Source organism: Pseudomonas sp. GW821-FHT01C01, from assembly GCF_059422645.1.
Map to the genome: position 1 here is coordinate 1 of NZ_JBWKXF010000018.1, position 96,036 is coordinate 96,036.

At 61.0% G+C, this 96,036-nt stretch carries 86 protein-coding genes; 45 read left to right on the top strand and 41 right to left on the bottom strand.

Annotated elements, in window-relative coordinates; translation table 11 throughout:
* Positions 1-82: 82 nt before the first annotated feature.
* From dxs to AC07XF_RS13570, 4 genes are all read right to left on the bottom strand, one after another.
* The gene (gene dxs / locus AC07XF_RS13555) at positions 83-1,981 is read right to left on the bottom strand and encodes a 1-deoxy-D-xylulose-5-phosphate synthase (protein WP_495026892.1); all 1,899 of its coding nucleotides are present in this window, start codon (positions 1,979-1,981) and stop codon (positions 83-85) included.
* Between the two features lie 91 nt (positions 1,982-2,072).
* The gene (gene ispA / locus AC07XF_RS13560) at positions 2,073-2,960 is read right to left on the bottom strand and encodes a (2E,6E)-farnesyl diphosphate synthase (protein ID WP_007984469.1); all 888 of its coding nucleotides are present in this window, start codon (positions 2,958-2,960) and stop codon (positions 2,073-2,075) included.
* Positions 2,957-3,199: an exodeoxyribonuclease VII small subunit gene (locus tag AC07XF_RS13565; protein ID WP_007970180.1), complete on the bottom strand. Its 243-nt coding sequence runs from the start codon at positions 3,197-3,199 to the stop codon at positions 2,957-2,959. Before AC07XF_RS13565 ends, ispA begins: the two co-directional genes overlap by 4 nt.
* Positions 3,200-3,420: 221 nt before the next feature.
* The gene (locus tag AC07XF_RS13570; protein WP_495026893.1) at positions 3,421-4,566 is read right to left on the bottom strand and encodes a Fic family protein; all 1,146 of its coding nucleotides are present in this window, start codon (positions 4,564-4,566) and stop codon (positions 3,421-3,423) included.
* A gap of 278 nt (positions 4,567-4,844) precedes the next feature.
* Here AC07XF_RS13570 and AC07XF_RS13575 point away from each other — a divergent pair, with 278 nt between their 5' ends.
* The 6 genes from AC07XF_RS13575 to AC07XF_RS13600 are packed head-to-tail and all read left to right on the top strand — an operon-like array spanning position 4,845 to position 15,013.
* Complete coding sequence (locus AC07XF_RS13575) at positions 4,845-5,636, top strand: YfaP family protein (protein ID WP_495026894.1); 792 nt, start codon at positions 4,845-4,847, stop codon at positions 5,634-5,636.
* Positions 5,637-5,675: 39 nt separating this feature from the next.
* The gene (locus AC07XF_RS13580; RefSeq protein ID WP_495026895.1) at positions 5,676-7,388 is read left to right on the top strand and encodes a DUF2138 domain-containing protein; all 1,713 of its coding nucleotides are present in this window, start codon (positions 5,676-5,678) and stop codon (positions 7,386-7,388) included.
* Positions 7,385-8,023, top strand: coding sequence for a DUF1175 domain-containing protein (locus tag AC07XF_RS13585; protein WP_495026896.1), 639 nt, complete (start codon positions 7,385-7,387; stop codon positions 8,021-8,023). The genes AC07XF_RS13580 and AC07XF_RS13585 overlap by 4 nt, the downstream gene beginning before the upstream one ends.
* Complete coding sequence (locus AC07XF_RS13590; protein WP_495026897.1) at positions 8,020-12,576, top strand: alpha-2-macroglobulin family protein; 4,557 nt, start codon at positions 8,020-8,022, stop codon at positions 12,574-12,576. Before AC07XF_RS13585 ends, AC07XF_RS13590 begins: the two co-directional genes overlap by 4 nt.
* A gap of 1 nt (position 12,577) precedes the next feature.
* Entirely contained in the window at positions 12,578-14,197 is a 1,620-nt protein-coding gene (locus AC07XF_RS13595) for a DUF2300 domain-containing protein (RefSeq protein WP_495026898.1), read from the top strand.
* Between the two features lie 3 nt (positions 14,198-14,200).
* Entirely contained in the window at positions 14,201-15,013 is an 813-nt protein-coding gene (locus tag AC07XF_RS13600; RefSeq protein ID WP_495026899.1) for a YfaP family protein, read from the top strand.
* A gap of 350 nt (positions 15,014-15,363) precedes the next feature.
* Here the strand turns inward: AC07XF_RS13600 and AC07XF_RS13605 are convergent, their stop codons facing one another.
* From AC07XF_RS13605 to exaC, 9 genes are all read right to left on the bottom strand, one after another.
* A complete protein-coding gene (locus tag AC07XF_RS13605; protein WP_495026946.1) occupies positions 15,364-16,110 on the bottom strand; it encodes a LexA family transcriptional regulator in 747 nt (248 codons plus the stop codon).
* A 230-nt stretch (positions 16,111-16,340) separates the two neighbouring features.
* Complete coding sequence (gene ppa / locus AC07XF_RS13610; RefSeq protein ID WP_007990564.1) at positions 16,341-16,868, bottom strand: inorganic diphosphatase; 528 nt, start codon at positions 16,866-16,868, stop codon at positions 16,341-16,343.
* A gap of 113 nt (positions 16,869-16,981) precedes the next feature.
* Entirely contained in the window at positions 16,982-17,794 is an 813-nt protein-coding gene (locus tag AC07XF_RS13615) for a M90 family metallopeptidase (protein WP_495026900.1), read from the bottom strand.
* Positions 17,795-17,798: 4 nt separating this feature from the next.
* On the bottom strand, positions 17,799-18,455 hold the full coding sequence (locus AC07XF_RS13620; RefSeq protein WP_495026901.1) for a DedA family protein: 657 nt from the start codon (positions 18,453-18,455) through the stop codon (positions 17,799-17,801).
* A 224-nt stretch (positions 18,456-18,679) separates the two neighbouring features.
* Positions 18,680-19,141 carry a GNAT family N-acetyltransferase gene (locus AC07XF_RS13625; RefSeq protein ID WP_007990572.1) on the bottom strand — a complete coding sequence of 154 codons (462 nt, stop codon included), beginning with the start codon at positions 19,139-19,141 and terminating at the stop codon, positions 18,680-18,682.
* 114 nt (positions 19,142-19,255) lie between these two features.
* Positions 19,256-20,077, bottom strand: coding sequence for an ethanolamine ammonia-lyase subunit EutC (eutC, locus tag AC07XF_RS13630; RefSeq protein ID WP_495026902.1), 822 nt, complete (start codon positions 20,075-20,077; stop codon positions 19,256-19,258).
* 8 nt (positions 20,078-20,085) lie between these two features.
* Positions 20,086-21,480, bottom strand: a complete 1,395-nt coding sequence (locus AC07XF_RS13635; RefSeq protein WP_495026903.1) for an ethanolamine ammonia-lyase subunit EutB — start codon at positions 21,478-21,480, stop codon at positions 20,086-20,088.
* A gap of 191 nt (positions 21,481-21,671) precedes the next feature.
* Positions 21,672-23,045, bottom strand: a complete 1,374-nt coding sequence (eat, locus tag AC07XF_RS13640) for an ethanolamine permease (RefSeq protein WP_007990576.1) — start codon at positions 23,043-23,045, stop codon at positions 21,672-21,674.
* A 272-nt stretch (positions 23,046-23,317) separates the two neighbouring features.
* On the bottom strand, positions 23,318-24,838 hold the full coding sequence (exaC, locus tag AC07XF_RS13645) for an acetaldehyde dehydrogenase ExaC (RefSeq protein ID WP_007990578.1): 1,521 nt from the start codon (positions 24,836-24,838) through the stop codon (positions 23,318-23,320).
* 448 nt (positions 24,839-25,286) lie between these two features.
* Between exaC and AC07XF_RS13650 the strand changes: the two genes are divergently transcribed.
* The 4 genes from AC07XF_RS13650 to AC07XF_RS13665 all read left to right on the top strand — a co-directional run bounded on the left by AC07XF_RS13650 (position 25,287) and on the right by AC07XF_RS13665 (position 29,643).
* Entirely contained in the window at positions 25,287-27,200 is a 1,914-nt protein-coding gene (locus AC07XF_RS13650; protein WP_495026904.1) for a sigma-54-dependent Fis family transcriptional regulator, read from the top strand.
* Between the two features lie 187 nt (positions 27,201-27,387).
* The gene (mpl, locus tag AC07XF_RS13655; protein ID WP_495026905.1) at positions 27,388-28,737 is read left to right on the top strand and encodes a UDP-N-acetylmuramate:L-alanyl-gamma-D-glutamyl-meso-diaminopimelate ligase; all 1,350 of its coding nucleotides are present in this window, start codon (positions 27,388-27,390) and stop codon (positions 28,735-28,737) included.
* On the top strand, positions 28,734-29,366 hold the full coding sequence (gene ubiX / locus AC07XF_RS13660; protein ID WP_495026906.1) for a flavin prenyltransferase UbiX: 633 nt from the start codon (positions 28,734-28,736) through the stop codon (positions 29,364-29,366). Before mpl ends, ubiX begins: the two co-directional genes overlap by 4 nt.
* Positions 29,359-29,643, top strand: coding sequence for a YceK/YidQ family lipoprotein (locus AC07XF_RS13665; RefSeq protein ID WP_495026907.1), 285 nt, complete (start codon positions 29,359-29,361; stop codon positions 29,641-29,643). Before ubiX ends, AC07XF_RS13665 begins: the two co-directional genes overlap by 8 nt.
* A gap of 130 nt (positions 29,644-29,773) precedes the next feature.
* Here the strand turns inward: AC07XF_RS13665 and AC07XF_RS13670 are convergent, their stop codons facing one another.
* The 3 genes from AC07XF_RS13670 to AC07XF_RS13680 all read right to left on the bottom strand — a co-directional run bounded on the left by AC07XF_RS13670 (position 29,774) and on the right by AC07XF_RS13680 (position 32,731).
* Complete coding sequence (locus tag AC07XF_RS13670; RefSeq protein ID WP_495026908.1) at positions 29,774-30,415, bottom strand: oxidoreductase; 642 nt, start codon at positions 30,413-30,415, stop codon at positions 29,774-29,776.
* A 27-nt stretch (positions 30,416-30,442) separates the two neighbouring features.
* Positions 30,443-32,161 (bottom strand): C13 family peptidase, encoded by a 1,719-nt coding sequence (locus AC07XF_RS13675; protein WP_495026909.1) that lies wholly within the window; start codon positions 32,159-32,161, stop codon positions 30,443-30,445.
* Between the two features lie 114 nt (positions 32,162-32,275).
* On the bottom strand, positions 32,276-32,731 hold the full coding sequence (locus AC07XF_RS13680; protein WP_007990591.1) for a MaoC family dehydratase: 456 nt from the start codon (positions 32,729-32,731) through the stop codon (positions 32,276-32,278).
* A gap of 193 nt (positions 32,732-32,924) precedes the next feature.
* Between AC07XF_RS13680 and AC07XF_RS13685 the strand changes: the two genes are divergently transcribed.
* From AC07XF_RS13685 to AC07XF_RS13695, 3 genes are read left to right on the top strand one after another with little or no spacing between them, the layout of a single operon-like run.
* Positions 32,925-33,287, top strand: a complete 363-nt coding sequence (locus AC07XF_RS13685) for a CidA/LrgA family protein (RefSeq protein WP_150726950.1) — start codon at positions 32,925-32,927, stop codon at positions 33,285-33,287.
* Entirely contained in the window at positions 33,284-34,000 is a 717-nt protein-coding gene (locus AC07XF_RS13690) for an LrgB family protein (protein WP_495026910.1), read from the top strand. The genes AC07XF_RS13685 and AC07XF_RS13690 overlap by 4 nt, the downstream gene beginning before the upstream one ends.
* 10 nt (positions 34,001-34,010) lie before the next feature.
* Positions 34,011-34,601: an LON peptidase substrate-binding domain-containing protein gene (locus AC07XF_RS13695; RefSeq protein ID WP_007990594.1), complete on the top strand. Its 591-nt coding sequence runs from the start codon at positions 34,011-34,013 to the stop codon at positions 34,599-34,601.
* A 12-nt stretch (positions 34,602-34,613) separates the two neighbouring features.
* Here AC07XF_RS13695 and AC07XF_RS13700 read toward each other — a convergent pair whose 3' ends face one another.
* Both AC07XF_RS13700 and AC07XF_RS13705 read right to left on the bottom strand, forming a co-directional pair.
* Positions 34,614-35,930 carry a bifunctional DedA family/phosphatase PAP2 family protein gene (locus AC07XF_RS13700; protein ID WP_495026911.1) on the bottom strand — a complete coding sequence of 439 codons (1,317 nt, stop codon included), beginning with the start codon at positions 35,928-35,930 and terminating at the stop codon, positions 34,614-34,616.
* Between the two features lie 174 nt (positions 35,931-36,104).
* Positions 36,105-36,803, bottom strand: coding sequence for a DNA-3-methyladenine glycosylase (locus AC07XF_RS13705; protein ID WP_495026912.1), 699 nt, complete (start codon positions 36,801-36,803; stop codon positions 36,105-36,107).
* 189 nt (positions 36,804-36,992) lie between these two features.
* Here AC07XF_RS13705 and AC07XF_RS13710 point away from each other — a divergent pair, with 189 nt between their 5' ends.
* The 13 genes from AC07XF_RS13710 (at position 36,993) to AC07XF_RS13770 (ending at position 49,578) form a co-directional block, all read left to right on the top strand.
* Positions 36,993-38,264, top strand: coding sequence for a glutamate-5-semialdehyde dehydrogenase (locus AC07XF_RS13710; RefSeq protein WP_495026913.1), 1,272 nt, complete (start codon positions 36,993-36,995; stop codon positions 38,262-38,264).
* Between the two features lies 1 nt (position 38,265).
* Entirely contained in the window at positions 38,266-38,955 is a 690-nt protein-coding gene (gene nadD, locus AC07XF_RS13715) for a nicotinate-nucleotide adenylyltransferase (protein WP_007990602.1), read from the top strand.
* 71 nt (positions 38,956-39,026) lie between these two features.
* Complete coding sequence (gene rsfS / locus AC07XF_RS13720; protein WP_007975896.1) at positions 39,027-39,521, top strand: ribosome silencing factor; 495 nt, start codon at positions 39,027-39,029, stop codon at positions 39,519-39,521.
* Positions 39,522-39,530: 9 nt separating this feature from the next.
* A complete protein-coding gene (gene rlmH, locus AC07XF_RS13725; RefSeq protein ID WP_003185785.1) occupies positions 39,531-39,998 on the top strand; it encodes a 23S rRNA (pseudouridine(1915)-N(3))-methyltransferase RlmH in 468 nt (155 codons plus the stop codon).
* Between the two features lie 12 nt (positions 39,999-40,010).
* Positions 40,011-41,906 carry a penicillin-binding protein 2 gene (mrdA, locus tag AC07XF_RS13730; protein WP_495026914.1) on the top strand — a complete coding sequence of 632 codons (1,896 nt, stop codon included), beginning with the start codon at positions 40,011-40,013 and terminating at the stop codon, positions 41,904-41,906.
* 31 nt (positions 41,907-41,937) lie between these two features.
* Positions 41,938-43,041, top strand: coding sequence for a rod shape-determining protein RodA (rodA, locus tag AC07XF_RS13735; protein WP_050548075.1), 1,104 nt, complete (start codon positions 41,938-41,940; stop codon positions 43,039-43,041).
* Positions 43,042-43,058: 17 nt separating this feature from the next.
* The gene (gene mltB, locus AC07XF_RS13740) at positions 43,059-44,069 is read left to right on the top strand and encodes a lytic murein transglycosylase B (RefSeq protein ID WP_495026915.1); all 1,011 of its coding nucleotides are present in this window, start codon (positions 43,059-43,061) and stop codon (positions 44,067-44,069) included.
* Positions 44,069-45,076, top strand: a complete 1,008-nt coding sequence (locus AC07XF_RS13745) for a septal ring lytic transglycosylase RlpA family protein (protein WP_007990611.1) — start codon at positions 44,069-44,071, stop codon at positions 45,074-45,076. The genes mltB and AC07XF_RS13745 overlap by 1 nt, the downstream gene beginning before the upstream one ends.
* A 186-nt stretch (positions 45,077-45,262) precedes the next feature.
* Positions 45,263-46,420 (top strand): D-alanyl-D-alanine carboxypeptidase family protein, encoded by a 1,158-nt coding sequence (locus AC07XF_RS13750; RefSeq protein WP_495026916.1) that lies wholly within the window; start codon positions 45,263-45,265, stop codon positions 46,418-46,420.
* Positions 46,421-46,507: 87 nt separating this feature from the next.
* Positions 46,508-46,783: a DUF493 domain-containing protein gene (locus AC07XF_RS13755; RefSeq protein WP_429371657.1), complete on the top strand. Its 276-nt coding sequence runs from the start codon at positions 46,508-46,510 to the stop codon at positions 46,781-46,783.
* Positions 46,783-47,430: a lipoyl(octanoyl) transferase LipB gene (gene lipB / locus AC07XF_RS13760; protein WP_204933497.1), complete on the top strand. Its 648-nt coding sequence runs from the start codon at positions 46,783-46,785 to the stop codon at positions 47,428-47,430. The genes AC07XF_RS13755 and lipB overlap by 1 nt, the downstream gene beginning before the upstream one ends.
* Before the next feature lie 25 nt (positions 47,431-47,455).
* Entirely contained in the window at positions 47,456-48,454 is a 999-nt protein-coding gene (gene lipA / locus AC07XF_RS13765) for a lipoyl synthase (RefSeq protein WP_162130289.1), read from the top strand.
* A 173-nt stretch (positions 48,455-48,627) separates the two neighbouring features.
* Positions 48,628-49,578 (top strand): S66 peptidase family protein, encoded by a 951-nt coding sequence (locus AC07XF_RS13770; RefSeq protein ID WP_495026917.1) that lies wholly within the window; start codon positions 48,628-48,630, stop codon positions 49,576-49,578.
* A gap of 103 nt (positions 49,579-49,681) precedes the next feature.
* On the opposite strand, the gene AC07XF_RS13775 is transcribed toward AC07XF_RS13770, so the two are convergent.
* The 5 genes from AC07XF_RS13775 to leuS all read right to left on the bottom strand — a co-directional run bounded on the left by AC07XF_RS13775 (position 49,682) and on the right by leuS (position 55,817).
* Complete coding sequence (locus AC07XF_RS13775; RefSeq protein WP_495026918.1) at positions 49,682-51,004, bottom strand: lytic murein transglycosylase; 1,323 nt, start codon at positions 51,002-51,004, stop codon at positions 49,682-49,684.
* 61 nt (positions 51,005-51,065) lie between these two features.
* The gene (gene arfA / locus AC07XF_RS13780) at positions 51,066-51,230 is read right to left on the bottom strand and encodes an alternative ribosome rescue factor ArfA (RefSeq protein ID WP_007990624.1); all 165 of its coding nucleotides are present in this window, start codon (positions 51,228-51,230) and stop codon (positions 51,066-51,068) included.
* 210 nt (positions 51,231-51,440) lie between these two features.
* Positions 51,441-52,478, bottom strand: a complete 1,038-nt coding sequence (gene holA, locus AC07XF_RS13785; protein WP_495026919.1) for a DNA polymerase III subunit delta — start codon at positions 52,476-52,478, stop codon at positions 51,441-51,443.
* Between the two features lie 39 nt (positions 52,479-52,517).
* Positions 52,518-53,123 carry an LPS-assembly lipoprotein LptE gene (locus tag AC07XF_RS13790; RefSeq protein WP_495026920.1) on the bottom strand — a complete coding sequence of 202 codons (606 nt, stop codon included), beginning with the start codon at positions 53,121-53,123 and terminating at the stop codon, positions 52,518-52,520.
* A gap of 87 nt (positions 53,124-53,210) precedes the next feature.
* The gene (gene leuS / locus AC07XF_RS13795; RefSeq protein ID WP_495026921.1) at positions 53,211-55,817 is read right to left on the bottom strand and encodes a leucine--tRNA ligase; all 2,607 of its coding nucleotides are present in this window, start codon (positions 55,815-55,817) and stop codon (positions 53,211-53,213) included.
* 281 nt (positions 55,818-56,098) lie between these two features.
* Between leuS and AC07XF_RS13800 the strand changes: the two genes are divergently transcribed.
* Positions 56,099-56,419 carry a hypothetical protein gene (locus AC07XF_RS13800; protein ID WP_007990633.1) on the top strand — a complete coding sequence of 107 codons (321 nt, stop codon included), beginning with the start codon at positions 56,099-56,101 and terminating at the stop codon, positions 56,417-56,419.
* A 104-nt stretch (positions 56,420-56,523) separates the two neighbouring features.
* Complete coding sequence (locus AC07XF_RS13805) at positions 56,524-57,285, top strand: YdcF family protein (protein ID WP_495026922.1); 762 nt, start codon at positions 56,524-56,526, stop codon at positions 57,283-57,285.
* A 111-nt stretch (positions 57,286-57,396) separates the two neighbouring features.
* Here AC07XF_RS13805 and lnt read toward each other — a convergent pair whose 3' ends face one another.
* From lnt to miaB, 5 genes are all read right to left on the bottom strand, one after another.
* Positions 57,397-58,920, bottom strand: a complete 1,524-nt coding sequence (lnt, locus tag AC07XF_RS13810; RefSeq protein WP_495026923.1) for an apolipoprotein N-acyltransferase — start codon at positions 58,918-58,920, stop codon at positions 57,397-57,399.
* Positions 58,921-58,928: 8 nt separating this feature from the next.
* Positions 58,929-59,768 carry a CorC family transporter gene (locus tag AC07XF_RS13815; RefSeq protein ID WP_495026924.1) on the bottom strand — a complete coding sequence of 280 codons (840 nt, stop codon included), beginning with the start codon at positions 59,766-59,768 and terminating at the stop codon, positions 58,929-58,931.
* Positions 59,769-59,773: 5 nt separating this feature from the next.
* Positions 59,774-60,268, bottom strand: coding sequence for an rRNA maturation RNase YbeY (gene ybeY / locus AC07XF_RS13820; protein WP_495026925.1), 495 nt, complete (start codon positions 60,266-60,268; stop codon positions 59,774-59,776).
* On the bottom strand, positions 60,261-61,268 hold the full coding sequence (locus tag AC07XF_RS13825; protein WP_495026926.1) for a PhoH family protein: 1,008 nt from the start codon (positions 61,266-61,268) through the stop codon (positions 60,261-60,263). Before AC07XF_RS13825 ends, ybeY begins: the two co-directional genes overlap by 8 nt.
* Positions 61,269-61,483: 215 nt before the next feature.
* Complete coding sequence (gene miaB / locus AC07XF_RS13830; RefSeq protein WP_495026927.1) at positions 61,484-62,812, bottom strand: tRNA (N6-isopentenyl adenosine(37)-C2)-methylthiotransferase MiaB; 1,329 nt, start codon at positions 62,810-62,812, stop codon at positions 61,484-61,486.
* 133 nt (positions 62,813-62,945) lie between these two features.
* Between miaB and AC07XF_RS13835 the strand changes: the two genes are divergently transcribed.
* Positions 62,946-63,275 carry a DUF1820 family protein gene (locus AC07XF_RS13835; protein WP_003185742.1) on the top strand — a complete coding sequence of 110 codons (330 nt, stop codon included), beginning with the start codon at positions 62,946-62,948 and terminating at the stop codon, positions 63,273-63,275.
* Between the two features lie 109 nt (positions 63,276-63,384).
* Here AC07XF_RS13835 and AC07XF_RS13840 read toward each other — a convergent pair whose 3' ends face one another.
* The 4 genes from AC07XF_RS13840 to AC07XF_RS13855 form a co-directional block, all read right to left on the bottom strand.
* Positions 63,385-63,939: a tetratricopeptide repeat protein gene (locus AC07XF_RS13840; RefSeq protein ID WP_204933487.1), complete on the bottom strand. Its 555-nt coding sequence runs from the start codon at positions 63,937-63,939 to the stop codon at positions 63,385-63,387.
* Positions 63,940-64,163: 224 nt separating this feature from the next.
* On the bottom strand, positions 64,164-65,447 hold the full coding sequence (gene hemL / locus AC07XF_RS13845) for a glutamate-1-semialdehyde 2,1-aminomutase (RefSeq protein WP_007990649.1): 1,284 nt from the start codon (positions 65,445-65,447) through the stop codon (positions 64,164-64,166).
* 10 nt (positions 65,448-65,457) lie between these two features.
* On the bottom strand, positions 65,458-66,081 hold the full coding sequence (gene thiE / locus AC07XF_RS13850) for a thiamine phosphate synthase (protein WP_007990651.1): 624 nt from the start codon (positions 66,079-66,081) through the stop codon (positions 65,458-65,460).
* Positions 66,082-66,113: 32 nt separating this feature from the next.
* Positions 66,114-66,911: a hydroxymethylpyrimidine/phosphomethylpyrimidine kinase gene (locus AC07XF_RS13855; RefSeq protein ID WP_495026928.1), complete on the bottom strand. Its 798-nt coding sequence runs from the start codon at positions 66,909-66,911 to the stop codon at positions 66,114-66,116.
* Positions 66,912-67,283: 372 nt separating this feature from the next.
* Between AC07XF_RS13855 and AC07XF_RS13860 the strand changes: the two genes are divergently transcribed.
* From AC07XF_RS13860 to AC07XF_RS13875, 4 genes are all read left to right on the top strand, one after another.
* Positions 67,284-69,668 (top strand): 7TM diverse intracellular signaling domain-containing protein, encoded by a 2,385-nt coding sequence (locus AC07XF_RS13860; protein ID WP_495026929.1) that lies wholly within the window; start codon positions 67,284-67,286, stop codon positions 69,666-69,668.
* Positions 69,669-69,742: 74 nt separating this feature from the next.
* Positions 69,743-71,392, top strand: coding sequence for an acyl-CoA dehydrogenase family protein (locus AC07XF_RS13865; RefSeq protein WP_495026930.1), 1,650 nt, complete (start codon positions 69,743-69,745; stop codon positions 71,390-71,392).
* A gap of 185 nt (positions 71,393-71,577) precedes the next feature.
* Complete coding sequence (gene amn, locus AC07XF_RS13870) at positions 71,578-73,077, top strand: AMP nucleosidase (protein ID WP_495026931.1); 1,500 nt, start codon at positions 71,578-71,580, stop codon at positions 73,075-73,077.
* A 71-nt stretch (positions 73,078-73,148) separates the two neighbouring features.
* The gene (locus AC07XF_RS13875; protein ID WP_495026932.1) at positions 73,149-73,784 is read left to right on the top strand and encodes a pseudouridine synthase; all 636 of its coding nucleotides are present in this window, start codon (positions 73,149-73,151) and stop codon (positions 73,782-73,784) included.
* Here the strand turns inward: AC07XF_RS13875 and AC07XF_RS13880 are convergent.
* Both AC07XF_RS13880 and AC07XF_RS13885 read right to left on the bottom strand, forming a co-directional pair.
* Positions 73,779-73,988, bottom strand: a complete 210-nt coding sequence (locus tag AC07XF_RS13880) for a DUF2788 domain-containing protein (RefSeq protein ID WP_007975837.1) — start codon at positions 73,986-73,988, stop codon at positions 73,779-73,781. The two genes, AC07XF_RS13875 and AC07XF_RS13880, sit on opposite strands and share 6 nt — an antisense overlap.
* A gap of 188 nt (positions 73,989-74,176) precedes the next feature.
* Positions 74,177-74,656 (bottom strand): Lrp/AsnC family transcriptional regulator, encoded by a 480-nt coding sequence (locus tag AC07XF_RS13885; protein WP_007937367.1) that lies wholly within the window; start codon positions 74,654-74,656, stop codon positions 74,177-74,179.
* A 436-nt stretch (positions 74,657-75,092) separates the two neighbouring features.
* Between AC07XF_RS13885 and AC07XF_RS13890 the strand changes: the two genes are divergently transcribed.
* Positions 75,093-76,142, top strand: coding sequence for a DUF6515 family protein (locus AC07XF_RS13890; RefSeq protein WP_495026933.1), 1,050 nt, complete (start codon positions 75,093-75,095; stop codon positions 76,140-76,142).
* Here the strand turns inward: AC07XF_RS13890 and AC07XF_RS13895 are convergent.
* Together AC07XF_RS13895 and pmcY are read right to left on the bottom strand one after the other, a co-directional pair.
* Complete coding sequence (locus AC07XF_RS13895) at positions 76,136-77,041, bottom strand: cation diffusion facilitator family transporter (RefSeq protein WP_495026934.1); 906 nt, start codon at positions 77,039-77,041, stop codon at positions 76,136-76,138. The two genes, AC07XF_RS13890 and AC07XF_RS13895, sit on opposite strands and share 7 nt — an antisense overlap.
* Positions 77,042-77,072: 31 nt before the next feature.
* Entirely contained in the window at positions 77,073-77,492 is a 420-nt protein-coding gene (pmcY, locus tag AC07XF_RS13900; RefSeq protein WP_007990667.1) for a periplasmic Zn2+ metallochaperone PmcY, read from the bottom strand.
* Positions 77,493-77,592: 100 nt separating this feature from the next.
* Between pmcY and hrpB the strand changes: the two genes are divergently transcribed.
* Positions 77,593-80,109 (top strand): ATP-dependent helicase HrpB, encoded by a 2,517-nt coding sequence (gene hrpB / locus AC07XF_RS13905; RefSeq protein WP_495026935.1) that lies wholly within the window; start codon positions 77,593-77,595, stop codon positions 80,107-80,109.
* Between the two features lie 113 nt (positions 80,110-80,222).
* Here hrpB and AC07XF_RS13910 read toward each other — a convergent pair whose 3' ends face one another.
* Complete coding sequence (locus AC07XF_RS13910; RefSeq protein WP_495026936.1) at positions 80,223-81,152, bottom strand: LysR family transcriptional regulator; 930 nt, start codon at positions 81,150-81,152, stop codon at positions 80,223-80,225.
* Between the two features lie 226 nt (positions 81,153-81,378).
* On the opposite strand from AC07XF_RS13910, the gene AC07XF_RS13915 reads away from it, so the two are divergent.
* The 5 genes from AC07XF_RS13915 to AC07XF_RS13935 all read left to right on the top strand — a co-directional run bounded on the left by AC07XF_RS13915 (position 81,379) and on the right by AC07XF_RS13935 (position 87,257).
* On the top strand, positions 81,379-82,869 hold the full coding sequence (locus tag AC07XF_RS13915) for an aldehyde dehydrogenase (RefSeq protein WP_495026937.1): 1,491 nt from the start codon (positions 81,379-81,381) through the stop codon (positions 82,867-82,869).
* A 21-nt stretch (positions 82,870-82,890) separates the two neighbouring features.
* Positions 82,891-84,261, top strand: a complete 1,371-nt coding sequence (locus AC07XF_RS13920; RefSeq protein WP_495026938.1) for an aspartate aminotransferase family protein — start codon at positions 82,891-82,893, stop codon at positions 84,259-84,261.
* Positions 84,262-84,636: 375 nt separating this feature from the next.
* Positions 84,637-85,623, top strand: a complete 987-nt coding sequence (locus AC07XF_RS13925) for an ABC transporter substrate-binding protein (RefSeq protein WP_495026939.1) — start codon at positions 84,637-84,639, stop codon at positions 85,621-85,623.
* Positions 85,624-85,632: 9 nt separating this feature from the next.
* Positions 85,633-86,436: an ABC transporter permease gene (locus AC07XF_RS13930; protein ID WP_442097808.1), complete on the top strand. Its 804-nt coding sequence runs from the start codon at positions 85,633-85,635 to the stop codon at positions 86,434-86,436.
* Entirely contained in the window at positions 86,424-87,257 is an 834-nt protein-coding gene (locus tag AC07XF_RS13935) for an ABC transporter ATP-binding protein (protein ID WP_116264110.1), read from the top strand. The genes AC07XF_RS13930 and AC07XF_RS13935 overlap by 13 nt, the downstream gene beginning before the upstream one ends.
* A gap of 130 nt (positions 87,258-87,387) precedes the next feature.
* Here AC07XF_RS13935 and AC07XF_RS13940 read toward each other — a convergent pair whose 3' ends face one another.
* Together AC07XF_RS13940 and AC07XF_RS13945 are read right to left on the bottom strand one after the other, a co-directional pair.
* Positions 87,388-88,467, bottom strand: coding sequence for an endonuclease/exonuclease/phosphatase family protein (locus tag AC07XF_RS13940; protein ID WP_495026940.1), 1,080 nt, complete (start codon positions 88,465-88,467; stop codon positions 87,388-87,390).
* A 66-nt stretch (positions 88,468-88,533) separates the two neighbouring features.
* Positions 88,534-89,208, bottom strand: coding sequence for a YciC family protein (locus AC07XF_RS13945; RefSeq protein ID WP_442097802.1), 675 nt, complete (start codon positions 89,206-89,208; stop codon positions 88,534-88,536).
* 178 nt (positions 89,209-89,386) lie between these two features.
* Between AC07XF_RS13945 and AC07XF_RS13950 the strand changes: the two genes are divergently transcribed.
* From AC07XF_RS13950 to AC07XF_RS13960, 3 genes are all read left to right on the top strand, one after another.
* Entirely contained in the window at positions 89,387-90,160 is a 774-nt protein-coding gene (locus AC07XF_RS13950) for a DUF2076 domain-containing protein (RefSeq protein ID WP_495026941.1), read from the top strand.
* Positions 90,161-90,358: 198 nt separating this feature from the next.
* On the top strand, positions 90,359-90,838 hold the full coding sequence (locus AC07XF_RS13955; protein WP_007990686.1) for a LabA-like NYN domain-containing protein: 480 nt from the start codon (positions 90,359-90,361) through the stop codon (positions 90,836-90,838).
* A gap of 22 nt (positions 90,839-90,860) precedes the next feature.
* Positions 90,861-91,472, top strand: coding sequence for a 3'-5' exonuclease (locus AC07XF_RS13960; protein ID WP_495026942.1), 612 nt, complete (start codon positions 90,861-90,863; stop codon positions 91,470-91,472).
* Between the two features lie 113 nt (positions 91,473-91,585).
* Here AC07XF_RS13960 and AC07XF_RS13965 read toward each other — a convergent pair whose 3' ends face one another.
* The gene (locus AC07XF_RS13965) at positions 91,586-92,038 is read right to left on the bottom strand and encodes an Lrp/AsnC family transcriptional regulator (RefSeq protein WP_007990688.1); all 453 of its coding nucleotides are present in this window, start codon (positions 92,036-92,038) and stop codon (positions 91,586-91,588) included.
* Between the two features lie 163 nt (positions 92,039-92,201).
* Here AC07XF_RS13965 and yedA point away from each other — a divergent pair, with 163 nt between their 5' ends.
* Positions 92,202-93,134, top strand: coding sequence for a drug/metabolite exporter YedA (gene yedA, locus AC07XF_RS13970; protein ID WP_495026943.1), 933 nt, complete (start codon positions 92,202-92,204; stop codon positions 93,132-93,134).
* A gap of 78 nt (positions 93,135-93,212) precedes the next feature.
* Positions 93,213-94,550: an RNA helicase RhlE1 gene (gene rhlE1, locus AC07XF_RS13975; protein ID WP_495026944.1), complete on the top strand. Its 1,338-nt coding sequence runs from the start codon at positions 93,213-93,215 to the stop codon at positions 94,548-94,550.
* A gap of 117 nt (positions 94,551-94,667) precedes the next feature.
* Here the strand turns inward: rhlE1 and AC07XF_RS13980 are convergent, their stop codons facing one another.
* Positions 94,668-95,909, bottom strand: a complete 1,242-nt coding sequence (locus AC07XF_RS13980) for a TIGR03862 family flavoprotein (RefSeq protein ID WP_495026945.1) — start codon at positions 95,907-95,909, stop codon at positions 94,668-94,670.
* Positions 95,910-96,036 lie beyond the last annotated feature (127 nt).

The window sequence follows — 96,036 nt, forward strand, 5'->3', positions numbered from 1 at the left end:
CGCGAATGCGGTGTGCCAGCCACCTATTGGTCAACTGACAGTCCGCATTCGCGAGCAAGCCCGCTCCCACAGGGTATTGCGTTTAAATGTTGAGCAGTTGCAGGCGCTCGCGGATCGAAGCCTCGATCCCGGCTTCATCCAGCCCACACTCGGCCAGCATTTGCGCAGGCTTGGCGTGTTCGACGTAAATGTCCGGCAAGCCCAGGTGCAGCATCGACTTGAGGATGTTCTCGCGAGCGAGGAATTCGCTGACCGCGCCACCGGCACCGCCCATGATCGCGTTTTCTTCGACGGTCACCAGTAGCTCGTGGCTGCCAGCGATTTCGCGCACCAGCGCTTCATCCAGCGGCTTGACGAAACGCATGTCGACCACGGTCGCATCCAGCGTCTCGGCGACCTTCAGGGCTTCGGCCAGTTGCACGCCGAACACCAGCAGGGCGACTTTGCTGCCCTGGCGGCGAATCACGCCCTTGCCGATCTCGATCGGTTCGAGGTCTTTCTCGATGTTCGCGTTCGGGCCATTGCCGCGTGGATAGCGCACGGCCGCCGGGCCTTCATACAGGTGACCGGTGGTGAGCATTTTGCGCAGCTCGTTTTCATCGCTCGGGGTCATCACCAGCATGCCCGGGATGCAGCGCAGGAACGACAGGTCGAAGCTGCCCGCATGGGTCGGACCGTCTTCGCCCACCAGACCTGCACGGTCGATGGCGAACAGGACGTCGAGATTCTGCACGGCGACGTCATGCACCAACTGGTCGTAGCCGCGCTGCAGGAAGGTCGAATAGATCGCCACTACGGGTTTGGCGCCTTCGCAAGCCATGCCGGCCGCGAGGGTGACGGCGTGCTGCTCGGCAATGGCCACGTCGAAGTAGCGCAGCGGGAAGCGTTCGCTGAACGCGACCAGGTCCGAGCCTTCCTTCATCGCCGGGGTAATCCCGACCAGGCGCGGATCGGCAGCCGCCATGTCGCACAGCCATTCACCGAATACACCGGAATATTTCGGCCCGCTGGCCTTTTTCGGCGCGGCAGCCGGGGCATCCAGCGGTTCGAGTTTGGTGATGGCGTGGTAACCGATCGGGTCGACTTCCGCCGGGGCGAAGCCTTTGCCTTTCTTGGTGACGATGTGCAGAAACTGCGGGCCTTTCAGATCGCGCATGTTGCGCAGGGTGGCGATCAGGGTCGGCAGGTCGTGGCCATCGATGGGGCCGATGTAGTTCCAGCCCAGCTCTTCGAACAGCGTGCCGGGAACCAGCATGCCTTTGGCATATTCTTCGGTCCGGCGAGCGATTTCCCAGGCCCCGGGCAGGCGCGACAGCACTTTCTTGCTGCCTTCGCGCATGCTCGCGTAGGTGCGGCTGGAAAGGATCTTCGCCAGATAGTTCGACAAACCGCCGACGTTGCGCGAGATCGACATGTCGTTGTCGTTGAGGATCACCAACATGTTGGCGTCCACTTCCGGCGCATGGTTCAGCGCCTCGAACGCCATGCCCGCGGTCAACGCGCCGTCGCCGATCACCGCGATGGCCTTGCGATCACTGTTTTGCAGGCGGGCGGCAATCGCCATGCCCAGCGCAGCACTGATCGACGTGCTGGAGTGGCCGACGCCAAAGGTGTCGTACTCGCTCTCGGAGCGGCGCGGGAAGGCAGCGACGCCGTCCTTTTGGCGCAGGGTGCCCATGCGCTCGCGACGACCGGTGAGGATCTTGTGTGGATAAGCCTGATGACCCACGTCCCACACCAACCGGTCGTCCGGGGTGTCGAAGACGTAATGCAGCGCGATGGTCAGCTCGATCACACCCAGGCCGGCACCGAAATGCCCACCGGTCTGGCCGACCGTGTAGAGCAATTCCAGGCGCAACTCATCGGCCAGGGTTTCCAGCTCGGCTTCGCCTAACCGGCGCAGGCCGTCCGGCGTGTTCGCGCGGTCGAGCAGGGGCGTGGTTGGGCGCTTGCGGGGAATCTCATGAAACGTCGTGGGCATCAGGCGAATCGTTATAGGTATAAAAGATGCGGCAGTTTACCTGATGCTTCGTCCCCTGCCCACGCGTTGGTTTTTTTTGGCGGATACGCCGTCAACTGCGGCGATCGACGATATACCGGGCCAGATCACGCAATGGCTCGGCCGCCGCGTCAAACGGTCGCAGGGCGTGCAGGGCCTGGTCGCGCAACTCCAGGGCATAGGCTTTGGCGGCGTCGAGGCCGAGCAGGGCCGGGTAGGTCGGTTTGTCCCGGGCAATGTCGGCGCCCTGGCGTTTGCCGAGGGTTTCGGTATCGCTTTCGACGTCGAGAATGTCGTCCTGGACCTGAAATGCCAGGCCGATGGCCTGTGCATAAGTCTGCAGGGACTTGAGTTCGTCTTTCTCGGCACGGCCGCTGGCCAGGGCACCGAGTTTGACGCTGACTTCGATCAACGCGCCGGTCTTGTGCCGATGCATGTATTCCAGGGCTTTCTGGTCGAGCTTCAGGCCGACCGAGCCGAGGTCGATGGCCTGACCGCCGACCATGCCCGCCGGGCCTGCCGCCAGTGCCAGGGCGCTGACCATTTGCAGGCGGATTTCGGCCTCAGAAGTGCTCAGGCGTGGGTCGAGCAGGGCGCTGAAGGCCAGGCTCTGCAAACCGTCGCCGGCGAGGATCGCGCAGGCTTCATCGAATTTTTTGTGGGTGGTGGGCTGGCCGCGACGCAGATCGTCATCGTCCATGGCCGGCAAATCGTCATGCACCAGCGAGTAGGCGTGGATCAGTTCCACCGCACAGGCCGCGCCGTTGGCCTGCTCGGGTTTGCCGCCCAACGCTTCGCACGCGGCGTAGGCCAGCAGTGGACGCACGCGTTTGCCGCCATTCATCACGCTATAGCGCATGGCCTCGTACAGCCGCGCCAGCTCTGGGCTCGGTGCCGTGAACAGGGTTTCCAGGGCCGCATTGACGCGGGCCTGACTGGTTGCCGAGTACGCTGCAATCATTCTGGCTGATCCGCGTCGAAGGGTTCCTCGGCCAACTCGCCATCACGCTCGAGCAGTACCTGAACCTTTTGCTCGGCCTGGGCCAGCGCCGCCTGGCAATCGCGGGTCAGACCGATGCCTTGCTCGAAAGCGGCCAGCGAGTCTTCCAGCGACAATTCGCCATTCTCCAGACGCTCCACCAGCGTTTGCAGGTCGGCGAGGGACTGTTCGAAATCCAGTGCAGCTTTTTTGCGGGCCATGGCGGCGATTTCCGGTTGACGTTAAACCGGCGCGACACTAGCAGATAGGGGGTTTATGGGCAAATGAGCGGGGTGTTTGACAGGTGGAAAGCGCAGCTCTGTGGCGAGGGAGCTTGCTCCCGCTGGGTCGCGGAGCGGCCCCAAAACCAGCCACCCTGATTTTCATGCGTATTTGGGCCTGCTTCGCAAGCCAGCGGGAGCAAGCTCCCTCGCCACAGAAATCAGGAGTCCTTCACATCGGGATATTTGATCTGGTAGCGAGTGCTGCGCCCGCCACCGGGCAGGCGTTGCAGGCAGTCTTTGTTCAGCAGTTCGGCCAAATGACGGGTTGCGGTCGCTTTGGATACTTTGGCGACGGCTTGGTATTGAGCCGCACTGATGCCGTGCTCGAAGCCCCTTTCGCCGCCATCGAGCAAGCGATTCAGTACCTTGGTTTGTTCGGCCGACAGCTCGGATCTTTGGTGCGCCTGCCAGAATCGCGCCTTGCCCAGCACACTGTCGATCCGCGTCATGGCTTGTTGCAGGCTGCGCAGAAGAGTTTGCATGAACCACTCCAGCCACTCAGTGACATCGGTCGTAGCCTTTTGACTCGTTTCCAATACCCGGTAATAACCGGTGCGATCTTCAAGAATGCTTGCCGACATTGCGTAAAAACGAATCGCTTGAGCCTCGCCCTGCGCCAATGCCAGGTCGGTGATGGTGCGCGTAAGGCGGCCATTGCCGTCGTCAAAAGGGTGGAGCGTGACAAACCAGAAGTGTGCGATGCCAGCACGCAGCAATGGGTCGAGCCGGGCCTGACTTCGGCCGCTCTCAAACCAGTCGAGGAAGATTTCGAGTTGACGTTCAAGGCCAGGTCGAGGCGGCGCTTCGAAGTGCTCGGTTGGCTTATCGAGACGACCTGAGACGACCTGCATCGGTTCATCGCCTCGCAATGCACCGACACGAATTGCCCGGGCGGCAAGGTCGCCGTCCTGTTCCGGAAACAACCATTCATGCCAGTTCAGCAAACGATCCAGCGTCAGCGGCTCGGCAAAATGCTGCGTAGCATCGAGCATCAATTGCGCAAGACCTTCACTGCGTTGGCTAACCCTGTCGCCATCAACCAGATCCAGACCCAAGCGTCGAGCCAGCGACGAACGAACGGAGCCAACATTCAGTTGTTCACCTTCAATGGCCGATGAGGTGACGATGTTTTGCAGCAACGCATCCAGCTCACTTTGTGCACTCAGCGAACTGCCCACGGAACTGGCCATGCCCATTAACCGACCTTGCGCTTGAACGCACTCGCGTAACAAGGGCGCCAAGCGTTCGGCATTCCAGGTGAAACTCGGCCAATCGGGCTGTTGCCATATCCATCGAGGGGTCATGAACTTGATGCTCTAGAGGAGGGTGAGCCGATTAGAAAGGCTATTCGGCTCACATGATGAGCCGAATATGACGAATATTCGGCTCACCGTCCACCGTGAGTCGTGAATCCATCCGCACTTTGCGACACATCCGATTGTTAAAAAACACCCGACTGGCTAACCTTCGCGCCATCTACGACCCAACGGTCACGGGTCTTTCAGACGAAACGCAGTATCCACATCTGTAACGCGCCGAGGATCAGGCGCAAGGTTTCGTCATGCATGGCAGGAGGCATCACATGCGCTCATTTCTTTTGCTGCTGATCGGGTTGGCTATCGCGCCCGTGATTCTGGCCGCGCCGGGTGCCGAGTTATCGGAACCGGTAGGGGGCTGGCGTTACAACGGCTTGCTGGACCGTAGCGAAAACCCGCAAGTCGCCTATCCCACCCCGCCGATTGACCGAGGCGTGCAGCGCAATCGCACGATGATCGACGGCCGGCTCAAGGCTCTCGGCACTCAACGCGGGCCACACACCCTGGCGGTCAACGGCAATCCGCTGAACCTCTATACCGACGAGCAAGGGCGTTTCGCCCGGCCGTATGCGTTTGGTGCCGGTTCCAACAGCGTCGAAGTGCGCAGTGCCGAAGGTCAGTCCCTCAAGCGTGTGCAATTCTATGAAGCCAACAACCTGCGCACACCGGCAAGGATTCGCGTGGTGCTGGGTTGGGACGATCCGAAGGCCGAACTCGACCTGCACATCATTACGCCGGACGGCCAGCATGCCTTTTGGGCGCACTCGGCCTTGACCAACGGCGGCGGCCTCGACCCAGACGGCGTCGATGGCCCGGGTCCGGAAATGTTCACCATGACCGCACCGCTGCATGGCACCTATCTGGTTTACGTGAACTATTGGGGCAACTTCGGCAGCGGCGGCTATAACTTCGATGAGACCAGCAACCAGAACGAGGTGATTACCTCGCAGATCAACCTGGTGCTCAACGAAAATACCGTCGATGAAAAACGCGAGACGTTTATCGTGCCCCTGCGCGCAATCGGCGACCTGCTGCTGGTCAAGACTTTCAACTACTAAGCATCCCCGCTCCACGGATGAACATCGGGTTTTGTGAACATGAGTGATAGCGCTGTTACTCCGGCCGCTGGCGGTCCAGCGGCCAAACCTTCCCTGCATTGGCCGACGCTGCTGATCGGGATATGCCTGATCGTTGGCGTGGCCGGTGGGTTGGGGTGGTTAATGCACAAGCCCAAGGCCCCGGCACCTGTGTTGGCCAGTGACAAATTGGGCATGAGCCGCCCGGATGGCTTGCTGGAAACCCATTCCCTGAGCCAATTGCCCAAGGACCTGCTGGCAGTGCCGTTCCTCAAGGAAACCCTGACCGAAGATTTCGTCTTCTATTACGAAACCCACGCCGATCGCCTGGGTTTGATTGGCAGCTTGCGGCGGATCATCTACGAACATGACCTGAAGTTGCAGGACACCCTGATCGAGCAACTGTTCGATCAGCCTGCCGACGTAGCGTTGTGGCGCGGGGCGGATGGGCGGCTCAAGGATTTCCTGCTGGTGATGGATCGCGGCGGGCTGGCCAAGGTGCTGGAGCCGCTGGCCAAAGTGGTGCTGGACGACTCGCAATTGAGCAAAGTCGCTGACGTCAAAGTCGGTACCGACGATGTGGCGCTCTATCAACTCAACTACAACGCCAGCAAAGCGCTGCTGTTCGCGTCCCATGGCGACAAACTGGTGGTGCTGTCCAATCCGGCGAAACTCTACGACCCGCAAAGCGGTGCTGCACAGGAAAGCGGCAGCGTTTCGACCCAAGCCATCGCAGCCCTGCTCAAAGGCGACAAACTGTTCCCCGAAGCTTTCGGCCTGCCACCGCGTGCGCCGCAGGTGAAGCAACGCCTGTCGGTGAACGCCAGTGTGCTGGCCATGGGTTACCAGCGTTTCATTCCGAACTTCGCCGGCCTGCGTTTTGACATGGACGACAAGGGCTGGCACAGCTTTCTGGCCATGGATGAACTGGAGAATCAGCCGGACTTCGATTTCAAACCGATCTGGCAAGCCATGCCCATGGGCGCCAGCGCTTGCGTGGCGTTGCCGCTGGCTGCCGAACAACAGCAACCGCTGCTGGTGAAACTCGGTGCCGAGGAGAAGGTGGCCCAAGCATTGACTGAACACATGGCCGGTGCGGCGGGCTTGTGCTGGTATGCCGATTCGCGGCTGTACACGCCCTTGCTGGTGGCCAGCCTCAACGATGACGACAGCGGCAAACTCGATGGGGATTTGGGCAGCCTGTTCGGCTCGATGGTCGGCGCCTACGAGAACAACGTCGAAGACGGTGCCTTCCCGGTGCTGGAAAAGCAGGAAGGCCAGAGCCACCAGTGGCAACGTCAGGTCAGCTCCAGTTTCGGTCCCTATGCGGCCAAGGAAGCTGAAGACCCTGACGCCATCACCGGCAAGGCGTTCATGAAAGTCAGCCTGGCGCGGCACGGTTCGACGTTGCTGTTTTCCCTCGACGACAAGCTGGTGGACAAGGCCCTCGGCACCCTCGACAAACGCTTCCCGCCGATGGCCGACGTGGTGCCCAAAGACCTGCTGATGCCGGTCTATTTCGGCCCGGATTCGATGGCGCAACTGATGCAGCAGGAAACCCTCGACAGCCTGCCCCAGGACATGGAACCGGTGTTCTACAACGCTGCGCAATCCTACCTGATCCCGAAACTGCGCAAGCTCGGCGGCTACGGTAAATACGCCCTGACCTTGCCCGAAGGCAGCGAGCCAGATGGCCACTGGCAGTGGCTGCCGCTGGAGTGGAAAGCGCTGTGACGGCATTGATCCGCAGTCTCGGCCTGCTGGCATTGTTGCTGAGCGCAGGTGCCCGCGCTGTCGAGACACCGCCGCTTGACCCGCAGCAGTCCCAGGTGTTCCGCGCCTGGTTCGTGCGCATCGCCCAGGAGCAATTGAGCCAGGGGCCGAGCCCGCGCTGGTATCAGCAGGACTGCGCCGGCCTGGTGCGTTTTGCCGCCAATGAAGCGCTGAAAGTCCATGACGACAAATGGCTGCGCAGCAATGGCCTGTCCAATCGTTACCTGCCGCCGGAGCTGCAATTGAGTGACGCCCAGCGCGGTCTTGCGCAGCAATGGCAGCAGGGCGGCGGCAAGGTCGGGCCGTACGTCAATGCGATCAAATTGATCCAGTTCAACAGCCGTCTGGTCAGCCGCGATGTGTCACAGGCGCGACCGGGCGACCTGATGTTTTTCGATCAGGGCGACGACCAGCACCTGATGATCTGGATGGGCCGCTACATCGCCTATCACACCGGCACCACCACACCCACTGACAACGGCATGCGTTCGGCAAGCCTGCAGCAACTCATGACATGGAAGGACACCCGATGGATACCCGACGCAGCCAACCCCAACTTCATCGGCGTCTATCGATTGAATTTTCTCTCCCAATGACCGGTGCCCGCATGCTGCGTTTTCTGTCCCTGATGTTGGTATTGGTATTGCCATTCTCAGCTGTTCACGCCGAAGACAGCGTTCCATCCAGCGGCTATACGCCGGTGGCCGGCGAGAGTTTTTTCTTGCTGGCCGACAGCAGTTTTGCCAGCGATGAACAGGCGATGGTGCGCCTCGAAGCACCGGGCCGCGACTATCGCCGGTTTCGCATGGAACCCTACGGCGGTGCCGACATTCGGGTGTATCGCATCGACAAACCGCTGGATTTCCTCAAGCGCCAGAAAAACCTGCACCGGGTGGTCAGCGATGGCCAGTTCAAGGGTGAGGGCCTGTCCAATACCCTCGCTTACCTGTGGGACAACTGGTATCGCAAATCCCGTCGAGTGATGCAGCGGGCGTTTTCCTACGAGTCACGTAAACAAGTCACCGAGGAAGTGCCGGAACTGAAGATGGGCAATGCGATGGCCGCGCCAACACCCTACGATGCGCAGCCGCAATTCGCGCTGATACCGGGTCTGCCGGTGGTCAGCCAGTTCCGTTATCCGTTGTGGCAGGCCAAGCCGATCCAGCCACCGACAGGGGTGAATCTGGCCGGGTCTTCCAGCGAGTTCGTCAGCGTTGCGCCGGGCAACGTGTACATCCCGTTGGGCAATCTCAAACCGGGTCTTTATCTGGTGGAAGCACTGATCGGCAAGTACCGCGCGACCACCATGGTGTTCGTCTCCAACACCGTGGCGGTGAGCAAGATTGCCGGTGACGAATTGCTGGTGTGGGCTGCGCGCAAACACGAAGGCAGCTCGGTGCCGAAGGTCAATGTGCTGTGGACCGATGGCCTCGGCGTAATGAGCAGCGGCGCCACGGATAGCGACGGCTTGCTGCGTCTGAAACACGTCAGCCCCGAGCGTTCGTTCGTGATCGGCGAGGACGAAGAGGGCGGGGTGTTCGTCTCAGAAAACTTCTACTACGACAGCGAAATCTACGACACCAAACTCTATGCCTTCACCGACCGGCCGCTGTATCGACCGGGGGATTGGGTGTCACTGAAAATCGTCGGGCGTGAATTCAAGAATGCCCGGGACTCGGTGCAGCCAAGCGCTGCCGATGTCAACGTGACTGTGCTCGATGCGACCGGCACGGCGCTGCAATCTCTCGATTTGAAGCTCGATTCCAAGGCAGGCACCCAAGGCCGATTCCAGTTGCCGGACAACGCCGTGGCCGGTGGTTATGAACTGCGTTTCACCTACAAGGATCAGACCTACAGCAGCGCCTTTCGCGTCGCCGAATACATCAAGCCGCACTTCGAGATTTCGCTCAATCTGGTCAAGCAGGATTACCGTACAGGCGAGCCGGTCAAGGGCAGCTTGGTGCTGCTGTACCCGGACGGCAAACCGGTGGCCAATGCGAAATTGAGCCTGAGCCTGCGCGCCCAACAGCTGTCGATGGTCGACAACGAACTGCAATACCTCGGGCAATTTCCGGTGGAGCTGACCAGCACCGAACTGACCACCGACGCCAAGGGCGGTGCGTCCCTCGACTTGCCGGCAGCGGAAAAACCGAGCCGCTACATGCTCACCGTGTTCGCCAGCGATGGTGCGGCGTATCGCGTGAAAACCACCAAGGAAATCCTCATCGACCGCGGTGCGGCGAATTTCCGCTTGAGCGCGCCCCAACGTTTCAGCGCGGTGGGTGACAAGGTTGCGTTCAGCTACGCCCGCGAAGGCGAGCAGGCCGACGCCGTTACGCCAGGCAGCTACGGCTGGGTGCGCCTGGAAGACCAGAGCACCGGCGAAGGCAAACTCACGGCAACCGACAAAAGCTTCACGCTGGCCTTTGACCGGCCGGGCACCTACAACCTCGCGCTCAAGGATGATCATGGCCGGGTGGTCGGCGCCACCGGCCATTCGGTTACCGGCGAAGGTGTCAAAGCCGTACCCGGCACCGTGGAAATCGTCCTCGACAAGCCCGAGTACATCGCAGGCGATGAAGCGCTGGCACTGATCACTTTCCCGGAACCCGTGAGCGATGCACTGCTATCCCTGGAGCGCGACAAGGTCGAAGCCACCGCGTTACTTTCCAAGGGTGGCGACTGGCTGAAGATGGAAAAACTCAGCGATACCCAATACCGCGCGCGCATTCCGGTGAAGGACGGTTTCGCGCCGAACCTGACCTTCTCGGTGCTGTACACCAAGGGCGGCCAGTACAGTTTCCAGAACGCCGGCATCAAGGTAATCACGCCTCAGATCGACGTGCTCATCGCCACCGATAAAGACACCTACCAGCCGGGCGAAACCGTCTCGGTGGACCTGAGTACCCGGTTCGCCGGCAAGCCGATTCCCGCGCATCTGACGGTCAGCGTGGTCGATGAAATGGTCTACGCCCTGCAACCTGAGGTCGCGCCGAGCATCGACCAGTTCTTCTATCACCCACGACGCAACAATGTGCGCACCAGCGCCAGTCTGTCGTTCATCAGTTATGACGTCGCCTTGCCGGGCAGCCCCGGTGCACCGGGCAAAGCCAATCGCAGTGAGCGCGGCGTGAAAGTGCTGGAGCGGCCGCGTCGCGAGGATGTCGACACGGCTGCCTGGCAACCTGAATTGCTGACCGATGCCAACGGAAAGACCCGTTTCACCTTCAAGATGCCCGACTCCCTGACCCGCTGGCGCATCACCGCCAGAGCCATCGCCGATGACGGTCAGGTCGGGCAGAAGAAGCAATTCGTACGCTCGGAAAAACCGCTGTACCTGAAGTGGAGCGGCCCGACCCGATTCCGTGCCGGCGACAAACCGGACCTCGGTGTGTTCGCCTTCAGTCAGGCTGAGAACCCGGTCAAGGCCGAACTGGTGACCCGTTACGCCGGCAACGAACAGCGCGTGCCTGTGACCCTGAACAGCGGCATCAACTACATCCCGTTGCCGACCTTTGAACTGGCCAATGGCGAGTGGAGTGCGGAGCTGGTGCAGGACGGCAAAACCGCTGATGCCCTGGCAGTGCGCCTGACCGCGACCGGTGAAGGCTGGCAAGTGACCCAGACCCGGAGCCTCGATGTGAGCGGCGGCGATACGCCGCTGACGTTGCCGGCAGACGCCAGCGATATCCGCCTGCGTCTGGACGACAGTCCACAAGCGTTGTTCCGTTCTGCACTCGACGATCTGTTGAGCTACCCCTACGGCGGCGTCGAACAGACCGCCAGTCGCCTGTTGCCGTTGAGCATCGCCTACCCGACTCTGGCGGCGAATCCGCAGATCCGCGATCGCTTGCGCCTGATCATGCAAAACAGTCGCCTGCGCCTGGTGCAAATGGCCGGCCCTTCGGCGTGTTTCACCTGGTGGGGTATGGACGGCGAGCCGGATGCGTTCCTCACCGCTTACGCCTATTACGCCGACTGGCACGCCAGCCGGGTGCTGGAGCTGAGCCTGCCGCCGGAGCATTGGCAGCGGGTGCTGGAGGTCTACGCCAAACAGGCGAACAACACGCCGCTGTTGCAGCGGGCGCTGATCCTGTCGTTCGCCAAACAGATGCAGTTGCCGGTCAACACCTTGCTCAGTGGCTTGCTGGAAGACCTGGCGAAAGCAGGCGAGGGCACGGCCGCGAACCTGATGGAAGACGGCGAAGACAGCCTCGTCATGAGCGATCCGGATTCAGCGTTGGGGCTGGCTGCCGCACGAGTGCTGACGGCATCGCTGGCCAGGCAATCGAAGGTTGTTTTGCCGGACGCGTTCAATCGGCAACTGGCCGACGCGCAGCAACGTCTGGCGTTCAGTTCCCAGCCGTTTGCCGAAGCGTTGAACCTGTCGCTACAACCCTTCGATCAGGCTCACGCCCAAGCCTTGCTGCAACGTTTGCTGCCACAGCAATCCACACTGGAACGGGCGCTCGCACTCACTTGGCTGCAACGCAGCATTGAGCAGGCCGCGCCGGCTGTGGCCTTGAAACCGGGTGAGGGCTGGCAGCAGGAACAGGGCGCGACAGGTGAGATTTATTGGACGTGGCAAGGTGCGCAACTGCCAAGCGTGTTGTCGCTGACCTGCGCGCAAGAGCGTCCGCTGCGCGCCGCATTGAGCTACCGGAGCCAGCAGCCGGTGGTCGATCCGATGGCCGTGACCATCACCCGTCGCCTGTCGCGACTGGTGCCGGGGGATGAAGCCTTCACCTTCAAACTCGAAGCGGTCGGCAGTGCGCCGCTGTCCAGCGACAACCTCTATCTCGACGAAGTGATCGTCACCAGCAAAGCCGCCAGACCGCTGCGCTACGGCCTGCTGGAAGTGCCGTTGCCGCCGGGCGCGGATGTCGAGCGCACGACCTGGGGCATCAAGCTCATGGGCAAGGCCGGCACCGAGCCGACGGCGCTGGAGAAAGCGCGTTTCGAACCGGGACAAATGGCTTATGCCGTTCCGGTCGATGCCTTGAGTGGCGAATTGCGTCTGCGGCATTTGGTGCGTTTCTCGCAGAAGGGGCAATTCAACTTGCCGCCGGTGCGTTTCACTCAGGTGTATGCGCCGCAGCATCAGGCGTTGGAGCAAAAGGCAGCCCTTGGCCAGGTCACGGTTCACTGACGTGCACAGGCTGCTGCTGGGTTGGCTGCTGTGTTTGATTCCTGTGCTGGCGACGGCGCAGGACGAACCGCTGCGCCTGGCCTTTAACGGCGATTTGTTGTCGCTGAGCCGAACGCAGGTGATCGCCCGCGAGCCCTTGCCGCCGACGTTGCAGACGCCGCTGGGCAGTGTGTGGAAGTTGTTCGTCTACGCCTGGCTGGTCGATACCGGCGCACGTGAGCCGGCTTATGAATGCCGTGGTCAGTCGAAGGAAGAGGTTTATTGCTGCACGGCGGGCGGAAAGATCGAGCGTGATCAGGCGTTGGTGAAGTCATGCGGTTTGTATTTCGAACCCGCGAGGCTGGGCATCAGCGATGCAGGTTGGCGAGCCTATTGGCAGACGCGGCAGGCGCCGCAATGGTTGCAGGAGTTGCCGTCGCTGCAACCGGCCACACGGGTTTCGGTGGCAGAACTGTTGAAGGTGTTGGCCGTGCTGCCGGTGCAGGATCAGGCCCGGCGTGTGCTACTCGATGTTGTGCTGAATGCCGCCGATGGCAACGTCGTCGGCGAACTCGGTAGCCGTCTGCGCGTGAAGACCTGGAGCTGGTTGGCGGATCAGGATGCCGCGTTACGCCAAGGCGGGTTTGCCGGCTGGACGGCGGACGGTACACCGATCTGGGTCGGAGGACGGGGCACCAGTCAGCGGGTACTGCGTGATTACGCGCAGGCATTGTCTACGGTGATTCCTGTTGCATGGCCTGCGGATGCAGGGAAATGCGTAGAGGTCGACCTATTCTCCCGCTATCCACTTCGGCGCGTGCTGTCAGAGGGTAGTGTGGTGTCCTCCGGGGCGTTACAGGGTGACTACCGCGTCGAATTCGCCAATGGTAATGCGATGGATATCCACAGCGACGGCGAACTGTTTCTGCTCAACGACAAGCTCGTCGCCCGGCTGGATCGCGAAGAGTACGTCGCCCGTGTGCTCCAGCGCGAAGCCAGCGCCGAACCGGTCGAGGCCGCCAAAGCGCTGGCCGTGGCCATCCGCACGTACCTGCTGCAAAACGCCACGCGCAGCGGCGATTGCCTGAGCATCGAAGACAGCAGCAGCCGCCAGCGAGTCGCACCGCGTCCGGCGTCGCCCGAGTCACGCGACATTGCCGCGTGGACCAGCGACCTGATCCTGGCTGGCAGCACCGTCACCTACCATTCCGATCAACCCGGCCCGGACAAACTGTCCTGGCAGCAAGCTGTCGAACAGGCCCGTGCCGGCCAGCGCTACGACGCCATCCTGCTGCACGCTTACCCACGCGCCAGTCTCAGCCGCTGGGACAACCCGGTCGCGTCCTGCGAAGCGTTGCCCGCCGCACAAGATTGGCTGCAGAAACAACGGCGCGGCTGGCGCCCAACACTTGAAAGCGAAACCGGCTACAACGAAGTCAGCACCTTCGCCGTATGCCGCCTGACCTTCGGCCGCCCCTATGTCGACCGCGAACGCCAGCGCATCTACGTGCGCGGCGCGCAGACGCTGCAAGACCGCCTCGACCTGACCCACGAATACCTGCACCTGGCCTTCGAAGCACACCCCAACGGCCAGGATGAAACCTACATCGAAGGGCTCGCCCGCCACCTCTTGCTGGAATAGGCCATGAAACTCCGTTATCCACAGGTCTTGCTGTTGCTCCTTTCGCTGACGGCATTGCCGTGGGCGATGGCAGCGGACAGCGTCAAACTCGAAACCCCCGCAGGTGGCTGGCGCACCGGCGCGCCTGAGGGCGAAGGGGAAAACTTCCGGCAGACCGTCAACTACCCGGCCTCCTCGGTGAACACCCCGACAGGGCAGGCCAACACGGCACGCATCAGTGGCCAGATCAAAGCCACAACCAAATCCGCAGAGCCCGGCCGGCTGATCGTCAACGGGGTGAGCATGCCGCTGAAAATCGACCCGGCCGGCCGCTTCGATCGCCCGTTCTCATTCCCCAACGGCAGCAACAGTGTCGAGGTTCGCAGCCCCGATGGCCAACAACGTCACCGCACGCAATTCCTCAACAGCAGCGGCGGCGCAACCCCGGCAAAATTGCGCGTATTACTGTCGTGGGACAGCGACAACACCGACCTCGACCTGCACCTGATCACCCCCGACGGCGCGCACATCTGGTACGGCGACCGCGTCGCCCCCAACGGCGCGGCGCTCGACGTCGACGTCACCACCGGCTACGGCCCGGAAATCTTCGCCATGCCCGCGCCGATCAAGGGGCAATATCTGGTGTATGTGAACTACTTTGGCGGCGGGTACAGCAGTGATGAAGAGGGGCAGGAAGACGCGGTGCAAGCGCTGACCACCGCGCAGGTGACGGTGATTACCGAGGAGGGGACGCCGAGCGAGAAGATGGAAACGTTTCTGGTGCCGATGCGGGCGGTGGGGGAGTTGACGTTGGTGAAGGGGTTTAGTTATCCGTGAGGGGAAAGTGACAGCAGTGCTGACACTATTGGTTCTGCTTTTGTCTCAGCGCTGCTGAGACAAATGCAGATTCTGGGCCGTTCACTTTCTTTCAGGCATTAAAAAGCCGGCTTGTGGCCGGCTTCTCGGGGACTGGCTTGGATCATTTTTGGTAAACCGCGCCAGCCTTCAAAACGTACACCCGGATCTTGCGTCCGGCTGTGGGACTCGGCGAGAAAATCATCTGCCTTGTCGGTGCGATCTGAGCCGCGGGGCGGGTCGATGCGCAAATGTGGGGCGCAGCATACTGATTTTTTTGGGGAATTCCCAGCTTGGTGTACGGGTTAAAGGTATTACGGTGATCTGGATCACTACAGAAATGGTACTTCCGGTCTGCGCTTGTTCAGCGTCGACCACCAGAACACCCAACCCAATACTCGGATGTTCTGTTCCTCGATTTGTGCAGCCCTGAAGATTTCATCCGGGTGCTCGGCGCTGTTGTGGCTGCGCATGCGCAACGCGTTACCGGGGACTCGATGCAGGTATTTGATTCGTAGCATGCCGTCGTGCTCGATTGCATAGATCTCGCCATCGATAATTTGCGTTAGTCCGCGATCAATGGCGAGCATTGAACCGTCTTCAATTTTCTCGGCCATGCTGTTGCCGATCATGTGGGCGCAGATGGCGTCGACGTGGTTGATTTCCAGGGAGTCGAGGTGGCTGCGGGGCAGTCGGATGGATTGGCCGGGATCTTCGACGACGTGGGTTTTGTTGGAGCCTGGGGCCGTGGCGGTTTCTTTATAAAGGGGCAATTCGACGTCGGTGGGTTCGATGACCGTGTAGACACCGCGGATGGCCTGGGCGTCGAAAGTGTTGCCAGTCTCGTCGAGCAGGCGCAGGTGTCTGGCGTCTTTCTGACCTTCACCGGTTTTCAGCCATTCACTGTTCACGGAGAGTCGCATGGCGACTTCTTCCATACAGTGGGCGGGCACACCGCGGGTGTACCAGTTATGGACATTTTGCGGCGCCGTGTTCAAAAATTCGGCAAAACCTGATGTCGTGATGTTGGCAAGTCGAAGGAGCGCTCGAAAGCGTGGGCCGCTAGTGTTCTTTTTCATAAACACGAGTCTACGTAGGCGGAATAAGGCTTTGAATAAACGAACTGTTCAAATTCGAGGGAAATTTAAGACTTGATGTAAGACGTAAACGGCGAAAATTAAACAAGAAAAAACCAAGTCAGAGGTTCTTTAAACACAGTGTTTAAGTGGTGCTTTCCAAACGCCCACAAAAAACCCCGGTTTTACCGGGGTTTTTCTTGCCGCTTGCCGCTAAAAGCTTGCAGCTGCTCTTAGCCTTTATAGGCAGCAACCGACTTGGTGATCGCTTCGCGGGCGGCGTCTGCGCCGGCCCAGCCTTCGATCTTCACCCATTTGCCTTTTTCGAGATCTTTGTAGTTCGCGAAGAAGTGCTCGATCTGCTGAATCAGCAGCGCTGGCAGGTCGGTGTATTCCTTCACGTCGACGTACAGCTGGGACAGCTTGTCGTGTGGGACTGCGATGACTTTGGCATCGCCGCCGCCGTCGTCGGTCATGTTCAGGATGCCGACTGGACGCGCGCGGATCACCGAACCTGGAGCAACCGGGTAAGGGGTTACAACCAGCACGTCGAGGGGATCACCGTCGTCAGCCAGGGTGTTCGGGATGTAACCGTAGTTGGCCGGGTAGAACATTGGGGTGGCCATGAAACGGTCAACGAACAGGCAATCGCTGTCTTTGTCGATTTCGTATTTGATCGGCGCGTGGTTGGCCGGAATCTCGATCGCGACGTAGATGTCGTTCGGCAGGTCTTTGCCAGCCGGAATCTTGCTGTAGCTCATTGGGCGTTGCCCCCGTTAGTTGACCAAAAACAATTGGCCGGATTGACCAAAAAGTGGCGGCGATTATAGGCATATTCCTGGATCGACGCCATGTACCAGAAGTCGTATGGCGCTCACTGGTGTGCCTGATAGACAGGGTCGTGCGCCTGAAGTTGCTTCAACCTCGTCAGCGGGTCCTGGCGATAGAACAGCTTCAACTGCCGGTACACCTGTGGATAAGCCTCGTGCAGCAAATCCGGGGCGCTGAAGAAGTATTCGCTGGTGACGGCGAAGAATTCGCCGGGGTTTTCCGCGGCGTACGGGTCGATGGCGGTTTCGGCATCGGGATTACGGTCCAGTTGCCGGTTGAGGTCTTTGTAGGCTTCTTGCATGACGCTGGCCCATTCGCTGACCCGCATGTCAGGGTGCAGCGGCGGCAGGCCGTTGGCGTCACCGTTGAGCATGTCGAGTTTATGCGCCAGTTCGTGGATCACCAGGTTGTAGCCCTCCCAGCCACCGCTGGCCATTACGCCGGGCCAGGCGAGAATGATCGGGCCTCGCTGCCAGGCCTCACCGCTGTGTTCACCGTCCCATTCGTGCTCGACGCCGCTGGCATCGCGATGTCGCTGGGGGCTGAGGAAGTCGTCGGGGTAGAGAATGATTTCGTGGAAGCCCTGATACCAGTTCAGGTCGCCAAGATTCAGCAATGGCAATTGCGCCTGGGCGGCGAGCAACAGGTGTTGTTCTTGATGCAGTTCGACGCCGGGCAGGGCAGTCAGGTGCTTGTCTTCGAGGAACAGTACGCAGGCTTCACGCAGCCATTGGTCTTCGGCGGCGCTGATGCCATCGAGAAAACTCAGGTGATGGCGCACCCGTTGCCACATGTCATCGGCAATCGGGTGCCTGGCCAGGATGCGCCGGCGACGCCAGGCGCTCAGGGACCACATCGTGTCAGCGCGATTCGGCTTTGGAGCTCGAACCCGCAAGGCGGTTACGTACGATGCTAATGATCATCGGCAGCAGCGACAACAGGATGATGCCGACTACCAGTAGTGACAGGTTCTTCTTGATGAACGGCACGTTGCCGAAGAAAAAGCCGAGCGTCACCAGACCGCCGACCCACAGGACAGTGCCGAAGACACTGAAGGCAAAGAAACGCGGATAGGGCATTTTCCCCACACCGGCGACGAATGGTGCAAAGGTGCGGATGATTGGCAGGAAGCGCGCCAGGGTCACGGTTTTGCCGCCATGTTTGTCGTAGAAATCGTGGGTTTGTTGCAGGTAGTCACGGCGGAAGATCTTCGAGTTCGGATTGCTGAACAGTTTTTCACCCGCCGTTCGTCCAATGATGTAGTTGGTGCTATCACCCAGAATCGCCGCCAGCATCAGCAGACCACCGAGCAGTACCGGGTCCATGCCGCCACCGGCCGCCACGGCACCGGCGATGAACAGCAGCGAGTCGCCCGGCAGGAAGGGCATAACCACCAGGCCGGTTTCACAGAAAATCACCATAAACAGAATGGCGTAGATCCATGCCCCGTAGTTGGTTACAAGCATGTCGAGGTAGACGTCGAGATGCAGGACAATGTCGATTGGGTTGAAATCCATGGAAAGCACCTGTGGTAATGGCCCGACTCAGCAGGCCTGTGCGGATGACTTCGAGTAAGACTACAGATAAGGGTAGTTTTTCTTACAAGCCGGGAAGATCGGGATTATACGAGGTGAGAGGTGAAAATCGCGTCGAGATTGTAGCGAGGGATGTCGTGGCTGACCGGTGGCTTGATACCGAGCCTGTGGGAGTGAGCCTGCTCGCTCCCACAGGCTCATATGCTTCAGAGTTCGTCGCTGATCGGCAGCACGTAGTTCTTGAATTCGGTGTCTTCCTTGAATCCGATGGACTCGTAGGTTTTCTGCGCGACTTCATTGTTGCTGCTGGTGGAAACACGCATGCGCACGGCATTGGTTTCCTTGGCCATTTTTTTTGCGGTGCGGATCAGGTTATCGGCTACCAACTGACGGCGGGCGTCTTCGGCGACATAGATGTCGTTGAGGATCCACACGCGTTTGAGTGAAAGCGATGAAAAGCTTGGGTACAACTGGCAGAAGCCCATCAGTTTGTTGCTGTCGTCATCGGACAGCGCCAGGTAGATCACCGATTCCTTGCGACGCAGACGTTTCTCGAGGAACGCCCGGGACGAGTCCGGATACGGCAGGGAACCATAAAACTCGCGATATTTGACGAACAACGGGGTCAGCAGGTCCAGGTGTTCGAGGGTCGCTTGAATAATCCGCATGGTAGGTCTCGTCTTCAAGTGGCTGTCTTACGTCTCTGACGGCGATGGGAAACCCTTGGCGGCCGCGCCACGATCCTGCCTGAAACTGGTACGAATGTGCAATGCGCAAGCGGTTCAGGCATTCGGCGGGCCGAGTAGGAAATTACCTTTCATGTCGGTTCCCGCGTCCGACTCCAGTGTCTGAACCTGTGCTTCGTCCTTCAGATTGACCCCTGACAACTGCCGCCGGCAGGCTTCGCGCATTAAATACAGCAAACGGTGTGCCGCCATGCCGTAGCTCAGCCCTTCGAGCCGGACATTGGAGATGCAATTGCGCCACGCATCCGTCAGGCCGACCTTTGGATTGTAGGTGAAATATAAACCCAGGCTGTCCGGGGAGCTGAGGCCAGGGCGTTCGCCGATGAGGATCACGGTCATTTTTGCGCCAAGCAACTCACCGACTTCATCGGCGACCGCCACCCGGCCCTGTTCCACGAGTATGACGGGCGCGATGGTCCAGTCGTCTGCCATTTGCTCTTCGAAGCGCGCCAGAAACGGCAGGGTGTGGCGATGGACGGCCAGTGCCGACAGGCCGTCGGCGACCACAATCACCAGATCCACGCCACCCGGATGGGCCGCCGCGTAATCACGCAGGGTCTGCGCCGACACATCACTGAGTTTTCGCCCCAGGTCGGGGCGTTGCAGGTACATGTTGCGATCCGTCGCCGCGCTGTGCAGCAACAGGCTTTCGCGTCCGCGTTCGGCCAATTGCGAGTTGAGTGCTGCATGATCGAACGGCAGATGCACTGCATCACGCGCCTGAGCGTGGGCGTACTGGAAGTCCAGTTGTGCGCGGGTAGGAATACTGGTGCCGGTTCGGCCCAAGGCAATCCGCGCTGGCGTCAGACGCCGCAGTTCCAGCCAAGGGTTGTGGGGATCGAAGGGTAGTTTATCCATGTCATTGCTCATCCCAATTGCGCCAAGGCCTGCCGAAAGGCCGGCGGCAGGCTGTCGCCGAAGAGAATCCGGCCGTCCGCTTGAGTGAATATGCCCATTTTCGCCAGCCATTGTTCGAACTCCGGTGCAGGCTTCAGGCCCAGGGTCTGGCGGGCGTAGAGCGCATCGTGGAACGAAGTGGTCTGGTAGTTGAGCATGATGTCGTCGGAGCCCGGGATACCCATGATGAAGTTGATCCCCGCCACACCCAGCAAAGTCAGCAGGGTGTCCATGTCGTCCTGGTCGGCTTCGGCGTGGTTGGTGTAGCAGATGTCGCAGCCCATGGGCACGCCCAAAAGCTTGCCGCAGAAGTGGTCTTCGAGGCCGGCGCGGATGATCTGTTTGCCGTTGTACAGGTATTCCGGGCCGATGAAGCCGACGACGGTGTTGACCAGAAACGGTTTGAAATGTCGTGCCACGGCGTAGGCGCGGGTTTCGCAGGTTTGTTGATCGACGCCGTGATGGGCGTTGGCCGACAGCGCGCTGCCCTGGCCGGTTTCGAAATACATCAGATTTTGCCCGAGTGTGCCGCGATTGAGGCTCAATCCTGCGTCGTAACCTTCCTGCAATAGGTTGAGGTTGATGCCGAAACTGGCGTTGGCCGCCTCGGTGCCGGCAATCGACTGGAACATCAAATCCAGCGGCACGCCGCGATTGACTGCTTCAATCGAGGTGGTGACGTGGGTCAGCACGCACGCCTGGGTTGGAATCTCATAGCGTTGGATGATCGCGTCGAGCATTTCCAGCATGGCGCAGATCGAGGCGATGCTGTCGGTGGCCGGGTTGATGCCGATCATGGCATCGCCGTTGCCGTGCAGCAGGCCGTCGAGAATGCTCGCGGCAATGCCGGCCGGTTCGTCGGTGGGGTGGTTGGGTTGCAGGCGCGTGGACAGGCGACCGCGCAGCCCCAGGGTGCCGCGAAACTTCGTGACCACGCGGATTTTCTGCGCCACCAATACCAGATCCTGCACGCGCATGATCTTCGACACGGCGGCGGCCATTTCCGGAGTCAGGCCGGGAGCCAGCGCGCGCAGGCTCTGTTCGTCGGCCGCGTCACTGAGCAGCCAGTCGCGAAAACCGCCAACGGTGAGGTGGCTGACCACGGCGAAGGCCTGTTTGTCATGGGTGTCGATGATCAGTCGAGTGACTTCATCGGATTCATAGGGAATCAACACTTCCTGCAGGAAGTGGGTGAGCGGGATGTCGGCCAGGGTCATTTGAGCGGCCACGCGCTCGCCATCATTAAGGGCCGCAACGCCGGCCAGAAAATCCCCGGAGCGCGCCGGGCTGGCCTTGGCCATCACTTCCTTGAGGCTGTCGAAGCGGTAGGTCCGGGCGCCGATGGTATGGGCAAATGCGGCCATGGGGCGGTGTCCTCCAAAAAATACTGCAATCTGCTTTTCCTGTGGGAGCGGGCTTGCTCGCGAATACGGTGTTTCATTCAAAATAAATGTCGACTGACACGACGCCTTCGCGAGCAAGCCCGCTCCCACATGGGAACTGTGTGCACTTCAATATGGCAGGCGCCGGGCTTCTGGCCCGGCGCCGGTGCATTTCATATACCTTCGAGCATAGCGTCTGCGGGTGCTTCGGAACGTTGCCGGGCGGTCAATTGGAAGTACAGGTAACCGGCGGCCATGAAACCGAGGAAGATCAAGCCGATCAAGGTGTTGAACCACGCCATTGCCACCAGGCACACCACCGCCAGAAACAGCGCGATCCCCGGCACGATCGGATAACCCGGGGCGCGGAAGGTGCGTTCCAGGTTCGGCTCGGTTTTACGCAGCTTGAACAGGCTCAGCATACTGATGATGTACATCACGATGGCGCCGAATACCGACATGGTGATCATTGCCGCCGTCAGGGTCATGCCTTGCAGGTTCACTAGGCCATCGCTGTAGATCGCCGCAATGCCGATCACACCGCCGGCCAGAATGGCCCGGTGCGGAGTCTGGAAGCGCGAGAGTTTGGCCAGGCCCTTGGGCAGGTAACCGGCGCGAGCCAGGGCGAAGAACTGCCGGGAATAGCCAAGAATGATCCCGTGGAAACTCGCCACCAGGCCAAACAGGCCGATCCACACCAGCATGTGCATCCAGGTCGAATTGTTGCCGACCACGGCTTTCATCGCCTGGGGCAGCGGATCGTTGATGTTCGACAGTTGACGCCAGTCGCCGACGCCGCCCGCCATCACCATCACGCCGATGGCCAGGAACACCAGGGTCAGAATGCCGCTGACGTAGGCCTTGGGAATGGTGCGTTTCGGGTCCTTGGCTTCTTCGGCAGCCATGGCTGCGCCTTCGATGGCGAGAAAAAACCAGATCGCGAAGGGAATGGCGGCGAAAATGCCGGGTATCGAACCCATCGTGAACTCATTGGCGCCCGACCAGCCATTGAGTACAAAGTTGCTGAAGCTGAAGCCAGGTGCGACCACGCCCATGAACACCAGCAGTTCAGCGACGGCCAGCACAGTGACCACCAACTCGAAGGTGGCCGCGATACTGACGCCGAGGATGTTCAAGCCCATGAACACGAAATAGGCGCCAACGGCGGCGATCTTCGGGTCCAGTTCCGGGTATTGCACGTTGAGGTAGGCGCCGATCGCCATGGCGATGGCCGGTGGCGCAAAGACGAATTCGATCAGGGTGGCGATGCCGGCGATCAACCCGCCTTTTTCACCAAAAGCCCGGCGGCTATAGGCAAATGGCCCGCCAGCGTGGGGAATCGCCGTCGTCAGTTCGGTGAAGCTGAAGATGAAGCAGGTGTACATCGTCGCCACCATCAGTGCGGTGACGAGAAAACCCAGTGTGCCTGCGGTGCCCCAGCCGTAACTCCAGCCGAAATACTCGCCGGAAATCACCAGGCCGACAGCAATCCCCCATAAATGCAGGGTGCCGAGTGTGGGTTTGAGCTGTGTGGAAGAAGTAGTCATAAGTCCTCTCTATTTTTTATTGTTCGATCTTTTGGACTTTCGGGTACCAGGGTTTGGGTGGAACGCTGAATGACGGGTACGCAAGGCCCGTGCCAGAGCGGCCAGGCTTTGTGTGTTGGGTCATGACGGACGCCTTCGCGAGCAAGCCCGCTCCCACAGAGGACTTGGTTCGCTCCACATTGCTCAAATGAGCAAAAATCCAATGTGGGAGCGGGCTTGCTCGCGAAAGCGGTGGAAAGGGCGCCACAAAAACATCTGTAGCGCCCCGGTTTTTAGAAGAAGCCCAGCGGATTGATGTCGTAGCTCACCAGCAGGTTTTTGGTCTGCTGATAGTGGTCGAGCATCATTTTGTGGGTTTCACGGCCGACGCCGGACTTCTTGTACCCGCCGAACGCGGCATGCGCCGGGTACAGGTGGTAGCAGTTGGTCCACACGCGACCGGCCTTGATGGCGCGGCCCATGCGGTAGGCGCGGTTGATGTCGCGGGTCCAGAGACCGGCACCCAGGCCGAACTCGGTGTCGTTGGCGATGGCCAGGGCTTCGGCTTCGTCCTTGAAGGTGGTGATGCTCACCACCGGGCCGAAGATTTCTTCCTGGAACACACGCATTTTGTTGGTGCCCTTGAGCAGGGTCGGCTGGATGTAATACCCGCTCGCCAGGTTGCCCTCGAGTTTTTCCACCTTGCCGCCGGTCAGCAGTTCGGCACCTTCGCCCTTGGCGATTTCCAGGTACGAAAGGATCTTGTCGAATTGCTGCTCGGACGCCTGGGCGCCGACCATGGTGTCGGTGTCCAGCGGGTCGCCACGTTTGATTTGCAGGACCTTTTTCATGACCACTTGCATGAACTCGTCGTAGATCGACTCTTGTACCAGCGCACGGGAAGGGCAGGTGCAGACTTCGCCCTGGTTGAAGAACGCCAGCACCAGGCCTTCGGCGGCTTTCTCGATGAAGGTCGGCTCGGCCTGCATGATGTCTTCGAAGAAGATGTTCGGCGACTTGCCACCCAGTTCCACGGTGGACGGAATGATGTTTTCCGCCGCGCATTTCATGATGTGCGAGCCGACCGGGGTCGAGCCGGTGAAAGCGATCTTGGCAATGCGCTTGCTGGTGGCCAGCGCTTCGCCGGCCTCTTTGCCGAAGCCTTGCACAATGTTCAGCACGCCCGGTGGCAGCAGGTCGCCGATCAGTTCGACCAGCACGGTGATGCCCAGCGGGGTTTGTTCGGCAGGCTTGAGCACCACGCAGTTGCCGGCAGCCAGGGCCGGGGCGAGTTTCCACGCGGCCATCAGGATCGGGAAGTTCCACGGGATGATCTGCCCGACCACACCCAGCGGTTCGTGGATGTGATAGGCCACGGTGTTGCCGTCGATCTCGGCAGCGCTGCCTTCCTGGGCGCGGATGCAGCCGGCGAAGTAGCGGAAGTGGTCGGCGGCCAGCGGGATGTCAGCGTTGAGGGTTTCGCGAACGGCTTTGCCGTTGTCCCAGGATTCGGTGATTGCCAGCAGTTCCAGGTTTTGCTCGATGCGGTCGGCGATTTTCAGCAGCACCAGCGAGCGCGCCTGGGCGGACGTGGCGCCCCAGGCATCGGCGGCGGCGTGGGCAGCGTCCAGGGCCTTGTCGATGTCTTCGGCCGTGGAACGGGGGAATTCGGCAATCGGTTGGCCATTCACTGGCGAGGTATTGGTGAAGTACTGACCTTTGACAGGCGCGACGAACTCGCCGCCGATGTAGTTACCGTATTTGGCTTTGAACGAAACGATAGCGCCTTCAGTACCGGGGTGAGCGTAACGCATGGTGGTCTCTCCTTGCTTTTGTGCTTATAGGGAGTCGCGCATGTGCGCTTGCTTTAAGCGTAGAGCAAGGGGCGGGCCAGTGCCGTGCATGTCAGGCAAATCAAGGCCTTGCGAAGTTTTTGTCGGACGGATGGAGTGCGCCTGTGACGCTTTCGGTACGGCTGGCGTGACACTTTGTACCGCTTCTGGCACGGCCTGTGACCGGGTAGTCTTGCAGGCATTGCAATGCAGGCCCGGCTGGAGGATGCTCGGCCGCAGGATGCCGCGCGGATAATCCTTTTTGTGGCGAGGGAGCTTGCTCCCGCTGGGCTGCGAAGCGGCCCCAAAATGTCTACCGGTCATGGTTCTGGCGAGCGCTTCGCACTCGAACGGGAGCAAGCTCCCTCGCCACAAGGTGTGTGCCAGACCTGAAAGGGGGCGGCACTGCTCTCGGGGAGAATAATAAGAAATGCACGACAATCATTTGAGTCGCCATGCCCAGCAAGTATTGACCGTGACCCAGGGCAAGGCCCACCAGCATGGCCCTGGCAGTGATCCGTCCATCGCCCGCTCCTGGCTGCGCTGCCTTGAGGACTATCACCTCGACCCGGCCCTGAGCATCGCACCGACGGTGCTGGAACATGGGCGTGTCCTCGAAAGCCGCGAACGCTTGCAGCAAGTGCTGCACATCGCCGGCAATGAAATGACCAGCCTGCACCAGCAACTCTCCGGCGCCGGCCATGCTGTATTGCTGACCGACGCCCGCGGCGTGATCCTCAATTGCGTCACCGCGCCTGCCGAACGGCAGATTTTCGAACGTGCCGGGCTCTGGCTCGGCGCCGACTGGAGCGAGGCCTGCGAAGGCACCAACGGCATCGGCACCTGCCTGGTGGAGCGTCAGTCGCTGACCATCCATCAGGACGAACACTTTCGCGGCCGCCACACCGGCCTGACCTGCTCGGCGAGCCCGGTCTTCGATCCTCATGGCGAATTGCTGGCAGTGCTCGACGTGTCGTCGGCGCGGCGTGATGTGTCGCGGCAAAGTCAGTTCCACACCATGGCGCTGGTCAATCTGTCGGCGAAGATGATCGAGAGCTGCTACTTCCTGCGCTGCTTCGACAACCAATGGTTGCTGCGTTTTCACTTGCAGGCCGAGTCCGTCGGCTTGTTCAGCGAAGGGTTGCTGGCGTTCGATGGAGAAGGGCGCATTTGCGCGGTCAATCAAAGTGCACTGAACCTGCTGGGACACATTCGCGGCGGCTTGCTGGGTAAACCGGTGGAGGCGTTTTTCGATTGCTCGCTCAATGAGTTGTTGGGGCGCGCGAGCATTCATGCCGCGGCCAGTTGGCCGTTGCGCACCCGTGATGGTCGCAAGCTGTTCGCCGTATTGCGCGGTGAGGCACGGCGGCCGCTGCCGACTCCGACGGTGCCTGCTCCCAAGGTTGCACAAGCACCGCGCCTGTCGGGCATTTGCCTGGACGATGCGGCGTTGCAGGCGGACTTCCGCAAGGCCTTGCGCGTCTACGAGCGCGACGTGCCGCTGCTGATCAACGGCGAAACCGGGTCCGGCAAGGAGGCCTTTGCCAAAGCGGTGCACCACGCCAGCCAGCGGGCGGAAAAAGCCTTCGTCGCCCTCAACTGCGCGGCCATTCCCGAAAGCCTGATTGAAAGCGAGCTGTTTGGTTATCGCGGCGGCAGCTTTACCGGTGCGCGTAAAGAAGGCATGCGCGGCAAGTTGCAACAGGCCGACGGCGGGACATTGTTCCTCGATGAAATCGGTGACATGCCATTGGCCCTGCAAACGCGGTTGCTGAGGGTGCTGGAAGACCGGCAAGTGGTGCCGATCGGTGGCGAGCCGGAATCGGTGAATGTGCGGATCATCAGTGCCACCCACCGCAACTTGCTGGATCGTGTGCAGGACGGCAGCTTCCGCGAGGATTTGTATTACCGGCTCAACGGGCTGGAAGTTGCATTGCCGGCCTTGCGTGAGCGCAGTGATAAATCCCGGTTACTCGATTTTTTGCTGGACGAGGAGGCGGGCGGAGAGACCGTGTTGATCGACGGGCCGGCGCGGGAGGCTCTGCTGGGTTTTGCCTGGCCAGGCAACGTGCGGCAATTGCGCAATGTGCTACGTACGTTGGCAGCACTGTGTGAGGGCGGGCGGATCGGTCTGGAAGATTTGCCGGCGATGATTCGACAGGCGCGGCCGGTGGTGTCGACGATTGAAGAGGTGTCGGAGCATCCGCTGGAAGATGCCGAGCGGCTGGCATTGCTCACGGCGCTGGAGCAAACGCGCTGGCATATGACGCATACGGCGGAGCAGCTTGGGGTCAGTCGCAATACCCTCTATCGGAAGCTGCGTAAACACGGTATCGCCCGGTAAACCGTGTCGCGGCCATTCGCGAGCAAGCCCGCTCCCACATTTGCTCGGAGGTGTTCACAAAATTGTGTTCACTATAGAACCAATGTGGGAGCGGGCTTGCTCGCGAAGGCGTCTTCAGATCTGAAACATCAGGTGCGATTTTTCTAACCCTACGCTAACCTGCGGCCATGTTTTACGAGGTCGACTAATGCACATTCATATTCTGGGTATCTGCGGGACTTTCATGGGCTCGATGGCGGTTCTGGCCAAAGAGCTGGGCCATCACGTGACCGGCTCCGATGCCAACGTCTATCCGCCGATGAGCACTCAACTGGAAGCCCAGGGCATCGAGTTGACCCAAGGCTACGACCCGGCGCAACTTGATCCGGCCCCCGATCTGGTGGTGATCGGCAACGCCATGTCGCGGGGCAACCCGGCCGTGGAGTACGTGCTGAACAAAGGCCTGCCTTACGTCTCCGGCCCGCAATGGCTGGCCGATCACGTGCTGCAAGGTCGCTGGGTGCTGGCGGTTGCCGGTACGCACGGCAAGACCACCACCAGCAGCATGCTGGCCTGGGTGCTGGAGTACGCGGGCATGGCCCCGGGCTTCCTGATTGGCGGCGTGCCGCAAAACTTCTCGGTGTCGGCGCGCCTGGGCGATACGCCGTTCTTCGTCATCGAAGCCGATGAATACGACAGTGCATTTTTCGACAAACGCTCCAAGTTCGTGCACTACCGTCCGCGCACCGCGATCCTGAACAACCTGGAGTTCGATCACGCGGATATCTTCCCGGACCTGCCGGCCATCGAGCGGCAGTTCCATCACCTGGTGCGGACCATCCCGAGCGAAGGCCTGGTGATTCATCCGACCACTGAGCCAGCCTTGTTGCGCGTCATTGAAATGGGTTGCTGGACCCCGGTGCAAACCACCGGTGCCGGCGGTCAGTGGCAGGTCAAACTGCTCAGTGAAGATGGCTCGAAGTTCGAAGTGATGTTCGACGGTGTTGCCCAGGGTGTGGTCGAGTGGGACATGACTGGCCAGCACAACGTTGCCAATGCCCTGGCAACCCTTGCCGCCGCACGCCACGTCGGTGTGGTGCCGTCCATGGGCATCGCTGCATTGAGCGCCTTCAAAAGCGTGAAGCGCCGGATGGAGAAAGTCGCGGAAGTCCGTGGCATCACCATTTATGACGACTTCGCTCACCATCCGACCGCCATCGCCACCACCCTCGACGGCCTGCGCAAGCGCATCGGCGATGCACCACTGATTGCGATCATCGAGCCGCGTTCCAACTCGATGAAGCTCGGCGCGCACCGTGACGGTTTGCCGGAAAGCGTGGTCGATGCCGATCAGGTGATCTGGTACGCACCGGCCAACCTCGGTTGGGACCTGGCCGGCACCGCGGCGCTGTGCACTGTGCCGTCGATTGTCAGTGATTCCCTGGAAGGCATCATCGAGCGCGTGAAGAGCCAGGCCCAACCCGGTACTCACGTGGTGATCATGAGCAACGGCGGCTTCGGCGGCCTGCACGGCAAACTCGCCGAGGCGCTGAAATGAACAACGGCCCGGACCGCATCACCCTGGCGATGACCGGCGCTTCAGGCGCCCAATATGGTCTGCGCCTGCTCGATTGTCTGGTGCGGGAAGATCGTGAAGTGCACTTCCTGATTTCCAAGGCTGCGCAATTGGTGATGGCCACCGAAACCGACGTCACGCTGCCGGCCAAGCCGCAGATGATGCAGGCCTTCCTCACCGAATACACTGGTGCCGCCTCCGGGCAGATTCGGGTGTACGGCAAGGAAGACTGGATGTCGCCGGTGGCTTCAGGGTCCGGTTCGCCAGCGGCGATGGTGGTGGTGCCGTGCTCCACTGGCACGTTATCGGCCATCGCCACCGGCGCCTGCAACAACCTGATCGAACGGGCCGCCGACGTGACGCTGAAAGAGCGACGGCAGTTGATCCTGGTGCCCCGTGAAGCGCCGTATTCGAGCATTCACTTGGAGAACATGCTCAAGTTGTCGAACATGGGCGTGACGATCCTGCCGGCATCACCGGGCTTTTATCATCAGCCGCAAACCATCGACGACCTGATCGATTTCGTCGTGGCACGGATCCTTAACCTGCTGAATATTCCTCAGGACATGTTGCCGCGCTGGGGCGAGCATCATCTGACCAGCGATGAATAAGCTGCTGGTGGTTGTGCTGGCGCTGCAATTGGCCGGGTGCGCGACAGCACGCACACTCGATGCGGCCAAGCCGGGCGCGCCGGTGGTGTACTCGGGGACTCGCCTGGATTTGTACGCGATGAATGGTGGCTGCTGCGCCAAGGACCGATTCGGAGCCGAAGCACCGAGCTACCCGGGCGTCGATCTACCGGCGAGTGCGTTGCTCGACACGCTGCTGTTGCCGTTGTCGTTGTTGACGGTGATTGGGGTGAACTTTCAGGCAACGGGTGGGATGTAGGTGTAGCGCACTTTTGTGGCGAGGGAGCTTGCTCCCGCTGGGGCGCGAAGCGGCCCCGCTCTTTACCTGAAGAGCAGGGGACCGCTGCGCAGTCCAGCGGGAGCAAGCTCCCTCGCCACAGGTCTGGAAATTATTTGCCGAGTTTGCGTAACTCATCCGATTCGACAACCCGCACGCCATCCTGTTCTTCGAGCGCCAGGCGCCACATTGCGCGGGCCAGCTGGCACGCTTCGATGCCGTGGTATTTGCCAGGAATCAGCCGTGACAACGGCCCTGCGACTTTTTCGCCCAGGCGCGGCTCAGCGCGATCACCCAGCAACAGCGAAGGGCGGCAAATAGTCAGCTGCGGCCAGTCCTGCGCGCGCAATGCGTATTCCATCTCGCCTTTGACCCGGTTGTAGAAAACCGAGGATCTCCGATCGGCCCCCACAGCACTGATCACGATCAGGTGCCGTGCGCCCATCTCCCGTGCGCGTTTGGCAAAGGCCACGACCATGTCCAGGTCCACCGCGCGGAACGCTTGTTCCGAGCCCGCCTGTTTGATGGTGGTGCCCAGGCAGCAGTAGGCGATGTCGACACGGCCGTTCAACTGCGGCAGAAACACCGCCGGGTCGCCGACCGGGTTTTCAAGGTGGGGATGCTTGGCCAAAGGCCGGCGTGACGGCGCCAATACCCGCGAAATCGTTGGCTCGTTAAGCAGGCGATCAAGCAGATGTTCACCCGTCAAACCGGTGGCTCCGGCGAGCAGCACATGCTGAGGCGTCAAGTACATAGTGTTTCTCCCTTGATACTGTTCAGCTTAGTTGCTGTTTGCGTCCTTGCGTTCAATGGACACACTTTGCAGTGCTTTTCGTGCCTGCTGTTTACGCAAAAGTTGCCAATGCGAGAGGACGGTTTTCGGCGCCCAGATCTGTGGTTCGGATGCCTCGAAACCGTCTGCCAGTTCACGTTCGGCGACAGTGGCCTTGGCCCGTTTGAAGGCTTGTTCCAGATCATCGGTCTGGTTCAGGGCCTGGGCGAACAGGGCGTCGCCGAAGTAGGTGAAGTTGGCTTCCTCCGAGCAGCCGAAGGACACTCGGTCGGCCCGCGAGGCCGTCATGATCAGGGTCCGCTCATCCTTGAGGGCGGGGATGAAACCGCCGGAATAGCAGGACGAAATCACGATGATCTTGTCGCGGTTTTTCAACGGGGCGAGCACGGCGGCCATTTCGTCGGCTGGCAGATCCGCCAGCTCCATGCGCGGCTGGTCAAGCACCAGTTCGTGTTCGCTGGTGCCATGGCTGGTCAGGTAGATGAAAATCAGGTCTTCCGGACCGCTGCGTTCGGCCAGCGTCAGGGCGGCCCGGCGCAGGTTTTCCCGGGTAGCCATCGGGCGGTCGGCGAGGTGGTCACGATGGTTGACCAGGCGGATCTGGCCGAAGGTGCCGAAACGGGTGGTGAGCATATTGGCGACGTAATCGGACTCGCGCAGAAACACGCTCTGTTTGCCATCACCGCCCAGGGTCAGCGAATACAGCTCCACCGCTGGGGTCGAGGCCGGAACGTTGGCCAGCGCTGTGTCGAGCAAGCGCCCCTGTGCCAGCAGGCCGAGCTCGAGTGTGTCGGGCAACAGTTTGCCCTCGGCGTCGCGCACGCGCTGGCCGTTGATCCAGGTGCCGCTGAGCACGGTGCCATCGGTCAGCACCAGCGTGCCGCGTCCCTGGTAACTGTCGTTGTCGAACTGGCCGGTGTAAAAGCTGCCGTCGGGCAGGTTCAGTCGGCCCTGGCCGGAAAAGCGCCAGTCGCTGAATTGGCCGATGTAGTGGCTGCCGTCAGTGCCGATCAACTCACCCTTGCCATTCAGCGAGCCTTCTTTGAACTGGCCCAGCCAGACATCGCCGTCCGCGTTTTCGTAGCGGCCCTTGCCGTGCAGTTGATTGTTCTTGAAGCTGCCGACATAGATGTCGCCGTCGGCGCTGTTGAAAGTTCCGTTGCCTTCGAGCTGGCCGTCGACGAAATGCCCGGTGAATTGATTGCCGTTGCCGTCGCCGCGCTGGCCTTCGCCATTGGGTTTGCCGTGGGCGAACTGGCCCTGGTAGGAGCTGCCGTCTTCGAGTTCGAGGTGACCCAGGCCGGCGTATTGATCGGCCTTGAACTCACCGCGATAGTTCATGCCGTTTTCTTTGAGGGTGCCTTCGCCGTCGCGCCGGCCGGCCTTGAAGCCGCCGTTGTAGCTGCTGGCGTTGGTGGTCAGAGCCCCCTGGCCGTCGAACAGTCCCTGGTTGAACTGTCCGCGATAGACTTCGCCATTGCTGCCATGCCATTCGCCCTGTCCGTGCCACTGGCCTTTGTCGAATTCGCCGGCGTACCAGCTGCCATTCGGGTAGTCGATACGCCCCTTGCCTTGCAGCAAGCCATTGACCAGGTCGCCGCGATAGCGTCCGCCGTCCGGCAGGCGGGCGTCGGGGGACAAAAGCGATTCGCCGTCGCCGCAAGCGGTGAGCATCAGGGTCAAGGCAAGGAGTGCAAGTGGGCGCATAGCGGATTCCGGGCAATTAGGCGAGGGAGTATGCCGCAGCCATGTGTCCTTATATAGGGCGAGGTACCGCGAGAGGGCGCGAAACAGCATGAGCTGCTTCGCATCCAGGAGGGGTTACACGAAGCACAGGGACAGTGGTTCGGCGATATACGCCGGTTTGTCCGAACCTTCGATTTCCAGGGTGGCGGTGGCCTTGAGCAGCCACTGGCCGGGTTTCTTCTCGGTGACTTCGGTCAGGTCGACCTTCAGGCGCACTTTCGAATTGACCTTGACCGGCTGGATGAATCGCACACTGTCGAGGCCGTAGTTGACCACCATCTTCAAGCCTTCGGGCATGACGAGGATGTCTTCCATCAGTTTCGGGATCAGCGACAGCGACAGAAAGCCGTGAGCGATGGTGCTGCCAAATGGCGTTTGCGCGGCTTTGACCGGGTCGACGTGGATGAACTGAAAATCTCCTGTGGCTTCGGCGAACAGGTTGATGCGGTCCTGGTCGATGGTGAGCCATTCGGAACGTCCAAGTTCCTTGCCGACATAATCATTGAGCTCTGCAACTGGAACATAGGGCATTGAGACTCTCCTTGGGTTCATCGGTTTTATAGTTTTGAAATGGGGGATTTGACCTCCCGGATTACCAATGTAGATCAACATGGCAAAACGCTCCGGTCAACTCACCATGCTTTTGGCGAATGCCGATCTATAGCGCGAGCATGCTTATAATGCCCGGCCTATGCGGATGACGGATTTTTGCGGGAGATCAACAATGTTGTTACGGGGCCTGACGTGGCTGGTGTTGTTCCAATTGCTCGGCACTGCGATCAATCATTTGTTTTTGCCGGTGCTGCCGGGGCCGATTGTGGGTTTGCTGCTATTGCTGGTGTACCTCATCTGCCGGGGGCAGGTCGGCGAGCCGCTGAACCTGGCGGCCAGCAGCCTGTTGCGGTACCTGCCGCTATTGCTGGTGCCGCCGGCCGTGGGCGTGATGGTCTATGCCGCTGATATCGCGGCGGACTTCTGGGCCATCGTTGGTGCGCTGGTATTGTCGCTGCTGCTTTCGATGGCCTTCGCCGGGGTGCTGATGCAGCGCATGGTCAAGCGTCACGCTCAGCCAGAGGACGGCCAATGATCTTCGACTGGCACGGCGCCTGGGCGTCAGTGACTCACCATCCATTGTTCGGCATCGGCATTACCCTCGGCGCCTACCAGCTTGTGCTGGCGGCGTTCGAGAAAACCCGCTGGATCTTTTTGCAGCCGGTGCTGGTCTCCATGTTGCTGGTGATCGGCGTGCTGGTGGGCTGCGGCCTGACCTACGCCGAGTACCGCAAGAGCACCGAGATTCTCAGCATCCTGCTCGGCCCGGCCACTGTCGCCCTGGCGGTGCCGCTCTATCTCAACCTGCGACGGATTCGGCAGTTGTTCTGGCCGATATTTACTACGCTGGTGATAGGTGGCGTGGTGGCCACGGGCATGGGTGTGCTGCTGGGCTGGTCGTTCGGTGCCGAGCACATGATCCTGATGACCATGGCGCCGAAGTCGGTGACCTCGCCGATCGCCATGCTGGTGGCTGAGCAAATCGGTGGCGTCGCGGCGCTGGCAGCGGTGTTCGTCTTGATTACCGGTGTGATCGGCGCGATCTTCGGCCCAAGCCTGTTGACCCGTCTCGGCGTCCACAGTCCCGAAGCGCGCGGCATGGCGTTGGGCATGACCGCCCATGCGGTCGGCACGGCGGTGGCGATGCAGGAAAATGAAGAGTGCGGCGCCTTTGCGGCGCTGGCGATGAGTCTGATGGGCGTGGCCACGGCGGTGTTGCTGCCGTTGGCGGTGTCGATGGTGGTGTAAGGAAATGTCTATGAGTCTGCCGCTTTTTCCGCTCAACACAGTGCTGTTTCCAGGTTGCATCCTCGACTTGCAGATTTTCGAGGCGCGTTACCTGGACATGATCGGTCGCTGCATGAAACAGGGCGGCGGTTTTGGCGTGGTGTGCATTCTCGATGGCGAAGAAGTCGGGATCGCCCCCGCCGGTTACGCCCTGGTCGGGTGCGAGGCGCTGATCACCGATTTCAAGCAGCAGGACAACGGTCTGCTGGGGATTCGGGTGCAGGGCGGTCGGCGCTTTCATATTTTGCGTACCGAAGTGCAGCGCGATCAGTTGACCTTGGCTGAGGTCGAGTGGCTGGAAGACGAGCCGGAGCAACCGCTGCAGGACGAGGACGCCGATCTGGTGGCGTTGCTCAAGGCGTTGGCCGAGCACCCGATGGTCGAAGCCTTGAACATGGGCACCGAAGCGACCGGGCAACAGTCACTGGCCAATCAGTTGGCGTACCTGTTGCCATTTGCCGAACTGGACAAGATTGACCTGCTGCAACTCGATGATCCGCAGCAACGACTGGATGCCATACAGGCGTTGCTGGATGAGTTGCAGGGAGAGTTGTTTGCCTGACGAGCGTTTTTGCTAATACGCATACCGCAACATCGTGTGCGGCAAATGCCGCAATACGAAGAAGCCGAACAATGCCATCAGTGCAGGCAACACCAGCCACCAGACCCTGGGTGGCAGGGCGTTGAGCGGCTCCTTGCGCTGAACCAGCCACAGGCTGGCTGCACAGACACACGCCGCCAGCATCGCGCCGGCCATGACATCGGTCGGCCAGTGCGCGCCGAGGTACACCCGCGACAAGGCAATCGCCATGGCCGGCAAACAGGCCACCAGCAACCAGGTCAGGCGCATCCGTGGCGGCTGTCCACGGCCGGCCAGTACGGCGAGCGTCAGGAACAGCGCAAAAGAACCCGATGCATGACCACTGGGCATGCTGTAGCTGGTCAGCGGATCGCTCAGCACTTCGGGGCGCATGCGGGCAAAGAACTGTTTGGTCGCGGTATTCGCCAAGGCAGTGCAGAGCAGGGTGCTTGCGGCAAACAACGCGGGGCGCCATTGGCGCATCAGCAGCAGCAAAGCAGTCAACAGCGCGCTGAACAGCAGCATGTTGCGGAATTCGCCGATCAGCGTGAAGACCACCGCGACCTCATCGAGCATCGGGCTGCGATGTTCTTGCACCAGCGTCATCACCCCTTGATCGAGGGCGCTCAGGTGCGGAAAACCGATAAACAGCGCCACCAGAATCAGACAGCTCATGCCGGCAATCAGCGCTGTGGCCCGGCGATGCTGGCGCAGGCTACTGGTGGCGCTCAGCCCCACCATCACGGCAATGCTGCCGACAACGATTCCGGCCTGAGGCCAGAAACCTTCGGGTAGCGGCAAACGAATCGCCGCGCCGGTGGCCCAGCCAGGCAACAGATAGGCCACCGACCACCCCGCACCGGCCAGCAGGCTGACGGCGATGAACCGCGGGAAAGGCATGTCGCACATGCCGGCGACCATTGGCAGCATTGGCCGCAACGGTCCGATAAAGCGGCCGACCAGCAGGCTGGCGATGCCATAGCGCTGGAAATAGGCCTCGGCCCCGGCGATCCATTCCGGGTGATGGCGCAAACCGGGCAGGCGCCGGATGTTCTGATGAAAATGCCGTCCAAGGAAATACGAAACCACGTCACCCAACACACCGGCGAGGAAGCCCAGCAGCAAGGTTTCACTCAGCGGCAACGCACCACTACCGGCAAGCACCGCAACGGTGAACAGTAAAACCGTGCCGGGGACGATCAACCCGGCAATCGCCAGGCATTCCACAAAGGCCACCAGAAATATTGCCGCTGCCAGCCATTGCGGGTTGACCGTCAACCAACCGGTTACGTTATCGAGCCATTGGCCCATACAAACCACTCCATTGAATTCAATTGATCCTGCTGAACGAACGCAATCTTCAAAACACCACCAACCCCTGTGGGAGCGGGCTTGCTCGCGAAGGCGGCCTTCCAGCCAACATTTATGCTGCCTGACACGCCACTTTCGCGAGCAAGCCCGCTCCCACAATGGATCAATCCATTTTCAAGTCAGCAAAAAATAATCGCGACCTTCGACCTGGCCCCGTCGTAGCGGGTTCCGCGTGCAATAAGCCGCGTAGGCGCCGTCGACGAAGCGGTACATCAAATGCTCGTCGCGCCCGTGGGGGATGCCCAGGCGCGTGGTCTGGATGATGTGGGCGGGCGTCTGGCCGACGTCTTCCACCAGCAGCACCTCATGGTCGAAGCGTTTGGCGTCCCACATCGGCACTTTCAGGCCCATTGCCTTGCAGAGCAGGGTTTGCCCGGCGCAGAGCTTTTGTGACGGGCGAGGGTGACCCTGGGCATCGGGATTGTTCAATAGCATCTGCGCCAGGCTGGCCGGCCCGCTCAATTCATCGACCCACGGATAGGCGGACTTGATCAGCACGGCGTTGCCGGGCCCTTGGGCGCTGAAGTTCAGGGAATCGCCGCCCCGGGCGTAATACATATAGATGTGGCCGCCATCCAGAAACAAAGCCTTACGTTTTTCTGTGTAACCGAGGGAGGCGTGGCTGCCTTTTTCTGCGCAGTAATAGGCTTCGGTTTCGATGATCCGGGCGCTGAGCCACAGGTCGCCGACCCGGTGGCGAATGACTTTGCCCAGTAAATCCCGGGCCAGAATTTGTGCGTCGCGGTCGAAAAACGCGTCCGGGAGGCCCTTGGGCAGGCTCGCAACGGACGCTCGAACAGTCAGATTGGACATGATGACCGGCGTTTGTCAGGGCTGAATGAGTCGTGATGATAACAATTTGCAGCTTAATCCCGGCTGAACGTCGGCAAATACCCCTCGATTTCGACCATCCGCCCGTCACCGCTGTTAGTCGGGAGGCACGACAGCTATAATCTGCCGCTTTACTCTTTACCAAGACCTTATCAAAGACCACGCCAGACCATGACTGAGTCCGTTCTTGATTACATGACCCGCTTGGGTTGCGCTGCCCGCGAAGCTTCCCGCGTGATCGGCCGCGCCAGCACGGCGCAGAAAAACCGCGCCCTGCAGGCTGCCGCCAATGCGCTGGATGCTGCCCGCGCCGAGCTGACGGCGGCCAATGAACTGGATTTGGCCGCCGGTCGCGCTAGTGGCCTTGAGCCAGCGCTGCTTGAACGGCTGGCGCTGACACCGGCGCGTATCGACGGCATGATCGTCGGCCTGCGTCAGGTTGCAGCGTTGCCGGACCCGGTTGGCGCGATTCGCGACATGAGCTTCCGCCCGTCCGGTATCCAGGTTGGCAAGATGCGCGTGCCATTGGGCGTGATCGGAATCATCTACGAGTCGCGGCCGAATGTGACCATCGATGCCGCGAGCCTGTGCCTGAAGTCCGGTAACGCAACCATTCTGCGTGGCGGTTCCGAGGCCATTCATTCCAATCGAGCCATCGCGGCCTGCATTCAGCGTGGCCTGGCCGAGGCCGGTCTGCCGGCTGCCGTGGTGCAAGTGGTCGAAACCACGGATCGCGCGGCCGTCGGCGCGCTGATCACCATGCCTGAATACGTCGATGTCATCGTGCCGCGCGGTGGCCGTGGCCTGATCGAACGTGTCAGCCGTGACGCCCGCGTCCCGGTGATCAAGCACCTGGACGGCATCTGCCACGTTTACGTGAGTGAACATGCCGATCTGGCCAAGGCCCAGCGCATCGCGTTCAACGCCAAGACTTACCGTTATGGCATCTGCGGTGCCATGGAAACGCTGTTGGTGGATCAAGCCGTTGCCAGGGATTTCCTGCCGGCGATGGCAGCACAGTTCCGCGAAAAAGGCGTCGAACTGCGCGGTTGCGAGCGTACCCGGGCAATCATCGATGCCGTGGCCGCTACCGAAGAAGACTGGAGCACCGAATACCTGGCGCCGATCTTGTCGATCCGGGTGGTCGACGGACTGGACCAGGCCATCGAGCACATCAATCATTACGGTTCCCATCACACCGATTCGATTGTCAGCGAACACCAGGGCGACACCCGGCGTTTCGTGGCTGAAGTCGACTCCTCGTCGGTGATGATCAATACCCCGACATGCTTCGCCGATGGCTTCGAATACGGATTGGGTGCCGAGATCGGCATTTCTACTGATAAGCTGCACGCCCGCGGCCCGGTGGGCCTCGAAGGACTGACCTGCGAGAAGTACATCGTGGTCGGCGACGGGCAGTTGCGCGGACAGGAGCCGGCCTGACTTGGGCGACTTCGACCCGTCAGCCCCGGTCACTGCCAGCGAGCCAGCCCCTCGCCGCATTGGCGTGCTGGGCGGAACGTTTGACCCGGTGCACATCGGCCATTTGCGCGGTGCGCTGGAAGTCGCCGAAACACTGGCGCTCGATGAGCTGCGTCTGACACCCAGTGCCAGGCCGCCCCATCGGGATACGCCGCAGGTGTCGGCCAAAGACCGTCTGGCGATGGTCGAGTGCGCGGTGGCCGGTGTGGCGCCGTTGGTGGTGGATGCCCGCGAATTGCAGCGGAACAAACCGTCCTACACCATTGATACCCTGGAACTGATGCGCGCCGAACTGGCCGTATCCGACCAGGTTTTTCTGCTTTTGGGCTGGGACGCTTTTTGCGGCCTGCCCACTTGGCACCGCTGGGAAGAGTTGCTCCAGCATTGCCATATCCTGGTGTTGCAACGCCCGGATGCCGACAGCGAACCGCCGGATGCCTTGCGCAACCTGCTGGCAGCGCGCTCGGTGAGCGACCCGCTGGCCCTCAAAGGGCCGAGCGGACAGATTGCATTCGTCTGGCAGACACCGCTCGCGGTATCCGCCACCCAGATCCGTCAACTGCTGGCCAGCGGTAAGTCGGTACGTTTCCTGGTGCCCGACGCGGTCCTGGCCTACATCGATGCGCACGGACTCTACCGTGCGTCGAACTGAATAGGAGTGCTTCAAGGCACGTGGCAACAACGTGTATCGAAGCCCCGAACTACGAGCAAAACGAGTTTTATATGACGAGCAACAACGAAAGCAAAGTAAAACGCAAAGGCACATTCAAGAGTGCCCCGCTGCCGGAAAAGGTCCTCGCCGCCGAGCCGCCTAAAGGCGACGAGCTGGTCAAGATCGCCGTAGCGGCCCTGGAAGACGTCAAGGCCCAGGACGTGCTGGTGATTGATGTTCGCGACAAGCAGAGCATCACTGACTACATGATCATCGCCACCGGTACCTCCAACCGCCAGATCGGCGCGATGCTGGACAAGGTCCGCGAAGCGGTCAAGGCCCTGGGCATCAAACCGCTGGGTGAAGAAGGCAAGGGTGACAGCGACTGGGTGCTGTTGGACATGGACGACGTGATCGTCCACATGATGACTTCCAACGCCCGTCAGTTCTACGACCTGGAGCGCCTGTGGAAAGGTGCCGAGCAGAGCCGTGCGGCCGATGGCAAGCACCACAGCCCTGAAGTTGGTCACGAGCACTTCAACAAGCTCAACAAAGACCAGGAATAAGGGACCGCTGTGCGACTGCGACTGATCGCCGTCGGTTCACGCATGCCCAAATGGGTGGAAGAAGGCTGGCATGAATATGCCAAGCGTCTTCCGTCCGAGCTGGCGCTGGAACTGGTGGAAATACCGCTCAATACCCGTGGCAAGAACGCCGACGTGGCCCGCTTCATCCGTCAGGAAGGCGAAGCCATGCTGGCCAAGGTCGGGCCGAACGAGCGGATTGTCACTCTCGAAGTCCATGGCAAGCCCTGGAGCACCGAGCAACTGGCGGTCGAGCTCGATCGCTGGCGGCTGGACTCGCGTACGGTCAACTTCATGGTCGGCGGCCCCGAAGGGCTGGCGCCGGAAGTCTGTGCCCGGGCTGACCAGCGCTGGTCGTTGTCGCCGCTGACCTTGCCGCACCCGCTGGTGCGGATTCTGATCGGCGAACAGTTGTACCGTGCCTGGACCGTGCTGTCCGGTCACCCTTACCACAAGTAGTTCTGCGCTCTCATGACCCAGCCGATCCGCATCAAGGACCACGAAAAAGACGCCCGTCTGGTGCGTGGCCGCGTCGTGTTCGGGGCTATTGCGGTCGTGACGTTGATCGGCGTGCTGATCGCGCGCCTGTATTTCCTGCAGGTTATCCAATACGAGTACCACTCGACCCTGTCGGAAAACAACCGCGTCCATGTGCAGCCGATTCCGCCGACTCGCGGCTTGATCTTCGACCGTAACGGCGTGGTGATTGCCGACAACCGGCCGAGCTTCAGCCTGAGCATGACCCGCGAGCGTTCCGGCGACTGGCAGCAGGTGCTCGACGTGATCGTCGAAGTGCTGGAGCTGACGCCCGAGGATCGGGTGATTTTCGAGAAGCGCATGCGTCAGGGGCGCCGGCCGTTCGAGCCGGTGCCGATCCTGTTCGAGCTGACCGAAGAGCAGATCGCCCGGATCGCCGTGAACCAGTTCCGCCTGCCAGGGGTGGAAGTGGTCGCGCAACTGGTGCGTCACTATCCGCAGGGCGCGCATTTTGCGCACTCGGTGGGGTACATGGGGCGGATCAACGAGAAAGAGCTCAAGTCTCTGGACCCGGTCAGTTACAGCGGCACCCATCAAATCGGCAAAACCGGCATCGAGCGCTTCTACGAGCCGGAGCTGCACGGTCAGGTGGGTTACGAGGAAGTCGAAACCAACGCTCGGGGCCGTGTATTGCGGGTGCTCAAGCGTACCGAACCGATTTCCGGCAAGGACATCGTCCTGAGCCTGGACATCAAATTGCAGGAAGCCGCCGAAGCCGCGCTCGGTGGTCGTCGTGGTGCGGTGGTGGCCCTGGACCCGAAAACCGGCGAGGTGCTGGCGATGGTCAGCCAGCCGAGTTTCGACCCGAACCTGTTCGTCACCGGCATCAGCTCCAAGGCCTATTCCGAGCTGCGCGATTCCATCGACCGGCCGCTGTTCAACCGCGTGCTGCGCGGCCTGTACCCGCCGGGCTCGACCATCAAGCCGGCGGTTGCGATTGCCGGCCTGGATTCCGGCGTGGTGACAGCGTCGACCCGAGTGTTCGACCCCGGTTACTACATGCTGCCCAACTACGATCACAAATACCGTAACTGGAACCGTACCGGCGACGGCTTTGTCGACCTCGATACGGCGATCATGCGTTCCAACGACACCTACTTCTATGACTTGGCCCACAAGCTGGGGATCGATCGGTTGTCGTCGTACCTGTCCAAGTTCGGTATCGGTCAGAAGGTGTCCCTGGACATGTTCGAGGAGTCGCCGGGTTTGATGCCGACCCGCGAATGGAAGCGCGCGACCCGCCGCCAGGCATGGTTCCCGGGCGAAACGCTGATTCTCGGGATCGGTCAGGGCTACATGCAGTCGACCCCCCTGCAGCTGGCTCAGGCCACCGCGCTGGTGGCCAACAAAGGCATCTGGAACCGTCCACACCTGGCCAAGACCATCGAAGGCGAGAAACCGGTGGATCAGAACCCGATGCCGGACATCATCCTGCGTGATCCGTCTGACTGGACCAAGGTCAACCACGGCATGCAGCAGGTCATGCACGGTGCCCGCGGTACGGCGCGCAAGGCCTCGATCGGTGCGCAATACCGGATTGCCGGCAAGAGCGGTACGGCCCAGGTGGTCGCGATCAAGCAGGGCGAGAAGTACGACCGTTCCAAGGTCCAGGAACGTCACCGTGACCACGCCTTGTTCGTTGGCTTTGCGCCGGCCGACGACCCGAAAATCGTCGTGTCGGTGATGGTCGAGAACGGCGAGTCCGGTTCCGGCGTCGCCGCGCCGGTGGTGCGTCAAGTCATGGATGCCTGGCTCCTGGACCAGGACGGTCGGTTGAAGCCCGAATACGCCAGCCCTATCAGTGCAGAGGCTACCGCCCGTGATGAATAACTTTGATCGCATGCTCTCCAGCGAGGATGTGATGCGTCGCCGTGCGACGTTGCTGCAACGCTTGCACATCGATGGCCCGCTGCTGATCCTGCTGCTGACCCTCGCCGCCGGCAGCCTGTTCGTGCTGTATTCGGCCAGTGGCAAGAGCTGGGACTTGCTGGCGAAGCAGGCCACCTCGTTCGGCATCGGTCTGGTGTCGATGATCGTCATCGCTCAGTTCGAACCGCGCTTCATGGCCCGCTGGGTGCCGATCGGCTATGTGATTGGCGTGCTCTTGCTGGTCGTGGTGGATGTCATGGGCCACAACGCCATGGGCGCCACGCGCTGGATCAATATTCCCGGCGTGATTCGCTTCCAGCCTTCGGAATTCATGAAGATCCTGATGCCGGCAACCATCGCCTGGTACCTGTCCAAGCGCACCTTGCCGCCGCAGCTCAAGCATGTCGGCATCAGTCTGATGCTGATCGGCATCCCGTTCATTCTCATCGTGCGGCAACCGGACCTGGGCACTTCGCTGCTGATCCTGGCCGGCGGCGCTTTCGTGCTGTTCATGGGTGGCTTGCGCTGGCGCTGGATCCTCAGCGTGCTGGCCGCCGCCGTGCCCGTGGCAGTTGCCATGTGGTTTTTCATCATGCACGACTACCAGAAGCAGCGAATCCTGACGTTCCTCGACCCGGAGAGCGATCCGCTCGGTACCGGTTGGAACATCATCCAGTCCAAGGCCGCCATCGGCTCCGGCGGTGTGTTCGGCAAGGGCTGGTTGCTGGGCACCCAGTCGCACCTGGACTTCCTGCCGGAAAGCCATACCGACTTCATCATTGCCGTAATGGGTGAAGAGTTCGGCCTGGTCGGGATCTGCGCGCTGTTGCTGATTTACCTGCTGTTGATCGGCCGCGGCCTGGTGATTACCGCCCAGGCACAGACATTGTTCGGCAAGTTGCTCGCGGGCAGCCTGACCATGACGTTTTTTGTTTATGTTTTCGTCAACATCGGTATGGTCAGTGGCCTGTTGCCGGTGGTGGGGGTGCCGTTGCCGTTCATTAGCTACGGAGGAACTTCGCTGGTGACGCTGCTGTCAGCGTTTGGGGTTTTGATGTCGATCCATACCCATCGCAAGTGGATCGCGCAAGTTTGAATAAGGTGAAATTTTCAATGCAAGTAATGCGTGGCTGGGCGACTCGATACGCGCCATGGGTCGGCCTGGTAAGCATCCTTGGCACCGTGCAGGAAGCGTTGGCAGGCGACTACGAAGGCTCACCCCAGGTGGCCGAATTCGTCGGTGAAATGACCCGCGACTACGGTTTCGCCGGTGAACAATTGATGGGTGTGTTCCGCGAAGCCGAACGCAAGCAGTCGATTCTGGACGCCATCTCGAAACCCGCCGAGCGGGTCAAGCAGTGGAGCGAATATCGCCCGATGTTCATCACCGATGCGCGCATCGCCCGGGGTGTGGACTTCTGGCGTCAGCACGAGGCGGTGTTGGCCCGTGCCGAGCAGGAATACGGCGTGCCGGCCCAGGTGATTGTCTCGATCATTGGCGTTGAAACCTTTTTCGGCCGTAATACCGGAAATTTCCGGGTGATCGATGCCTTGTCGACCCTGGGTTTCGACTATCCTCCCCGTGCCGAGTTTTTCCGCAAGGAGTTGCGTGAGTTCCTGCTGCTGGCCCGCGAAGAGCAGGTCGATCCGTTGACGCTCAAAGGCTCCTACGCCGGCGCAATGGGATTGCCGCAATTCATGCCGAGCAGCTTCCGCGCCTATGCGGTGGATTTCGACGGTGATGGTCATATCAACATCTGGACCAACCCGGACGATGCCATTGGCAGTGTCGCCAGTTACTTCAAGCGTCATGGCTGGGTCGCCGGCGAACCGGTGGTCAGCCGCGCCGATGTCCGTGGCGAGCAGGTCGACGAAGGTTTGACCACTGGAATCGAGCCGACGAAAACCGTCGGGGAGTTGCGAGCCCTGGGGTGGTCAAGTCATGATGCGCTGCGCGATGATATGCCGGTTACCGCATTCCGCCTGGAAGGCGACAATGGCCCCGAATACTGGATGGGCCTGAAGAACTTTTACGCGATCACGCGTTATAACCGCAGCGTGATGTACGCCATGGCCGTACATCAACTGTCTGAACAGCTGGTCCAAGCACGGGGCGTCAAGTAATGCGGGCATTGCCTATGAGTAAACCCCTGAAGCTGCTGGCATTCGCCGCGTTGGCAGTGCTGGTCGCCAGTTGTTCGACCAGCCGCGCGCCGGCGCAGAAATCATCCACCGCCGTGCGCTCGGCGCCGGGGCTGGACATCAACCGCGCCCACAAGGATGGCGCGCCATGGTGGGACGTCGATGTGTCGCGCATCCCGGACGCCACGCCGACCCTGCACACCGGCCCGTACAAGGCCAACCCGTACACGGTGCTCGGCAAGACTTACTTCCCGTTGCAAGAATCCAAGACCTACGTGCAGTCGGGTACGGCGTCCTGGTACGGCACCAAGTTCCATGGCCAGAACACCGCCAACGGCGAAGTGTATGACCTGTACGGCATGAGTGCCGCGCACAAGACATTGCCACTGCCGAGTTACGTTCGGGTGACCAACCTGGACAACAACAAGAGCGTGATCCTGCGAGTCAACGACCGCGGGCCGTTCTACTCGGACCGGATCATCGACTTGTCCTACGCCGCCGCCAAGAAACTCGGCTATGCCGAAACCGGCACCGCGCGGGTCAAGGTCGAAGGCATCGACCCGCAGCAATGGTGGGCAGCGAAAGGCCGTCCGGCGCCTTTGATGCTCAACGAGCCGCAAGTCGCGCAGAATAGCGCCCCGGTGATCACGGCTTCGGCCGGCACCGTCGAGCAATGGACGCCGCCGCCGCAGCAACACGCCGCCGCGGTGGTGCCGGTGCAGCTTGATGCAAAAAAAAACGCTTCTGTACCAGCCTCTGGCCAGTATCTGCAGGTGGGCGCGTTCGCCAACCCGGACGCTGCAGAACTCCTGAGATCGAAGCTCAGCGGGATGGTGAGCGCTCCGGTGTTCATCAGCTCGATCGTGCGCAATCAGCAGACCCTGCATCGGGTTCGCCTGGGCCCGATTGGATCGCCGGGTGAAATCCAGCAGGTGCAGAACAGTGTGCGTCTGGCCAATCTTGGTTCGCCAAGTGTGGTCACGGAATAAGCAACACGTAGAACTTGATTGACGATTCACCAGCGATTGGGGGGTGAATCAGGTTGTTGGCTCGTTGAAGAACAAAAGCCCGGCAAGGGTTACAGAGTGAGCAACTGAACACGCGATGACTCGTTAGAAAGTCATCTGATTAGTTTTGCCCTTGGGCAAGTTTCCATTAGCGATTTCGAGAGACGGATGAACATCACCACCTTTGCCAAACGCCTGTTCCTGCTAGTCCCGCTGCTCCTCTCACCTGCCGCGTTCGCGGTCGAGATGATGCCGTCGCCACCGCAACTGGCTGCCAAGGCCTACGTGCTCATGGATGCCAGCAGCGGCAACGTGCTGGTCGAGAACAACGGTGACCAGCGTCTGCCTCCGGCCAGCCTGACCAAGCTGATGACCGCGTACATCGCGACCCTGGAAATCCGTCGTGGCCAGATCGGCGAAAACGATCCGGTGACCGTCAGCGAAAACGCCTGGCGTACCGGCGGTTCGCGGATGTTCATCAAGGTCGGCTCGCAGGTCACCGTCAGCGACTTGTTGCACGGCATCATCATTCAGTCGGGTAACGACGCCAGTGTCGCGCTCTCCGAGCACATCGCCGGTAGCGAAGACGCCTTCGCCGACGTGATGAACAAGACCGTTGCCGACCTGGGCATGACCAATACCCACTTCATGAACCCGACCGGCCTGCCGAACCCTGAGCACTATTCGTCGGCTCACGACATGGCTGTGCTGGCCCGCGCGATCATCCACGAAGACCCGGCTCACTACGCGATCTACTCGCAGAAAGAGTTCTTCTGGAACGGCATCAAGCAACCCAACCGTAACCTGCTGCTGTGGCGCGACAAGACCGTCGACGGTCTGAAAACCGGCCACACCGACGAAGCGGGCTACTGCATGGTGTCTTCGGCCGTACGTGATGGCATGCGCCTGATCGCCGTGGTGTTCGGCACCAACAGCGAAGTGGCTCGTGCCGCAGAAACCCAGAAACTGCTGACCTACGGTTTCCGCTTCTTCGAAACCCAGACCTTCTATCAGAAGGGTGCCGAACTGGCCCAGGCGCCTGTCTGGAAAGGCTCCACCAATCAAGTCAAGGCCGGCCTGGCTGAAGACCTGACCATGACCCTGCCGAAAGGCCAGCTGAAAAAGCTCGCTGCCAGCATGACCATGAACCCGCAACTGGTCGCGCCAATCGCCAAGGGCGACGTGATCGGTAAAGTCGAAGTGAAACTGGACGACAAGGTGGTGCACAGCGCTGATCTGATCGCTCTGGACGCTGTCGAGGAAGGTGGTATCTTCCGCCGCATGTGGGATAGCATCCGTCTATTCTTCTACGGCTTGTTCAACTGAATTTAGTGTGCACCTGCATGGCTCCGCGCTGATCTGGCGCGCAGCCATGCCCGTCGCCACGGCTTACGCTTACGAGGCCGTTACGCCATGACCGATACCGAAGTAAAGGCGCCAAAGATCGAATTTCCCCAGACTGATTATCCGGTTAAGGTGATTTGCGATACGGGCGCAGGCAACAAGGACAGGATCATCGAAATCGTCAAGCAGTACGCGACGATCAACGATGAACGTGTCGATGAGCGTCAAAGCAGCAACGGCAAATACACCACCATTCAGTTGCACATCGTCGCGACCGACCAGGACCAGCTGTACAACATCAACAGCTTTCTGCGGGCCACCGGTTTCGTGCACATGGTGCTGTGATGTCTGGCACGTTGGGCTTTCGCGAGCTCGGCCAGATGGCTTACGAGCCGGTCTGGCATGCCATGCAACGCTTCACCAACGAACGCGGCAGTGATGCCGCCGACGAAATCTGGCTGGTGGAACACCCCCCGGTGTTCACCCAGGGCCAGGCGGGCAAGGCCGAGCATCTGCTGCTTCCCGGTGATATTCCGGTGGTGCAGGTCGACCGTGGTGGTCAGGTGACCTACCACGGCCCCGGTCAACTGGTGGCTTATCTGCTGCTGGACGTACGCAAGCTCGGTTTTGGCGTGCGCGATCTGGTCACCCGGATGGAGCAGTGCCTGATCGAGCTGCTCGCCAGTTACGGCGTGACCGCTGCGGCCAAGCCTGATGCACCGGGTGTCTACGTCGACGGGGCGAAAATCGCTTCCCTGGGTCTGCGGATCCGCCACGGTTGTTCCTTTCATGGCCTGGCCTTGAACGTGGACATGAACCTGGAACCGTTTCGACGGATTAATCCCTGCGGCTACGCCGGGCTGGCGATGACCCAGCTGAGCGATCACGCAGGATCGATTGAATTTGCCGAGGTAAGTGCCCGGCTGCGCGCGCAGCTCGTCAAACACCTCGACTATGCTGAGCAGACGACCCTGACGGGCGGAATCGACTGATATGACTACTGATGCAGTGCAAACCATGATCCCGACGCTCGATGTTACCGAGCGCCCGGCCCCGCGTCCCAAGGTTGAAGCCGGCGTCAAGCTGCGCGGCGCCGAGAAGGTTGCACGCATCCCGGTGAAGATCATTCCGACCACCGAACTGCCGAAGAAACCAGACTGGATTCGCGTACGCATCCCGGTTTCGCCGGAAGTCGACCGCATCAAGGCCCTGCTGCGCAAACACAAGCTGCACAGTGTGTGTGAAGAAGCGTCCTGCCCGAACCTGGGCGAGTGCTTCTCCGGTGGCACCGCGACCTTCATGATCATGGGTGACATCTGCACCCGTCGTTGCCCGTTCTGCGATGTCGGCCACGGCCGTCCGAAGCCACTGGACGTCAACGAGCCGGAAAGCCTGGCCATCGCCATCGCCGACCTGCGCCTGAAGTACGTGGTGATCACCTCGGTGGACCGTGATGACCTGCGCGACGGCGGTGCCCAGCACTTTGCCGACTGCATTCGCGAAATCCGCAAACTGTCACCGAATGTGCAGCTCGAAACCCTGGTTCCGGACTACCGTGGCCGCATGGACATCGCGCTGGAAATCACTGCGGCCGAGCCACCGGATGTGTTCAACCACAACCTGGAAACCGTGCCGCGCCTCTACAAGGCTGCGCGTCCGGGTTCGGACTACCAGTGGTCGCTGACCTTGCTGCAACGCTTCAAGCAGATGATGCCGCACATTCCGACCAAGTCCGGCTTGATGCTGGGCCTGGGTGAAACCGACGAAGAAGTCATCGAAGTCATGAAGCGCATGCGCGAACACGACATCGACATGCTGACCCTGGGCCAGTACCTGCAACCGTCCCGCAGCCACTTGCCGGTGCAGCGCTTCGTGCACCCGGACACCTTCGCCTGGTTCGCCGAGGAAGGCTACAAGATGGGCTTCAAGAACGTTGCCTCGGGTCCGTTGGTACGCTCCTCGTATCACGCCGACGAGCAGGCAAAGCTGGTCAAGGCCGAGCTGATGTCGTCCTGATCGACTGTGAAACATAAAACGCCCGCAAGGTTTCAAAGCCTTGCGGGCGTTTTTTTGCCTGGCCTACGGCACTGGCCGTTTTTTCCTGCAACCTGCGGGGCGACTTAGCCTCTTCTGTTTGTCCCCGTTCCTGACTACTGTGTGCTGAAGCTTTCACGCAGGGAGATTCACGGATGACCGCTCGACCGATCCACACTCTTTGCCCTCACGCTCCCGTCCCGGCACTGCCGTCGGAAGGCATGATCGGCGTTATCGCGCCCGCCGGTCCCGCGGCGCTGGACACCGACAAGGCGCTACGATGGATGCGTGCCCGGGGTTATTCATTGAAAGTGTTTCCCGGGGTCTACGAGAAAGATGGCTATCTGGCCGGCAGTGATGATGTGCGCCTGAACGATCTGCACGCCGCGTTCGCGGATCGTGACGTCGATGCCATCATTTGTCTGCGCGGTGGATACGGCACGCCCCGGCTGCTCGATCGTATCGATTTCAAGTTGCTGCGTGACAACGCCAAGCCGTTCGTCGGCTACAGCGACATCACTGCGCTGCATTTGGCGATCAGTCGATATGCAGGCTTCGTGACGTTTCATGGTCCGCTGCTCAATGCCGACCTGCTGGGTGACAAGCAACAGCCTACAGAGTCTTCCTTCTTCAACATGCTGCGAGGGCAGGTGAGGGCGGGCACAGTGCTGGCGCACCCGGTGGCCTACCCGTTGACAACGATCGAGCCAGGCGTTGCTCATGGACGCTTGCTCGGCGGCAATCTGGCCATGATTACCGCAACCATGGGCACGCCTTACGAGATGGACGCCGAGGGCGTCATTCTGTTGATCGAAGACATCAACGAGCCGCTGTACCGCATCGACCGCTTGCTGACCCATCTGCGGCTGGCGGGCACGTTGCACAAGCTGCGCGGCGTGTTGGTAGGCGATGTGGCGGGGGTGGAGGTAGCAGCGCTGGAGAGGTTGCTCAAGCAGACTTTCGAGCCATTGAAGATACCGGTGCTGTCCGGATGGCGCAGCGGTCATTGCGACCCGAATCTGACATTGCCCATGGGGGCACTGGTCAGGCTGGATGCGGGGAGTCAGGAATTGATGCTGGAGCAGGATGTAGTGATTAGATCGTAGAGATCTGCCGACTGAGAGTCAGTCTTCGCGAGCAAGCCCGCTCCCACACTGATTTTGTGTCGTTCACAGATCCAGTGTGGGAGCGGGCTTGCTCGCGAAGCTTTTAGCGGTTACGCAAGCCTTCCAGCAACTTGTGCGTCGGATAGCCATCCGCCGGCCAGCCAAACGACTGTTGGGCGCTGCGGATCGCCTTGCGGGTGTTGGCGCCAATGATTCCGTCGGCGGTGCCGGCGTCGTAGTTTTGCGCGCTCAACAGGTTTTGCAGCTCGATCCGCTCGGTACGGCTCAGTGGCAGGTCATCCTTTGGCCACATGCCGTTGATCAAGCCTGCGCCATTGAAGCGTTCGGACAACAGGCTCACCCCCAGGGCGTAGGACGACGAGTTGTTGTACTTGAGAATCGCACGGAAGTTATCGAGCACCAGGAACGCCGGGCCACGATAGCCGGCCGGCAACAGCAGTGCTGCGGACAGTTGCTCCGAGCCTGCCGGGACCTGGCCGCCGTTGGGCAGCGTAATGCCCAGTTGCCGCCATTCGGCGACACTCTTGCGAATCGTGCCATCGGCCAGCACGTAGTTGAAGCCGCTCGGCAGCTGAACTTCAAACCCCCACGGCTGACCTCGCTGCCAGCCTGAGCTTTGCAGGTAGTGCGCGGTCGAGGCCAGGGCATCGGCCGAGCTGCCCCAGATATCGCGGCGCCCGTCACCATCGAAGTCCACGGCATGGGTGTTGTAGGTGGTCGGGATGAACTGGGTCTGGCCCATGGCGCCGGCCCAGGATCCGAGCATCTTCTCGGGTTCGATATCGCCTTGTTGCAGGATTTGCAGGGCGGCAATCAATTGCGCGTGGGCGAAACCGGGGCGACGGCCTTCGTAGGCCAGGGTCGCCAGTGAGTTGATCACCGACTTGCTGCCCTGGAACTGGCCAAAGTTGCTTTCCATTCCCCACACGGCCACCAGCGCCTGACGGTCAACGCCGTAACGCTGCTCGATGCTTTGCAGGATGTCGGCGTATTGGTTGATCAACGACTGGCCTTTACGGACCCGCAGCGGCGACAGGGCGCCATCGAGGTATTCCCACACCGGTTTTGCGAATTCCGGTTGGCTGCGATCGGCGCGAATCACACTGGGGTCGAAGCTGACATTGGCGAAGGCGCGATCAAACAGATCGGCACGGATACCGGCGGCCAGGGCATCCTGGCGGAAACCCGCCTGCCATTCGGCAAAGGTCTGGGTTGGCTGGATGTCGAGGTTCTCACCTGTCGGAACCACAGGCGGAACAACCGCCGGGGCGGTGGCGACAGGAAGCGTCTGAAGCGGCTGAGCGTCGGCTGCGGTAGGTTTTTCCGCACAGGCGACAAGCAAAACAAGGCTGGATGCAGCGATCAATTGGCGTAAGTGCCAACGACGGAGAAGACAAAAGGGCATGCACGGGTCCAGGGAGTACGAATCAGGTACAGACCTTACCATGTCAAAGGGGTGTTCTGCTTTACGCAGCCAGAAAGTAAGAAGCCTCCCAGCTGTCAGACTGGAAGGCTTCGCGGCGGTAACTGCCTTTGCCCTTGGCCGGGCGTTCCTGGCGGCTGCGGAACAATGGCTGGGCGATGATGGATTTGGCCTTGTTGGGGCCGTGTTTGGACGGCTTTTTGCTCATGATGATGCCTCGCAAGGGAGTGGTTTTTGCGGGGCAAATCATCGGCCGAAGTTGGGGGGTTGTCTAGTCCCAGTGACTATCAGAAAAAGCGCCGCTCTCTGTAGGAGCGAGCTTGCTCGCGATGGTCGTTAACGATAACACCAGAGTTTCTGATTTAACGCAGCGCCCTCAGGTGCTTCGCGAGCAAGCTCGCTCCTACAGGGGGCGGTGTTATTCAGCGGGTAGGGTTAAGCGCTGACCCGCCATCAACAACGTCAACCGGCTCAGGCTCATCCACGGCGAACCGGCCGCCTGGCCCTTGATCTGCGCGTCAATGCGCTGTGCTTCGAGCAGCAGTTGCGCCCAGCGTTGCGCCGAGTAGCGTTGCAGCGCTTTGCTCATCAACGGTTTTCGTTTGTCCCAGACCGGAGGTTTGGCTTGGCTGAAGGCCTTGTCCAGCGGCGTCCCCTGGCTGTATTGCAGCGAAATATTGGCCAGCAGGCGCAACTCCCGGGCCAGGGCCCAGAGAATCACCGGCGGCTCGACACCTTCACCGCGTAAGCCTTCGAGCATGCGCAACGCGTGGGCCGCTTCACCATTGAGCACCGCATCGGTCAGGCCGAAGACGTCGAAGCGCGCACTATCGGCCACCGCAGCCTGCACCGTTTCAACGGTGATCTGACCGCCTTCGGCCATCAGTTTGAGCTTTTCGATTTCCTGGGCGGCGGCCAGCAAGTTGCCCTCGACCCGCGCTGCGATCAGCTCAACAGCGTCCTGGCTGGCGGAAAGCCCGGCCTGGGACAGGCGTTGGCGGATCCAGCTCGGCAACTGGCCGATGTCGATAGGCCAGATCTGCACGAACTGGGTCTGCTGTCCTTCGACCAGCGCTTTGCCCCACTTGGTTTTCTGCGCGCTGCCATCGAGTTTCGGCAGGCTGATCAGCATCACGGTGTCTTCGGCCGGGCGCGAGCAGTATTCGATAAGCGCGGCGGCCCCTTTGTCGCCGGGTTTGCCGGAAGGCAGGCGCAGTTCCAGCAGACGTTTTTCGGCAAACAGCGACATGCTGGCGCCGGCTTGCAGCAGCGTTCCCCAGTCGAAACTGGCGTCGGCGGCAAACACCTGGCGTTCATCGAATCCCTGCTGACGGGCGGCTGCGCGAATAGCGTCGGCCGCCTCCTGACACAGCAGCGGGTCATCGCCGCTGATGACGTAGACCGGCGCAAGGGCGCCTTGCAGGTGTTTGGCGAGTTGGGCGGGGGCGAGTTTCATAAGAGAGGGCGAACGGGGCGCCTGAGCGCCCCGTAAGTCTTACTGCTGCGGCAGTTCGATAGGCGACTGACGCGGGGTTTCCGCTTCAGCCTTCTTTGCTGCTTCCAGTGCCGCGGCATCAGCCTTGGCCTTGGCTTCGGCAGTCTGTTGCAAATGATCCAGCTGGCCAGGGTTCAGTTGTTGCAGGCGCAGCATCATGCGTTGAACCAGCTCGCGGCGGGCCTCCGTCCGGGCCGTTGCGGCTTCCTGGTCGGAACCCACCAGGTTGCTGCTGTCGTGCATAAAGACTTTCTGCACTTCAAGCTTGTCGCTCAACAATGGCAGATCACCGCGACCACGGATGTCGTAGCTCAGCACGGTGGTGAACTGGTACTCGCCGGTACTACTGGCGCCTGCGTAGCTGAGGATGCGCTGGCTTTCCTGCTCATTGGTCAGCACCAGTTTGTACGGTGCGCCGGTATAGACTTTGACGCCGCTACCTTCCAGTACCCGGCGCAATTGGGTAACGGTTTCGCCATAGGCGTTGCGGGCACTCAGGTCGAGTTCCTTGATCGCCAGTTCGTCGGTGCCGGTGCCGCGCAGCTGGAAACCGCAGGCGCTCAACAGAACCGCGAGGCCCATCACCAGCAGATTGCGTTTGATCATCTTGTTGCTCCCCTTGAAACCATGTGGGCCGATCAAACGGCCCGAAAGGTTTTACTCGGCGCCAGGCTCACCTGGCGCCTGGTCCAATTAGCTGGCGACGATATTGACCAGTTTCCCGGGCACTACGATCACTTTACGAATGGTCAGACCGTCGACGAAACGCAGGACGTTCTCGTTGGCACGGGCGGCGGCTTCGACTTCTTCACGACTGGCACTGGCCGGCATTTCGATCTGGCCACGCAGCTTGCCGTTGACCTGGATGACGAGCGTCAGGCTGTCCTGCACCAGTGCGCTGTCGTCCTGCACCGGCCAACCGGCGTCGATCACAGGATCAGCGTGACCCAGTTGATTCCACAGCTCGTGGCTGATGTGCGGCGTGATCGGAGCCAGCAGCAGGGTCACGGTTTCCAGACCTTCGTGAATCAGTGCGCGATCCTGTTCGGTGCCTTGTGCGGCTTTTTCCAGCACGTTCATCAGCGTCATGACCTGAGCGATGGCGGTGTTGAATTTGTGGTTCTGGCCGACGTCCTGGCTGGCCTGCTTGATGGCCAGGTGGATCGAGCGACGAACGGCTTTCTGCTCGTCATTCAGGCTGGCGATGTCCAGTTTGCCCGGCAGGCCCTGAGTGACGTGTGCTTGAGCCAGACGCCAGACGCGCTTGAGGAAACGGTGCGAACCTTCTACGCCGGAGTCAGACCATTCCGCGCTCATGTCAGGTGGCGAGGCGAACATCATGAACAGGCGGCAGGTGTCTGCACCGAACTGGTCAATCATCGACTGTGGGTCGACGCCGTTGTTCTTTGACTTGGCCATTTTCTCGGTGCCACCGATTTCCACCGGCAAGCCATCAGCTTTCAATTTTGCGCTGATAACCTTGGCTTTGCTGTCACGCTCAAGTTCGACGTCTGCCGGGTTGAACCAGGTGTAAGCGCCGTTGGCTTCGCGACGATAGTAAGTCTCGGCGATCACCATGCCCTGGGTCAGCAGGTTCTTGAACGGCTCGTTGGAGCTCACCAGGCCTTCGTCGCGCATCAGCTTGTGGAAGAAACGTGCGTAGAGCAGGTGAAGGATCGCGTGTTCGATACCGCCGATGTACTGGTCAACCGGCAGCCAGTGGTCGGCCGCCGATTTTTCGACCAGGCCGCCTTCATAGTGCGGCGAGGCGTAACGGGCGTAGTACCACGAGGACTCGACGAAGGTGTCCATGGTGTCGGTTTCACGCTTGGCCGGTGCGCCGCATTTAGGACAGGTGCACTCGTAGAACTCGGGCATGCGCGCCAGTGGCGAACCGGCGCCATCGGGTACGACGTCTTCCGGCAGCACGACAGGCAGTTGATCTTCCGGTACCGGCACGTCACCGCAGGTGGTGCAGTGGATGATCGGGATCGGGCAACCCCAGTAACGCTGACGGCTGATGCCCCAGTCGCGCAGGCGGAACTGGGTACGCGAGGCGCCCAGTGCTTTCTTGATCAGCGCGACTTCGATGGCGTCGAAGGCACCCGCGAAGTCGAGGCCGTCGAACTCGCCGGAATTGATCAGCGTGCCGTACTCGCCGTAGGCGTCTTGCCATGGTGCCGGGTTGGTGTCACCGGAACTGGTGCGCACTACCGATTTAACCGGCAGGTTGTACTTGTGGGCGAATTCGAAATCGCGTTCGTCGTGGGCCGGAACCGCCATCACCGCGCCATCGCCGTAGTGCATCAGCACATAGTTGGCGACCCATACCGGCAGTTTTTCGCCAGTCAGCGGGTGCTCGACGAACAGGCCGGTTGGCAGGCCTTTTTTCTCCTGGGTGGCGACGTCGGCTTCGGCCACGCTGCCGCCCTTGCATTCAGCGATGAATGCTTGCAGCTCAGGATTGTTCTGTGCCGCGAGGGTGGCCAGGTGGTGCTCGGCGGCCACGGCGACGTAAGTCGCGCCCATCAGGGTGTCCGGACGGGTGGTGAAGACTTTCAGTGCGCCGGCTTCGCCGATGGAATCGACGTTGTACGGGAACTGCACTTCCATGCCGCGGGACTTGCCGATCCAGTTGCGCTGCATGGTCTTGACCTGTTCAGGCCAGCCAGTCAGTTCGTCGAGGCTCTCCAGCAGCTCATCCGCGTAGGCGGTGATCTTGAAGTAGTACATCGGGATTTCGCGCTTTTCGATCAGCGCGCCGGAACGCCAGCCGCGACCGTCGATCACCTGTTCGTTGGCCAGGACGGTCTGGTCGACCGGGTCCCAGTTCACGGTGCCGCTTTTTTTGTAGATCACACCTTTTTCGAACAGGCGGGTGAACAGCCATTGTTCCCAGCGGTAGTAATCCGGCTTGCAGGTGGTCACTTCGCGCGACCAGTCCACCGCCAGGCCCAGGCTGCGCAGCTGGCTTTTCATGTAGGCGATGTTTTCGTAGGTCCACTTGGCGGGCGCTACGTTGTTCTTCATCGCGGCGTTTTCCGCCGGCATGCCGAAGGCGTCCCAACCCATCGGTTGCAGAACGTTCTTGCCTTGCATGCGCTGGTAGCGGGAGATCACGTCGCCGATGGTGTAGTTGCGCACGTGCCCCATGTGTAGCTTGCCGCTGGGGTAAGGGAACATCGACAGGCAGTAGTAAGTCTCCTTGCCTGGCTGTTCACTGACTTCAAAGGACTTTTGCTCGTCCCAGAACGACTGGGCGGCGGCTTCGATTTCACGGGGCTGATATTGTTCGTGCATGGCTACTTTTGAACTGAATAGGGGTGGCCTAATCCTCTTCAATGCAACGCTGGACGCTGATCTCGCCACATTGGCGTTTTCGATGCCCAGCCGAGCTGGAAGTGGAGTTACAGGAAGCGCCGTAGCATACATGACCGTGCTCTACCGAGGGAAACCCTGATTGCTGCCGCACGTCCTGCAAAAAACGCTGCGAGGGCCGTTGGTCGCGGCGTTCAGCCGGTTTGTTCATGGAAGCTAAGCTCTAACTGGGGAGTAGGTCTTATCTTCCAATGAGGTGAGGGATGGTTGAGTCACAGCAAAAAGCTACAAAACCGGAGCTGTACGAAAGGCTGATCGATCGTTTGGCCTTGGCCCTGGATGCGGCAAAAACCGCTAGCCGGTTGCGCGACGAACGCCCTCTGGAACTGGAACTGCGCGGCCTGAGCCCCGCAGAGTTTGCACTGGTCAAGGCGTATCTGGATCGCAGTGAACGTGAGACACACGGATGCTTGTCAGAGGCGATAAAGCAACTCGACGCACCACGTTCGGCCAAGATCATCTGGCTCAAGGACAAGGTTCCCGGCAGAGACGCGGTAAAGGTCCGGTCTATGCAGTTCAAATAGGGCACAGAGCCATGCTCCATGATTTTTTGAAGCATAGTCCCTCTATATTGATTGTCGCATTGCGCTAACCCACTTAGGCTTCGGGCATCTCCGGGAGATGCTCGATGCTTTTTCGTTATTTCGTAAAACAACTTCTTTTGCCACCTGGCGTTCTTTTGCTGCTGCTTTTGCTTGCCTGGTGGTTGCGCCGCTCAAGGCCAAGGCTTGCCAGTGCGTGCTTTGCTTTGGGGCTGGGTGGTTTGTGGCTGATGAGTCTGCCGGTGGTGGTGCAGTGGAGTGCCGGCCTGCTTGAGCGTGAGCCACCGCTGGCCCGCGATGAATGGACAGTCATGGGGCAACGCGCGGACGCGATTGTGATCCTCGGTTCGGGGCGCGAGCGCGGTGACGTGGCCTGGGGCGCCGACCAGCCCACGGGTGTCGGCCTGGAGCGCCAGCGCTTTGCTGCGCGACTGGCCAAGGCTTCCGGCTTGCCGGTATTGACCAGCGGCGGCTTGCATTACGGCACGCCACCCAGCGAGGCCCAGATGATGGCTGACTCCTTGCGTGACGATTTTGGCGTGACCGTACGCTGGCAGGAAGGGCGCAGCCGTACGACCTGGGAAAATGCGCAGTTCAGCGCCGAGGTGTTGCTTCCACAGGGTATCAAGCGTGTGGTGCTGGTGACTCACGCCTGGCATATGCCGCGAGCGGCCTGGAGTTTCCGCAAGGCCGGGTTTGAGGTGGTGCCGGCGCCAGTAGGGTTTCTCGGCGGCGACAACGCGCGGCCACTGGGGGGCTGGATGCCGGAGTTCAAGGCGATCTGGCAGAACGGGCAGTTGATGAACGAGGCGGTGGGGCAGGTCGGTTATTCGTTGTTTTACCGATAACCCGATGGCTACGCTTTCTCTGTAGGAGCCGGCTTGCCGGCGAAGGCAATAGCCGCCGTGATACCGCTTTCGCTGGCAAGCCAGCTCCTACAAGTTTAATGCGTCATCGGTTCAGACAGTCTTGGCCATCCGGCTCGCAATCAGCGCCCAGCCAAACAACAACACGCAGGCAATGAGCAATGGCCACGAGCGCCACTCCAGGTACGGCGTGAGGTTGTGCATCGGCACCACTTCGCCATACAGGATGCCGCGTTCGAACTGCGGGATCTGATCGGTAATCTGACCGAACGGGTTGATCAGGCCGGACACGCCGTTGTTGGTGGCGCGGATCATCCAGCGGCCGGCCTCCAGTGCACGCATCTGCGCCATCTGCAGGTGTTGCAGCGGGCCGATGGAGGTGCCGAACCAGGTGTCGTTGCTGATGGTCAGCAACAGGTCGCTGCGGGCGGCCAGGCTGGCGGCGAACTCCGGGTAGACCACTTCATAGCAGATGAACGGCGCGATCTGATAACCCTTGGCCTGCAGCAGCGGCTGGTCGGCCGGGCCGCGGGCAAAGTCCGACATCGGCAGGTCGAAGAATGCGATCAGCCCGCGCAGTACATCCTGCAACGGAACATATTCACCAAACGGCACCAGTTTTTGCTTGAGGTAAGTGCCGTCGCCTTCACCGGTAACGGTGATGCCATTGAAGAAACGCTTCTCGTGGCGTACTTCCATGCGAACCGGAACACCGGTAATCAGCGCCGATTTACGCTCGGCCGCGAAGCTGCCCATCATGTTCAGGTAGCCCTCGGCGGACTCCTTGAGCACCGGGATCGCCGTTTCCGGCCAAATCAGAAGATCGACGCGCCTGGAGCTGAAACTCATGTCGCGGTACAGCGCCAGTTGCGCGTTGAGCTGCGCCGGGTCCCACTTCATGCTCTGTTCGATGTTGCCCTGAATGGCGGCAACGCTCAGTGGCGGACCTGACGGGCTGGTCCAGGCGTGGTGCTTGAGCGCCATCCCGACCAGCCACGGGCCGATCAGCAACAATACGCCTGCTGCGATGAAGCCTTTGCGCCCCGTGCGAACCAGGCGCAAGCCGTTGTAGATCAACGCGGCCGTCAGGGCCAGGGTGAAGGAAATCAGCCACATCCCGCCGATGGGCGCGAGCCCGGCCAGCGGGCCGTCGAGCTGGCTGTAACCGGAATACAGCCACGGGAAACCCGTCAGGAACCAGCCGCGGAAGGCTTCCTGGGCGACCCACAGCGCAGCGAACGCCAGGGCGTCGGCCAGCGGCGCCTCATTGCGGCGCAGCCAGCGCGCCCAAATCCAGGCGGGCAGGGCAAAGAACCAGGCAATCGCCGCCGTGAAGATCAACATCAGGAAACCGGCCAGCAACACCGAGGCGCCGCCGAAATGGTGAATGCTGTAGTAGATCCAGCTGGTGCCGGCACCGAACAGGCCGAAACCGAAACACCAGCCGCGACCCAGCGCCTGGCGTGGGCTCAGCTCGCGCAATCCGGCATAGAACAGGCCGACGGCGAGCAGTGCCAGTGGCCAGATATCGAACGGCGCCAGGGCCAGAGTGGTGATTGCACCGGCCGCCACGGCCAGCAGGTTACCGGGCCAGCCGGGGCGGGTTGTCCAGCGCATTTCAATCCTTAGCGAGCAATGGGCGTCAGGCGAAGCAAGTGAATCCGACGGCTGTCGGCGTTCAGGATGCGGAAGCGGTACGGGCCGATTTCAGTGATTTCATTACGTTTTGGCAAATGCCCGAACGCGCTCATCACCAGGCCGCCAACGGTGTCGAACTCGTCGTCGGAGAATTCGCTGTCGAAAAACTCGTTGAAGTTCTCGATCGGTGTCAGGGCCTTGATCAGGAAATCACCGCTGGGCAGCGGCTTGATGTAGCTGTCTTCTTCGACGTCGTGTTCGTCTTCGATGTCGCCGACGATTTGTTCCAGCACGTCCTCGATGGTTACCAGGCCGGCCACGCCGCCGTACTCGTCGATGACGATGGCCATGTGGTTGTGATTGGCGCGAAATTCGCGCAGCAGCACGTTAAGGCGCTTGGACTCCGGCACGAAGGTGGCCGGGCGCAGCAGGTCCTTGATGTTGAAGCTGTCGCCGTTCTCCTTGAGGATCAACGGCAGCAAGTCCTTGGCCAGCAATACACCCATCACGTCGTCGTGGCTTTCGCCGATGACCGGGTAACGGGAGTGGGCCGATTCGACCACGGCCGGCAGGAACTCGCGGGGTGTCTGGGTCGCCTTGATGCTGACCATTTGCGAGCGCGGGACCATGATGTCCCGGACCTGCAAGTCAGCCACCTGGATGGCGCCTTCGACGATGGCCAGCGCTTCGCTGTCCAGCAGTTTGTTCTGGTGTGCATCGCGCAGCAGCTCCAGCAGCTCCTGGCGGTTTTTCGGCTCGTGGGCAAAAGCCTGGGTGAGCTTACCCAGCCATGACTTCTGCCCGTTGCTCGATCGATCTTCGCTCATAGCGATTACTCTGAATCCTTTGTTGTTTCGGTAGGGGATAAATCGGTTTCGTCGTCCGCGTACGGATCGGGAAAGCCCAATTCTGCAAGCAACGTTCGTTCCAGTGCTTCCATTTCTTCGGCTTCGTCGTCATCAATATGGTCGTAACCGAGCAGATGCAAGCAGCCGTGAATCACCAGGTGTGCCCAATGGGCCTTGAGTTCCTTGCCTTGTTCGGCGGCTTCACGCTCGACCACGGCGACACAGATCACCAGGTCGCCCAGCAGCGGGATGTCGAGGAACTCATCCGGCACATCGGCCGGGAATGACAAGACGTTAGTTGCGTAATCCTTTTGCCGCCAGGTGTGGTTCAGCTCGCGGCCTTCGGCTTCGTCGACGAGACGAATGGTCATCTCCGAATCGGCGGTGCGCTGGCGCAGGGCCAGTTCGCACCACTGGCGGAACTCGGCTTCGCTGGGGGCGCAGGCTTCGGTGGCGATTTGCAGGTCAAGCTCAAGCATCGCGGCGGCTATCCTTGGCGGCTGCATCATCGGCCGTATGGTTTTCGAAACGCTCGTAGGCTTCGACGATGCGCTGCACCAGCGGATGGCGCACGACGTCCTTGGGCTGGAAGTGGGTAAAGCTGATGCCCGGCACATCCTTGAGCACTTCGATCACGTGGCGCAGGCCGGACTTGGTGCCGCGTGGCAGGTCGACCTGGGTGATGTCCCCGGTGATGACGGCCGTGGAGCCGAAGCCGATCCGGGTCAGGAACATCTTCATTTGCTCGACTGTGGTGTTCTGGCTTTCGTCGAGAATGATGAAGCTGTTGTTCAGCGTACGGCCGCGCATGTATGCCAGTGGCGCGACTTCAATCACCTGGCGTTCGATCAGCTTGGCGACGTATTCGAAACCGAGCATTTCGTAGAGCGCGTCGTAGAGCGGGCGCAGATACGGGTCGATTTTTTGCGACAGGTCGCCAGGCAGGAAGCCGAGTTTTTCACCCGCTTCGACCGCCGGACGAACCAGCAGGATGCGGCGAATCTGCTCGCGCTCCAGTGCATCGACCGCGCAGGCGACGGCCAGGTAGGTCTTGCCGGTACCGGCCGGACCGATACCGAAGTTGATGTCGTTACCGAGGATTTCCTTCACGTAGCGTATTTGATTCAAGCCGCGGGGGCGAATCATGCCTTTCTTGGTGCGCAGGGCTACGGACGGTTCGGCGGGGGAGTGGTTGTCCAGCGCTTCGACGGCCGATTCCTGCAGGAACAGGTGAACCATGTCCGGCGACAGCTCGGTACCCTTGGTTTCCCGGTACAGGCGGCGCAGGAGGTTTTCCGCGGAGGTGGTGTGTTTGGGTTCGCCGATCAGCTCGAACTGGTTTCCGCGATTGCGGATCTCGATGGTCAGGCGCTGTTCGATCAAGCGCAAATGCTCGTCGAATTGCCCGCACAGATTGGCGAAGCGGCGAGCTTCAAAAGGCTCGAGGATGAAACGATGTGGTTCTATGGGTGCGTTCAAGGTCGTATTTAGCCGCCCTGGGGCAATTGGGATGAAATCAAGGATAACGCCAGTGACGTGGGTGCGAAAGCTCTTAAATGAGGCAACCCGATTCCCGCCTCTGGCGCAGTCCCTGTGGGAGCGGGCTTGCTCGCGAAGAGGGCCTGTCAGTCAATATTGATGTAGCTGACAGACCGCCTTCGCGAGCAAGCCCGCTCCCACAGGGATATTCGGTGTTATTGAATCAGCGAACCCCGCAGCGAGTGCGGTTGTGCGGCATCGATATGCACGTCGGCGAACTGGCCGATCAGGGTCGGATTGTCGCAGCGGAAGTTGACGATACGGTTATTCTCGGTCCGGCCTTGCAGCTCGCCGGGGTCTTTTTTCGAGTAATCGGTCACCAGGATCCGCTGGATCGAACCGACCATTTGTCGGCTGATCTCGAAGCCTTGCTGGTTCAGGCGATGTTGCAGGGCGTTCAGGCGCTCTTTTTTCAGTTCTTCCGGGGTTTCATCGGCCAGGTCGGCGGCCGGTGTGCCCGGGCGCTGGCTGTAGACGAACGAGTAGGAAAAGTCGAAGCCGACGTCGGCAATCAGCTTCATGGTTTGTTCGAAGTCTTTTTCGGTCTCGCCCGGGAAGCCAACGATGAAGTCCGAGCTGATGCAGATCCCCGGCACGGCGGCGCGCAGCTTGCGCAGTTTGGATTTGTATTCCAGTGCGGTGTGGTTGCGCTTCATTGCGGCGAGGATGCGGTCCGAGCCCGATTGCACTGGCAAGTGCAGGTGCTTGACCAGCTCCGGCACGTCGGCGTGGGCCTGGATCAGGCTGTCGGAGAATTCCAGTGGATGCGACGTGGTGTAACGGATGCGGTCGATGCCATCGACAGCGGCGACCACACGGATCAGCTCGGCCAGATCCGCCGAGCGCCCGTCATGGGTGAGGCCGCGGTAGCCGTTGACGTTCTGCCCCAGCAGCGTCACCTCCCGCACGCCGTTTTCGGCCAGGTGAATGATCTCGGCAATCACGTCGTCGAACGGCCGGCTGACCTCTTCGCCGCGGGTGTAGGGCACCACGCAGAACGTGCAGTACTTGCTGCAACCTTCCATGACCGACACATAAGCGCTCGGGCCGTCGACGCGGGGCTCGGGCAAATGGTCGAATTTTTCGATTTCCGGGAACGAGACGTCGACTTGCGGCAGCTTGGTGATGCGTGCGGCGTCGATCATTTCCGGCAGGCGGTGCAGGGTCTGCGGGCCGAAGACTACGTCGACGTACGGCGCGCGATCACGGATGGCCGCACCTTCCTGGCTGGCCACGCAACCGCCGACGGCGATCACCATGTCCGGGTTGGCCAGCTTCAGTTCGCGCCAGCGCCCGAGCTGGGAGTAAACGCGGTCCTGCGCACGTTCGCGGATCGAACAGGTGTTGAGCAGGATGACGTCGGCGTCTTCAGCGCGCGCGGTGACTTCCAGGGCCTGATGTTCGCCCAGCAGATCGACCATGCGCGAGCTGTCGTACTCGTTCATCTGGCAACCGTGGGTTTCGATGTAAAGCTTCTTGGCCATGGAAAGAGTCATCACGTGATTCAAAGAACCGCGCATTATAGGGAACATGTCCCGAGGTTCCTACCGTTGCGCGTCCGACGGCTGTGCTATAGTTCGCGCCCTCATTTTTACCCCGATTTGTTACCCGCCCACCATGACCAAACGTGAAGCTCCAATCTACAAGGTGATTTTCCTCAATCAGGGCCAGGTGTTCGAAATGTACGCCAAGCAGATCTATCAAAGTGATCTGTGGGGCTTTCTGGAAGTGGAAGAGTTCGTCTTTGGCGAGCGCACGCAAGTGGTCGTCGATCCGAGCGAAGAAAAGCTCAAGGCTCAGTTCGAGGGCGTGGTGCGCAGTTTTGTGCCGATGCATTCGATCGTGCGTATCGACGAAGTCGAGCGTCTGGGGACACCGAAAATCAGCGAAGCCCGGGGCGCGGTCGGCAATGTCATGCCGTTTCCGATGCCGATGCCTGAGAAGTAAATCTCAAGACCGAGTTGTCCCATTCGCTGGCAAGCCAGCTCCTACAGACATGCGCGATCCCTGTAGGAGCTGGCTTGCCAGCGAAGGCGTCAGAAGCGTCGGTGCAAAACTAAGGAAGTGGCGAAAACGGCGTGCGCCCGTCAGCGCTTTGCAATTCCATCAAATATTTACGGAAAATTTGCCCGAGCACCTGGGTGGCAAGCTCCAGCTCTTCGCGGGGCATTTTTTCGGTGACTTCGTCGGCGGTGTCCAGGGCATCTTCGGCGCCATTGACCGCCGCCATCTTCAGCAGGATATACGCCTGGACGTTATTGGCCTGCACACCCTCGCCGTGGAAGAACATGGTGCCGAGCTTGAATTGCGCCTGGGCATGGCCTTGCAGCGAAGCCTTTTCGAAATAGCTCAGGGCTTGATTGAGGTCGCGCGGCGCGTTTTTACCTTCGTAGTAGAACTCACCCAACTCGTATTGCGCTTGCGCATCCCCTTCATCCGACGCTTTCTGGCAGGCGGCGAGCGCTTGTTCCAGGTCTTGCGGCTGGGTATTGAGGGTGCAGCGACCCATCGCTGGGATTAACAACGAGTTGCCGCCTGCTTGTGCGTGCGCGAGCAGGGGCTGAAGAAGCAACAGGCAGCCCAGTGCAAGGGTGCGGCCGGTGCGGTTCATGGGAATCGACTTACCTCTGAAGGGCGCGCGGACCCATCGAGGGATCCAATAAGCGCGCATTATGAAATAAGCAGGGGCAACCTTACAAAGTCTTTACTCGTTTTTCTGCTGCGCGGGAATTTTATCACCCACTTTGCGGAGGATTATTTGCAGGTGAGTAGGAAAAGACGCGGGAATGTAGGCGAAAGCTGACGCTGGCAATGGCCAACGTCAGCCATTCAGCGTTACTTCAATGCAGCGAAGGCGCGCTCGGCGGCATCCAGGGTCAGCTTCAGTTCAGCTTCGCCGTGGGCGATCGAGGTGAACCCGGCTTCGAATGCGCTCGGTGCCAGGTAGACGCCACCTTCCAGCATCAGATGGAAGAAGCGTCCGAACAACGCCGCGTCGCTGGCCATCACGTCATCGAAAGTAACGATGTTGTCGGCGCCACTGAAGTACAGGCCGAACATGCCACCGGCCTGAGTGGTCACGAACGGAATACCGGCCGCATCGGCGCGCTGTTGCAAGCCGTCGAGCAGGCGAGTGGTGTAGTCGGTCAGTTCGGCGTGGAAGCCCGGACGGCTGATCAGGCGCAGGGTGGTCAGGCCGGCGGCCATCGCCAGCGGGTTACCGGACAGCGTACCGGCCTGGTAGACCGGGCCGAGCGGGGCGATGCGCTGCATGATTTCACGCTTGCCGCCGAAGCAGCCGACCGGCATGCCGCCACCGATGATCTTGCCGAAAGTGGTCAGGTCCGGGGTTACGCCGTAATAAGCCTGGGCGCCGCCGAGAGCGACACGGAAACCGGTCATCACTTCGTCGAAAATCAGCACCACACCGTGTTTGTCGCAGAGGGTCCGCAGACCTTCGAGGAAACCCGGTGCCGGCGGCACGCAATTCATGTTGCCGGCCACCGGCTCGACGATGATGCAGGCCACGTCCTGGCCCACTTCGGCGAGCATGTTCTCAACGGCATCGATGTCGTTGAACGGCAAGGTCAGGGTGTGTTTGGCGAATGCCGCCGGTACACCGGCCGAGCTCGGTACGCCTTGGGTCAGTGCGCCGGAACCGGCCTTGACCAGCAGGCTGTCGGAGTGACCGTGGTAGCAGCCTTCGAATTTGATGATGCTGTCGCGGCCGGTGAAGCCACGGGCCAGGCGGATAGCACTCATGGTTGCTTCGGTGCCGGAGCTGACCATGCGCACCATTTCCATCGACGGCACGAGCGAGCAGACCAGGTCGGCCATCTGCGTTTCCATCTCGGTCGGAGCGCCGTAGGACAAACCGTGCTCAAGCTGCTTGCGCACCGCGTCCAGCACGTCCGGGTGGCTGTGGCCGAGGATCATCGGGCCCCAGGAACCGACGTAATCCACATAGCGCTTGTTGTCTTCATCGGTGACATAGGCGCCTTCGGCGTGTTTGAAGAACAACGGCGTGCCGCCGACGCTCTTGAACGCGCGAACCGGCGAGTTCACGCCACCGGGAATGTGTTTCTGGGCATTGGCAAACAGCGTTTCGGAACGAGACATGGTCGGGCTCTCAGATTTTAAGTAATTCGTTAAAGGCGCGGGCACGACGGGTGACTTCAGCCGTGCTCTCGGCACCGAACAGGCCATGCACCACCGCCAGCAGATCGACCCCATGGGCCACCAGCGGGGCGGCGTTGTCCAGGGTGATGCCGCCGATCGCGCAGATCGGCAAGTGCAGTTGCTGGCGGGCCTGATCGAGCAGTTCGAGGCTGCAGGTCGGTGCGCCAGGCTTGGTATTGGAATTGAAGAAGCGGCCGAAGGCGACATAACTGGCGCCTTCTTTGGCGGCCTGTTCGGCGAGCCCCAGTTGCGCGTGGCAGGTCGAGCCAATGATCGCATCGCGACCCAGCAAGGCACGAGTCGGCGACAACGGACCATCGGTCTGGCCCAGGTGCACGCCGACGTTCAGGCGTGCCGCCAGCTCGGCGTCATCGTTGATGATCAACTGGGTCTTGTAACGTTCGCACAAATCGCGAAGGGCTTCGGCCTCACGCAGGCGGCGGGCCTCGTCACTGCTCTTGTCGCGGTATTGCAGCAGGGTGACGCCGCCTTCCAGCGCCGCCTCCACGTACGAAAGAAATTTACCGGCCAGCAACTGGCTATCGGTAATGGCGTACAGGCCACGTAGTTTCATCGGACAAGCCTCACCGCATCGCGAATGGAAAGTTACGAACAGAAGTCCAGTGGCAAACGACGCGGAACAAACTGGCCTTTGCCCAGCTGCTCGGCGTCACGCAGGGTGCGCCACGTGTAGTTAAGTGCAGTCTGTACAGCGCCGGCGAGGTTTTCGCCCTGGGCCAGACGGCCGGCGAGGGCGCTGGCGAGGGTGCAGCCGGAACCGTGATAACTGCCGGGTAGACGCTGGCAGGTAAAGGTTTCGCGGTGACCGTCGCGGCTATACAGGCGATTGTGGATTTCGGTTTCATCACCGTGGCCGCCGGTGATCAGCAGGTGTTTGACGAACGGCAAGAGTTTTTCAGCGCACTCGTCCGCGGTGCCTTCGGGCAGTTCGGCGAGGATACGGGCTTCGGGAAGGTTAGGGGTCGCAATGATCGACAAGGGCAGCAGGCGTTCGCGCATGGCGTAGCCGACCTCGTCCTTGCCCAGGCGTCCGCCGCCGCCGGCGCGCAGCACCGGGTCGCAGACCACTGGCAAATGCGGGTGCGCCGAAAGCAGTTCGACCACGGTGTCGACCATTTCCAGGGAACCGAGCATGCCCAGTTTGACCGCCGCGACTTCGGAGTCGTTGAGCACGGCGTTGGCCTGGGCCAATACCCACTCACGGTCGAGGACGCGGAAGTCAGTGACATTGACAGTGTCTTGCACGGTCAGGGCGGTGACGGCCGGAGCCGCATGGCAACCCTGGGCGAGCAGGGCTTCGATATCTGCCTGCAAGCCGGCGCCACCACTTGGGTCGTGGCCGGAGAGACAGAGGACAACGGGGCGAGAGCTGTAGATATTCATGGTGCGCGAGCTTACCACCAAACATTCTTTTTCGGGTGCAGCGACACTCCATTGTGGCGAGGGAGCTTGCTCCCGCTGGGGCGCGAAGCGGCCGCAAAAAACCGTCATGTTCATTGCGTCGACTGGTATTACGACTGCTTCGCAGCCGAGCGGGAGCAAGCTCCCTCGCCACAGTCGTCCTCGTGCCACTGTTTGTGTTGCTGAGACCCCCGTCCTAGAGCCTTTTAAGGAAAAATTTCAATGGTGTTTAATCGCCGCCAGCGGCTATGCTAGAGTGGATCCAAACCAATAACAGGTGATACCGGTTTTACGTCTACTCAAAAGGAATGGGGGGCTTCCTGACAGAACCGGACAGGCCACGCTGGGGCTTCAATGCGCTATTTGCTGATGTTGCTGTTGTGTTTGCCCCTCCTGGCAAACGCCGTCGAGTTCGACGAGTTCACTCAAAGCCTCCCCTTGGGGCGAACCCTGCAAGTCTATGAGGACGCAGGTGGTCAGGCGACCATCGCGGATATCCGTGCGCAAGCGGCGGCCGGCAACTTCAAACCGCACCATAAGGACACGCTCAACGCCGGGTACTCGCGTTCAGTGTTCTGGCTGAAAATCGATCTGCATTACCGCCCGACCAATCCGGCGGCGCAACGGACCTGGCTGTTGGAGCTGGCCTATCCGCCCCTCGATCATCTTGATTTCTATTTGCCTGATGCTACCGGTCACTATCAGTTGATCAGGCAGACCGGCGATGCCTTGCCGTTCGCCAGTCGCGAGATCCGTCAGAACAACTATTTGTTCGACCTGACGTTCAAGCCTGATCAGGCCGAAACCGTATTCCTGCGATTGCAAAGCGAAGGCTCGATCCAGGCGCCGGTGACCTTGTGGTCGAGCACGGCGTACCTCGAAGAGCAGCCCGTGCGCCTTTACGTACTGGGATTGATCTACGGCGTGTTGCTGGGGATGCTGGTCTACAACCTGTTCATCTACCTCAGCGTGCGCGACACCAGTTACCTCTACTACATCTTCTATATCGCCTCGTTCGGCTTGTATCAGCTGTCAGTAAACGGTGCGGCCGTGCAGTATTTCTGGCCGGACAACCCCTGGTGGGCCAACGCAGCGACGCCGTTTTTCATTGGCTGTGCGGGACTGTTCGGCAGTCAGTTCGCCCGCAGTTTCCTGCAGATGGCCACCCACAGTCGCTGGCTCGATCGCTTGTTGCTGGCGTTGGTCGCCTTTGGCGCGCTGGTGGTCGGCCTGTCATTGATGACCGGTTACGCCCTGGCCCTGCGCCTGGCCACGGCCCTGGCGCTGACGTTCACCGTGGTGATTTTTGCCGCCGGGATCTTTGCCTGGCTGCGGGGCCTGCGGGTGGCGCGGTATTTCATCATTGCCTGGTCGGCATTTTTGCTCGGCGGTATCGTCAATACGCTGATGGTGCTGGGATACCTGCCAAACGTGTTCCTGACCATGTATTCCAGCCAGATCGGCTCGGCCATCGAAGTGGCGTTACTGTCCCTGGCACTGGCCGACCGCATTAACGACATGCGCGAGCAGCAGGCGCAAACGCTATTCGACGCCAGCCAGAAGCTTGAAGTCCTCAACCAGCAACTGGCGCGCAGTAACAAGCTCAAGGACGAATTCCTGGCCACCCTGACCCATGAACTGCGCACGCCCATGAACGGTGTGATCGGTTCGCTGGAACTGATGCAGACGGTCGAAATGGACCCTGAGCTGGAGCAGTATCAGCAGACGGCTGCGGGATCGGCCCGGGACATGATGCGCATGGTTAACGGCATCCTGACCCTCACCGAATTGCAGGCCGGCAAACTCAATGCCTCGGCCGACACCTTCAGTTTGCGCGGTATGGTCGAGGCCCTGCGCACGCAGTTCGAGGGCAACGCATCGAGCAAGTCGCTGGACTTCAAGGTCGATGTCGCGCCAGGTGTGCCGGATCGCTTGCACGGCGACCACGTCAAGATCGCGCAGTGCCTGGAGTGTCTGCTGGATAACGCCATCAAGTTCACCCGGATCGGCGGCCTGGCCCTGCGGGTCACCGCCAAGGCCATCGAGCCCGACCGGCTGGCGCTGACCTTTGCGGTGATCGATACGGGCATTGGCTTCACTGATTTGGGGGAGGCCACGATGTATCAGCGGTTCTTCCAGCTCGATGGCTCGATGACCCGTGAATACGGTGGCCTGGGTGTTGGCCTGGCGATTTGCCGACAGTTGATCGAGTTGCTGGGTGGACGCCTGACGCATCGCACCGAGCCAGGACGCGGCAGCCGGTTTCAGCTTGATGTCGAAGTCGGGCTGCCAGTGGCCGAACGTCCGGTGACGCCGTTGATGACCCGGGATTTTCCGCGCCTGCGCTTGCCTCAGGATTGTGCCGTGCTGTTGGTGGATGACAACGGCATCAGCCAGTTGGTGATGCGTGGGATGTTGCTCAAGCTGGGTTTTCGCGTACGCACCGCCGACAGCGCCGATGTCGCGCTCGATCTCTTGCAGCGCGAAGGGTTTGACGCGGTGCTGGTCGATTGCCAGTTGCCGCTTCAGGAAGATGTGTCGGTGTGCTGCCAGATCCGCGCGTTACCCGGTTATGCCGAGCTGCCACTGTTCATGATCGCCCTGGGCGGTGACCTTGAGCGCTGCCCGACCGGTGCGTTGATTGATTACTTGAGCAAACCGGTGAAATTCGAAGACTTGCAGGCCGCGCTCTACCGCCGTGTGCTCTGCTCGCAACAGGGCGAAAGCGCCGACAATTAGGCGTGTATGACACTTTGTTCGGCCGTGGGGCGGTGCTTAACTGAAGTCCCTTGGCCGACCAAAGGAGCCCTGTCATGAACCTGCATCAGTTCGCCGAAACCCACGAAGTCACCAACCAGCCACCGTCACTGGATGGCGCAAACCTGTACCGCATCGACTTGCCGTTGCAGGAATGGTCGCGGCGGTTCGGGGCCGGTTGGGCCGAATCGCGGATCGACGCCTACGGCGCGCTGGCCGGTGGCCCGTTGATGGAAGCCGGGTTCCTGGCCAATCAGAACAAGCCGGTGTTCAACAGCCATGACCGGTTTGGTCATCGCATCGATCTGGTGGAGTTTCATCCGGCCTATCACCAATTGATGCGCACAGCGGTCGAGCACGGCTTGACCTCGCTGCCCTGGGCGCATCCGCAGGACGGGGCCCATGTCGCCCGTGCTTGCATGTCGTACCTGCACAGCCAGGCCGAAGCCGGCAGTGGCTGCCCGTTGACCATGACCTTCGCCAGTGTCCCGGCCATGCGTCTGCAACCGGATCTGGCGGAAAAATGGCTGCCGAAAATCCTCGCCACCGAATACGACCCGCGCAACGTCGGCATGGCCCACAAGGCCGGGGTCACCATCGGCATGGCCATGACCGAGAAGCAGGGCGGCACCGATGTCCGGGCCAACACCACCAAGGCGTATCCGGTCGGCGCCAGTGGCCCCGGCCAGGCCTATGAGCTGGTGGGCCACAAATGGTTCTGTTCGGCGCCGATGTGCGATGCTTTCCTGACCCTGGCGCAGACCGACAAGGGCCTGACCTGTTTCCTGCTGCCGCGCCATCGTCCGGATGACACGCGCAATCAGTTCTACATCCAGCGCCTCAAGAACAAGCTCGGCAATTGCTCCAACGCCTCCAGTGAAGTGGAGTTTCGTGGCGCACTGGCGTGGATGATCGGTGAGGAGGGCCGTGGCGTTCCGACGATCATCGAGATGGTCGCCATGACCCGCTTCGATTGCATGGTCGGTTCCAGTGCGCTGATGCGTCAGGCATTGACCCAGGCCAGCCATCACTGTGCCCACCGTTCAGTCGGCGGCAAGCTGCTCAGCGAACAGCCCTTGATGCAAAACGTGTTGGCGGATCTGGCACTGGAAAGCGAAGCCGCCCTGGCCTTGAGCCTGCGCATGGGCCGGGCGCTGGATCATCTGGATGATTCGCAGGAAGCCAAATTCGCCCGGTTGGTGACGGCGGTGGGCAAGTACTGGATCTGCAAGCGGGCGCCGGCGATGATCAACGAAGCCGCCGAATGCATGGGCGGCGCGGGTTATGTCGAAGAAAGCATCCTGCCGCGGCTTTACCGCGAGGCGCCGGTGAATTCGACGTGGGAAGGGTCCGGCAACGTGCAATGTCTCGACGTGCTGCGTGCCTTGTCGAAAGAGCCGGGCGTGCTCGATGCGCTGTTCAGCGAGCTGGGCGATGGTCATGGCGACAAGCGCCTGGCTGCGCACATCAATCAATTGCAGGCGGCCTTCAAGGACACCGGCGACATTCAGTACCGTGCCCGGCAGTTGACCGAGGACATCGCGTTGGGGTTGCAGGCCAGGTTGTTGCTGGAAGCCGGGAATGCGGTGGTCAGTGATGCCTTCATCGCCAGTCGTCTGGAAGGTGGCGGCCGAGTGTACGGCGCGTTACCGCGCGGGCTGGATGTGGAAGCCATTGTCGCTCGCTCGACTCCGCAGGGTTTCTGATCCAGGTGCATGATCACCACTGGGCCAATGTGGGAGCGGGCTTGCTCGCGAATGCGGTTTCACATTCAACCTTGATGTGACTGACAGGCCGCTTTCGCGAGCAAGCCCGCTCCCACATTTGATCTACTGTGTGCACAGAGTTTGTGTAGCAATCACTGTTCCCGTGAAGCAACGATGCAGGCAAGATGAAGGTCTGCAAGTCAGAACACAGGATGCTGATCGTGACCGAAGCTTTTATCGTCGTTCAAACTGCCGAGCAAGCCGTGGATCGGCTTGCATTCTTGCACAATCGTGCAACCACCGCGTTGAGTCAGGCGCTCAAGCGTTACCTCAAGGATCGCGTCGAGCCTGATGCCGAACAGCGAGCGTTGTTCCGTTATCCCGAACTGCGACTGACCTACCATTGCCAGGGTGAAGTCCCGCAAACCACCCGTGCCTACGCCAAGGTCCAGCTGCCGGGCACCTACAGCGTCACCGTCACACATCCGTCGGCATTCCGTAAATACCTGCTGGAACAACTCGTGCCCTTGATGCACGACTTCACCGTGACCGTGGAAGTCGGTGTCAGCGAGCAGAACATTCCATATCCGTATGTGGTCGAGCAGGGCGATGAGCTGGCGGGTTCCGGCGTCACCGCTGCCGTGCTGGCGCGAGTGTTCCCGAGTACCGACCTGTCGGCCGCGACCGATGGCATCGCCGACGGTTTGTACGATTGGGAAAACACCGATCCGCTGCCCCTGGCCCTGTTCGATGCCGCACGGGTGGATTTCTCCCTGCGCCGACTGGTGCATTACACCGGCAGCGACTGGCGCCATGTGCAGCCGTGGATTCTGCTGACCAACTATCACCGCTACGTCGACCAGTTCATCGTCCATGGTCTGGAGCAACTGCGCCAAGACCCGCGTTTCGTGCGCATGGTGTTGCCGGGTAACGTGATCATCGAGAAGAGCATGGATCACGGCGAGGCTTCGGCGATTGCCGCGGGCGTAGTCTGGCACCGCTACCAGATGCCGGCCTACCACCTGATCGCCAGCGATGGCCACGGCGTGACGCTGGTGAACATCGGTGTCGGCCCGTCCAACGCCAAGAACATCACCGACCACCTCGCCGTTCTGCGTCCGCATTGCTGGCTGATGATCGGCCACTGCGGCGGCCTGCGTCAGTCGCAAACCATTGGCGACTACGTGCTGGCCCACGCTTACATGCGCCGCGACGGCATTCTCGACCGGGTGGTGCCGCCGAACATTCCGATTCCGGCCCTGGCCGAGGTGCAGCTTGCACTTCAGCAGGCGGCGGCCAATATCACCGGCGAGAAGGGCGACGAGCTGAAGAAACGCCTGCGTACCGGTACCGTGCTGACCTACGACGACCGTAACTGGGAATTGCGTTGGGCGCAGGAACGACCGCTGATCAACCTGTCCCGCGCCGTAGCGGTGGACATGGAAAGCGGCACCATCGCAGCGCAAGGTTATCGTTTGCGGGTGCCATACGGCACGTTGCTCTGCGTGTCGGACAAGCCGCTGCACAGTGAAATCAAGCTGCCGGGCTCGGCCAACGCGTTCTATGAGCGCGCGGTCAGCCAGCACTTGAAGATCGGTATCGAGGCGGTGGATCTGTTGCGCACCGAACTCAACTCGTTGCACTCGCGCAAACTGCGCAGCTTCGACGAGCCGCCGTTCCGCTAACGGTTGTCATGGTCATTTGGCGGTCAGGGCACTAGCATTAGCAGCCCTGACCGTTAGATGTTGTTTTGCCCATGTCGCGTCCATCTCGCCCACCTTCCCGCCGCCCTGGTGTGAAGCCTTCTTCATCTGCTCCACGGCGTGTCGCCAAGGCACCACCGGCCGAGCCGAAGCTGATCCTGTTCAACAAACCGTTCGATGTGCTGACGCAATTCAGCGACGGAGAAGGGCGCGCGACGCTCAAGGATTACATCGATGTACCGGGGATCTATCCGGCCGGACGGCTGGACCGTGACAGTGAAGGTTTGCTGTTGTTGACCAATGACGGACAGCTTCAGGCACGGATCGCCGACCCGAAACACAAACTGGCCAAGACCTATTGGGTGCAGGTCGAGGGCGAGCCGAGCGCCGAGCAATTGCAGCGTTTGCGTGACGGCGTCGAATTGAATGACGGCATGACCTTGCCCGCCGAGGCGCGGCAACTGGACGAGCCCGAGCTGTGGCCGCGCAATCCGCCGGTGCGTTTTCGCAAAAGCGTGCCGACCAGTTGGCTGGAGTTGGTGATTCGCGAAGGGCGCAATCGTCAGGTGCGGCGCATGACCGCTGCGGTCGGGTTGCCGACCTTGCGCCTGGTGCGGGTCAGAATCGGCGACTGGACAATCGAAGGGCTCGATCAGGGCCAGTGGAAAGAAGTACCGGCGCGCTTATAAGGCGCCGGATTCGATCAGGCCGATCACCACGCTCTTGATGATGAACGCCGCTACGCCCAGGCCCAGAACAAAGAACAGGATGAACGAGCCGAAGCGCCCGGCCTTGGACTTCTTCGCCAGATCCCAGACGATGAAACCCATGAAAATGATCAGGATCGTGACCAGACCGGTCATCATCCATTCTTCAAAAACTGCAGGATCCATCGAACATCTCCAGCGCGGGCGAGGCTAAAAGGGCGCGCCGAGTATACGCCACACAGAATTCGCGCTGTATTGACCTGCGTCGGTGTGTCGCAGTCATTCGTCGCCTGTTCCGGCCTCTTCGCTGGCAAGCCAGCTCCTACAAGGGCGGCGCAATACCTGTAGGAGCTGGCTTGCCAGCGAAGGCGTACTTAGCTGCGCAGATGAGTCAAAGGCAGTTCGGTGCTATTCAAAACCTGATTCAGCACAAAACTCGAGCGCACGCTGGTCACCCCTTCAATCCGGGTCAGATGCCCGAGCAGCAGTTTCTGGTAGTGATCCATGTCCGGCACCACGACCTTGAGTTGATAGTCGGCATCCATTCCGGTCACCAGGCTGCATTCGAGCACTTGGGGCAGGGTACGAATGGCTGCTTCGAAGTTTTCGAAACGTTCCGGTGTGTGACGGTCCATGCCGATCAACACATAGGCCGTCAGGCTCAGGCCGAGCATTTTGCGGTCGAGCAGGGCGACCTGACGGGAAATGTAGCCGTCGTCCTCCAGTTGCTTGACCCGCCGCGAGCACGGCGAAGGTGACAGGCCAATGCGCTCGGCCAGTTCCTGGTTGGAGATACGCGCGTCGCGCTGCAATTCCGCCAAAATACTCAGGTCGTAACGGTCGAGTTTGCTCATCAATCGGTCCTTTGTCGTAACTATTGCGACGGATTATCTATCCAGGGTTAAAAATTGCGCAAGTGATGTTTAATTCAGCAATCTTCGCAATCCTCTGCCAGCGCTCCCGGCCTATTCTTATCACCAGAATCACTGCTCGGACAAACAGTCCAGTGCGGCCCGCCCAATCAGGCCCGCCGCGGTCGCCACCCCCACCGGGGATGTGCCGGCCCCCGAGCTACACACTGTCCAGAAGACGGCGTGAGGTGAGCCGACGTCAAAAGCGTCGAGCCAGGACGAAGTTCTCAAGGGGAGGCCGACGGGTCTCCCCTTTTTCTTGCGCGGAATTTGCCCCCCAGCCCTCAATAAATAAGTTGCGCGACTGATAACCTGATGCAGAACCGGCCTGAGGTTTTCCAGTCTTACGTACAGGCCCTAACCCTCCGTGAGGAAAAGCATGAAATCGCGCATCTGGCGTCTAGCCGGTGTAGGTTTGTTGTGTGCCAGCGTCGCTACGCAAACGCTGGCCGATGAACAGCAAAACCGTGGTCACGATGGCGGACAACATGACCAGGATGGTCATCAGGGCAACAATCAGGGCCATGGCGGCAACAATCAGCCGCCGCCGCAAAACGGCCAGCAGCAGAATCAGCCTCGTGCGCAGAACAACGACAACCGCCATGACGAGCACAACGGCCAGAATCAACATCAGAACAACGGACAGTGGCAGAACCGTCCAGCGCCGGATTTCAACAGCCGGGTTCGCTCGCCGCCGCCACCGCCGCAGTTGCCGGCCACTGACATGCCGATCCAGCCCCGTCCCGACACCGTGCGCCAGACCCAGCAGCCGCAGCGCGGTTACTACCAGGACCAGCCGCGTCGCAACAATTACAACCAGCACTGGAGTGGCTATACAAACGTACCGTCCTATGACAATCACTGGCAGGGGCGCTCGAGTGGCTATGGTAACGGCTGGGGGCCAGGCCCCAGGTATCGCCCCGGCCAGGTGATCGACCGCTTCCCCGAGCGTAACTTCCGCGTGCCTTACCGTGGCATGGATTATTACTATTCCGGTGGCTACTGGTATCGCCCGCTGGGCCCGCGTTATGAGGTGGTAGAGCCACCACGGGGGATTCGCGTCAGCTACCTGCCTGATTACGCCGAACAGGTGTGGATCGGCGGGGCGCTGCTGTTCCTCGCGGCCGGTTCGTATTACGCCTACCAGGAGAGCACTCAGGACTACGTCGTGGTCGAGCCGCCGGTTGGCCAATCGCAGGCGCAACCGCCAGCCGGCAGCAACAGTTATGACGTGGAGGCGTATCCGGCCAACGGTCAGTCGCCGGAGCAGGTCAGTCGGGATGGCTACGAGTGTTATCAATACGCGGTGCAACAGAGTGGTTTCGATCCACGAACCGCCACCTACCAGCCAGACCCGTCGGTGGTGCAAGCCTACCGACAGGCCCAGGGCAACTGCCTGAGCAGTCGCGGTTATCAGGTGAATTACTGAGCCCGGGCGGTTTTCACCACTTCCCGCGGGTCGGCGTGCACCAGCACTTCGGCGCGCGGGTAGGCGCTGTGAATGGCCGCAGCAGCCTGATCGCTGATGCCGTGGGCGACTGACAGCGTCAGTTCCCCCGGCAACTCCAGATGCAACTGCACAAACCACTGGTTGCCGGAGATCCGCGTACGCAGGTCATGCGCACCCAACACACCGGGCACGCTGCATGCCAGTTCCAGCATGTGCTGGCTGACATCCGGCGGCAGTTCTTCATCCATCAACACCGCGAAGCTCTCCCGGGCGATCCGCACCGCGCTCCACAGAATGTAGGCGGCGATGCCCAGGCCAAACCAGGCGTCGACTTGAATCCAGCCAAACCCGGCCAGTACCAGCGCCAGCAAAATGCTGCCGTTGAGCAGCATGTCCGAACGGTAATGCAGCGAGTCGGCACGCACGGCGTTGGAGCCGGTAGCCTTGATCACCCGATGTTGCAGCATCAGCAAGGCCAGGGTCAGGGCGAGGGAGAACACAATCACGCCAATACTGATCCACGGCGCGCCAACCGGTTCGGGATGTTTCAGCCGATCGTAGGCCTGCAATGCAATCAGTACCGCACTGCCGCCAATGAACAACGCCTGGGCCATGCCCGCCAATGACTCGGCCTTGCCGTGCCCGTAGCGATGATCATCGTCGGCGGGGCGCAGGGCGTAATGCACCGCCAGCAGGTTGAGCAATGACGTGACGCCGTCGAGTGCCGAGTCGGTGAGTCCGGCGAGCATGCTCACCGAGCCGCTCAGCCACCAGGCGATGGCTTTGGCGACGATCAACGTGCACGCTACCGCCACCGAGGCACGGGTCGCCAGCCGCAGCAGGCGGGCGTGTTCGGAGCTGGAGGTCTTAGTGGCCATCGTTTCTTGAGAGTCCTTTCGCACGTAGGGATTACGCGGCCGGTTGCAGGCCGAACATCGCCAGTTGCTGGGTGCTGCCCTTGCTCTGGATCAGGCGTGGATCGTCCAGCGGGAAGCTGCGGCCCAGTTCGCTTTCCAGAATAGTCTGCAACTTGCGGTTATCGACCTTGCCGTCGGGGCCGATGGCGTCCTTGAGTTTTTGCGGGTCGACCTGGGCGGTCTTGCCCGGCTCGAAGTAAATCGCACCGGTGGCGAAGTCCACGGCAAACGCGATCAGGCCGGGGATGATGTAGAACAGCAGGCCTACGGCATCGAGCGCGGCGATGGCCGGGTCGATCTTGCCTTCGATCTGGCCACGACGATCCGGGTAGAAAATCGAACCGCAGGCGGTCACTTGAGTCAGCAAGGTTGCGACCAAAACACCGCCAATCAGGCGAAAGGGAGCACGCATTTGAAATCTCCTGAGTAGAACGCCAAGAACGTTACTGATTAGAGCCCAGACTACGCCAAACAGTTCGCCGTTATACTCGGCCCTCTGTTTTGGAGCCAGCATGATTTCTTTGCCGATTGATGAAGTTTTACCCGCCCTGCGTGAAGCCCTCGCTACACGCCACGAAGCCGTGCTCGAAGCGCCGCCCGGCGCCGGTAAAACCACCCGCGTGCCTTTGGCCCTGCTCAACGAACCGTGGCTGGCCGGGCAGACCATCCTGATGCTCGAGCCCCGCCGGTTGGCCGCACGCGCAGCGGCGGAACGGCTGGCCAGTGAGCTGGGAGAGAAAGTCGGCGAAACCGTGGGTTATCGCATTCGACTCGATAGCAAAGTCGGCCCCAACACCCGCATCGAAGTGGTCACCGAAGGCATCCTCACCCGGCGCTTGCAGGATGATCCGGCGCTGGAAGGCGTGGGCCTGCTGATTTTCGACGAATTTCACGAGCGCAGCCTCGACGCTGACCTGGCCTTGGCCCTGAGCCTTAATGGCCGCGAGCTGTTCCGGGACGACCAGCCACTGAAAATCCTCTTGATGTCCGCCACGCTGGAAGGCGAACGCTTGGCCGGGCTGCTGGACGACGCGCCGATCCTGCGCAGCGAAGGGCGCATGTACCCGGTGGCGATGCGCTGGGGGCGGCCGTTCCAGGCCGGTGAATTCATCGAGCCGCGGCTGGTGCAGACCATCCTTGAAGCCTTGAACGACGAGACCGGCAGCGTGCTGGTGTTCCTGCCGGGGCAGGCAGAAATCCGCCGCGTGCATCAGCAACTGGCCGATGCGTTGGGCGACAACCCACAGGTTTTACTGTGCCCGTTGCACGGTGAACTGGACCTGGCCGCGCAACGGGCCGCGATCGATCCGGCACCGGCGGGCAAGCGCAAAGTGGTGCTGGCCACCAACATCGCCGAAACCAGTTTGACCATCGACGGCGTGCGCGTGGTGATTGATGCCGGGTTGGCGCGGGTGCCGCGTTTCGACCCCGGCAGCGGCATGACCCGCCTCGATACCCAGCGCATCTCGAAGGCCAGCGCCACCCAGCGCGCCGGCCGGGCCGGGCGCCTGGAACCGGGCGTGTGTTATCGCTTGTGGTCACAGGATCAGCACGAGCAACTGGCGGCCTACGGCAGTGCGGAAATTCTCTCGGCGGACCTTGCCGGACTGGCCTTGCAACTGGGGCGTTGGGGTGTGACGCCGGGGCAACTGGTGTGGCTCGACGTGCCGCCCGCCGCCGCGTATGCGCAGGCCCAGGACTTGCTCGAACGCTTGGGCGCACTGGAGGGCGAAGCGCTGACTCGTCACGGTCAGGCCATGGCCGAACTGCCGGCGCATCCGCGTATCGCGCATTTGCTGTTGCGCGGCCAGGCGCTGGGTCTGGCGGATATGGCTTGCGACGTCGCCGCACTGCTTGGCGAACGCGATATTTTGCGTGGCGGCGGGGCGGACTTGCACAGCCGACTGGTGCTGCTGTCTGGCGAAGAGCGCGCCGCACGCGGTGCCCAGGGGGGCGTGCAGCGCGCACGGCAACTGGCGCGGCAATATCGTGGTTACCTGCGCGGCAAAGCCGCGGAGCCGGTCAGCGATCCGGATCACCCGCGCTGGCTCGGTGCATTGCTGGCGCTGGCCTATCCCGACCGCGTCGCCCAGCAGCGGCGGGCCGGTGGCGCGGAATATCGATTGGCCAACGGGCGTGCCGCACTGTTTGCCGAGGCCGACAGCCTGATGAAGCAACCGTGGCTGGTGATCGCCGATCTGGGCAGTCGTCAGGGCCAGCGTGAAGAGCGGATTTATCTGGCGACGGACTTCGATCCGACGCTCTTCGATTCAGTGCTGGCCGAGCAGGTGCGCTGCGTCGATCAACTGGATTGGGACGAACGTGAAGGCGTGCTGCGGGCCGAGCGTCAGCGCAAGGTTGGCGAACTGATCCTCAGCCGTGAGCCGCTGACGGGGCTCGACGAAACCGCCCGCAGCCAGGCGCTGGTGAACCTGGTGCGGCGCAAAGGCCTGGAGCTGTTGCCGTGGACCCCGGAGCTGCGTCAGTGGCAGGCGCGGGTCGCGTTGTTGCGGCAACTGGACCTCGCCGGCAAAGGCGAGAGCGAGTGGCCGGATGTCAGCGATGCAGCGTTGTTCAAAAGCCTGGAACACTGGCTGATGCCGTATCTGGGCAAAGTGTCGCGTCTCAGTCACTTCGCCAATCTGGACCTGTCGAGCATCGTCCACAACCTGCTGCCGTGGCCGTTGCCGCAACGACTGGACGAGCTGGCGCCGCATCATTTGAGCGTGCCATCGGGATCGTCGATTCGCCTGGATTACAGCGAACAACCGCCGATCCTGGCGGTGCGCCTGCAAGAGCTGTTCGGCCTGGCCGAAACCCCGCGCATCGCCGGAGGCCGGCAGGTGGTGAAACTGCACCTGCTGTCTCCGGCGCGGCGGCCGGTGCAGGTGACCCAGGACCTGGCGAACTTCTGGCGCAGCACTTACGCCGAGGTGAAAAAGGATTTGAAGGGGCGCTACCCGAAACATTATTGGCCGGATGATCCGCTGGTGGCCGAAGCCACCGCGCGGATCAAACCGCGTAAATAAATCAAACGCCGCTAGCATACCGCACGCATTCCCCTGTAGGAGCCGGCTTGCCGGCGAAGGCGGTCTTGAGTCGTGAAATGACCTTTCGGGCGCCTTCGCTGGCAAGCCAGCTCCTACAGTTGAGTGCGTGAGCTTTCGGATTTGGCGGTCAGTTGTTCGCGGCAATAGTCAGCGAACAGCTGCGCCGGTTTGGTCAGTTGCCCGCGCTTGAGCCATGCCGCCACCAGCCCGGAACCGGTGACGTCTTCGGCGATGTCCACGCACACCACTTTCTGCCCGTCGTAGGTGCACTCCGAATGCGGTTTGGTGACCAGGATCGAGAAGCCGAATCCTTGTCCAACCATGCCGCGCACCATCTCGATCGATGGCGAGCTGAAGGCAATGCGTGGGGTCAGGCCCAGCTCATCGAACAGGCTGACGAAGTAGGTCCGGCTCGGCTGCACGTCCAGAAGAATCATCGGCTCCAGGCACAAGTCCCGCAGCGACACCTGGGCCTGCTGGGCGAAGCGGTGATCCGCCGGGAGCAGGGCATAGGGTCGTTGCGCCGGCATCAACGGTTCGGTTTCGATGGTGCCGTCCAGATCGTGTTCATAAAGAATTGCCATGTCGAACGCGCCGGACGTCAGGCCTTGCACCAGCTCTTGCTGCTCGCCGTCGCGAATGCGGATTTCCACCCCCGGATACAACGCCGAAAACCCGGCGATCAATTGCGGCAGGTACAGCGGCGCGACGGTTTCGAAACAGCCGATATCGATCTGCCCGGACACCACGTCGTTGTCGGCCAGGGCGTTCTGTTCGAACTCCTTGGCCATGCGCAGCAGTTCCTGGGCCTTGCGGTAAAAGCGTGCACCGCTGGGGGTCAATGACACGCCCTGGGCGTGATGACGGATCAGCAGTTGCACACCGAAGCTGTCTTCCAGCCCTTTGATGGCCGTGGAGATCGACGGCTGGGCGATGTACAGCTTGCGCGAGGCCTCGGCGACGCTGCCGCACTCGACGGTGGTGATGAAGTACTTCAGTTGACGCAGATTGTAGGCAGCCACAGCAAACCTCGGGGGAGAACGGATCAGGCATCCAGGCAATTTGCGCGCCACCCCTATCCGCTCGGGTAGCGATTTGTTGTGGTTGAACAATAACCACATGCTGCACCAGAAGGGAGATTGGCTACGTAGTTTTTTCTTGGCCTGCGAACACATTTTTACTGGTTTTCCACCGCTTGGGCCTGAGCGACTATCCAATACACAAGAATGTCCTCTGGAGCATCTGAACGTGTTCGAGCTTGAGTATTGGCAACGCAAAGCCGCTTCCCTGCGGTTTCCCGACCAGGCTGTGATCGACGGCCAGTGCCGTGCGGCGCAGTCGGGGCAGACTTTCGCCGCGATCAACCCCGCCACCGGGCAATGCCTGGCCAATGTCGCGGCCTGTGGCGAGGAAGACGTGAACGCGGCGGTGCGCAATTCGCGGCAAGTGTTTGAAGCCGGGACCTGGTCGGCACGTTCGCCGACCGAGCGTAAACAAGTGCTGTTGCGCCTGGCCGACTTGATCCTTGAAAACCGTGAAGAATTGGCGCTGCTCGATTCGCTGAACATGGGCAAGCCCGTCGCGGACGCCTATAACATCGACGTGCCGGGTGCCGCCGGTGTGTTCCGCTGGTACGCCGAGAGCCTAGACAAACTCTACGATCAGGTCGCGCCGAGTGCGCAGAACGTTCTGGCGACCATCACCCGCGAAGCCCTCGGCGTGGTCGCTGCCGTGGTGCCGTGGAATTTCCCCCTGGACATGGCCGCGTGGAAACTCGCCCCGGCTCTTGCCGTCGGGAACTCGGTCATTCTCAAACCGGCCGAACAGTCGCCGTTTTCCGCCTTGCGCCTGGCTGAGCTGGCGCTGGAGGCGGGTATTCCGGCCGGTGTACTCAACGTGCTGCCGGGCCTCGGCGAGCAGACCGGCAAGGCCCTTGGCCTGCACCCGGACGTCGATTGCCTGGTGTTCACCGGCTCTACCGAAGTCGGCAAATATTTCATGCAGTACTCGGCGCAATCGAACCTCAAGCAGGTGTGGCTGGAGTGCGGCGGCAAAAGCGCCAACCTGGTGTTTGCCGATTGTCAGGACCTGGACCTGGCCGCCGAGAAAGCTGCGTTCGGCATCTTCTTCAATCAGGGCGAAGTCTGCTCGGCCAACTCGCGGTTACTGGTGCAGCGCTCGATTCATGACGAGTTCGTCGAACGCCTCAAGGCCCAGGCCGAGCGCTGGCAGCCGGGCGATCCACTGGATCCGTCGAGCGCCGCCGGGGCCATCGTCGACAGCCGTCAGACAGCGCGCATCATGAAGTTCATCCAGCACGCCGAGCAACATGGCGCGAGCAAAGTGTGTGGCGGTCGGCAGTCGATCTTCAACGGTTCCGACAACTTCATTCAGCCGACGATTTTCACCGGCGTGACGCCGGACATGCCGTTGTTTCGCGATGAAGTATTCGGCCCGGTTCTGGCCATCACGGCATTCGACGACGAGGCCCATGCGCTGCAATTGGCCAACGACAGCGTCTACGGTCTGGCGGCCTCGCTGTGGACCGACGACCTCAATCGCGCCCACCGCGTGGCGCGACAATTGCGAGCGGGCACGGTGTCGGTCAACAGCGTCGATGCGCTGGACGTGACCGTACCTTTTGGCGGTGGCAAGCAGTCGGGTTTCGGCCGCGACCTGTCCCTGCATTCATTCGATAAATACACCCAGTTGAAGACCACCTGGTTTCAATTGCGCTGATAACAAAACGGAGAACTGGCGATGACCACACCACGTGAAACCCGCGACTACCAGGCCGCCGACGCTGCGCACCACATCCATGCGTTCGTCGATCAGAAAGCTCTCAACGATGAGGGGCCACGGGTGATGGTCCGTGGCGAACGCCTGCACCTGTGGGACAACGACGGTCGGCGTTACCTCGACGGCATGTCCGGGCTGTGGTGCACCAACCTCGGTTACGGGCGCAAGGACCTGGCGGCCGCGGCGAGCCTGCAACTGGAACAGCTGCCGTACTACAACATGTTTTTCCACACCACCCACCCGCAGGTGATCGAGCTTTCCGAGCTGCTGTTCAGCCTGCTGCCGGGGCACTACAGCCACGCGATCTACACCAACTCCGGCTCCGAAGCCAACGAGGTGTTGATCCGCACGGTGCGTCGTTACTGGCAGGTACTCGGCAAGCCCGAGAAGAAAATCATGATCGGCCGCTGGAACGGATACCACGGTTCGACCCTGGCCGCGACCGCATTGGGCGGCATGAAATTCATGCACGAAATGGGCGGCATGATTCCGCACATCGAGCACATCGACGAGCCGTACTTCTTCGCTCACGAGGGCAACCTGACGCCAGCCGAATTCGGTCTGCGTGCGGCACAGCAACTGGAAGCGAAGATTCTCGAACTGGGTGCGGACAAGGTCGCAGGCTTCATCGCCGAACCGTTCCAGGGCGCAGGCGGGATGATCTTCCCGCCAGAAAGCTACTGGCCGGAAATCCAGCGTATCTGCCGCAAGTACGACGTGCTGCTGTGCGCCGATGAAGTGATCGGCGGCTTCGGTCGTACCGGCGAATGGTTCGCCCACGAGTACTTCGGTTTCGAGCCGGACACCCTGTCCATCGCCAAGGGCCTGACCTCGGGTTACATCCCCATGGGCGGCTTGATCCTGTCGAAAAAAATGGCCTCGGTGCTGGTGGAACAGGGCGGCGTGTTTGCCCACGGCCTGACCTATTCCGGGCACCCGGTGGCGGCGGCGGTGGCGATTGCCAACCTCAAGGCGCTGCGCGATGAAGGCGTGGTGACGCGGGTCAAAGATGACATCGGCCCGTACCTGCAACAGTGCCTGCGCGAAGTGTTCGGCAAGCACCCGCTGGTGGGCGATATCCAGGGCACCGGCATGGTCGCGGCGCTGCAACTGGCTGAGGACAAAAACAGCCGCAAGCGTTTTGCCAACGAAAACGACATCGCCTGGCGTTGCCGCACGATTGGCTTCGAGGAGGGGGTGATCATTCGCTCGACGTTGGGCCGGATGATCATGGCGCCGGCGTTGATTGCCAGTCGTGAGGAGATTGACGAACTGATCGCCAAGACCTTGAAAGCGGTAGATCGAACGGCGCAGGAATACGGCCGGCTCTGATCGTGTAGCGTTCTTTCGGGCCTCTTCGCGAGCAAGCCCGCTCCCACATTGGATTTGTGTCTGACACGGATCCCCTGTGGGAGCGGGCTTGTTCGCGAATGCTATGGCCCATTCAACATAACTCCAGCACCTTGCACCCACCCCGTGCATCCCCGCCGACAACGCCCTTTCACAGTGCGCGCTAACGAGTTTTTTCATCGTTCGCGTCCACATATTTCCTCATTTTCCTAATCCCGCCCTTGGGCCAACATCGATCTCGCCAGCCCGCCGAATGCTGCCCGCCGAAGGGTCCCTCAGAGACCACAGGTAGCAGCCGATTCGGGGCTCGCCGTACTGCCCATGACAAAACTAAATCAACAGCTTTGGGAGTGCTCCATGATCAAGTCCTTGCTTACGCGCGTTGTCCATCCACTGGCGATTACCGCCATCGCCGCGACGGTCGCCACCAGCGCCCAGGCCGGCACCCTGTCCATCGGTCATACCACCTGGGTCGGCTACGGCACCCTGTACCTGGCCCAGGACCTTGGCTACTTCAAGGAAAACGGTTTGACCGTCGAGTTGCCGGTGGTCGAAGAAGCGGCGATGTATATGGCCGCACAAGCTTCCGGCGAGTTGTCCGGCTCGGCGTCGACCATCGACGAGGTGCTCAAGTACCGTCCGCAATTCTGCTTCAAGGCCGTCGCCGCACTGGACGACAGCCATGGTGGCGACGGCGTGCTGGTGGGCAAGGACGTCAAGAGCCTGCAAGAGCTCAAGGGCCAGGCCGTGGCGGTGAACGAAGGGTCGACCTCGCAGTTCTGGTTGTCGTATCTGCTGAAAAAGAACGGCATGAAAATGAGCGACATCACCGTGCAGAACATGACGGCCGACGATGCGGCCACCGCGTTCATCGCCGGTCGCGTACCCGCCGCCGTGACCTGGGAGCCGCACCTGTCGATGGTCCGCGACAAGAAACAGGGCAAGGTGTTGATCGACAGCAGCAGCACGCCGGGCGTGATTGTCGATGTGGTAGCGCTCAACTGCACCGTCATCGAAAAACAGCCGGAAGACGTCAAGGCACTGGTGGCCGGTTTGTACAAAGCCGTGCAGTACACCAAGGATCATCCGCAGGAAGCCTACAAAATCATGGCCAAGGGTGTCGGCGGTTACCTGGCCGATCCGAAGGAACTCGAAGCGGCCGCCCAAGGCGTGCGTTTCTACGATCAGGCCATGAGTGAACAACTCCTGGGCGCGCCGGGCAAACCGGGTGACAGCGCGCCGCTGATCAAACTGGCCAACGAGACTGCCAGTGAGCTGCAAGGCAAGCCCTACAACGTCAGCAATGACGACCTGATCGACAACCGTTTCGTCACCCCCCTCTAGGAGGTTTGCATGTTCAAGCGCAATTCATGGCTGAGCCGCTGCGTCACGCCCAAGACCGGCCTGCCGGTCTCGGTGATCTGGAGCGCGAGCGGTCTGGCCTGGGTGCTGCTGGTCGGCCTGTGGGCCGGTTTGTCCTACGGTGGCGTGGTGCCGGGTATGTTCCTGCCGACGCCGGGCGCGGTGGTCGAGGCCGCCGTACGCCTCGGTCGCGACGGCACCCTCGGCCAGCATGTGTGGGCCAGCGTCGAAGTGGTGATGGTCGGTTTCATTGTGTCGTCCCTGGTGGCGGTACCGCTGGGGTTGCTGATGGGCAGCTTCCGCATCGTCCAGGCCTTCCTTGAGCCGATGGTGAACTTCATTCGCTACCTGCCGGTGACCTCGTTCGTGCCGCTGTTCATCCTGTGGATCGGCATCGGCCTGGAGCAGCGGGTATCGGTGATCATCTTCGGTGTGTTCTTCCAGCAACTGGTGATGATCGCGGACGTGTCCAAAGGCATCTCCAAGGACCTGATCAACGCCTCCTACACCCTCGGTTCCAATCGCCGCGATGCGGTGCTGCACGTGATCGCCCCGGCTTCCCTGCCAGGCGTGCTCGACACCCTGCGCGTGACCATGGGCTGGGCCTGGACTTACCTGGTGGTCGCCGAACTGGTCGCCGCTTCCAGTGGCCTGGGTTACCTGAGCCTTAAGGCCATGCGCGGCTTTCAGGTGGATGTGATTTTCCTCGCCATCGCGATCATCGGCCTGCTGGGCCTGGTCACCGATCAACTGTTCCGTTTTCTCCGTCTGAGGATCACCGCATGGGCTCAGTAACCGCCGCCACTCATCGTTTTGTCGCTCCTCAGACTGCCCCGGTGAACGCACCACGGCTGCAAGTGGACAAGGTCAGCCTGCGTTACAAGAAACCCGATGGCGGCACATTCACCGCGTTGCAGGAGGTGTCGTTCGAAGTGCCGGACCAGCAATTCGCCGTACTGGTAGGCCCTTCGGGCTGTGGCAAGTCGAGCCTGCTGTATCTGACTGCAGGTCTGGCCGAGCCGACCTCCGGCGAGATTTACGTCGGCGGCCAGCAGGTTGAAGGCCCTGGCGCGGATCGCGGCATGGTGTTCCAGAGTTACACGCTGTTCCCGTGGCTGACCGTGCGGCAGAACGTCGAGTTCGGCCTCAAGCGTCGCGGCATGCCGGCGGCGCAACGCAAGGATATCGTCGACTACTACGTCAACGAAGTGGGCCTGAGCGGTTTTGCCGACAACTACGCCAAGCAATTGTCCGGCGGGATGATGCAACGCGTCGCCATTGCCCGCGCGCTGGCCAATGACCCGCAGATCCTGCTGATGGACGAGCCCTTCGGTGCCCTCGACAGCCAGACGCGCCTGCAAATGCAGCAGTTGTTGCTGCGGGTGTGGGGCAACAGCAAGAAGACCGTGTTGTTCGTGACCCACGACATCGACGAGGCGATTCTGCTCGGCGACCGGGTTTACGTCATGGGCGCCAGGCCAGGGCGGATCAAGCAGATTCTGGATGTGCCGATCGAACGTCCGCGCAACCTGGACATGGTCATGGAGCGCTCGTTCATCGAGATGAAGCGCGAGATCTTCGGGCTGCTGCATGACGATCTGGAAGAGGTGCATTAAGTCGCAAATGCACACCCCCTGTAGGAGCTGGCTTGCCAGCGAAAGCGGTGCAACAAACGACATTGATTTTGGATGTACTGGCCTCTTCGCTGGCAAGCCAGCTCCTACAAGGTTTTGTGTTGACTCGGGGTCAGGGCGCAGCCGGCAACAGGAACCGGGCAATCACGGGCAAGTGATCGGAGATACGCAACGTATCGTCTTGCCTCACCATGGCTTCGACCCGTTTGATCCGCGGACTGTAGAACAGGTAGTCGACGGTCCGGTCCGGACCCTTAAGCCCGGGGTCGTTCGGGTAGTGGGTCAGCCAGCGCTCGCGGTCGATGCCACTGGCTTCGTTGTTGGTCGGGATCATCGGGTACTTGTCCCACAGCACATGCAACGCACTGTCGGCGGAGTAGGGCGTGCGTTGCACATCGGACAGGCGTCGATACTGGCCCAACGGCAACAGGTTGAAATCCCCACCGATCAGCCACGGCGTGCCACGGCTTTCGAATTTATCGAGGGCCCTGGCCACGGCGTTCACCTGGTCTTGCAAGGCATTGTCGGCTTGGGTGGCGCGGTCCAGATGGGTATTGAGCACCGCCAGCTGCCCGCCATCACTCAATGGCAAGTAGCTCACCAGCAAGGCGTCTCTGGGTTTGAATTGGCGGCTGACCGGATTGCCCGAGGCGACGGGCAGTTGCAGGCGTTCGGCATGTTCGATCTGGTAACGGCTCAGGGTTGCCAGTTGCCGGCCGACGCTGCCGAAAATGTGTGGGTTCGGCACGAAGTCGGCCTTCCAGTCGAAGGTGCTGGTGCCACACGGATACAAGTCGGCGAGCCGTTCCTGCAGCAGTTTGAGCTGGTGCTGGTAATCGCTGGCCTTGGCTTCGTCGTCCAGCTCCTGCAACAGCACGATGTCCGGTTGTTCGTCGCGAATCACCCGCGCCACTTCGTCGAGGCTGAAGGCCATGTCCTCAGGTGTAGGGCGTTCGTCGGTGCCGGCGGCCAGGTCATTCCAGAACACGTAACGCTTGCCGGCCAGGTACTGGACGTTCCAGGTCATCACCTTCAGCGCCTGCCCGGGGACCAGGGTGGGGGCCTGGGCACTGCAACTGACGGGTAACACTTCTTTGGCGTCGGGGCGCCAGGTCAGGCTGTAGATCATCACGGCGATCAGGCCGATCACAATCAACAGGCCCAGCAGGGTGTAGCGCAGTAGACGGGTCATGGCTCGGCTTATTAGCGTTACAAAATTGTTCCCGAGCATACCCGGGAGCGATGGTCGTGCCCTGGGTCAGAGCGAGCTGTCATTTCTCTCAGGCAACGGGTTGATCAGCATGAACAGCCGGAACAGCACCACGCTGGTAAACAGCTGCAGGAAACTGTGGGCGCTGTCGATCAGCAGCGAAATCACCGGGTTTTGCGGTTCCGGATACACCGCCAGGGTTGCCCCCTTGAGCAGCCACAACGGCCCCATCACACACAAAATGCACAGCAGGATGCGCAGAAAGTGGCCTTGGGTCATGCGCAGGCTTTCCTTCATGGCTGCCAGCGGCGCCAGGCCCCGCAACACCAGCAGGTATTCACCAAACGCCAGGGTCACCATCAGGTAGATGCCCGGCAGAAAGTACAGTGACAGGCCAAGCAGAATCAGCACGGTATTGAGCGCCGTCAGCAGGGCGAAGCGTGGCCACAGGCTTGCCGCCATCGCCAGCAGGTCGCGGTTGCGCGGCGACTCGCCTCGGCTGCGGGCGTCGAGGAACAGAATCAGCGCGGCGGTATACAGCGGGTACACCAGCAGGCCGACGATCACGCTGATACCGGGGAAACTGTCCGGCTCGGTGGAGTGGTCGACCACTTGTTGCAGCAGCGCCTCAAGCATCACCAGCGGCAGGCACAGCTGCACGATCTGGCTCAGATTGCGCTTGAAGAAATACAGCGAGTCACGCAGGACATCTAACGGATTCATCAGTGGGTATCGCAGGTTGGACGCAGTGGCTCACTTTAACCGATCAAGCGCTCGGGGACGCAAACGTAAACGTTCGGTAAAGGTCATTGAAACATATTGTTTCAGCCTCCATTAAGGTTGAGCACCTTATCCTCAGTGGATAAAGGCAACGATTTTCCCGGCAATCTACGAGGTCGCCATGAACAGCGAAGAACAAACCCTGATCGATGGACTGTTTTCCCGGCTGCAACAGGCCGAAACGGACTCAGCCCCGCGCGATGCCCAGGCCGAGGCGCGGATCAAGGAACACCTGACGCGCCAGCCAGCGGCAGGTTATTTCATGACCCAGGCGATTCTGGTACAAGAGGCGGCGATCAAGAGCCTTGATGAACAGAACAGGCAACTGACCCAGCAAGTTCAGCAGTTGCAGGCAGAATTGCAACAAGCCAAGGCCCAACCGGCTGCTCCGGCACCGGGTGGCGGTGGCTTTTTGTCGAGCATCTTTGGCGGCAGCTCTCGTGAGCCTCAGCCGGCACCCACCCAGAGCGCACCACCATCGAGTGGTGGCTGGCGTGAGCCGGGGCGTTCGTCGTTTGGCGCGCCACCGCCCCAGCAGAACTTCGGCGCCCCGCAGCAAAACTTTCCACAGCAGGGCTATGCGCCGCAACAGCAGGCCCCGGCAGCGGCCGGCAGCAGTTTCCTCGGTGGCGCATTGAAAACCGCGGCCGGTGTCGCCGGTGGCGTGATGCTGGCCCAAGGCATCAGCAGCCTGTTCCATCACAATCAGCAACCGGAAGTCGTCGAAGTCATCAAGGAAGAGCCGGCCCAGGTCAATGACCAGGGCAACAATGGCTGGGGCGATGACCAGCGCATGGCCGGTAACGATTCCTACGGCAACGATCAGGGCGGGTTCAGCGACGCTGACTACAGCGATGACTCGTTATTCGGCGGCGACGACGATTCCTTCGTCTGACACCCAGTGGCGAGGGAGCTTGCTCCCGCTGGGGTGCGAAGCAGCCCCCTTACTTTAGAACCCGAGGGGCCTGCTACGCAGTCCAACGGGAGCAAGCTCCCTCGCCACATAGCCGATTATTCGCGGAACAATCCTTCGGGCTGGCATACTGGGCGACTTTTCGGGCCGGGTGCCTGATTCAGCCTTTGAGGAATACCGGTGAAAAAAATCGCAGTGTTCGCCGACGTCCAAAACCTCTATTACACCGTGCGTCAGGCCTATGGTTGCCATTTCAACTACGCCGCGCTGTGGGCTGATATCAGCAAGCAGGGCGAGATCGTGGAAGCCTACGCCTACGCCATCGACCGTGGCGACAGCAAACAGCAGCAGTTCCAGCAGATCCTGCGCAACCTCGGTTTCACCGTGAAGCTCAAGCCTTACATCCAGCGCAGCGATGGTTCGGCCAAGGGCGACTGGGACGTGGGCATCACCCTCGACATCATGGACGCCGCCGACCATGTCGACGAAATCGTGTTGGCCTCCGGCGATGGCGATTTCGACATGCTGCTCGAACGCATCATCAGCAAACACGGCGTGCAAGCGGTGGCCTACGGCGTGCCGGGCCTGACCGCCAACTCGCTGATCCGCGCCGCCAGCCGCTACGTGCCAATCGAAGGCGCGTTGCTGCTCAAGAATTGATTTTTACGGAGTTGAACCAGGTTTGGAACGCATAGCAGTTATCGACTTTGAAACCACCGGGATCTCCCCGAGCAGCAGCTGCCGGGCCACGGAAATTGCCGTGGTGATCCTTGAGCAGGGGCGCATCGTCGAGCGTTACCAAAGCCTGATGAACGCCGGCGTGCGCGTCCCGGCCTTCATCGAGCAGCTCACCGGCATCAGCAACGCCATGCTGCGCACCGCGCCGTCGGCGGAGCAGGTGATGAACGAAGTGAATGAGTTCGTCGGCTGCACTCCGTTGCTCGCGCACAACGCCGCATTCGACCAGAAGTTCTGGGACTTCGAACTGGGGCGAATCAAACGCACCCGCTTGCAGAACTTTGCCTGTTCGCTGCTGTTGGCCCGGCGCTTGATGCCTGCCGCACCGAACCACAAACTCGGCACCCTCACCACATTTGCCAACCTGCCCCACACCGGCAAGGCCCACCGGGCCATGGCCGATGCCGAGATGGCGGCCAACCTGACGGCGCACCTGGAGGAAGAATTGCTCCAGAAGCATGGTTTGCGCGAGCTGTCCCATGACTTGCTGTGCAAGCTGCAGAAAGTCCCGGCGGCAAAAGTGGGCGAACACCTCAAGCGCTATCGCGGGTTCTGAATACACCGCACATCCCCTGTAGGAGCCGGCTTGCCGGCGAAAGCGGCGGATTAACCAACATTCATGTTGAATGTGAATCCGTCTTCGCTGGCAAGCCAGCTCCTACATGTAATCTATTTGCCATTGCCTTCAATGTGCCCCAACGGCACCCGCTTCTCTATCGCACTCGACAGCACAATCGACGTCTTGCTGAACCCGAACGTGGCAATCCGGTTGATCAATTCTTCCAGCTCCGGCATCGAGCCCACCGCCGCTTGCATGATCACGCAGGGATCGCCGGTCACCCGATGGCATTCGGTCAATTGCGGGATTTTGATCAGGTCGTCGTAGGCTTTCTGGTTGCCGTGCTGGTTCAGGCGCAGTTCGATCACGCACTGGATCGGCAGGCCAAGCTTGGCCATGTCGACTTTCGCCTGGTAACCAGTGATCACGCCACTGGCTTCCAGTTTGGCCACGCGCTCGGCCACGGCAGGGGCGGACAGGTTGACCTTGCGCGCGAGGTCCGCGTAGGACGCGCGACCGTTTTCCAGCAGGGCGCTGAGCAGCATGCGGTCGTATTTGTCCATGGGATGACTCCTGAAAATGGCTGGCTTTCGAAAACACGGTCTATCGCAAGAAACTCCGTGCTTTGAAAAGTGTACCGGTGCGATAAACAGGTTTTGTAACTTATTTTCCGCCGTTGGCCTTTCTAGAATAGCCGTTCACTTGTCTTGTCTGCGAGCTGCTCCCATGCCTGGCCCACGTCGCTTTCCCTTACCGCTGATCGCCGCCTTCTTCGCGCTGTACGTGATTTGGGGCTCGACCTATCTGGTGATTCGCATCGGCGTGGAATATTGGCCGCCGCTGCTGCTGGCCGGGATCCGTTTCGTCATCGCCGGTACCTTGATGTACACCTTCCTGCGCTGGCGCGGGGCGCCGGCACCGACCTGGGCGCAATGGAAAGCGGCCGGGATCATCGGCATTTTGCTGTTGGCGTGTGGCAACGGCGCAGTCAGCGTGGCCGAACACACCGGCGTCGCTTCGGGCGTGGCGGCGCTGGCGGTGGCGACGGTGCCGCTGTTTACCTTGCTCTGCGGATATTTCTGGGGCGCGCGTAATACCCGTCTCGAATGGGCCGGGATTGTGCTCGGGCTGATCGGTATCGCCATGCTCAATCTCGGCTCCAACCTGCAATCGAGTCCGCTGGGCGCGGCGTTGCTGATATTCGCTGCGGCAACCTGGGCCTTTGGCTCGGTGTGGAGCAAACATCTGCCGCTGCCTCAAGGGGCGATGGCCAGTGCCGTGGAAATGCTGGTGGGCGGCGTGGTATTGCTGATCGGCAGTGCGGTCAGCGGTGAACACCTGGAAAAGGTGCCGCCAATCGAAGGCTGGGCCGCGCTGGCGTACCTGACCGTGTTCGGTTCGATCATCGCCTTCAACGCCTATATGTACCTGTTGAAGCATGTGCGTCCGGCGGCGGCCACCAGTTATGCCTACGTCAATCCGGCGGTGGCGGTGTTGCTGGGGATTGTGTTTGTCGGCGAGACCATTGGGATCGAAGAAGCGCTGGCCATGCTGGTGATCATCAGTGCGGTGGTGCTGATTGGCCTGCCGCAGTGGCGGCGCAAGCCGGAACGGCCAGTAGTGGCGGCGGTGCCGACGACAGAATCCCGTGTGAATTAGGGTAAACTGCGCGGCATTGCATCTTGTTTTGCACACTTGTTTTGAACAACCCGCGCTGAATTTTCCTACGGTACTCCCATGACTTTCGCCACCCTTGGCCTGATCGAACCCTTGCTGCGCTCCCTTGAGACGCTCGGCTACCAGACTCCGACGCCGGTTCAGGCGCAAGCCATTCCGGCGGTGCTGGCCGGTCGCGACCTGATGGCCGCCGCCCAGACCGGCACCGGCAAGACCGCCGGTTTCGCCCTGCCGCTGTTGCAACTGCTGGCGATGGAAGGGCCGAAAGTCACCGCCAACTCGGTGCGTGCACTGATCCTGGTGCCGACCCGCGAACTGGCTGAGCAGGTTCACGAAGCCGTGCGCCAGTACGCCGAGAACCTGCCGTTGCGCACCTACGCGGTGTACGGCGGCGTCAGCATCAACCCGCAAATGATGAAGCTGCGTAGCGGTGTCGACCTGCTGGTGGCGACCCCGGGCCGTCTGCTCGACCTGTTCCGCCAGAACGCTTTGAAGTTCAACCAGCTGCAAACCCTGGTGCTGGACGAAGCCGACCGCATGCTCGACCTGGGCTTTTCCGAGGAGCTGGCGAACATTTACCGCGCGCTACCGAAGAAACGTCAGACGCTGTTGTTCTCCGCGACCTTCTCCGATGACATCCGCCTGCTGGCCGGGCAAATGCTCAACGACCCGCTGAGCATCGAAGTCAGCCCACGCAACGTCGCGGCCAATACGGTCAAGCAATGGATCGTGACGGTGGACAAGAAGCGCAAGCCGGAGCTGTTCGTGCACCTGATGCGCAAGGGCAAGTGGAAGCAGGTGCTGGTGTTCGCCAAGACCCGTAATGGCGTCGATGCGCTGGTGGAAAAACTCCAGGGCCTGGGCATCAATGCCGACGGCATCCACGGCGACAAACCCCAGGCGACCCGCCAGCGCGCACTGGACCGTTTCAAGGCGAGTGAAGTGCAGATCCTGGTCGCCACCGACGTCGCCGCCCGTGGTCTGGACATCGAAGACTTGCCGCTGGTGGTCAACTTTGACCTGCCAATCGTGGCCGAGGACTACATCCACCGCATCGGTCGTACCGGCCGTGCGGGTTCGACCGGTGAGGCGATTTCCCTGGTGTGCGCCGATGAAGTGAATCTTCTGTCGGCCATCGAGATGCTGACCCGTCAGACACTAAAGCGTCAGAACGAGCCGGACTTTGAACCCGAACACCGCGTACCGGACACCGATGCCAGCGGTCAGGTCGTCAAGAAGCCGAAAAAACCGAAGAAGCCCAAGGCTTCCGGTGGTGGCGGCAAGCGCAATCTCGGTAAGTGGGTTGATAGCGGAGAGGTTGCTCCGGCAGAGCCTTCGATCAAGCCTGTGCGCAAAGTGCCGGTGTTCAATACCGGGCCGCGTAAGCGTAAGCCTTGATTACACGCAGCGTCTGTTAGGCCGCCTTCGCGAGCAAGCCCGCTCCCACACTGGATCTGTGTCGTGCACAAATCCCCTGTGGGAGCGGGCTTGCTCGCGAAGGGCGCGCCTCGGTCTTCAAGCCTGGCACTTCAGCCACTCCACCATCCCCAACCCCGCCGCTCGCCCACTGGCAAAACACGCGGTCAGCAGATAGCCGCCCGTCGGCGCTTCCCAATCAAGCATTTCCCCGGCGCAAAACACGCCTGGCATTTGCTTGAGCATCAATCGCTCATCCATCGCCTCGAACAACACACCGCCAGCGCTGCTGATGGCCTCGTCCAGTGGGCGGGCTTTCACCAGTGTCAGTGGCAATGCCTTGATCGCGTTCGCCAGCAAGGCGATATCGGCAAAGCACTCGGCGCTGGTCAGTTCACGCAAAAGCGCCGCTTTTACCCCATCGATACCCAACTGACTGTGCAGGTGCTTGGCCATGGAGCGTGATCCCCGGGGTTTACTCAACGCCGCCTGAACTTTATCCACAGGCCGGCCGGGCAACAGGTCCAGATGAATCGTTGCCGAACCGTGCTGGTTGATCGCCTCGCGGATGGATGCCGACAGGGCGTAGATCAAACTGCCTTCGATCCCGGTGGCGGTGATCACACATTCGCCGAGTCGCGGAACGTCGTCGTTAAGGCCGATGGCGATATTTTTCAGCGGCGCGCCGGCGAATTTGCTGACCATCAATTCGCTCCAGGCCTGCACCTCGAAGCCGCAATTGCTCGGTTGCAACGGCGCCAGTCCTACGCCGTGCTGCTCCAGTGGCAGCATCCATGCGCCGTCCGAGCCCAGGCGCGACCAACTGCCGCCACCGAGGGCGAGCAGGGTGGCAGCGGCTTGAACGGTTTTTTCGCCTTCCGGGCTGTCGATGCGCAAACCGCCACGCTTGTCCCAACCGAGCCAGCGGTGGCGGGTGTGGATAACTACGCCGCTGTCGCGCAGGCGCTTGAGCCAGGCGCGCAGCAGCGGCGCGGCTTTCATGTCAGTGGGGAATACCCGGCCGGAGCTGCCGACGAAGGTTTCGATGCCCAGGTTGTGAATCCACTGGCACAACGCATCGGCACCGAAGCCGCGCAGCAGGGGAGCGATCTGCGGGGCGCGTTCGGCGTAGCGCGAGAGAAACGCCGGGTAGGCTTCGGAGTGAGTGATGTTCATGCCGCCGACACCGGCCAGGAGGAATTTTCGTCCGACCGAGGGCATACCGTCGTACAGGTCGACCTTGATCCCGGCCTGGCTCAACACTTCAGCGGCCATCAAACCGGCAGGGCCGCCGCCGATGATGGCGACATTATGGGAGAGGGCTGACGAGGATTGAGTCATGGAATGCGCTGCGGTCTGACGGGACAAGTCGCGCATTCTATCAGCACAGCCCCATGTGGGAGCGGGGGGGGGGGGGGGGGGGGGGGGGGGGGGGGGGGGGGGGGGGGGGGGGGGGGGGGGGGGGGGG

Excerpts from the sequence above, each read along its gene's own strand:
- rhlE1 (WP_495026944.1), top strand. The coding sequence starts at position 93,213 with ATGACTTTCGCCACCCTTGGCCTGATCGAACCCTTGCTGCGCTCCCTT.
- AC07XF_RS13930 (WP_442097808.1), top strand. The coding sequence starts at position 85,633 with ATGTTCAAGCGCAATTCATGGCTGAGCCGCTGCGTCACGCCCAAGACC.
- AC07XF_RS13790 (WP_495026920.1), bottom strand. The coding sequence starts at position 53,123 with ATGATCAAACGCAATCTGCTGGTGATGGGCCTCGCGGTTCTGTTGAGC.
- AC07XF_RS13695 (WP_007990594.1), top strand. The coding sequence starts at position 34,011 with ATGAGTCTGCCGCTTTTTCCGCTCAACACAGTGCTGTTTCCAGGTTGC.
- AC07XF_RS13890 (WP_495026933.1), top strand. The coding sequence starts at position 75,093 with ATGAAATCGCGCATCTGGCGTCTAGCCGGTGTAGGTTTGTTGTGTGCC.
- AC07XF_RS13940 (WP_495026940.1), bottom strand. The coding sequence starts at position 88,467 with ATGACCCGTCTACTGCGCTACACCCTGCTGGGCCTGTTGATTGTGATC.
- AC07XF_RS13670 (WP_495026908.1), bottom strand. The coding sequence starts at position 30,415 with ATGTACTTGACGCCTCAGCATGTGCTGCTCGCCGGAGCCACCGGTTTG.
- AC07XF_RS13700 (WP_495026911.1), bottom strand. The coding sequence starts at position 35,930 with ATGGGCCAATGGCTCGATAACGTAACCGGTTGGTTGACGGTCAACCCG.
- AC07XF_RS13590 (WP_495026897.1), top strand. The coding sequence starts at position 8,020 with ATGACCGGTGCCCGCATGCTGCGTTTTCTGTCCCTGATGTTGGTATTG.
- AC07XF_RS13600 (WP_495026899.1), top strand. The coding sequence starts at position 14,201 with ATGAAACTCCGTTATCCACAGGTCTTGCTGTTGCTCCTTTCGCTGACG.
- lnt (WP_495026923.1), bottom strand. The coding sequence starts at position 58,920 with ATGCGCTGGACAACCCGCCCCGGCTGGCCCGGTAACCTGCTGGCCGTG.
- AC07XF_RS13860 (WP_495026929.1), top strand. The coding sequence starts at position 67,284 with ATGCGCTATTTGCTGATGTTGCTGTTGTGTTTGCCCCTCCTGGCAAAC.
- AC07XF_RS13705 (WP_495026912.1), bottom strand. The coding sequence starts at position 36,803 with ATGTCCAATCTGACTGTTCGAGCGTCCGTTGCGAGCCTGCCCAAGGGC.
- AC07XF_RS13980 (WP_495026945.1), bottom strand. The coding sequence starts at position 95,909 with ATGACTCAATCCTCGTCAGCCCTCTCCCATAATGTCGCCATCATCGGC.
- ispA (WP_007984469.1), bottom strand. The coding sequence starts at position 2,960 with ATGATTGCAGCGTACTCGGCAACCAGTCAGGCCCGCGTCAATGCGGCC.
- lipB (WP_204933497.1), top strand. The coding sequence starts at position 46,783 with ATGTCTGGCACGTTGGGCTTTCGCGAGCTCGGCCAGATGGCTTACGAG.
- AC07XF_RS13835 (WP_003185742.1), top strand. The coding sequence starts at position 62,946 with ATGACCAAACGTGAAGCTCCAATCTACAAGGTGATTTTCCTCAATCAG.
- AC07XF_RS13635 (WP_495026903.1), bottom strand. The coding sequence starts at position 21,480 with ATGGCCGCATTTGCCCATACCATCGGCGCCCGGACCTACCGCTTCGAC.
- mrdA (WP_495026914.1), top strand. The coding sequence starts at position 40,011 with ATGACCCAGCCGATCCGCATCAAGGACCACGAAAAAGACGCCCGTCTG.
- AC07XF_RS13800 (WP_007990633.1), top strand. The coding sequence starts at position 56,099 with ATGGTTGAGTCACAGCAAAAAGCTACAAAACCGGAGCTGTACGAAAGG.
- AC07XF_RS13920 (WP_495026938.1), top strand. The coding sequence starts at position 82,891 with ATGACCACACCACGTGAAACCCGCGACTACCAGGCCGCCGACGCTGCG.
- thiE (WP_007990651.1), bottom strand. The coding sequence starts at position 66,081 with ATGAAACTACGTGGCCTGTACGCCATTACCGATAGCCAGTTGCTGGCC.
- holA (WP_495026919.1), bottom strand. The coding sequence starts at position 52,478 with ATGAAACTCGCCCCCGCCCAACTCGCCAAACACCTGCAAGGCGCCCTT.
- AC07XF_RS13855 (WP_495026928.1), bottom strand. The coding sequence starts at position 66,911 with ATGAATATCTACAGCTCTCGCCCCGTTGTCCTCTGTCTCTCCGGCCAC.
- AC07XF_RS13885 (WP_007937367.1), bottom strand. The coding sequence starts at position 74,656 with ATGAGCAAACTCGACCGTTACGACCTGAGTATTTTGGCGGAATTGCAG.
- AC07XF_RS13685 (WP_150726950.1), top strand. The coding sequence starts at position 32,925 with ATGTTGTTACGGGGCCTGACGTGGCTGGTGTTGTTCCAATTGCTCGGC.
- AC07XF_RS13935 (WP_116264110.1), top strand. The coding sequence starts at position 86,424 with ATGGGCTCAGTAACCGCCGCCACTCATCGTTTTGTCGCTCCTCAGACT.
- ubiX (WP_495026906.1), top strand. The coding sequence starts at position 28,734 with ATGAACAACGGCCCGGACCGCATCACCCTGGCGATGACCGGCGCTTCA.
- AC07XF_RS13925 (WP_495026939.1), top strand. The coding sequence starts at position 84,637 with ATGATCAAGTCCTTGCTTACGCGCGTTGTCCATCCACTGGCGATTACC.
- arfA (WP_007990624.1), bottom strand. The coding sequence starts at position 51,230 with ATGAGCAAAAAGCCGTCCAAACACGGCCCCAACAAGGCCAAATCCATC.
- AC07XF_RS13840 (WP_204933487.1), bottom strand. The coding sequence starts at position 63,939 with ATGAACCGCACCGGCCGCACCCTTGCACTGGGCTGCCTGTTGCTTCTT.
- AC07XF_RS13965 (WP_007990688.1), bottom strand. The coding sequence starts at position 92,038 with ATGGACAAATACGACCGCATGCTGCTCAGCGCCCTGCTGGAAAACGGT.
- AC07XF_RS13565 (WP_007970180.1), bottom strand. The coding sequence starts at position 3,199 with ATGGCCCGCAAAAAAGCTGCACTGGATTTCGAACAGTCCCTCGCCGAC.
- AC07XF_RS13775 (WP_495026918.1), bottom strand. The coding sequence starts at position 51,004 with ATGCCCTTTTGTCTTCTCCGTCGTTGGCACTTACGCCAATTGATCGCT.
- AC07XF_RS13945 (WP_442097802.1), bottom strand. The coding sequence starts at position 89,208 with ATGAATCCGTTAGATGTCCTGCGTGACTCGCTGTATTTCTTCAAGCGC.
- AC07XF_RS13625 (WP_007990572.1), bottom strand. The coding sequence starts at position 19,141 with ATGCGGATTATTCAAGCGACCCTCGAACACCTGGACCTGCTGACCCCG.
- AC07XF_RS13750 (WP_495026916.1), top strand. The coding sequence starts at position 45,263 with ATGAACATCACCACCTTTGCCAAACGCCTGTTCCTGCTAGTCCCGCTG.
- AC07XF_RS13675 (WP_495026909.1), bottom strand. The coding sequence starts at position 32,161 with ATGCGCCCACTTGCACTCCTTGCCTTGACCCTGATGCTCACCGCTTGC.
- amn (WP_495026931.1), top strand. The coding sequence starts at position 71,578 with ATGAAGGTCTGCAAGTCAGAACACAGGATGCTGATCGTGACCGAAGCT.
- eutC (WP_495026902.1), bottom strand. The coding sequence starts at position 20,077 with ATGGATAAACTACCCTTCGATCCCCACAACCCTTGGCTGGAACTGCGG.
- lipA (WP_162130289.1), top strand. The coding sequence starts at position 47,456 with ATGATCCCGACGCTCGATGTTACCGAGCGCCCGGCCCCGCGTCCCAAG.
- miaB (WP_495026927.1), bottom strand. The coding sequence starts at position 62,812 with ATGGCCAAGAAGCTTTACATCGAAACCCACGGTTGCCAGATGAACGAG.
- exaC (WP_007990578.1), bottom strand. The coding sequence starts at position 24,838 with ATGCGTTACGCTCACCCCGGTACTGAAGGCGCTATCGTTTCGTTCAAA.
- dxs (WP_495026892.1), bottom strand. The coding sequence starts at position 1,981 with ATGCCCACGACGTTTCATGAGATTCCCCGCAAGCGCCCAACCACGCCC.
- AC07XF_RS13950 (WP_495026941.1), top strand. The coding sequence starts at position 89,387 with ATGAACAGCGAAGAACAAACCCTGATCGATGGACTGTTTTCCCGGCTG.
- pmcY (WP_007990667.1), bottom strand. The coding sequence starts at position 77,492 with ATGCGTGCTCCCTTTCGCCTGATTGGCGGTGTTTTGGTCGCAACCTTG.
- rsfS (WP_007975896.1), top strand. The coding sequence starts at position 39,027 with ATGACGAGCAACAACGAAAGCAAAGTAAAACGCAAAGGCACATTCAAG.
- AC07XF_RS13815 (WP_495026924.1), bottom strand. The coding sequence starts at position 59,768 with ATGAGCGAAGATCGATCGAGCAACGGGCAGAAGTCATGGCTGGGTAAG.
- hrpB (WP_495026935.1), top strand. The coding sequence starts at position 77,593 with ATGATTTCTTTGCCGATTGATGAAGTTTTACCCGCCCTGCGTGAAGCC.
- AC07XF_RS13575 (WP_495026894.1), top strand. The coding sequence starts at position 4,845 with ATGCGCTCATTTCTTTTGCTGCTGATCGGGTTGGCTATCGCGCCCGTG.
- AC07XF_RS13880 (WP_007975837.1), bottom strand. The coding sequence starts at position 73,988 with ATGGATCCTGCAGTTTTTGAAGAATGGATGATGACCGGTCTGGTCACG.
- rodA (WP_050548075.1), top strand. The coding sequence starts at position 41,938 with ATGCGTCGCCGTGCGACGTTGCTGCAACGCTTGCACATCGATGGCCCG.
- AC07XF_RS13620 (WP_495026901.1), bottom strand. The coding sequence starts at position 18,455 with ATGGATTTCAACCCAATCGACATTGTCCTGCATCTCGACGTCTACCTC.
- ppa (WP_007990564.1), bottom strand. The coding sequence starts at position 16,868 with ATGAGCTACAGCAAGATTCCGGCTGGCAAAGACCTGCCGAACGACATC.
- AC07XF_RS13875 (WP_495026932.1), top strand. The coding sequence starts at position 73,149 with ATGTCGCGTCCATCTCGCCCACCTTCCCGCCGCCCTGGTGTGAAGCCT.
- AC07XF_RS13755 (WP_429371657.1), top strand. The coding sequence starts at position 46,508 with ATGACCGATACCGAAGTAAAGGCGCCAAAGATCGAATTTCCCCAGACT.
- AC07XF_RS13680 (WP_007990591.1), bottom strand. The coding sequence starts at position 32,731 with ATGCCCTATGTTCCAGTTGCAGAGCTCAATGATTATGTCGGCAAGGAA.
- AC07XF_RS13650 (WP_495026904.1), top strand. The coding sequence starts at position 25,287 with ATGCACGACAATCATTTGAGTCGCCATGCCCAGCAAGTATTGACCGTG.
- eat (WP_007990576.1), bottom strand. The coding sequence starts at position 23,045 with ATGACTACTTCTTCCACACAGCTCAAACCCACACTCGGCACCCTGCAT.
- AC07XF_RS13770 (WP_495026917.1), top strand. The coding sequence starts at position 48,628 with ATGACCGCTCGACCGATCCACACTCTTTGCCCTCACGCTCCCGTCCCG.
- AC07XF_RS13895 (WP_495026934.1), bottom strand. The coding sequence starts at position 77,041 with ATGGCCACTAAGACCTCCAGCTCCGAACACGCCCGCCTGCTGCGGCTG.
- AC07XF_RS13805 (WP_495026922.1), top strand. The coding sequence starts at position 56,524 with ATGCTTTTTCGTTATTTCGTAAAACAACTTCTTTTGCCACCTGGCGTT.
- AC07XF_RS13665 (WP_495026907.1), top strand. The coding sequence starts at position 29,359 with ATGAATAAGCTGCTGGTGGTTGTGCTGGCGCTGCAATTGGCCGGGTGC.
- AC07XF_RS13865 (WP_495026930.1), top strand. The coding sequence starts at position 69,743 with ATGAACCTGCATCAGTTCGCCGAAACCCACGAAGTCACCAACCAGCCA.
- AC07XF_RS13580 (WP_495026895.1), top strand. The coding sequence starts at position 5,676 with ATGAGTGATAGCGCTGTTACTCCGGCCGCTGGCGGTCCAGCGGCCAAA.
- AC07XF_RS13690 (WP_495026910.1), top strand. The coding sequence starts at position 33,284 with ATGATCTTCGACTGGCACGGCGCCTGGGCGTCAGTGACTCACCATCCA.
- AC07XF_RS13570 (WP_495026893.1), bottom strand. The coding sequence starts at position 4,566 with ATGACCCCTCGATGGATATGGCAACAGCCCGATTGGCCGAGTTTCACC.
- leuS (WP_495026921.1), bottom strand. The coding sequence starts at position 55,817 with ATGCACGAACAATATCAGCCCCGTGAAATCGAAGCCGCCGCCCAGTCG.
- AC07XF_RS13605 (WP_495026946.1), bottom strand. The coding sequence starts at position 16,110 with ATGAAAAAGAACACTAGCGGCCCACGCTTTCGAGCGCTCCTTCGACTT.
- yedA (WP_495026943.1), top strand. The coding sequence starts at position 92,202 with ATGCCTGGCCCACGTCGCTTTCCCTTACCGCTGATCGCCGCCTTCTTC.
- ybeY (WP_495026925.1), bottom strand. The coding sequence starts at position 60,268 with ATGCTTGAGCTTGACCTGCAAATCGCCACCGAAGCCTGCGCCCCCAGC.
- mltB (WP_495026915.1), top strand. The coding sequence starts at position 43,059 with ATGCAAGTAATGCGTGGCTGGGCGACTCGATACGCGCCATGGGTCGGC.
- AC07XF_RS13710 (WP_495026913.1), top strand. The coding sequence starts at position 36,993 with ATGACTGAGTCCGTTCTTGATTACATGACCCGCTTGGGTTGCGCTGCC.
- AC07XF_RS13745 (WP_007990611.1), top strand. The coding sequence starts at position 44,069 with ATGCGGGCATTGCCTATGAGTAAACCCCTGAAGCTGCTGGCATTCGCC.
- hemL (WP_007990649.1), bottom strand. The coding sequence starts at position 65,447 with ATGTCTCGTTCCGAAACGCTGTTTGCCAATGCCCAGAAACACATTCCC.
- AC07XF_RS13615 (WP_495026900.1), bottom strand. The coding sequence starts at position 17,794 with ATGTGGTCCCTGAGCGCCTGGCGTCGCCGGCGCATCCTGGCCAGGCAC.
- mpl (WP_495026905.1), top strand. The coding sequence starts at position 27,388 with ATGCACATTCATATTCTGGGTATCTGCGGGACTTTCATGGGCTCGATG.